This window comes from Brevundimonas sp. NPDC046655, assembly GCF_044901625.1.
Taxonomy (GTDB): Bacteria; Pseudomonadota; Alphaproteobacteria; order Caulobacterales; family Caulobacteraceae; genus Brevundimonas.
In genome coordinates this window covers 1,463,858-1,562,053 of the sequence record NZ_JBJDPV010000001.1, presented here as the reverse complement: position 1 = coordinate 1,562,053, position 98,196 = coordinate 1,463,858, and the positions used below count along the sequence as shown (strand labels likewise).

Sequence of the window (98,196 nt, the reverse complement as noted above, 5' to 3'; positions counted from 1 at the left end):
ACGTGCCCTTCGGCGGCACGAAGAAGTCCTCCTACGGCCCCCGCGAACAGGGCTTCGCCGCCGTCGAATTCTACACCCAGATCAAGACCAGCTACTCGGCGGGCTGAAGGACATGACCACGCCGACCCTCGTCTGGGACGTCCAGGCCGAACTGGGCGAGGGGCCGGCATGGGACGCGACACGCGCCTGTCTATGGTTCGTCGACATCAAGGGACGGCGGCTGCATCGCTATACCCCGACGACAGGCGGCAAGGCGTCCTGGGATGCCCCAGAGCAGATCGGCTTTGCGCTTCCCGCCGAGGACGGGTCGCTGATCTGCGGCGTCCGCGGCGGTCTCTATCGCTTCGACGTGGAGATGGGCGACTTCTCCCTGTTCCAGCCGGTCGAGACGGATCGCCCGCAGAACCGGCTCAACGACGGCTATGTCGCGCCTGACGGCGCCCTGTGGTTCGGGTCGATGGACGACAGCGAACAGGGTCGGACCGGCGCCCTTTATCGCTGGTTCCGGGGCGAGTTGACCCGCCACGACGACGGCTACGGCGTCACCAACGGGCCCTGCCTCAGTCCTGACGGCGCGACCCTCTATCACCATGACACGCTGGAGAAGACGGTCCTGGCCTTCGATCACGCAGGCGGCGTGCTGTCGAACCGGAGGGTTTTCGCCGTGACCGAGGACGGCTATTGCGACGGGCCGAGCATGGATGCGGATGGCGTGCTGCACGTAGGCCTGTTCAACGGCTGGGGCGTGGCGAGGTTTGCGCCGGACGGCCGTCGTCTGGACTCCATCCGCTTTCCGGTCCAGACGGTGACCAAGGCGGCTTTTGGCGGGGCGGACGGGCGCGACCTCTATTGCACCACGGCCTGGCTGGGGAACGCCGACAAGCGTGCGGCGCAGCCGACCTTGGGCGGGCTCTATCATCTGCGGGTCGTGACGCCGGGCCTGCCGCAGCATCGGATCGCCCTGTGAAGATCGAACGCGGCGACTGGGCCTTGAGCCTGCGGCCCGACCTGGGGGCCTCGATCACATCGCTGACCTGGCGCGGGCGCGAGGTGCTGCGCCCGGCGCCGGACGATATCGACAGTCCGCTGGCGGCCTCGAGCTTCCCTCTGGCGCCTTACGCCAACCGCGTCGACAGCGGAGTCTTCGCGTTTGAGGGAAGGGCGGTGCGCCTGCCCGCCACGCCGGGGTTCGCCCCCCACGCCCTGCACGGCGTGGGGTGGCGCGCGCCTTGGAACGTGCTGCGCGTTCATGGCGGGACGGTTGATCTGGTCCTGGCCGCCGAGGCCGGGCCGGAATGGCCCTGGGCCTGGACGGCCTCGCACCGGCTGACCTTGAGCGAGGAGGGGCTGGAGATGAGCCTGACAATCGCCAACGAGGACGCCGCCCCCATGCCCGCTGGTCTGGGTCTGCATCCCTATTTCGCTGTCGAGCCCGCGACACGGCTGCAACTGTCGGCGCCCAAGGTCTGGCTGACCGATGCGCGTGAAATCCCGGAGCGGCTGGCGGCGGCTGGCGAACTGATCGACTGGAGCGAGGCTGCCGCCGTAGTAGAAGCGCCCTTCGTCGATCACGCCTATGCCGACTGGAACGGGCGGGCGGCGCTGCTGCACGACGGCTGGCGGGTCGATGTGACCGCTTCGCCGAACGCCCGCTGGGCCCAGGTCTATGCGCCGCGCGGCGAGGCTTTCGTCTGCGTCGAGCCCGTGACCCATCGCCCCGACGCCCACAACGCCCCGGCGGGCGAGGACAGCGGCCTGACCGTGTTGGCCCCCGGCGGCCTGCTGACCCTGATCGCCCGCATCACCGCCTCGGAGACCTGAGATGATCGCCGCCCTGACCGCAGCCTTGAGTCTCGCCGCCGTTCAGACGCCTGCGGCCGAAGCGCCGCCCGTTCAGCCGATCCGCGCGTCCAAGATCATCCTGGTGGGCGATTCCACCACGGCCGTGGTCGGCGGCTGGGGGCCGAGCTTCTGCGCCTATCACGTCACCTCGTTCGCGGCCTGTGTGAACCTGGCGCGCGGCGGGCGCAGTTCGGGCAGCTATATCGCGGAAGGATCATGGGACCTGGCCCTGTCCGAGATGGCGACACCGGGCTTTGCCTCCACTTACGTCCTGATCCAGTTCGGCCACAACGACCAACCGGGCAAGCCGGGCCGCTCGACCGATCTGGCGACCGAGTTCCCCGCCAACCTGAAACGCTATGTCGCCGAGACGCGGGCGCGCGGCGCCACGCCGATCCTGCTGACGCCCCTGGTCCGCCGCCAGTTCGTCGATGGGCGCTTGCAGAACGATCTGGAACCTTGGGCCGAGGCGGTGCGGGCCGTGGCGGCTGAGACCAACACGCCTCTGGTCGATCTCAACCGCGCCAGCGCCGAGACGGTGCAGGCGCTGGGTCCGGCGATGTCGGCCCGCTTCGCCCAAGCCGCGCCGTCGCCCGAGGTGGCGGCGGCCCTGCTGACCGGCACGACCATCGCGTCCAGCACCGGGGTCCTCGCCGCGCCGGGCGCGCCCGCAGCCGCTCAGAACAATGCGGCGGTTGAGCCTCTGGGGCAGGCGCGCATCGCGTTCGACTACACCCACGTCGGACGCGAGGGCGCGGACTTCTTCGCCGCTCTTGTGACCCGCGACCTGATCGCGGCGGCGCCCTCGATGCGACGACTGTTGATCCCTTGACCAGCCTCAGTGGTTGTCGCGGGGCAGGCCCAGGGTGTCGACGATGCGGTGATATTTGACGGCGGGCTCCAGCACGGCGCCCGTCTCAAGCTCGCCGATCATGGCGCGCTGGAACTCCTGCCAGGGCGTCTGTGACGCCGGATACTGATAGCCGCCGACTGCTTCAAAGGCGGCGCGGCGCTCGGCCATCTCGGTCTCGTCGATCAGGACGTCCACGCGGCGGGTCTTGAGGTCGATCCGCATCCGGTCGCCGGTCTGCAGCAGGGCGATGTTGCCGCCGGTCGCTGCCTCGGGCGAGGCGTTCAGGATCGAGGGCGAGCCCGATGTGCCGGACTGGCGCCCGTCGCCGATGCAGGGCAGGGCGTGGACCCCCTGTTTGATCAGATAGGCGGGCGGCCGCATGTTGACGACCTCGGCCGCGCCGGGGTGGCCGACCGGACCCGCGCCGCGCATCACCAGGATGCTGTCAGGCGTGATGCCTTCCGCCGGATCGTCGATGCGGCGGTGATAATCCTCAGGACCGTCGAAGACGACGACGCTGCCGGTGAAGGCGTCAGGGCTGGCCGGATCGGACAGGTAGCGGTCGCGGAACTCGGCGCTGATGACGCTGGTCTTCATGATGGCGCTGTCGAAGACATTGCCCGACAGGACCAGGAAGCCCGCGTCCTGCACCAGGGCCGTGTCGAAGTCGCGGATGACGTCGGGCAGGACCACTGCGGCGCCCCGGCAGTTGTCGCCGATGGACTGTCCGTTGACGGTCAGGGCGTTCTCGTGGATCTGGCCGCGCCGCATCAGTTCGGCCACCACGGCGGGCACGCCGCCCGCCTGATGGAAGTCCTCGCCCAGATAGTGTCCGGCGGGCTGCAGGTTCACCAGAAGCGGCGTCTTGTGACCGACCTCTTCCCACGTCTGCAGGGGCAGGTCGACGCCCGCGTGGCGCGCCAGGGCCGTCAGGTGGATGGGGGCATTGGTCGAGCCGCCTATGGCCGAGTTAACGACGATGGCGTTCTCGAACGCCTCGCGGGTCAGGATATCCGACGGCTTCAGGTCCTCATGGACCATGTCGACGATGCGCTTGCCGGTCAGGTATGCGACCTGGGGCCGCTCGCGATAGGGGGCCGGGATGGCCGCCGAGCCGGGCAGGGACATGCCCAGGGCCTCGGCCAGCGAGTTCATCGTCGTCGCCGTGCCCATGGTGTTGCAATAGCCGACCGAGGGCGCCGAGGTGGCGACCAGATCGATGAATTCCTCGTACCCGATCTCGCCCGCCGCCATCATCTCGCGGGCCTTCCAGATAATGGTGCCCGAACCGACGCGCTCGCCCCTGTGCCAGCCGTTCAGCATGGGGCCGACCGACAGGGCGATGGCGGGAATGTCCACGGTCGCCGCCGCCATCAGACAGGCCGGGGTGGTCTTGTCGCAGCCGATGGTCAGGACCACCCCGTCGATCGGATAGCCGTACAGAAGCTCGACCAGACCCATGTAGGCCAGGTTGCGGTCCAGCCCGGCGGTCGGGCGCTTGCCCGTTTCCTGAATCGGATGGACCGGGAATTCCAGGGCGATGCCGCCCGCCTCGCGGATACCCTCGCGCACGCGCTTGGCCAGTTCGAGGTGATGGCGGTTGCAGGGGCTGAGGTCCGAACCCGTCTGGGCGATGCCGATGATCGGTTTGCCCGAGCGCAGTTCCTCCAGCGTCAGCCCGTAGTTCAGATACCGCTCCAGATAGAGGGCCGTCATGTCGGGGTTGGACGGATTGTCGAACCAGGCGCGGCTGCGAAGCGGCTTGGGCGAGGTCTGGGTCATGGGGCGTGGGGAGGCTGTGCGTCGCCGACGGTGGCGACCTTAATGTGAATATCATAATACTAATGATTGACCAGCGCCTTTGCGCCGAACCGACCAGACCGCTAGAGGATCAGATATGGATATGTCCTCGCCCGCTTCTTCGACCGCTGCGCCCCGTGCGAGCGGCCACGTGGTCTCCGCCCACGACCAGATCGTGCGCGCCCTGGCGCAGGAAATCCTCACGGGCGCCCTGGCGCCGGGCGACAAGCTGCCGCTGGAGGCAGATCTGCTGGAGCGGTTCGGCGTGTCGCGCACGGCCCTACGCGAGGCGCTCAAGACGCTGTCAGCTAAAGGGTTTTTGAACGTGAAGACCCGCGTCGGCACGCGGGTCAGCGACAGCGTCCACTGGAACTTTTTCGACAAGGAGGTTCTGACCTGGCGGGTGGCCATCGGCATGGACGCCCGGTTCCGACAGCACCTGGCCGAAGTCAGGCGCAGCCTGGAGCCCACGGCCGCGTCCCTCGCCGCGCGCCACCGCACGGAAGCGGACCTCGCCGCCATGCACACAGCCCTCGACTGGATGCGCCGCGAGGACGCCTCCGCCCATGAGTTCGCCCGCGCCGACCTGGCCCTGCACCTGGCCATCGGCGCCGCGTCGCAGAATCCGATGATCCGCTCGGTGGCGGGGGTGATCGAGACGGCCCTGCTGGAAGCCTTCACGCTCAGCCCGCCGACCCAGGCGCCCGCTCTGCATCATGAAACCGTCGAGGCTCACGCCCGGATCGTCGAGCGCATCGCTGCGGGAGACGAGGCTGGCGCCGCCCAGGCCATGTTGGCCGTCATCGACACCGGCTATCAGAGGGTCGAGGCGGAGCAATCGCCCGGCCGCTAGGAAATGCGGCGGCGGGCCGACCTGCGCCCAACCAATCCGGACCGTTGTCTTGGCGCCGTTGCGCTGGGGGGGTAGTCACCCTGCATTCTCAGTGTTTCCGGTGTTCAAGATGACCTTCAGCCGTGTTCTGGCTCCGACCCTGGCGCTCGCCCTTCTGGCGGGAGCGGCTCTTCCGGCCATGGCTCAGCAGGCGGCTCAGCCCGCAGCGGCGACGGCAGCCGCCGAGCGCGCGGCCCCGGCCCTGGTGGTGACTCTCGTGATCGATCAGTTGAGCGCCAACCTGTTCAACCAGTATCGCAGCCAGTTCACCGGGGGTCTGAAGACCCTGGCCGATCAGGGCATGGTCTCGATCAACGGCTATCAGACCCACGGCGTCACCGTGACCTGCGCCGGCCACTCGACCGTCCTGACGGGCGTTCATCCGACGCATAGCGGCATCCCGGCCAACGACTGGATCGACACCACGACGGGCGAGGAGACCTATTGCCTGGCCGCCCCGCAGAACACGTTGGCGCACGGCAAGAACACCGACAACGGCCCGGTCGGCCCGGATCAGCTGAAGGCCTCGACCCTGGGCGACTGGCTGAAGACGGTCAGCCCCAACAGCCGCGTCTTCGGCATTTCGGGCAAGGATCGCGGGGCCATCAATCTGGCGGGACACAAGGCCGACGGCGCCTTCTGGCTGACCGCCGACTTCGGCTTCACCACCTATGTCGAGCCGGGCCAGTCGGCCGAGACGAAGCTGGCGCCCGTCGCGGCCATCAACGCGCGGATGATCGACCGCTTCTCTCGTGAGGCGCCGGTGTGGAACTACACCAACGACGCCTGCCGCCGTCTGGAAGGCCAGTGGGTCATCGGCGGCCAGACCTTCAACTCGACCCTGCCGCCGGCGGATGATGCGCTCGACGGCTCGCCCATGCTGGATGAGCTGACGCTGGAGGGCGCCGCCGTCCTGCTGGACGAGCAGCAACTGGGGCGTCGCGGCGTCACCGACATGCTGGGCGTCAGCCTGTCGGCCACCGACCGGATCGGCCACGGATACGGCACGCAAGGGCCGGAGATGTGCGAGCAGATGCTGCGCCTCGATGCGGCCCTGGGCGTCTTCCTCGACAAGCTGGCGACCGTGCCGGGCGGGGTGGTCGTAGTGCTGACCGCCGACCATGGCGGTTCGGATTTCCCCGAGCGGTCCTCGGTCGAGGGCTATCCGGCGGCGGGCCGCGTGGACCGCGCCCTGATGCCACGCGTCAATGATGCGCTGAAGGCCCGGTTCAAGCTGGACGCCAATCCGCTGGTCTCCTCGGCGGGCGGTTTGATCGTCGTCGACAAGGACAAGAAGTCGCTGGCCGAGCCGCTGCGCAGCCATGTCCTGGCCGCCGCGGTCGAACTGCTGAACGCCGAGCCCCAGGTCGCCCTGGCCGTGTCGCGCGACGAGCTGTTGGCCGAGCCGCTGCCCGTCTCTGACAACCCCGAGGAACTGAGCCTGCGTCAGCGTCTGCGCCTGTCGGCGGTGGCCGGGCGTTCGCCCGACATCATGCGCGCCTACCAGCCGGGCCTGACCGGGGCGGGACGTGTCGGCGGCGCCATCTCCAGCCATGGCTCGCCCTGGGACTATGACCGCCGCGTGCCGATCATCTTCTGGTGGCCGGGCGCAAATGGTCAGGAGCGCTTCCTGCCGATGCGCACCATCGACATCGCCCCGACCCTGGCCCACCTGATCGGCGTCAAGCCGACAGACGAGGTGGACGGCCGCTGCATGGACCTGCCGCAGTTCGCCGCGGGGCGTTGCGAGGCCAAATAGGCCTCACGGCCGTAACGTCGTGTTTCAGCCTCATAAACTCGTGTTTCCGGCCGGGGGCGTGGCCTTACGCCCCCGGCTTTTCATTGGCACAAGGGATCAAGGCCTCTGAGGGGAGGTCATGGCCGTCAGAGCCGCCTTGAGGAAACATTATGAACAGAGCCCGCCGCGCGCGCATCGTCGCGACCCTTGGACCCGCGAGCCGCGCGCCCGCGACCGTCAAGGCGCTGGCCCAGGCCGGGGTGGACGTCTTCCGCCTGAACTTCAGCCACGGCTCACATGAAGATCACGCGGCGGCCTTGAAGGCCGTGCGCGGCGCCGAGATGGCGCTGCGGCGCCCGCTGGGGGTTCTGGCCGACCTGCAGGGGCCCAAGCTGCGGCTGGGCCGCTTCGCCGACGTCGAGATCGCCATCAAGCCGGGCCACAGGATGCGGTTCGACCTGAACCCGGCGCTCGGCGACGAGACGCGGGTGCAGATGCCGCACCCGGAAATCTTCAAGGCCCTGCGCACCGGCATGCTGCTGCTGATCGACGACGGGCGCATCCGCCTGCGAGTCGGCGAGCGCACCGACGAATGGGCCGATGTGACGGTCGAGAGCGGCTCCAAGCTGTCGGACCGCAAGGGCGTGGCCGTGCCGGAGGCCGTCATTCCCGTCTCCGCTCTGACGCCCAAGGACCGCGAGGATCTGGCCTTTGCCCTTCGCCTCGGCGTCGACTGGGTGGCCCTCAGCTTCGTGCAGAAGGCCGAGGACATGGCCGAGCTGAAGCGCATCGTGAACGGTCAGGCCGCCTGTCTGGCCAAGATCGAAAAGCCCCAGGCCCTGAACGATCTGGAGAGCATCCTCGACTACTGCGACGGCGTCATGGTCGCGCGCGGCGACCTGGGCGTCGAGATGGACCCCGAAGAAGTGCCGGTGGCCCAGAAGAAGATCCTGCGCGCCGCCCGTCAGCGCGGCGTGCCCGCCATCGTCGCCACCCAGATGCTGGAATCCATGACCAGTTCGCCCGCCCCGACCCGGGCCGAGGCCTCGGACGTGGCCAACGCGGTCTATGAGGGCGCAGACGCCCTGATGCTGTCGGCGGAAACGGCCTCGGGCGACTATCCGCTGGAATCGGTCGCTATCATGAACCGCATCATGGAGCGGGTGGAGCGCGATCCCCTGTGGCCTGGCCTGATGGACGCCGAGCACGCGGGCATGGACATCCACGACGTCGACGCCCTGGTGGCGGCGGCGAGGAAGGCCGCCGAAGCCGCCTCGACCGCCTGCATGGTGGTGTTCACGACGCTGGGCGGTACGGCGCGGCGGATGTCGCGCGAGCGGCCCCTGCAACCTGTGCTGGCCCTGACGCCCAAGCCCGAGACGGCGCGCCGTCTGGCCCTGGTCTGGGGGCTGGAGCCGCGTCTGGGCGACCAGCCGTCCTCGCTGGAAGGCCTGACCGACGACGCGGTCGAGGCGGCCATGACCTATGGCCTGGCCGAGGCCGGTCAGCGCATCCTGATCCTGGCCGGAACGCCTTTCGGCGCGCCGGGGGCCGCGAATCTGTTGCGTCTGGCCCATGCTCCGGCCCATGTTCCGCAAGGGGCGAAGCGCGCCCGGAAGACCTGACGGGACGGAATGATCAAGTACATCGGCTCAAAGCGCGCGCTTCTGGGCCATGTCACGGGTGCGGTGCGCGCCGCCCTGCCGGACGGCGGGACGGTCTGCGACCTGTTTTCCGGCTCGGCCCGCGTCGGCCACGCCCTGAAGGGGCAGGGGTTCCGCGTCTGGTCCAATGATCACAACGCCTATGCCCACACCCTGGCCACGGCCTATGTCCAGGCCGACCGCGAGCGTTGGGCCGACAGGGCCGAGGCCGTCCTGGCCGAACTGCGGACAGTGACGCCCGAGGCCGGCTGGTTCACCAAGGCCTTCTGCGAGGACGCCCGCTTCTTCCACCCCGACAACGGCGCCCGCATCGACGCCATGCGCACCCGCATCGAGGCCATGGGGCTGGAGCCGGAACTGAAGGCCGTGGTTCTGGTCGCCCTGATGGAGGCGGCGGACCGGGTGGATTCCACCGCCGGCCTGCAGATGGCCTATATGAAGCGCTGGGCGCCGCGCGCGTTGAAACCGCTGGAACTGCGGCTGCCGGATCTGCTGCCGGGCGTGGCCGCCGGGCCGTGCAGGGCCACCCAGGGCGACGCGGTCGAGATCGCCGATCAGGTCGAGGCCGATCTCGTCTATCTGGACCCGCCCTATAATCAGCACTCCTATCTGGCCAACTACCACTGCTGGGAAAGCCTGGTGCTGTGGGACAAGCCGGAGACCTATGGCGTGGCCAACAAGCGGGTGGACGTGAAGACCCGCAAGAGCCCGTTCAACAGCCGTCCCGGCATCGGCCCGGCCCTGCAATCCGTGGTCGAACGGCTGAAAACGCCCAACCTGATCGTCAGCTTCAATGACGAAGGCTATCTGAGCCGCGATGACCTGGTCGCCATGCTGTCGGCGCGCGGCCATGTGCAGGTGGTCGAAATCCCGCGCCCCCGCTACGTCGGCGCCCGCATCGGCATCCATAACCTGAAAGGCGAGAAGGTCGGCGCGGTCGGGCGTCTGCGCAATGTCGAGCACCTGTTCGTCGTGACGCAAAAGCCACTGAGCCTGCCGGTCGCCGCCTGACGGGAACCAAGGCGCGGCGTCCCGGTTACAGGCAGCATGAGTGCCTCGACCGACCGTTCGTCCGCCACGTCTTCCGAGCCCCGCCGTCGGTCGTCCAGCGGATTGCCCAACTGGCTGTTCTTCGTTCTGGTCGCGGCGGTGGTCGTGATCCTGGGCCTGCTGGTCGCGGGCGCGACGGTCGGCTAGGCGGCGTCCAGCAGGGCCTTGATCGGCGCCCAGCTTCGACGATGTGCGGGGCAGGGGCCGAGGGTCTGCAGAGCCGCATGGTGGATGGGGGCGTTATAGCCCTTGTGGCTGGCGAAGCCGTAGCCGGGATAGGTCGCATCCATTTCGATCATCAACCGATCCCGCGCCGTCTTGGCCAGGATGGAGGCCGCCGCGATGGACAAGGAGCGGCTGTCGCCCTTGACCACGGGCGTCACCGCGCAGGGCAGCTTGAAGCGGTAGTTGCCGTCCACCAGGGCGTGCACCGGCGGATGGGCCAGGGCCTCGACCGCGCGGCGCATGGCCAAGCCGGTGGCGTGCAGGATGTTCAGTTCGTCGATCTCCTCCACCGTGGCGAAGCCGACGCCCCAGGCCAGGGCGCGGGTCTTGATCTCGGGCTCCAGCAAGGCGCGGCGCTTTTCCGTCAGGGCCTTGGAGTCGTCGATGCCGGGCGGCAGGTCGTCGGGGTTCAGGATCACCGCCGCCGCCGACACCGGCCCGGCCCAGGGACCGCGACCCGCTTCGTCCACGCCGCAGACATGACCGTTCCACGTCGCGCGCGCCTCCAGCTCCAGCATCAGGGTGGGGAAGGGGCGGTCGATCTTGGGGGCGGCTTTAGGCGGCTTCATCGCGCGTCAGTGCCACGAACGGGCGCGGGGCGGAAGGCGGTGGTGCTGAATGTCAGTTAAGGGTGGGAAGTTGACATCACCCAGGTCCGTCCTCCCCCGTCCCGAAATAGAGAAGGTTAGGAGCGCATGTCTCCAAGAGAGCTAACAGCGTTCTCATGCGATCCAGTGTCAATTTGCTTGGGTCTCTTGGATGGATCAAAACTGCGTCATTGCCCGTCACCGAAAGCAGGTCGCCTCGTTCGGCGTTGCACGCGATTTCGACGCGGGCAGCAAAATCGCTCACACTCTCTTTTCCCGGATCGAACTCACGAAAAGCCGATAGGCCCTGCGTCTTGAGCCATTCGTGTTGCTGATTGAGTGCCTGATCTCGCAGCGCGACCAATCTGGGCAACTTTGAAAGTATGTCTTGAAAGGCTTTTTCTAGGTCTTCCGATGCGAAGACAAAGCGACTTGGCCACGACAGATATAAATCGGCGAGGTCTATCAATGCCGCATTTGGGATTTTGGATGCTGAAAAGGTGAGGACGTCCTCTTGGCAGTCTGCATCCCATTCTACCTTTACTTCGACCGGTTTGATGCCGCATGAAATCAACGCATCTGCTAGGTCGCCTGTGGGGTGAGCGCCCATGGTCTCAAATCCCTCCCCTGCGCTGACGCAACTCTAAGACGGCGCTCTGAGAGTCCGCAACGGAAGCGGACAAACGCGAGACGCCCACAATCAGACCATGATGACCGCGCCAGACCCGTCCGCCTCGCCCACCTCTCCATGACGGAAACACGTCGTCTGGTGGTCGTTGACCATGCCGACGGCCTGCATGAAGGCGTAGGTGATGACCGGGCCGCAGAATTTGAAGCCACGGGCCTTCAGGGCCTTGGCCATGGCGAGGCTCTCGGGGGTCTGGGTCGGGGCCTCGCGGAAATGGCTCCACTGGTTCACCAGCGGCTGGCCGTCGACGAATGACCAGAGCCAGGCCGAGAAGTCCTCGCCCTTGTCCCTCATGTCGAGCCAGATGCGGGCGCCGTTGATGGCGGTCTCGATCTTGGCACGTGAGCGTATGATGCGCGGATCGGCCAGCAGGCGCTCGCGGTCGGCGTCGTCGTAGCGGGCGATGATCTCGGGATCGAAGTTGTCGAAAGCTTCGCGCATCCCCTCGCGCTTTCTCAGGATGGTGATCCAGGCCAGTCCGGCCTGAAACCCGTCCAGCACCAGCTTCTCCCACAGGGCGCGGGGATCGTACTCGGGCACGCCCCATTCGGTGTCGTGATAGGCGATGTAGAGCGGGTCGGTCGTCCCGCACCAGCCGCAGCGGCCTTCGGCCTTTTCGGATTCGGTCATTCATCGATGTTGCTGGAATGTTCTGGCGAGGCAAGCGAAAAGGCCCGGCGTTTCCACCGGGCCTCTCGCGTAGTCGAAGCCGGAACCTACAGCCGTTCGACGGTGAACCCGCGCGCCCTCAGCATGTCGATGAGGCTGTCCTGATCGGCCAGGTGGGCGACGCCGACGGCGACGAAGGCGCTGCCGGAGCCCCTCATCAGGGTCTCGATCTGGTCGGTCCAGTCGGCGTTGCGGACGATCAGGGCGGCGCGGTGGACGTCTTCGTGGATGTCGCGGGGTGTCGATGCGGTTCAGGCGGCCGACCTCGGCGGCGTCGCCCTTGAGCCAGGCGGCGACGGTCTGATCCAGCTTGGGCACGATCTGGCCGCCGTTGCGGACAAAGTTGTTCAGATAGGCGATCTGGGCCTCCTCGCTCATGCCGGCGATCAGGCGCAGCTGACGGTCGGCGGTCTCGAAGCCGTGGATGGTTTTGCCCTCGGCGCGAGCGCGGTCCATCAGGGTCTTGTCGACCCCCAGGTCGGGGCGATAGCCGGCCTGCATAGGGGCGGTTCCTGCAACGATGAAGGCGGCCAGCCAGGGGCGATAGGCGTCCAGGGCCGCGCCGCTGGCGCCCACGCCCTGGGCGGCCTTGTCGAAGGCCGCGAAGTCCTCGGCCGACAGGATCGACGACAGGGGGCGGTCGGGAGTGACGCCGTGCTGCTGGGCCACCCTGGCGGCGACGGTCGGGTCGTCCTGATCAGCCACCTCGACCCAGAACTGGTCGGCGCCGGCGAAGGCCGCGTCCACCTTGTCCGACCCCCAGGCCGTGCCGGGGCGCAGATAGTGGATGGTCCCGAACAGATAGACGGTGGAGTCGGCGTCCCTGACCACCCACAGCGGCGGACCGGCGCCCTCGGCGCGGGGGATCGGGACGGCGGCTTGCTCAGCGTGAGCGGCGCCGGGGAAGGCGGCCAGCACGGCGCTGGCGGCCAGGGCGGCGCAGGTGCCGAAGGCCAGGCGCGAGACGTGGTTGGCCGTACGGCCCATGCGGTTGGCGAGGGTCATTGGATCGTCCTTGGATTGTCGGGGTGTGGGGAAAGGGCGCCGATCGGGTCGGCGAAAGCGTCGGCCCGGAGGGCCGGAAGGTCAGTGCGTGGTCGAGACAACGGCCGCGGGTTGGGCCTGGCCGAAGGTGGGGACGGCCTCGATGGCCGTGGCGATCAGGAAGGCGCCGCAGAGGCCGAGGGCGAAGCCCGAGAAGCGTTCGACGATGGCGGAGTAGAGATTGAACATGGGTCTGATCCTGAAAATGAGGGCTTAGCGGGCGGCGATGGCGGCGGCGGGGGCGTCGAACCAGGCGGCGGCCTGGCCAGGGCTGGGGATCAGCATCACGGCGATGCAGATCAGCAGGGCTCCGCAGACGCCCAGGGCGAAATCGGAGACGTGTTTGGCCGCTTGGCCCATGCGGTTGGCGCAGGTCATTGGTTAGTCCTTTTTAATGTCGGTGTGTTTTTGAAGGGTGGCGGGCGCGGGGCCTCGCCGGGATCACTGAACGAAGATGGCTTCGATCGGTCGGCCGAAGAGGCGGGAGATGCGGAAGGCCAGAGGCAGGGAGGGGTCGTAGCGGCCCTTTTCCAGCGCCTGGACGGTTTGACGGGAGACGCCGAGCTGTTCGGCCAGGTCGGCCTGCGTCCAGTTGCGCTCGGCGCGGAAGACCTTGAGGCGGTTGACGAAATCGCTGGTCATCGGCGGGCCATCCACCAGCCGCACCAGGCGAGGCCGTAGCCGACGGCCTGTGCGGCGAAGACGCCGAGGACGCCAGCGGCGACCAGGGCCGCGTCCGAGCGCTGCACGAAGGCCGGCAGCAGGTTCACGTCCATCAACGTGGCGGCCACGACGCCGGCGCCGCCGACGACCAGACCCAGATTGCCGCCCCACCACCAGGCCCACTTGTGGGCTTCCTTGGCGGCTTCATCGAGGGCGCGCCACCAGTAGAGGCTGTGGATGGCGGAGAAGACAGCGACGGCGGCGGCCAGCAGGACCACGCCCATTTGCGGGGCGCTGCCCAGTTGGGCGGGCCAGAAGGGCGTGGCGACGGTCAGGCCGGAGGACACGACCACCAGAGCGCACAGGCCCACGGTCAGGTCGTTCATCTTCTTGTTGTTTGCGGCGGCGTTCTTGGTGGCGATGTTCATGACAAGCTCCCCTGTCGTTGTGACAAGTGAACTTTACCAGTGTCGCTTTTTGCGTCAAGCGACTTTTACATCATGACAAGCAGATTTTCCGTTCTTCCGAAATTAGCCTTGAAAATCAGGGATCCAGCCGGGCTTTTCGACGCGCACGGGACGGCCGTCGACGCTCAGATGGCCGTCCAGACGGTCCAGACGCATCAGGGCGATGGCGCGGCCCTCGGCGCCGGTCATGACCTCGCCGGCCCGAAGTTCACCATTCAGGACCTCGGCGCCGCGCTCGGGGGCCGGTCCGTCGAAGGCGATGGCCATCATGCGGTTCTTGATCGTGCCGCGCCGCTTCATCCGTGAGGTCGTCTCCTGACCGATGAAGCAGCCCTTGTGGAAGTCGATGCCGTTCAGCAGGTCGAAGTCGGCCTCGATCGGATAGGTCTTGTCCAGCAGCGTGTCCGCCGTGGGATCGGGCACGCCGAGGGCCAGCCGGTGCGCCTGCCAGTCGGCATCGGTGGCGTCGGTCTCGCACTGATCGCCCCAGCGGCGACCGCCGAGGTCGGGCAGGCGGGGGTCGGGGACGAAGCCCTCGGGCGTCTCGCCCCAGGCCACGAAGACCGCGTCGGGGATAGGCATGACCTCGACGTTGGAGCGCAGTTTGTACATCGACAGTCGCTGGACCAGGGCATCGCGCCGCTCGGCGGCGACGTCCAGCACCACGCCGTTTTCCTCGCCCCAGATGAAGAGGTCGAACAGCAACCGGCCGGGCGGCGACAGAAGCGCGCCGAAGCGCAACGCGCCGGGCTCCAGCGTCTCCACGTCCTGCGTCAGCAGGTTGTGCAGGAAGGGGCGGCCGTCAGGGCCGGTGACGCGGATCAGGGCGCGGCTGTCGAGGCGAGCGATGGGCATGCGGCCAAGATAGGGAGGGGAGGCGGGAAACGACAGCCCTTCTGAGCCCTTCTCCCCTTGAGGGAGAAGGTGGGCGCCGCAGGCGCTCGGATGAGGGTTGTGAGTGCTGACGTTCAAGAGGGGAGGCAGTGGGATGAGGACGGAATTCCAACCGCGCCGCCGACACCCCTCATCCGTCTCGCTGCGCGAGCCACCTTCTCCCACAAGGGGAGAAGGGTCAGGTCACCGCGTATCGCGCCGTGACGCCGTCGGGCTGGAAGTCATGCTCGGCCAGCCTGTCCAGCGAGGCGAGGACGCGGGCGACGAAGTCCTGAGGATCGCCCTCTTCGATGGCGGGGCGCAGCCAGTCGGTGACGACGGCGCGGGCCGGATAGGTCCCGACCGGGCCGGGGACGCTGAGCGCCACCTCGACCCCCTCGGCGATCCAGCCGGCGACCGCAGCGAAGAAGTCCAGGCTCGCCAGAAACTCGGAGCGACGCACGACATAGAGGGTGATCTCGCCGCGCTCGACGCCGTCGGGGCGGATGATGACGCCGCTGCGGTCGGGCCGCCAGTCGTCGGACAGTTCGACCGCCCGCCACAGGCAGAACCAGACGCGGCAGGTCTGGGGCCGGATTTCATGGACCGAGCAGCCCGCCCCATCGACGCAATAGCCGCACAGCTCGCCCGTCGGCTTGGCCAGTTCGGGCAGGTTCAACGGGATCACGCGGCAGCACTCGACGCAGCCGCCGCAGGACCGGTCGGGAAGAAGGGGCAGGCTCATGGCCCCGCCTTAGCGCATCAGCAGCTGAAAGCGCAGCCCTCGCCGACGACGAGGTCTTGCGTTCGTATCATTATGTAGAATAACTTTTGACATAATGAGAACGGCGCTCAAGCCGAAACGCAGTCGGGAAACGCATCCAGTGAGACACGTCTTCGCCATTTCGTTCGTAGCCCTCGCCGCCATGGCGGGCCTCAGCCTTCATACCGGCGCCGCTCAGGCCGAGGTCATTCGCGCCAATACGCCCGCCGTCGGTCTGACGATCGACCGGATCGGCGCCCTGCCGGACGCCGAGCGCGGCGCCTGGGCGGACTATCTGGCGCGGTCGCAGGCCCAGCACCTGGCCGATCGCGCCGCCCTGGCCGCCGAACTGCCGTCTGGCGCGACACCCCCGCCGCCGCCCCTGGCCATTCGCGGCAACAGCTCGCACATGCCGCTGGATCGTCCGGCTCGTTGGTATGGCTCGGCCGAGGCCCGCGCCGTGGCTGACGCCGTGGTCAGTTTCCAGACCCCCGCCGGCGGCTGGAGCAAGAACCAGGACCGCAGCCTCAAGCGCTTGCCCGGCCAGCGTTTCTCCAACGACGCCGAGACCATGGAGCAGAACCCCGCCAACTTCGACGCTCCGGCGGACCGTTTCTGGACCTTTGTCGGCACGCTCGACAACAACGCCACCTGGACCGAGATGCGCTACCTGGCCAAGGTCGCGGCCCAGGCGCCGGGGCGTGAAGGCGACGCCTGGCGCGCCAGCGTCATCAAGGGCGTGCACTATCTGCTGAACGCCCAATACCCGAACGGCGGCTGGCCGCAGATCTGGCCGCTGGAAGGCGGTTTCCACGATTCCATCACCTTCAACGACAACGCCGTGGCCGAGGCCGCCATGGTGCTGCGCGACGTGGCCAACGGCACGGAAGGCTTCGGCTTCGTGCCGCCGGAACTGGAAGCCCGCGCCGCCGAAGCGGTGAAGAAGGCCATCGACGTCACCCTGGCCGCCCAGGTGCGCAAGGGCGATCAGCTCTTGGGCTGGCCGCAGCAGGTCGAACCCATGCGCCTGGTCCCCACCAGCGCTCGCAACTATGAACCGCGCTCGATCGCCAGCGGCGAGACAACGGACATTCTCGAGTTCCTGATGGGCGAGCCCAACCCGTCGCCCGAGGTCAAGGCGGCGATCCGTGGCGGCGTGGCCTGGCTGGAATCCGTGCGCGTTTACGACAAGTCGTTCGAGATGACCGACGACGGCCGCAAGCTGATCGACAAGCCGGGCGCCGGCCCGATCTGGTCGCGCAACTACGACCTGGTCACCGGCCGTCCGATCTTCGGCGACAAGGACCAGACCATCCACGACGACGTCAACGGCATCTCCATCGGCCGTCGCAACGGCTATTCGTGGTGGCTGGCCGCGCCGCAGCGGGCGCTGGATCGCTTTGCGACCTGGTCGGCGGCGAATCCCTAGAACTTGAGCCAAATGAGCCGCCATTCCAAACTGGATGGCGGCTCCTGTCGCATCTACTGAATTCCGTAGAGAATCCCTCTAGAGTCGCCCCATGCACGGGCGTTTCCCGATCCTCTATATCGCCGAGGCGGACGCAGAAGACGCGGTCCTCTCGTCGGGGGCGCTCGCCCATCTGGTCGAGGCCATTCCGCACGCCACCTTCACCGTCGTCGGATCGCCGGCCAGCGCGCCGCTGTTCGCCGACCTGCCGCGGCTGGAGCGGCTGATCGTTCTGGATCGCGACGGGCGCTGGGACTGGATCGCCCTGTGGAACCAGGTGCGCGAGACCAACTGGGGCCTGGTGGTCGACATGCGCGGCTCGACCCTGTCGGGCAAGCTGCGGCGCCAGAAGCGGGCGGTGAAGGGCAAGGTCCTGCCCGACGTCCATCTGGTCGAGCAGGCGGCGCGGGTGCTGCAACTGGACGAAATTCCGGAGCCCAAGCTGTTCGTCGGGCGCGATGCGCAGGAAGCCGCCGACGCCTTTATCCCGCCGGGCGACGGGCCGATCCTGGCCATCGGGCCGGGCGTGGACTGGATCGGCAAGCGCTGGCCCGCCGACCGTTACGCCAAGGTGGCCCTGTCCCTGCTGGGCGCGGACGGGCCTCTGGCCGGCGGGCGGCTGATGATCGTCGGCGAGGAGGCGGACCGCGACGCGGCCCATTCCATCCGCTTCGCCGTCAAGCGTGAGCGAGTGATCGAGCTGCAAGGCCGGCTGACGCGATTGCAGACGGTCGCCGCCCTGTCGCGGGCTGACTTTTATATCGGCGGCGACTCGCTGTGGACCCAACTGGCGGTCGCGGCGGGCGTGCCGGCGGTGGGGGTGTTCGGCCCCTCTGACGAGACCCTGCGCCGACCCTGGACCGGGGTGGCGGTGCGCGGCCCGCGCAGCCTGCAGGAGTTCATCGACCTGGACCCGCGCCTGAACCAGCACATCCAGCACATGATGGACCTGCCCTATGAGCGGGTGCTGAAGGCGTCGAAGAAGCTGCTGGCGCAACTGGCCAGCTGAGCCTTCGGGGGTTCCCCCTGAGGCCTCAGGCGCGCATAAGCGCTCGACCTCAGGAGATGCGCCCATGACCCAGACCTATGACCTGATCGTGCGGGGCGGCGAAGTCGCCAACCACGCCGGACGCGGCATGGCCGACGTCGGCGTCATCGACGGACGCATCGCCTTCATCGGCGACCTGAGCCAGGCTTCGGCGGGCGAGGTGTTCGACGCCACGGGCCTGACGGTCCTGCCCGGCGTCATCGACACCCAGGTCCACTTCCGCGAGCCGGGTCTGGAATGGAAGGAAGACCTCGAGACGGGCAGCCGCGCGGCGGCCCTGGGCGGCGTCGTCGCCGTGTTCGAGATGCCGAATACCAATCCCAACACCACTGATCCCGAGACCATGGCCGACAAGCTGGTGCGGGCCAACAACCGGATGTGGACCGATCACGCCTTCTACGTCGGCGGCACGCATGAGAACGCCGAGCATCTGGCCGATCTGGAGCGCCTGCCGGGCTGCTGCGGGGTCAAGGTCTTCATGGGCGCCTCGACCGGCGACCTGCTGATCGCCGACGACGAGGGGGTGCGCAAGGTGCTGTCGAACGTGCGCCGCCGCGCCACCTTCCACTCCGAGGACGAATACCGACTGGTCGAGCGCCGCAGCCTGGCCCGCACCGGCGACTGGACCAGCCACCCCGAGGTCCGCGACGCCGAAAGCGCCATCATGTCCACCCGCCGTCTGGTCGGGCTGGCCAAGGAGACCGGCGCCCGCATCCACGTCCTGCACGTCACGACCAGGGACGAGATGGAGTTCCTGCGCTTCCACAAGGATGTCGCCACCGTCGAGATCACGCCGCAGCACCTGACCCTGGTGGCGCCCGAGGCCTATGAGCGCCTGGGCGCCTACGCCCAGATGAACCCGCCGATCCGGTCGCAGGAGCATGTCGACGCCCTGTGGCTGTGGGGCATGCAGCAGGGGGTGGCCGACGTGCTGGGCTCGGACCACGCGCCGCACACCAGGGAAGAGAAGTCCAAGCCCTATCCGGCCTCGCCGTCGGGGATGCCGGGGGTGCAGACCCTGGTGCCGCTGATGCTGACGCACGTCGCCAACGGTCGCCTGTCGCTGGAGCGTTTTATCGACCTGACCTCGGGCGGGGCGCAGCGGGTGTTCGGCACCGCCAACAAGGGGCGGATGGCGGTCAGCTATGACGCCGACCTGACCATCGTCGACCTGAAGGCAAAAAGAACAATTAGACACGACCAGCAGGCCACGCGCTGCGGCTGGACCCCCTTCGACGGTTTCGAGACGACCGGCTGGCCGGTGGCCACCATCGTGCGCGGCCGGGTGGTGATGAAGGACGGCGAACTGATCGGTCAGGCCCACGGCCAGCCGGTAAGGTTCCAGGAAACCCTGGCGGGGTGAGCAGCGCCCGGCCTCAGCTTGGACTGATCGGCTTCGGCGCCTTCGGGCGGCTGACGGCCAGGCATCTGTCTGCGTGGTTCGACATCCTCGCCCATGATCCGGCGGTCAGCGACGGCGAGGGGTTGGCGCGGCTGACGACGCTGGAAGAGGCGGCCGCCTGTCCGACGGTGGTGCTGGCCGTGCCGGTCGGGGTTCTGTCCGAGACGGTCTCGGCTGTCGCGCCGCACGTGACGCCCGGCGCCCTGATCCTCGACGTCGGATCGGTGAAGGTGAAGCCCGCCAAGGTGATGCTGGACGGTCTGCCGCAAGGCGTTCAGGTCGTCGGCACCCACCCCCTGTTCGGACCCCAGAGCGGCAAGGACGGCATCGCCGGCCTGCGCATCGCCGTCTGTCCGGTGCGCGGCGACAAGGCCGCATGGCGCGTCGCCGCCTTCTGCCGCCGGGCGCTGGGGCTCAAGGTCTTCGTCGTCACGCCCGAGGATCACGATCGCGAGGCGGCGACGGTGCAGGGCCTGACCCACCTGATCGCCAAGGTCCTGCTGGCCATGGAGCCGCTGCCGACGCGGATGACCACGACCAGCTTCGAGCGGGTCATGCAGGGCGTGGACATGGTCCGCCATGACAGCGCGGCGGTGTTCCGCGCGATCGAACACGACAACCCCTTCGCCGCCGAGGTCCGCCGTCGCTTCTTCGACCTGGCCGAACAGGCGCGCGCTGAGCTGGACGGCTGATCGGGGAGGGGGCGAACAGGTGTTTCCGATACATCCTCTCACGGATTGTTACGCGCCCGGCCTCGCCTTCGCAGGTGCAGCGCGCTAGTGAAGTCCCCCGTAAGCGGGACTCACCAGATCCCGCGACGACCACGGCTCAGGGACTGCAAGATGACCAAGTGGGTGTACGGCTTCGGCGGGGGATCCGCTGACGGCGATGCGTCGATGAAGAACCTTCTCGGCGGCAAGGGCGCGAACCTCGCGGAAATGTCGTCGCTGGGCCTTCCGGTGCCGCCCGGCTTTACGATCACGACGGAAGCCTGCGTCCACTATTATTCCAACGGCCAGTCCTATCCCGCTGAGCTGGCTGATCAGGTCGCCGCCGGTCTGAAGACCGTCGAGGGCATCGTCGGCAAGACCTTCGGCGACGCGTCCAACCCCTTGCTGGTCTCGGTGCGCTCGGGCGCACGGGCCTCGATGCCGGGCATGATGGACACGGTGCTGAACCTGGGCCTGAACGACCAGACGGTCGAGGGCCTGGCCAGTCTGTCCGGCGACCGCCGTTTCGCCTTCGACAGCTATCGTCGTTTCATCACCATGTATTCCAATGTGGTGCTGGGCATCGGCCACGATCAGTTCGAGGAGGTGCTGGACGACCACAAGGATCGTCTGGGCGTCTCGGTCGACACCGAGCTGACCGCCGAGAACTGGGAAAAGGTCGTTGCCGACTACAAGGTCCTGGTCGAGCGCGAGCTGGGCCAGCCCTTCCCGCAGGACCCGCATGACCAGTTGTGGGGCGCCGTCTCGGCCGTCTTCGCCAGCTGGATGAACGACCGCGCGAAATTCTATCGCCGCATGCACGACATCCCCGAAAGCTGGGGCACCGCCGTCAACATCCAGTCCATGGTGTTCGGCAACATGGGCGAGACGAGCGCCACGGGCGTCGCCTTCACGCGCAACCCCTCGACCGGCGAAGCGCGCCTGTACGGCGAGTTCCTGATCAACGCCCAGGGCGAGGACGTGGTCGCGGGCATCCGCACGCCGCAGTCCCTGACCCAGGCGGGCCGCGAGGAGATGGGCGAGACCGCTCCCTCGATGGAAGAGGCCATGCCGGTCGTCTTCGGCCAGTTCGTCGACGTAGTGAACCGGCTGGAAAGCCACTATCGCGACATGCAGGACATCGAGTTCACGGTCGAGCAGGGCCGTCTGTGGATGCTGCAGACCCGCAACGGCAAGCGCACGGCCAAGTCGGCGCTGAAGATCGCCGTTGATCTGGCCTCCGAAGGCGTGATCTCGCAGGAAGAGGCCGTATCGCGGGTCGAGCCCGCCGCTCTGGACCAGCTGCTGCACCCGACCCTGGACCCCAATGCCGCCCGCACCGTCGTCGCGGCGGGCCTGCCGGCCTCGCCCGGCGCGGCCACCGGCAAGATCGTCTTTGACGCCGACGAGGCCGAGCGCCTGTCGCAGGTCGGCGACGCCGTCATCCTGGTGCGCGAGGAGACCTCGCCCGAAGACATCCACGGCATGCACGCGGCGCGCGGCATCGTTACAGCGCGCGGGGGCATGACCAGCCACGCGGCGGTCGTGGCGCGCGGCATGGGTCGGCCTTGCGTCTCCGGCGCCGGTGAAATCTCGATCAATGAGAAGGCCGGGACCTTCACCGCGCGCGGCCGCACCTTCAAGGCGGGCGAGGTCATCACCATCGACGGCGGCAAGGGCGAGGTTCTGGACGGCGCCGTGCCCATGATCGAGCCGGAGCTGACGGGCGACTTCCAGACCCTGATGGCCTGGGCCGACGGTGTGCGCCGCCTGAAGGTCCGCGCCAACGCCGAGACCCCGCTGGACGCCAAGACCGCGCGCGGCTTCGGCGCCGAGGGCATCGGCCTGTCGCGCACCGAGCACATGTTCTTCGACGAGGCCCGCATCGCCGCCGTGCGCGAGATGATCTTGGCTGATGACGAGCAAGGCCGCCGCGTGGCCTTGTCCAAGATCGCGCCCTTCCAGAAGGCCGACTTCGCCGAGCTGTTCACCATCATGAGCGGCCTGCCGGTGACGGTGCGCCTGCTGGACCCCCCGCTGCACGAGTTCATTCCGCACACCGACGCCGACATCGACGCCCTGGCCGCCGGTTCGGGTCTGGACGCCGCCAAGCTGAAGCGTCGCGCGCGTGAACTGCACGAGACCAACCCCATGCTCGGCCATCGCGGCTGCCGCCTGGGAGTCGCCTATCCCGAGATCTACGAGATGCAGGTCCGCGCCATCCTGGAGGCGGCGCTGGAGGTCAAGAAGGCGTCGGGCGTCGCCCCGATCCCCGAGATCATGCACCCGCTGGTCGCCCTGGGTCTGGAGATGAAGTTCCTGCGTGAACTGACCGACCGCACCGCCAAGGATGTCTTCGCCGATGCGGGCGACAGCGTCGAATACCTGGTCGGCACCATGATCGAACTGCCGCGCGCCGCCCTGCGCGCCGCCGATCTGGCCGAGCACGCCGAGTTCTTCAGCTTCGGCACCAACGACCTGACCCAGACGACCTTCGGCATCAGCCGCGACGACTCGGGTCACTTCCTGCAGGCCTATCTGGACAAGGGCATCTTCGAGACCGATCCCTTCGTGCGCCTCGATCAGGACGGTGTGGGCGACCTGATCCGCATCGCCGCCGAGCGCGGTCGCGGCGCCCGGCCGGGCATCAAGATGGGCATTTGCGGCGAACACGGCGGCGATCCGTCCTCCATCGCCTTCTGCGAGAGCGTGGGCCTCGACTACGTCTCCTGCTCGCCCTACCGCGTGCCGATCGCCCGTCTGGCGGCGGCCCAGGCCGCGCTGGCGGCCCGTTCCGGCGAGGAGCGCGAAAAGGACCGCTAGAGCCTGCTTCAGGCTTGAGCGTGCAAAGGCGGCCCCTCGGGGCCGCCTTTTTCGTGCCGGAATAAGGTCGTGGTCGGCATAACGCTGTGTGTGTCAAGTTGCACACGGGTGGGGGCGTGTATTCGATCTCATATGGAACGGCTGTGCGGGATGCCCATTTAACTACTCGCTGGATGGGGCTGGTGACCGCAGAAGTCACCGCATCTAGTTTTACTAGGAGTTATAGAAACAATGCGTAACATTCTTCTCGCTGCCGCCGCCATTTCTGCTCTCGCCGCTCCGGCCTTCGCTCAGTCAGGTCCGGACGCTCGTGGATACGGCTCGCTGGGCTACACGCATGTTGAAGGGGACAACGCCACGACCGGCGCCGTGACCGGCCGTCTGGGCGTGAACCTGAACCGCTACCTGGCGGTCGAGACCGAGGCCTCGGTCGGCGTCAAGGACGACGACTTCACCGTCGCCAGCGTCGACGGCTCGATCAAGCATGAATGGGACGCCGCCGGCTACGTGGTCGGCAAGTACCCGGTCAGCGACAAGCTGGAACTGTTCGCGCGCGGCGGCTACGGCCACACCGAGCTGAAGCAGGAGTTCCCGGGCGCTAACACCGACGTGGGCGGCGACAGCTGGAACTACGGCGTCGGCGCCAACTACTACCTGGACGGCAAGAATGGCGTCCGGGCCGACTGGACCCGTCGCGACTTCCGCGACAACGGCGGTGAAGCTGACGCCTATTCGGTCAGCTACGTGCGTCGCTTCTAAAGCCTGTTCCCCAGTCTGGCGCTGGATACGACGAAGGCCCGCTCCGGAAGGAGCGGGCCTTTTCGTTCGTCTGAGAAGGGGGTTAGGCCAGGCCCGGGGCGAGGGCCCAGCGCAGCGAGTTCTCGCCGAAGGGCTTGATGAAGAAGTCGCGGTAGCGCTCGAAGACCTCGATGATCTTCGTCTTCAAGTCCTGGGTCACCGACTCGCCGCGCTGACGTTTCAGCGCCGCCACGCAGTTGACCACGATGTCCTGATGGGCCGAACCGCCCATGTGCTTCAGCACCGTGGCCACGTCATGGGCCAAGGGATCGCTGAGCTTTTCTGCCCACGGTGAAACGGTCTGAGTCATTCGGGCGCCATCCCCCCTCGCTCTCAACACCTGTTACGGTTTGCAAAATTTTCCGAACAGTGCAAGCGCCGCCGGAAATATTGATTCCCGTTATCTGGCCTCAGGGGCGCTTTTGCACAAAAACCGTGCCCGCCGAGTAACCCGCGCCGAAGCTGCAGATCAGGCCGGTCTCGCCCGGGGCGAAGCCGTCGTGATGCAGGTGGAAGGCGATGATCGACCCGGCCGACGATGTGTTGGCGTACTCGTCCAGGATGATGACGTTCTCTTCCGGCTCGGGTTCGCGGCCCAGCACCTTCTTGCCGATCAGCGTGTTCATGTTGATGTTGGCCTGGTGCAGCCACATCCGCTTCAGGCCGTGCGGGTCCAGGTTCAACTCGGCGGCGTGGTCCAGGATCATCTCCGAGACCATCGGCACCACCTCCTTGAAGACCTTGCGGCCCTGCTGGACGAACATCTTGTCGCTGAGGCCGTCGGAGGGGATCGGTTCGTTCGCGCCCGTCGGCAGGGCGGCGCGGTTCAGGAAGCCGAAGTTGTTGCGAATGTTGTTCGAGAAGCTGGTCTTCAGCTTGGTGCCGACAATGTCCCAGCCGCCCGGTCCGGCCTGATCCTCGGCCTCGACGATGACGGCGGTGGCCACGTCGCCGAAGATGAAGTGGCTGTCGCGATCCTTGAAGTTCAGGTGGGCCGAGCAGATCTCGGGGTTGACCATCAGCACGGCCTTGACCGAGCCCGAGGCCACGAAGTCCGCCGCCGTCTTGATGCCGAAGGTGGCCGAGCTGCACGCTACGTTCATGTCGAAGGCGAAGCCCTCGATCCCCAGGGCCTGCTGCACCTCGATGGCCATGGCGGGGTAGGGGCGCTGCATGTTGGACGCGGCGCAGATGACGGCGCCGATCTCGCTGACCGGCTTGCCCCAGGCCTTGATGGCGGCCTGCGCGGCCTTCACGGCCATCTCGGCCAGGATCGACAGCTCGTCGTCGCCGCGCGCGGGCAGGTGGGGCAGCATCCGCTCGGGGTCGATGATGCCCGACTTGTCCATGACGAAGCGCGACTGGATGCCCGAAGCCTTCTCGATGAAGGCCTCCGAGGACGGCGTCTTCATCTCCAGTTCGCCGGCGGCGATGGCCTCGGCGTTCTCGGCGTTCCACGCCTCGGCCCAGGCGTTGTAGGCGGCGACCAGTTCTTCGTTCGAGATCGATTGCTCCGGCGTGAACAGGCCGGTGGCGGAGATGACGGCTTTTTGCACAGTGTAGTTCCCTAACGCTCGGCGCGCGGCGCCTCGCTGCATGAGGGAACATGGAGTCCCCGGCGCTCGACAAGTCTTATGTCGGCGCCTCGCGGCGAAGTTCGGGCGCCTCGCGGGCCGGACTCAGTCCGTTGCGATGACGAACTTTCTCAATAGGCCGGTGGAAGGCTGCGGTCGAGACTGGCCTTGATGCCGCGCCACCATCTGTTGATCCGACCGCGCGGCGGGGCGGGCAAGGGATGGTCGCGCGCCGCGATCAGGGCCTCGACCAGGTCCTCGGCCTCGCACGGCCAGCCGTCCGGGGTGACATAGACGGGATAGCCGATCAGGGCGGAGTGGATGACGGATTGCAGGCTGGCGCGGCGGGTGCGGCGCTCGAACGTCAGTCGGTCGTCGGTCAGGCCCCAGCCCGCATAGAAGGGCCGGCCATAGACGCTGACCGGCTTGCCCCGCATCAGGGCCTCGAACCCCGTGAGCGACGTCAGCGTCGCCAGCCGGTCGCAGGCGTTCAGGCAGTCGATAATGTCCAGGTCGTCCGCCGAGGCGTCGACCTCCTCCATCGCCGCATGGTCCAGCAGGCCGGGCCGGTTGCCCGCCGTCACGTCGGGGTGGTTGCGATAGATCAGGAAGGCCTCGGGATGATCCGCCCGCGCCGCCTTCACCAGCCCGGAGTTGGTGCGCAGGTCCGGCCCGCAGCCCATCATGATCGAGCGGTCGTTCTCGACCTGGCCCACGACCAGCAGGATCGACCTGTCTTTCGGCCAGTGGGCCGGGACGCCCGCCCCCTTCAGATTGTATTTCGACAGGCCCGCCTCGACCACGCGAACGCGCAAGCGCTCGGCCCGCGCCGCCTGATCCGGCGACGGCTCGCCCGCCTCGATCAGGCTTTCCAGGCGGCTGGGCCGGGTCGGGTCGTAATAGACGCCCTGATCGTCCAGAGCGACGGACAGGGCGCCGAAGAAGTCGGAGCCCAGGCCGCGCGATCGGATAAAGCCGTCCTCCATGCGCACGACCGCCCCCTCGAAGGCGTCGGCGGCGGCGCGGATCTGCGGCGTCTCCTTGCCGGCCCACCAGATCAGCTTGCCGTCCGTGGCCCGCGCATGGGCGACGGCGGCGGCGGCGCGCCAGAAATAGCGGACGCGGCCCTTGGGCGAGTTCAGCAGGCGGCGCACCGGTGGCCGCTTGGCCGGGGCGAAGCCGACGGCCGCCCAATCCCCCGCCAGCCGGTCGGCCCGGTCGCGCAAAGCGATCAGCCTTTCCAGCGCCGCCTCGGCCTCACATCGCCGGCCGGTGATGGGATCGACATAGCGGGTGTAGGCGATCAGGGCCGCCGCCGCGACCTGCTCCAGATCGCGCGCCACGCCGCGCCGCCCGGTCGACACCGCGTCCGTCGTCAGGCCCCATCCGGAATAGAAGGGCGCGCCGAAGCAGCGCACGGGCAGGCCCCGCAACAGGGCTTCGAACCCCAGGGCCGAGGTCACGACATAGACCGCGTCCACGGCCGCCAGCAGGTCAGCGGGCCGCACGTCGGTGTCGATCAGGGTGACGCCGTCCAACTGGGCCGCCGGGATGCAGCCTTGCTTGCGCCCCGCCGCCACGGCCGGGTGGCGCTTGACGATCAACTGGGCGCCGGGCTCGTCGCGCCGCGCCGTCGCCAGCATGTCCGAGAAGCTTTGCTCGCTGGCCAGGCCATAGCCGATGGAGGCGTCGCCGAAGGTTTGGTCCACGATCAGGACCCTGCGGCCGGGTTTCAGCACGGCGGGGTCCAGCGGCCCGCCCATATTGGTCTTGGACACCCCCGAGGCCACGATCGTGTCGATCAGGCCGCGCGCCCGGCTGCGCATCGTGGCGTCGAACCAGTCAGGCGCCGTCGCGATCAGTTGCTCCAGGCGACTGGGCCGGGTCGCGTCGTAATAGACGCCGATGTCGTCGACGATCAGGCTGAGACTAGTCGCCCCGCTCTCGCCGATGCCGACCGAGCGCAGGAAGCCGTCCTCCAGAGCGACATAGGGCTTGCCCTGCTTCTCCGCCCAGCGCCGCCCCGCCGCCGCCGTCGGCTTCATGCCCCAGCCCAGCACCGCCTCGGTCTGGACGCCCGGCAGGGCCGCCAACTCGTAGTCAGGCAGGAAGGCGGACAGAAACGGCGCCCTCAACACCCCCGGCGCACAGACCCAGGCGCGGGTTTTGGACGAGGGCGGAAGCGGTGCGGTCATGGGGTTTGTCTACGGTTTGCCGTAGCAGGACGCCACCCCCGCTCTTCCTTCGCCCCTTGTGGGAGAAGGTGGCAGGCGGAGCCTGACGGATGAGGGGTGTGAGCGCGCCCCCTATCCGAAAAGTGCTCCAAGCCAAGTCGCCAAATATTCAAACGGCGCCGCCGACACCCCTCATCCGAGCGCCTCCGGCGCCCACCTTCTCCCACAAGGGGAGAAGGGTCAGAGTCCCGCCAGCAATTCCTTAGCAGCATGAAGATGCAGCCGCTCCACCATCTCGCCCTCGACGCGGATGACGCCCAAGCCCTCGGCGTCGGGCGCGGCGAAGGCCGCGACCACGTTCTTCGCCCACTGCACCTCTTCGGCCGACGGCCCGAACGCGGCGTTGGCTCCCTCGATCTGCGACGGATGGATCAGGCTCTTGCCGTCAAAGCCGTAGAGCCGCCCCTGCGCGCACTCGGCCGCGAACACGGCCTCGTCCTTGATGCGGTTGAACACGCCGTCGATGACGCTCAGGCCGTTGGCGCGGGCATGGGCCACGATGGCCGCCAGCCAGGGCTTCAGCGGTTCGCGATCCGCCGAAGCGCCCGTCTTCAAATCCTTGGCCAGATCGTTGACGCCCAGCATCAGGCCGCTGAGCGCCCCGTCCGCCTCGGCGATGTCCTTCAGGTCCACCAGGGCGCGCGGCGTCTCGATCATGGCCCACAGATCGACGCCGGGGCGCAAGGCGCCCGAAAGGGCGTGAACCATGACGGCGCTCTCGACCTTGGGCGCGACGATCAGATCGACCGGCGCGTCGCGCAGGACCTTCAGGTCGTCGGCGCCCCAGGGCGTGTCCAACCCGTTGATCCGCACGCCCAGTCGCGGCCCGAAACCGCTCTCGCGCGCCGCCGTAACCGCCGCCGCGCGCGCCTCAAGCTTCATCTCGGGTGCGACCGCGTCCTCCAGATCCAGCACCGCCACGTCGCAGGGCAGGGTGCGCGCCTTCTCGATCGCCCTGGTATTGGAGGCGGGCAGGTAGAGGACGCTGCGCGCCCGCATCAGACGCGGCCTGTGACCGGCAGCAGGGCGCCGGTGATGGCTCGCGCTTCGGGCGAGGTCAGGAAGAGGATGGCCGCCGCCAGATCGGCCGGCGCGACCCACTTCTTCGGATCGGCGTCGGGCATGTCGGCGCGATTGGCCGCCGTGTCGATGATGGACGGCAGGACGGCGTTGACCGTGACCGAGGTCGCTTTCAACTCTTCAGCCAAGGCCTCGGTCAGGCGATGCACCGCCGACTTCGACGCTGCATAGGCGCCCATGCCGTGCGCGGCCTTCAGCGCGCCATTGGCCCCGACGTTGACGATCCGGCCCTCATTGGAGGTCTTCAGATGGGGCAGGGCGGCGCGGCTGGCGTTCAGGGCGGTGGTCAGATTCAGGGCGAACATGCGGCCCCATTCGTCGTCGCCGCCCTCGATCGCCTGCCAGATGAAGCCGCCGGCGATGTTCAGCAGAGCGTCCAGACGTCCGAAATGGGCCGCGACCGTCTCGATCGCCGTCTTCGCCGCCGCCGGGTCGGTCAGATCGACGCCGCCGACCTCCAGCACGCCCTCGGGCACGGCGTGGCCGCTGGCGTGGTCGATGACCGCGACCTTCAGCCCTTGCGCCAGCGCGGCCTCGACCACGGCCTTGCCCAGCACGCCGTGTCCGCCGGTGATCACCACGACCCGTTGGCTCATTGTCCCGCTCCCTTGAAGTTCAGGCGGCGGACCATAGCGGCGCCCGTGGCGCGATCAATCGGGGATCAGCCGGACCAAAGCCGCGCGGCGCCGCGCACGCCCGAGGAATCGCCCCACTTGGCCGCAAGGATTCGACCGCCCCAATGATCGGAAAAGGCGTGGCGGGCCACGACTTCAGGCAGGCGGTCGTACAGTTCGCCCACATTCGACATGCCGCCGCCCAGAACGAAGACCTCGGGATCGACCAGATTGACCACCATGGCCAGCATCCTGCCCAGCCGGTCTATATAGCGTTCCAGAGCCGCCGCTGCGCCCGCGTCGCCGCTGCGGGCGGCCTCCACGACGGCCTGCGCCTTCCAGGCCCGTCCAGTCGTCGTCTCGTGATCGCGCTGGAAGCCGGTGCCGGACACCCAGGTTTCGAGGCAGCCGCTCAGGCCGCACCAGCAGGCCGGGCCGGGCGCTTCTTCAGCGGCGGGCCAGGGCAGGGAGATATGGCCGATCTCAGCCGCCACGCCGTGCGCCCCCTCGACCAGCTTGCCGTCGATGACCAGTCCGCCGCCGCAGCCGGTGCCGACAATGACGCCGAAGACGCTGCTCGCGCCAGCCCCCGCGCCGTCAACGGCTTCCGACAGAGCCAGGCAGTTGGCGTCGTTGGCCAGCCGGACGGGGCGGCCGAGCGTCGCCTCCAGATCCTCGCCGAAGCGACGGCCGTTCAGATAGACGGAGTTGGCGTTGCGGATCAGGCCGGTGCGCGGCGACGGCGAGCCGGGAATGGCCAGGCCGACAGACCGTGCCGGCCCCGCCTCGGCCTCGACCCGTGTGATCAGGTCGGACACCAGGGCGAGAGCGGCGTCATAGCTTCCCGGATTGGGTTCGCGGATCCGCGCGGCGAAGTCGCCGTCGTCGTTCAGGGCGGCGGCTTCGACCTTGGTGCCGCCGAAATCGACCCCGATCCGCATCAGGCGGAAAACACCCTGGCCATCAGACGCTCCAGCGCCTCGGCGTCCACGGCGTCAAAGGCAGCCTTTTCAGTGGCGTCGATGTCCAGCACGGCGATCAGATCGTCCGAGGCGTCCAGCACCGGCACGACGATCTCGCTGGCCGAACGGCTGTCGCAGGCGATGTGGCCGGGGAAGGCGTGAACGTCCTCGACCACCTGGGTCTGGCGGGTCTTCGCCGCCGCGCCGCAGACGCCGCGCCCGAACGGAATACGCAGGCAGCCCAGCGTCCCTTGATAGGGACCGACCACCAATTCCTCAGGCTTCGTCTCGTCCACGACGTAGAAACCGGTCCAGAAGAAGGCGGGGAAGGCGTCCGCCAGCATGGAGGCGACGGTGGCCATTCTCGCCGTCCGGTTCGGCTCGCCGTCCAGCACCGCCAGAATCTCGGCCTCGACCTCCGCATAGCGTTCGGCCTTGTCGGCAGGGCGGTCGTCGCGGGCGACATAGGACATGGCGGCTCTCCTTCTTGAGACCGCCATATAGGCTCCGCCACCGCTCTACAAAGGGGGAGGCGGTGCGCAGTGAAAATTAGAACATAAAGGGAACAATTTACTTGAGGGGAACATCGACCGCGCGTTAGCTTCAGTCCATGCCTGTCCTGCAGGCTGGTTCAGGGGAGAGTAAAATGAGCAGCGCATCGCAGCCCGACGAGAATTTCGCGCGGCAACTGGCGTGGCTGGATCGTGAACTGAACCTGCGGGTCGAGGAAGCGCGGTCGGGTGATCCCGGCAACCGGGCTTTGGCCGTGGGTCTGCTGATCGGTCTGGTCGCGGGCATGACGCGCGGCGGGAAGGCGTCGTCGTGATCGCGCGTGCGGCGCCATCGGCGCTAAACCGCCTGAGGCTGGACGAGATCGATTGGTCGCGCTGTTCTGGCCGGGACCTGCACCGTCTGGCGGAGGGCGCCGCCGAGGCGGCTGCGCGAAAGAAGAAGGTTGTCGAGACCACCTGAGAGTGGCTCAACCCCTGCTTGAAAATCCGCGCGATTTTTCTGACCACCACTTGGTCGACCACCTAACGGTGCCTCAATCACATCCCTCCGCTTGCGAGGGGGGGGGCACGAAGAGCTAGCAGTGGTCATTGGTACGCGATCCGAAAGGCGACATATCAGGCAGCCGTTCTGCCGCGAGGGTACACGCGTCGCATGAGAGGCTTTCTCGTTCCTGCATCAGCCCCGCAGGACCAAAGGCAGGCCCTCTTTGGCGGTCATGACCCGAATATCACGATCGACGGCGCAGCGGACGACCGTTGCGCGTTCGCCAGGCGAACCATTTTCTGATCACTCCGGAGCGAGCTGAGCCGATCAACTAAACGTACGGAATCTGAACAACTGAAGTTCAGTTCTCGGAGGCTATGGGGCGACCCAAAAACAGGGCTCACACGGTTGCGAGAGCCTTACGCTTCGTTGGGGTGCATCCGGTGGAGGCGGTCACCACAAGGCAGATGCCCTCAGCTCTAGTTGATACACTGATGAGCTTAGACCCCGAACAAGCGCTCCAATACTTGGGTGATCCGAACACCTAAGTGGGCCGCTGCGCGCCAGTAGCGGTTATTGATCCAACGTCCAGAAGCGGACCTTGCCGCGGCGCTTTACCGGCTTGAACCCGTTTCTGATGGGGACGCCTCTAGGGCGGGGCGATCACGGACGCCCCCAGGAGCGAGGTCAGCCGAGCAGAGCGTCTCAACACTGCTTCTTCGCCGAGAATGTTTGCCGTGCCGCGCAATAGCGCATCCAGCGCCGCCATCGCGCCGGCGCCGCCCCCGCTCAAAACAAAGCCCGGCTTGCGCGGCACGATAATGCTGATGTCGCTGAGGGGCGTCAGCGGCGACTCCGGGCCGTCCGTCAGGCCGATGATAGGCGTGGTCAGCTTTCGAAATATCGCCGTCAAGGTCAGCGCCGGTTCAGAATATCGGGCGAAGACGATCTGGAGGGCGACGTCCTCCGGCCCAGCGTCAAGCACCCGGCGATTGACGCCCTCCACGCCGCTGCTGTCGACGACCGCCTCCACGTTCGGACGCAGGGCCAGCAGACAGTAGGCGGCATACTGGGCCAGGTAGGCGCTGCTTCCGAACCCTGCGATGAACACCTTGCGGGCGGTCGCCAGACGCGCGGAGGCCTGGGCGAACTGTCCCAGCCCCCCCAAGGGCGCGATCTGACGGATGCGCGTGGCGTCGTCGTCGAGAGACTGATTCCACGGGTCGCCGTTTGACCTCTGTTCGGCCATTACCTCGGAAAAATTTTCCAGAGATCGCAATGCCTGCCGCAACTCGCTGTGGAGACGCCGCTTGAGTTCGGGGTGACCATCCAGACCCAGCCGCGTACTGAACCGGTTGGCGGTGGCTTGGGACACACCGGCGGCCTCGGCAAGATCGGTCAGTCGCATAAGCGCCGCCTCATGGGGCGATGACAGGATCACGTCCGCCACGCGGCGATGGCCGTCGCTGAGCGAAGGATAGACCTCCGCGATCAATGCGATCAGTTGAGATTCGCGAGCAGTCGCAGAGAGAGAGTCATTGGGCGTCATGCCGGTATGATAATTTATTATCACGTAAATCGACACTACGAATAAATTGCTTCATCTCTCCCCGAAGTTCCGTGGAGTGCGCCCATCATGAAATCCTCCCTGTTGTATATTTGCGCGGCCCTCGCCCTATCGGGCGCCGGACCGGCGACGGCCAGTCCTTCCCAGCCCGAGGCGCCCCAGACGATCCGCCTGGTTTCTGAAGACGTCGATCGTTTCTGGACGGCGTATGATGCCGTTCGCGCGACCCCGGATCCGGACGAGCAGCGCCGATTGTTTCAGACCCTGTATCTCGACCAGAGCACGCCCGGCCTCTCCGCCTTCATGGCGGCCAAGGGCTATACGATCGACAATTGGCTCCACGCGATTCGACGCTACCCACGCTACTGGGAGACGGTCAGGCCGCGCACCGCCCTGGCTGCGGAGGCGCTGGATCGCACCGAGCCGCATCTCGAACGCCTGAGGGCCCTCTATCCGGGTTTACGTCCCGCAGGCGTCTATTTCGAAGTCGGCGCTCTACGTTCAGCCGGGACGACCCAGGACGACAAGGTCCTCATCGGCGTGGAAATGGCGACGGGTGACGAAAGCGTCGACATCTCCGAGATGCCGTCGGGATTGCAGAGGTTTTTCCAAACCTATTTCGCCAGCCGGCCGCTCGAGAATCTCGACCTGTTGATCACCCATGAGGTGGTGCACACCCAGCAGACAGGCGATCGCCGCACCCTGCTGGCGCAGGCTCTCTACGAGGGGGTCGCTGACTTCGTCGCGGAGAAGGCGACGGGGCGACTGCCCGACCTGCCCTATGTCGCCTTCGGCCCTGCCAATGATGCGGCGATCAAGTCGGCCTTCCGCCACGACATGGCCGGCGAGGATTTCAGCGGTTGGCTCTATAACGGCCCTGGCGGAGAGTTTGGCGTCGGCGACCTGGGCTATTACGTCGGCTACGCGATCGTCAGCCGCTACTATAGCCTCTCACCTGACAAGACAGAAGCGATCCGGACCCTGATCGAACTCGACTACGGCGACCAAGCCGCCATCGAGACCCTTGTCGCCGCCTCCGGCTATTTTGACGAGTGAGGGACTTCGAAGCCTGCAGTTCTAGGCCGCAGGAATGGAGACGAAATCCTCACGGGCATGTAACGACGATAGTCGGCGCCACTCCCTCTCCGAAGACGTTTGGTCACCGGAGCGCCAGATGCGGTCATCCACCCACGGCCAGAAAGGCGACGTTCCTCTGGGCGCGTCACTTTCAGCAATATACAGGAGATAGGACCACGGCGATTGGTTGAGCGCTCGCCTTGAGGCTTTCTCCCCTTGTAAACAATCCTAGCGCAGCCCCTCGAGCCGACCGCTGAGGTTTTCGGGCGCCGCGATGGTGCGCTCCCATTTGATCGACTTGAGCTGCCAAGCAGGATCCGCTGACTGCAGATCACGAAGCAATCCAGGGAGGTGGGCCGCCCCGTAGGTGACATAAATCCTGTTGGCCGGACTCTGAATGATCCGTGTGGCCAAAGCTCGGTTGCGATAGTCGAGGATCACACGATTGATCGGTTCGGCAGGCGCATCCTTGCTGGATATGGTGTTGACCATGCCTCGACACGCCGTGCCGATCAGCGCCCGTTGCCCTGGTGTCGCGCGGTCCAATGTTCCGATCAGGTTCGCTATGGTCGTGCTCGTTGTCTGATCATCACGCTCGCCCACCGAGCGGGCATAGGCGGCGAAGGAAGGATCGGTTCGGACCAGCCGGTCATACTCTCGTTTCAAGTCACCTGTTGTGACGTCGGCGATCACATGACGCCCGGGATGGAGCGCCTTGTCAGCGTCGAGAAGCGTGAAATATTTCAGCTGGAACTGGAGCCCGCAGGCCTTGCCGAAGGCGAGGTAGTTGTCCGACAGGTCGCCCCCGCCGGCGAGTGTCTGACGAAACCATGCGTCACCTTCCGGGTCCGGCGCGACGCCCTCATAAAAGAGGACGTAGCCGTCGTTCAGCGCACGCTCCAGATCGTAGACGACGCCCTTGTAAAAGCTCTCCGTCCCGATGTGCATCATCCCCTGGAAGACGACCGTCTTTTGGCCGTTCGAAAGCGTGGCCAGAGGCACGGTTACGGGGCGAAGCGCGGCATTGAGCGCCAAATAGTAGACCGGCGCGGTCAGCAGGATCGCCAGCGACGCGAAGCTCACAATGATCGTCAGCGCAAAGGTGCTTGCCCAATTATGGGCTCGTTGGCTGGCAAGCACCTTGCGCACCGCCCACGAGATCGGAAGGGCTACGACCGCCGCGATGATCACGAGCCCTGGAAGCGCCCACCAACCAACCTCCAAAACGACCGGAAGGCTGAGCAGTGCTCCGATCAGGAGCAGGAAGCTCAGTATCGCCCCAAGGCGGATCATCCATACCCGACTGCGGTCGATCATCTGCGCTCCGAACTTCAGGTCAGCCCTTCAGTGTCGGGCAGGTAATCCACAATGCCTTATCTCGCGGTTGGCTCGGCTGACCGAGGGGGCAATCTTCGCCGGGGACCGATTTGCATCAGATCGTCAGAAACGGCGATCACTGTCCAATGGCTGGCAGGTTCCGCTGAACGGCGTTTGCCCGGTGATCTGGATGTGTCCTACTCGACGATCAATGGTGATGTCCGGCCGATTAAGGCCGTTGAACCGGAAGCGGGCCTGGATTGTATCCCGCGACACCGACAGATTGCTGAGCTCATACCAGCCGTCATCGTTGCTACCATGGAGCGGCGGCACCATGTTTTCAGCCGGGCGAATCCGGCCGCGCGTCCCGTCGATCTCAATCGTCGCCGAGCTGTCGTGGGCCTGCCGACTCCAGTCGAAACCCTCTCGCGGCACATAGCGGTTCTTTTCTCCGTCCCACTCATAGCCGGTGCGCTGCTGTGACTCGAGCCGCTGCGCTTCGCCGTAGCAAAGCAGCGCGAAATGCTCCCTGTAGCCGTCGCGATCGTAGGAGGCCCCGTATCCGAACTCTGGCGGGGAGAATGCCTGCGCTTGTCCGGATGACGTATCCGAACTTCCGCACTCGCTTGGTCCAGCCTGGTTGATCGAGGCGTAGCGGCCATCCCGGGTCAGGATGGCGACGCACTCATCGCCTCGACGCCAGTAAGTGAGACGACCGTCGCCCATCGCTTCCGATCGTTCTGTCGCCTGATAGCCGCGTCGCTGAAGTTCTCCTTCCGCCTGTCCTGCCCGGGCGCCGACCATATCGCTCAAGCGACCAGGGGTCTGGGCGATCGCGGGAGCGGTGATGGTGAGGGCGATTGCAGTTCCAAGGCCGGCGACGAAGGGGGGCGGGGTCATCATCGGAGCATCTACATCAATGGAGCAGAGGAATAGGGCAATACAATCACAGTTCGATCACGCGGACGACCTTCCATCATCCGGAACTTCGCCCCGCCAAATTAGCTGATCAGTCCTGACGCAACAGGGACCAAAGACGAGAAGACAGCGCCGTTGCGGAAATGCTCCCAGGCCGCCACGGTGTGCCTGACGATCATATCCGGCGGCGGACATCGACATGAATCCCCTGACACTCCTGCGCTCAGTCGAGGACCTGCTTTATGAGGTCGTTTCTTGGCTGTTGTTCTACCCTCGCACCCTTCTGATGACTTTGCGCCATCCGATCCGAACGATGGACTATTCGGACCGGGAGCAACGAGACAAGCCGGAAAAACAGTATCTGGAAACATTGAGCCCGCCCCTGTTTCTTGTGCTCAGTCTCATCATCGCGCACGGACTGGAAGTAGCTGCGGGGCTCAACGAGTTCGAGATGAATTCCTCACTTGGCGCCATCGTCACAGGTAACCAGGAAAACCTCCTGGCGTTCAGGGCATTGGCCTTCAGTCTGACGGCGGTTGCGTTCGCCGCAGTGTCCCTCAGACTTCAGACGATCCGTCTCGACCGAGAGACGTTGCAGGCGCCGTTCTTCGCACAGTGCTATCTTTCGGGCGCGATGGCCATGGTTGTGGGCGTCGGAAGCATCGGCATTCGCCATCCGGGCGAGCTTCAGACGGTTGGCGGCGTCGCGCTGACTCTAGCAGGGATGCTCTGGTATCTGCGCGCGCAGTACAGCTGGCTTCGGGCTCGCGCGCACATAAAGGCCGCCACTGCGCTGTGCCTCGCTCTCGGCGTGGCCGGTTCCTGCTACGTCGCTGTGATCGCGATCGTCTGGCTGCTCTTGGGCGGCTCCACGTTGTCGACCGGGCCCATGTAATCTCACTCGGAGCTTCCGGAGCAGCGGGCAAAACATCGCTGACGTCGCACAAGCGCCAGGGGCGGACACTGATCTAACTGCCGGAAGCGGACGTTTGAGCATGGGGCGGGGGCGAATGTTCGAATATACGCCGACCGACATCCAACAGCGCCTCGCCAAGCTGGATTCGACGGCGACCGACTATCTCGAAGCCCTACCGACCTTCGTCTGGTGGACCGCACGCCGCAAGTAAGCGCCTTGCGCGTCCGCTATGGACGGGTCTCGATCGTCAGAGTCGGCAATCGCAGCCTGGAGTTTGTCTTCACGACCGAGACGAACTTCGGTGAGCTCACCTTCGAAGACATCGAAGCGGCGCGAGCAGTCTTCAGCGCAGACCCATTCCAAATGTTCCGCACCTATTGGGCGTGCGCACAGGGGACGTCGAGTCCATTCTGGACCGACTGTCTGCCGCCCAATCGGCGACGGCCGCATTCGCAGCGTCGCTGCTCAGGCAGACGGTATGAGCCACTCTTAGCTGGTTTTGAGCCAGTTCTAAGTGGTCTCGACAACAAGGTGGTAGGCCTGGAGGGACTCGAACCCCCAACCAGACCGTTATGAGCGGTCGGCTCTAACCATTGAGCTACAGGCCCCCGAAGCAGGGAGGACGTGCCTAGCAGGGGATGCGTCCGCTGCAAAGCCGCCGCTGACCTGTCGCGCTTTTCATGACGATGAACGGAACCTGCACGGGGGTCTTCTGCGTTCGTTCAGCTTGAAACGGCCAAGGTAGGGTCGTGGCTGGCGAAGACGCCTGGCCGATGGATTTCGACGGAGACGATGATGAACCGCACCGCACGCGCCCTGATGCTGGGCACGGCCCTGATGACCCTGGCGGTTCCCGCCGTCGCTTCCGCCCAGGCTACGGGCGCTTCTCCGATGCAGGTGCACGCCATGGCGCAACAGCCCGCCCTCAACCTGTCGGCCTTCGGCGAGGTCAAGGTCGCGCCGGATCAGGCGACGATCAACTTCGGCGTCGTCACCGAGGCCGCCACGGCCCAGGAGGCCATGGCCCAGAACGCGCAACAGATGACCCGCGTCGTCGCCGCCCTGCGCCGCGCCGGGATCGCCGAGCGCGACATCCAGACCTCGGGCCTGAACCTGTCGGCTCAGTATGACTATCAGCAGAACCAGCCGCCCAAGCTGCGTGGCTATCAGGCCCAGAACCGCGTCACGGTGGTCATCAACGACCTGACCAAGGTCGGCACGACGGCCGACGCCGTGGTCGCGGCGGGCGTCAACCAGATCGACGGCATCGCCTTCGGCCTGAAGGACGCCAAGGCGGCCGAGGATCAGGCCCGTCAGCTGGCCGTGCGCGCCCTGCAGGACAAGGCGCGGCTCTACGCCCAGGCCCTGGGCGTTCAACTGGGTAGCGTCCGCACCCTGACCGAGGGCGGCGGCTACATGCCGGAGCCGCCGCGCCCGATGTACGCTCGCGCCATGGCCATGGACGCCGGAAACGCCTCGACCCCGGTCTCCGCGGGCGAGCTGACGGTCCGCATCGACATCAGCGGCACCTACGACATCGGCCGCTGATCGGCTGAAACCAAGACGAGGGGAGGGCCTGCCGGGGACGGCGGGCCCTTTTCCATTTCCATTACCGCGGCTTCATTTGACGCTCGCCTTCCGCGCCCTATGCTCGCGGCAGGCCGCGCGTGGCCACTGACGGGACGGCCGGCTTTTTCATGAAACAGTTCTTCCTGACCATGCTCGGCGTCTTCGCCGGGCTCGTGGCCTTCTTCATCGTCCTGCCGATCGCGGCCCTTCTGTTCTTCGCGGCGGCGGCCGGTGCGTCCAAGCCCACCACGCCGGCCAACTCGGTGCTGGAGCTGGACCTGCGCGAGGGCCTGACCGACCAGCAGCCGACCAACCCTTTCGCGGCTTTCGGCGGGGGCGGCCTGTCGGTGGTTCACATTGTCGACACCCTGGCCCAGGCCGAGAAAGACGACAGCGTCAAGGTCCTGCTGGTTCGCGCGCCCGAGAGCGGCATGACGCCGGCCGCCGCCGACGAGGTGCGACAGGCGATCAACCGGTTCCGCGCCTCGGGCAAGACGGTCATCGCCCATAGCCAGGGCTTTATGCCTGTCGGCGCGGTGGTCTCCAGCTACATGGTGGCGGCCAGCGCCGATCAGCTGTGGATGCAGAACACCGCCAACTTCCAGGTGACGGGTCTGGCCAGCGACAGCCTGTTCCTGGGCCGCGCCTTCCAGAAATACGGCGTGCAGGCCGAGTTCGAGCAGCGCTACGAGTACAAGAACGCCGTCAACGAATACACGCAGAGCGACTATACCGGTCCGCACCGTGAGGCGATGCTGGCCTGGATGACCTCCATCTACGACAGCGCCCTGGCTAATACGGCGCATGACCGCAAGGCCACGCCCGAGGCGCTCAAGGCGACCATCGAGGCCGGTCCCTATTCCGCCGAACAGGCCCTGTCGCTGAAGCTGGTCGACAAGATCGGGCAGGTCGAGGACGCCGAGGCCGCCGCCAAGGCCAAGGCGGGCAAGGACGCCAAGATCATCAAGTTCGGCGACTACGCCTCTATGCAGGGCGCGCGCAACGGATCGGGCAAGTCGGCCATCGCCATTGTCGGCGGCGAGGGCGCGATCATGACCGGACGCGGCCAGAGCGCGTCGCCCTTCGGCTCGGGTTCGGACATCCGGTCGGACGACACGGCCAAGGCCATCTATGACGCCATCGAGGACAAGGCCGTGAAGGCCATCGTCTTCCGCGTCTCCTCGCCGGGCGGCTCGCCCGAGGCGTCTGAGCAGATCCTGGCCGCCGTGCGCGCAGCCAAGGCGGCGGGCAAGCCGGTGGTCGTGTCCATGGGGTCCTATGCGGCTTCGGGCGGCTACTGGATCAGCTCGGAAGCCGACTGGATCGTGGCCCAGCCCTCGACCCTGACCGGCTCCATCGGCGTCTTCGGCGGCAAGTTCGTGCTGGCCGACGCCCTGGGCCGCTTCGGCCTGGACATGCGCGGCCTGTCGGTCGGCGGCGACTACGCCGACGCCTTCTCGCCGGTGCAGGGCTTCGATCAGGGCCAGCGCGCCGCTTTCGCCGCCTCGATGGACCGGGTCTACGAAGAGTTCGTCGCTCGCGTCGCCAAGGGCCGCAAGCTGCCGGTCGAGCGCGTGCGCGAAATCGCCAAGGGCCGGGTCTGGACCGGGGCACAGGGCAAGGCGCTGGGTCTGGTTGACGAGCTGGGCGGCCTCAACGAAGCCATCATCAAGGCTCGCAAGCTGGCCAATATCCCGACCAGCGAGTCCGTGCGCTTCAAGCGCTTCCCCACGCCGCAGTCGCCGTGGGAGGCCCTGGCCAGCGCCTTCGGCGCCTCGGGTCAGGCGGCGGACGCCATGGTCTCGGTGGGGCGGGTCATGGGCGATCCGGCGGCCCAGGCCATGCTGAACCGGGTCGAGGCAGAGCGCCTGCGCAGCCGCGGCGCGGTGGTGCTGGCCGACCAGCCGGCGTTTTGATGGCCGCAACCGCGAAAAGACCCTGACTGATGCGTGATGTCGCAGTCCATTGACCGTTCAGGTCGATGGACCGACATTGGGTTTGAGGCGTTCCTTCATCGGCGCGCCGCGAAAGGCAGTTCCATGATCCAGTCCGACCCCTTTGTTCAGATCGGCTTCAACGCCCGACGCCGCACCGGCGGCGGCCTGCTGGCGCCCTTCGTCTGGCTCGGCGGCCTTGTGGCCACGGCCATCGCCCTGACCGTGGGCGCGGTTCTGGCCGTGCTGACCGCTGCGGCTGTCGCGGTGATCGCCCTGATCGCCGGGGTGGTGGTCTTCTTCGCCGGCTTTGCTTTCCGCGCTCGTCGCGCCCGCGCCGCCACGACCCGTCGCGACGAGGGCGTGATCGACGCCCAGAAGGTCGGCGACACCTGGGTCGCCTATGGCTGGGAACGCGAAGGGCGCTGATCGGGCGCCATGCCGAGCTTCATCGACGCCCCGTCTCCCAATTTCAACGCCCGGCGCGGTCCGCCGGACATGCTGGTGCTGCACTACACCGGCATGAGGACGGCTGACGAAGCCGTCGCCCGGCTGCGCGACCCGGTCGCCGAGGTCTCGGCCCACTATGTCGTCAACGAGAATGGCGTGATCCTGCGTCTGGTGCCGGAAGAGCGCCGCGCCTGGCACGCCGGTCGCGGCGCCTGGCAGGGCGAGACCGACGTCAACGCCGCCTCCATCGGGATCGAGATCGTCAATCCGGGCCACGAGTTCGGCTACCGCGCCTTTCCCGAGGCGCAGGTTCAGGCGGTGATCGACCTGGTCGCCGACATCCGCTCGCGCTGGACCATTCCCGACGCCCGCATCATCGGCCATTCCGACGCCGCGCCTGACCGCAAGCAGGATCCGGGCGAGCTCTTCCCGTGGCGGCGTCTGGCCGAGGCCGGGCACGGCCTGTGGTTCGATCCCGCCGCCGAACGCGTCGCCGCCCTGGGCGCCGACCTGTCGCCGGGGGACGAGGGGCTGGGCGTCATCGTCCTGCGTTCGGGCCTGCACCGACTAGGCTACGCTCTGAAGCCGGGCGGCGACTATGACGACGAAACGCGCCTGACGGTCGAGGCCTTCCAGCGCCACTGGCGGCCCGACCGCATCGACGGGATCGCCGACGGCGAGACCCGTGCCCGCCTGGTCGGCCTGCTTCAGTTGGCCTCGGTCGAGAGCGTCACCGGCGTTCTGGATTGACGCGCGCCCCGTTCGCGCGCACTTAGCCCCCGCCAGACGGCCGGGCGGTCGCGGCGAGAGCTTGCTCTTGTCGAGGAAAGTCCGGGCTCCACGGTGAAGAGGCGGCGGGTAACTCCCGCCCGGGGTGACCCGAGGGATAGCGCCACAGAAAGCAAACCGCCTGGGTTCCGGCCCGGGGAAGGGTGAAAGGGTGGGGTAAGAGCCCACCGCGTCGGCGGCAACGTCGGCGGCATGGCAAGCCCCGCCTGGAGCAAGACCGAATAGGGACGTCGCGCGGGCCAAGATTCGTTCTGGGCCGCAGGGTTCACCGCCCGAGGCGTCCGGGTAGGTCGCGAGAACCGCTCAGCAATGGGCGGTCCAGAGGAATGATCGTCGCCGCCTTTCGGGGCGGAACAGAACCCGGCTTACAGGCCGTCTGGCATTTTTGTTTGGGCCTATCGGCCTTTGGCCTGCTTGAGGCCCGTTTTCATTTCATGTCCGCCGTCATCCTCGGGCTTGACCCGAGGATCGGGCCATCCGCCGGCTCGACATCTCTCAAGCATTGAGCGCGCCTCCACGCTCGATCCTCGGGTCAAGCCCGAGGATGACGGCGGCGGTGGGGTGGAAGGCCACCGCATTAACCCCTGCGTTGAAAACATGGCGGAAAAAGCAGTCCACAGGCTGTGAATACTCTTAATGTTGCTTGTATGTTCTCTTTTTTGACTGTGGGAACCGTTCGGCGAACTGCAAATTTGGTTAAAGGGTGTCAACTAATCCCATTGAGGCCCATCTGATCCCATGCTATCCCACAACCTCATGAGTAGGGGCTGTCGCCCGACGCGTGGTGTCATCAACGGATTTCAGGGACGGGCCGAGGGGCTCGATTGGGGCAGGGCGTGTTTCTCTCGACCTACGAGAAGCAGCTGGACGGCAAGCGCCGTCTCCTGATCCCCCAGGAATTCCGCACGGCTGAAAACGGCGCCGAGCATGGCGTCTTCTGCTTCCCCTCCATCGAGGCCGACTGCCTGGAAGCGGGCGGCGACAAGCTGTTCGCCGAATATCGCGCCGTCATCGAAAGCCTGCCCTTCGGCGATCCCTACCGCTCCGCGCTGGAAGCTTCGATCTTCGGCGAGCAGAAGCCGCTGGCCTATGACTCGGCGGGCCGCATCACCCTGCCGGAACACCTGTGCGCCGAGGTCGACCTGTCCGACACGGTCGTCATCTACGGCGTCGGCGAGCGCTTCCAGATCTGGAACAAGGACAGGTGGGCCGCGCACCGCGCCGAGCAGCGTCGCATGGCGCGCGAGGGCCTGAAGCAGTTCGGCGAAATGCGCCGTCAGGCGGCGGCCGCCAAGACCGGGGGCGCGGCATGACGTCTCCGCACGCCCCCGTCCTGCTGGCCGAAGTTCTTGAAGCTCTGAACCCGCAACCCGGCGACGTGATCGTCGACGCCACGTTCGGCGCCGGCGGCTATACCCGCGCCATTCTGGAGCGCGGCGCCCAGGTCATCGGTCTGGACCGCGACCCGACCGTCCAGCCGCACGCCGACGCGGTCGCCGCCGCCTGGCCGGGTCAGTTCCAGCTGATCCGCACCCCCTTCTCGGGCCTGGCCGAGGCCTTCGCCAAGAGCGGCAAGGCCCAGCTGAACGGCGCTGTCTTCGATATCGGCGTCTCGTCGATGCAGCTGGATCAGGCCGAGCGCGGCTTCTCCTTCATGCGCGACGGGCCGCTGGACATGCGTATGGGCGATACGGGGCCGACCGCCGCCGACATCGTCAACACCTGGGATCACGGGCCGATGGCCCATATCTTCAAGCAGTACGGCGACGAGCGTCAGTCGGGTCGCGTCGCCACCGCCATCCTGCGCCGCCGCGTCGAGCAGCCCTTCAGCCGCACCCTGGATCTGGCCGAGGTGGTCGAGAAGGCTCTGGGCGGGCGTCGCGGCGCGGCCATTCACCCGGCCACTCGCGTCTTCCAGGCCCTGCGCATCGCCGTCAACGACGAGCTGGGCCAGCTGGAGCGCGGTCTGGAAGCCGCCGAGGCGACCCTGGCGCCGGGCGGCCGTCTGGTCGTCGTCACCTTCCATTCGCTGGAAGACCGCATCGTCAAAGCCTTCCTGACTGAGCGCACCGGCAATGCTCCGGGCGGTTCGCGTCACGCCCCGGTCGCGGTGGAGCTGCGCAAGCCCAGCTTCGACCTGATGTTCAAGGGCGCCAAGGAGGCGGGCGAGGCCGAGCTGGCCGCCAACCCGCGCGCCCGGTCCGCCCGCCTGCGTGCCGCGATCCGCACCGAGGCTTCGGCCTGGGGTGCTATCGGAGGGAAGCGCGCATGATCGCCGTTCCCGTTCCGGTGAAGCGCCTGTTCGACTGGAAGGTCCGCGGCGTGCGCTGCGTCGAGATCATCGGCGTGGTCTGCGTCGCCGCCCTGGTCTTCTCGGTCTATATCGCCAAGGCCGCCGCCGCCCGCGAAAGCGCCGAGATCAGCCGTATCGAGAGCGAGATCCGCGAGAACCGCCAGCGGGTCCGCCTGCTGCGCGCCGAGGCGACCCGGCTGGAGCAGCCTGCGCGGCTGGAGGCTCTGTCGCGTGAAATCGGCCTGGGGCCCGTTGATGTGAAGAAGCAGGCGGTCGAGGCCGGTCTGCCCGCCATCGCCCCGCCCTCGGCCGTCGTCGCTGCGGCCGCGCCTGTCGCCGCCGCCCCTGCCGCGCCCGTCGCTGCACCCGTCGCCGGGGAGAGCCTGCATTGAGCGTGCATGACCACCACGGCATGGACTATCGCCGCCCCGCGCCGGGCCGTCCGCAGCCGCGCCCGCAAGGCCCGTCGGTGGGTGGGCTGTTCGCCGCCTGGGGCCGCTGGGTCGCCAACTGCGTCTGGTGGATGGAGCATTCGTTCGAGCGCGCCCGCGCCGATGGTCGTCCCGAGGAAGACACCCGCGTTCGAATCTTCCTGATCATGGCGGTTTTCTGCGCGGTCTTCGCCTGTCTGGCCCTGGGCGCGGCCCACGCCGCCCTGTTCGCGCCGCGCGGCGCGGCGGGCGCGGGCTTCAACCCCAATGCCCTGACGCGCGCCGATCTGGTGGACCGCAACGGTCAACTGCTGGCCACCAACATCACCCACTACGGCCTTTACATCGACCCGCGCGAGATCTGGGACCCGGCCAGCGCCAAGGTCCAGCTGCGTCGCGCCCTGCCGCGCGTCTCGGCCCAGCGTCTGGATCGCGTGCTCAGCGGTGATCGTCGCCTGCTGGTCCTGAACGGCCTGACCCCGTCCGAGCGCGGCGCCGTCCACGCCCTGGCCCTGGGCGGCGTCTCGTTCGAGCCCGAGGACCGCCGCGTCTATCCGCTGGGCACCTCTGCGGCGCACCTGATCGGCCGCGCCGACACGGGCGGCGAGGGCGTGTCCGGTTCGGAGCTGGCCTTCAACCAGGAAATCCGCGCGGCGGGCGCCGCCGGCGAAGACTTCCAGCTGTCCATCGACCTGCGCGTCCAGGGCGTGGTCGAGAACGAACTGGCCGCCGCCGCCGAGGCTGCCGGGGCCAAGGGCGCCGTCGCCGTGGTTACCGACGTCCAGACCGGCGAGGTCCTGGCCATGGCCAGCTGGCCGACCTACGACGCCAACCGCCGCAACAGCGCGCCCGAAGAGGCCCTGCTGAACCGCGTCACCTCGGGCCACTATGAAATGGGCTCGGTGTTCAAGAGCTTCACCGTCGCCGCCGGCATCGACACCGGCCGGGCTGACATGAACACCCTGTTCGACGCCTCGCAGGCGCTGCAGATCGGCAAGCGCCGCATCAAGGACTTCCACGCCACCAACAAGGTGCTGACGCTGGAGGAAGTCTATCTGCACTCGTCCAATATCGGCACGTCGCGCCTGGCCGTCGAAATGGGCGGGGACGTGATGCGCGACTACTTCCAGCGTCTGGGCCTGCTGGACGCCGCCCCTATCGAGCTGAAGGAATCGGCGCGCCCGTCGCGGGTGCGCAAGTGGGACGACAGCACCCTGGCCTCGCTGTCCTTCGGCTACGGCATCATGGTCACGCCGATCCAGTATGTGGCCGCCTACGCCTCGCTGGCCAACGGCGGGCGCTATGTGCCCCTGACCCTGCGCAAGGGCGGTTTGCCCAACGCCCGCACGCGTCAGGTCGTCTCGCCCGAGACCTCGGCCACCATGCTGGACCTGATGCGCCGCAACGTGACGCGCGGCTCGGGCCGGTTCGCCGATGCGCCGGGCCTGCGGGTCGGCGGCAAGACCGGCTCGGCCAACAAGCTGGTCAACGGCCGCTATGACCCGACCCACGCCGTCGGCTCCTTCGCCGCCGTCTTCCCCGCCGACGGCCCGGTGACGGCCAAGCGCTATACGATCTTCGTCCTGGTGGACGAGCCGTCCTCCTATCCGCGCACCGGCGGCTATGTGGCCGCGCCCGCCGTCGGCAAGATCGCCGACCGCATCGCGCCCTTCCTCGGCGTCGAGCGCAAGGCCGACCGCTGGGCCACGGCCCTGGGCGAAAAAATCCCCGAGTTCCAGGACGTCGAGGGCGACGGTCGATGAGCGCTCTTCGTTTGTCAGAACTGCTCCGTCGCGACGTGAGTTCGGACCCCGAGATCACCGCCGTCACCGCCGACAGCCGCAAGGTCGTCCCCGGCGCCCTGTTCGTGGCCCTGCCGGGCGCGTCGGCCGACGGTCGCGCCTTCATTCCGCAGGCCCTGGCCAAGGGCGCCGCCGCCATCCTGGCCCCCGCCGACACGCCTGCGGGCGCCGCGCCCCTGCTGGTCGCCTCGGGCGACGTGCACCGCGCCTATGCGCTTGCCGCGCGCAGCTTCTACGGCGCCCAGCCCAAGACCTGCGTGGCTGTCACCGGCACCAACGGCAAGACCTCGGTCGCCAACTTCTGCCGCCAGATCTGGGCGGGCCTCGGCCTCAAGTCGGCCAGCATGGGCACGCTCGGCGTCGTCGGTCAGAAGGGGGACAAGACCTACGCCCTGACCGGCCCCGGCCTGACCAGTCCCGACGCCGCCGACGCCGCCCGCCTGCTGGCCGAACTGGCCGCCAAGGAGGTGACCCACCTGGCGCTGGAAGCCTCGTCGCACGGCATCGAGCAGCGCCGTCTGGACGGGGTGGCCATCCGCGCCGCCGGCTTCACCAACCTGACCCAGGACCACCTCGACTATCACGGCACGATGGAGAGCTATCGCGCCGCCAAGCTGCGCCTGTTCGAGGCCCTGCTGCCGCGCGGTCGCACCGCCGTCCTGAACGCCGACTCTGACGCCTATTCGGCCTTCGCCTCGGCCTCGATCATGGCCGGCCTCGGCGTCATGGGCGTGGGCGAGCGCGGTCGCGACCTGTCGCTGATCGCGCGCCGGGCGACGCCGGAAGGCCAGCGCCTGACCATCGACGCGCGCGGCCGTATCCACGACATCCTGCTGCCCCTGGCCGGCGCCTTCCAGGCCTCGAACGCCCTGGTCGCGGCGGGCCTGTGCATCGCGGGCGGCGAAGACCCCGACCGGGTCATCCTGGCGATGGAGTTCATCCAGGGCGCGCAAGGCCGTCTGCAACGCATCCCGGGCGAAGGCTCGCGTGGCGGCGAGGTCTATGTCGACTACGCCCACACGCCTGACGGTCTGGAGACGGTGCTGAACGCCCTGCGTCCCCACGCGACGGGCAAGCTGATCGTCGTCTTCGGCGCCGGCGGCGACCGCGACCGCGCCAAGCGGCCGATGATGGGCGAGATCGCCGGGCGTCTGGCCGACGTGGCCATCGTTACCGACGACAATCCGCGCTCGGAGGACCCCGCCGCCATCCGCGCCCAGGTCCGCGCCGGCTGCCCCGACGCTCTGGAAATCGGCGACCGCCGCGAAGCCATCCGCCACGCTGTATCGCTGATGCGCGAAGGAGATGTGGTGGTGATCGCCGGAAAAGGGCATGAACAGGGACAGATCGTCGCCGGGGTCGTGCATCCCTTCGACGACGCCACCGAAGCGACCGAAGCCCTGCGCGATCATGCCTGACACCCAAACGCCGCTCTGGACCGCCGAAGCCATCGCCTCGGCGACCGGCGGCCAGCTCCACGGACCCGACGCATCCCAAGAAATTGGCGTCTCGGGCCTGACCTACAACAGCCGTGAAATCCAGCCGGGCGACCTCTTCCTGGCCCTGCACGGCGCGCGCGACGGGCATGAGTTCGCCGCCGCCGCCTTCGCCGCCGGGGCCACCGTCGCCCTGGTCGACCGCCCCGTCGAGGGCGGGCCCTACGTGCTGGTCCCCGACACCCTGAAGGGGCTTGAGGCGCTGGGCGTCGCCGCCCGCGACCGCGCCCGCCTGCGCGGCGCCGTCACCGGCAGCGTCGGCAAGACCAGCGTGACCCAGGCGATCAAGGCCGGTCTTGATCTGGCCGGTTCCGCCCACGCCTCGATCAAGAGCTACAACAACCATATCGGCGTGCCGCTGACCCTGGCGCGGATGCCGCACGGCACCGACCGCGCCGTGTTCGAGATCGGCATGAACCATCCGGGCGAGATCGGCCCGTTGTCGGCCTTCGTCCGCCCGCACGCCGCCTGCGTCACCACGGTCGGCCCCGTCCACATCGAGGCCTTCGCCGACGGCGAGGCGGGCGTGGCGCGCGAGAAGGCCGCCATCTTCCAGGGCCTGGTCCCCGGCGGGATCGCCGTGGTCAACGCCGCCGACGCCCACGCCGACATCGTGCGTCAGGGCGCGCTGGACGCCGGGGCGACCTTGCGCACCTTCGGTCATGACGCGGGCTGCGACGCCCGCCTGCTGGGCTTCACGCCCGACAGCGAGGGCGCGACCGTCGTCGCCGAGCTGGACGGCCAGCGCATCGAATATCGGCTGGCCCAGTCGGGCGTCCACTGGGGCCTGAACAGCCTCTGCGTCATCCTGATGCTGCAGGCGCTGGACGTGTCGCTGGACACGGCCTTGCAGGCCCTGGCTGGCTTCCAGCCGCTGGCGGGCCGGGGGCAGATGAAGACCGTCGCCATCCCCGGCGGCGCCTTCACCCTGATCGACGAGAGCTACAACGCCAATCCGCTGTCGATGAAGGCGGGCTTCGTCAGTCTGGGCGCCAAGCCCGTGGGGCAGGGCGGTCGCCGCGTCGTCGTCCTGACCGACATGCTGGAGCTGGGCGAGCACAGCCGCGCCCTGCATGAAGGCCTGGCCCCGGCCATCGAGGCGGCGGGTCTGGATCTGGTCCACGCCGCCGGACCGCAGATGCGCCAGCTTTACGACATCCTGCCGCCGTCGCTGCGGGGCCAATGGCGCGAAACCGCCGCCGAACTGGCCGCCGAGGCCGCCGCCCTGGTCCAGCCGGGCGACGTGGTCATGGTCAAGGGATCGAACGGGTCGCGGGCCTCGCTGGTCGCGGCCGCGCTTGCAAAACTCGGCCCCGCCGAACAAGAGGCGCGCGACGCCGCCGGGGACCAAGGAAAGTCCGCTTAAATGTTCTACCTGCTCTATCTTTATTACGCGGACATTGCGCAGGAATATCCCCTGCTGCACCTGATCCAGTATCAGACGGTGCGCGTCGCCTTGGCCATGGCCACGGCCATGATCGTCGCGGTCGCCATGGGCAGCCGCTTCATCAACTGGATCCGCGCCAAGCAGGGCCGGGGCCAGCCGATCCGCGAGGACGGCCCGGTTTCGCACCTGTCCAAGGTCGGCACCCCGACCATGGGCGGCCTGATGATCCTGGCGGGCATCGGCGTGGCGGTCTTCCTATGGGGCGACCTGACCAATCCCTATATCTGGATCGTCTCGGGCGTCACGGCGGCCTTCGGCGTCCTGGGCTTCATCGATGACTACGCCAAGGTGACCAAGCAGACCTCGGCGGGCCTGACCTCGAAACAGAAGCTGGCGGCCCAGGCCGTCGTGGCCGTGATCGCGGGCGTTCTGACCGTGGTCTGGATGACCTATTCGCCGACCTCGCCGGGGTTGGAAACCTCGATCGCCTTCCCCTTCCTCAAGGCCATCCTGCTCAATATCGGCTGGTTCTATGTGGCCTTTGCCGCCTTCACCATCATCGGCTTCTCCAACGCCGTGAACCTGACCGACGGTCTGGACGGCCTGGCCATCGTGCCGGTCATGATGGCGGCGGGCGCCTTCGGCATCATCTCCTATCTGGTCGGCAACTTCGTCTTCGCCGAGTATCTTCAGGTCCACCACGTACCGGGTTCGGGTGAACTGGCCATCTTCTGCGCCGCCATGATCGGCGGCGGCATGGGCTTCCTCTGGTACAACGCCCCCCCGGCCAAGATCTTCATGGGCGACACCGGCTCTCTGGCCCTCGGCGGCGCGCTCGGTTCCATCGCCGTGGCCACCAAGCATGAGCTGGTGCTGGGCATCGTCGGCGGCCTGTTCGTGGTCGAGGCGGCCTCGGTCATGATCCAGGTCGGCTACTTCAAGCTGACCGGCAAGCGCATCTTCCTGATGGCCCCGATCCACCACCATTTCGAAAAGATGGGCTGGCCGGAATCCACCGTCGTCATCCGTTTCTGGATCGTCGCCGCCATGCTGGCGCTGCTCGGTCTGGCCACGCTGAAGCTGCGCTGATCCCATGATCCCGGCACCCGGCTTCGAGGGGCGTCGCGTCGCGGTCTTCGGCCTGGGCCGGTCCGGGATCACGGCGGCGCGCGCGCTTCAGGCCGGCGGCGCCGTCCCCGTCCTGTGGGACGACGGCGTCTCGGGCCGGATGCAGGCTGCGGCGGAAGGCTTCCTCGTCGAGGACCTCACCCGCGCCGACTGGTCCAGCTTCGCCGCCCTGGTCCTGTCGCCCGGCGCGCCCCTGACCCACCCCAAGCCGCACTGGACCGTCGAGCGCGCTCATGCGGCGGGCTTGCCGGTCATCGGCGACGTCGAACTGTTCGCCCGCGCCCTGGACGCCCTGCCGCAAGGCCGGCGTCCCCGCGTCGTCGCCATCACCGGCACCAACGGCAAGTCCACGACGACGGCCCTGATCGGCTGGGTGTTGAAGTCTGCGGGCCTGAGCGTCCACATCGGCGGCAATATCGGCATCGGCGTCCTGGCCCTGCCGGCCCCGACGCCCGACGCCGTCTATGTCATCGAGGTCTCGTCCTACCAACTGGACCTGACCACGACCTTCGCGCCCGACGTGGCCATCCTGACCAACATCAGCCCCGACCATCTGGATCGCCACGGCGGCATGGAAGGCTACGTCGCCGCCAAGCGCCGCATCTTCCAGTCGCAGGGCGCAGACGCGCTGGCGCTTGTCGGCGTGGATGAAGCCTGGGGGCAGGGGATCGCTGCGGACTTGCGAGAGCACGGCCGCCGCGTTTGCACTGTTTCCACCCGCTCCGTCATCCCGGGGGCGGACGCACAGCGTTCGGAACCCGGGACCCAGACGGCTGCTCATGTCGCCGAGGCCTGGGTTCCGGGTTCGGCTACGCAGCCCCGGAATGACGGCATTGAAGCGGCGCCGGGTCTGCTGACCGCCAACGGCCAGTTCATAGCCGACCTCTCCGCCGCCCGCTCTCTGCCCGGCCGTCACAACGCCCAGAACGCCGCCTTCGCCTATGCCGCCGCCCGCGCGCTGGGCGTGTCGCACGATGCGGCGGTCGAGGGCCTGCTGACCTTCCCCGGTCTGGCGCATCGCATGGAGGCCGTGGGCCGCCTCGGTCCCATCCGCTTCATCAACGACTCCAAAGGCACCAACGCCGACGCCGCGCGTCAGGCCCTGGCCTCCTACCCCTCCGTCTTCTGGATCGCGGGCGGCAAGGCCAAGGAGGGCGGCATCGACAGTCTGCGCGACCTCTTTCCCCACGTCGCCAAGGCCTACCTGATCGGCGAGGCCGCCGACGCCTTCTCCGTCACCCTGGCCGACACGCCCCACGTCGTCGCCCACACCATGGAGCGCGCCGTCGAACTGGCCGCCGCCGATGCGGCAAAGGCCGGCGGCGAGCAGGTCGTCCTGCTGTCGCCCGCCTGCGCCAGCTTCGATCAGTTTCCTGACTTCGAGGTGCGGGGCGAAGCCTTCCGCGCCGCCGTGCTGGCGCTGGGCGCCAAGCCTGAGCCCGCCGCATGAGCCAGAGCTACAGCCATCCCTTCTCGCGCAATGATCAGAGCCTGATCGCACGCTGGTTCTGGACCGTGGATCGTGGCCTGCTGGGCGCGGCCCTGACCCTGGTGGCCCTGGGCGTGTCGCTCAGCTTCGCCTCCAGCCCCGCCGCCATCCTAGCCGACGAGTCGATTACCGATCCCTTCCACTATTCCTGGCGGATGATCGTCTGGGCCTCGATGGGCACGGGCCTGATGCTGACCACCTCCCTGCTGTCGCCGCGCGGGGTGCGGCGGATCGCGGTCCTGGCCCTGTTTGGGGCCATCGTCGTCATGGCGGCCCTGCCCTTTATCGGGGACACGGTGAAGGGCGCGGCGCGCTGGGTGAACCTCGGCCCGTTCAGCCTGCAACCGTCCGAGTTCGCCAAGCCCAGCCTGATCGTCTTCGCCGCCTGGATGTTCGCCGAGGCGCAGAAGGGGCAGGGGGTTCCCGGCGTCAGCATCGCCTTTGGCCTCTGGGCCCTGACGGTCGGCCTGCTGCTGATCCAGCCTGACATCGGCCAGACCCTGTTGATCACCACCACCTTCATGGCCGTCTTCTTCATGGCCGGGGTGCCGCTGAAATGGGTGGCCGTCATCGCCGCCATGGGCGCGGGCGGGGTGGTGTCGCTGTATTTCACCTTCAGCCATATGCGCGACCGTCTCAGCCGCTTCCTGTCGCCAGAGACGACCGACACCCACCAGATCGACCGCGCCTCCGAGGCCATCCGCGCCGGCGGTCTGGTCGGGCGCGGCATCGGCGAGGGGGTGATGAAGCGCCGGGTGCCCGACCTGCACACCGACTTCATCTATTCGGTCGGCGCCGAGGAGTTCGGCCTGATCCTGTCGCTGTTCATGATCGGCCTCTACGCCTTCATCGTCATCCGCGGGATGAAGAAGGCGATGAAGCTGAACGACCCGTTCGAGCAGACGGCGGCGGCGGGCCTCTTCATGCTAATCGGGCTGCAGGCCTGCATCAATGTCGCGGTGAACCTGAACCTGATCCCGACCAAGGGCATGACGCTCCCCTTCATCAGCTATGGCGGCTCGTCGATGATGGCCATGGGCCTGACCATGGGGTTCGCCCTGGCCCTGACGCGCCGTCGTCCGGGCGCCTATGAGCCGGGCTCCAACATCTCCCCGCCGCGCCGTCGTCTGCTGCCGTAAGAGAGTATCCGCATGAACAAGGTCTGCGTCGTCGCCGCCGGGGGCACTGGCGGCCACATGTTCCCCGCCGAGGCCCTGGCCCGCGAACTGGCGTTGCGTGGCTGGCGCGTGGTGCTGGCCACCGATGCGCGCGGCGAGCAATACGCCCACGCATTCCCCGCCGAGGAACGTCTGGCGCTGGACGCCGCCACCGGCAGCGGCCCTATCGGCCTGTTGAAAGCGGGCCTGGCCATCTGGCGCGGCGTGGGCCAGGCCAAGTCGGCCTTTGATCGCACCGGCGCCGACGTGGTGGTGGGCTTCGGCGGCTACCCTTCCGCCCCGGCCCTGGTCGCCGCCATCCTGCAGAAGCGTCCGACCCTGATCCACGAACAGAACGCCGTCCTGGGCCGCACCAACCGGATGCTGGCCCCGCGCGTCGGCGCCGTGGCCTCGGCCTTCCCGACCCTGGGCCGTGCGCCCGAGGCGGTGAAGACCCGCGCGCAGGTGGTCGGCAACCCGGTCCGCCCGGACATTCGCGCCCTGTTCGACCGTGCCTATGTCGCGCCGGAAGGCGACGGCCCGATCCATGTGCTGGTCACCGGCGGCAGTCAGGGCGCACGCATCCTGTCCGAGACCGCGCCCCGCGCTCTGGCGGCCCTGCCCGAAGCCATCCGCCGCCGCCTGCACGTCCAGCAGCAGTCGCGCCCGGAAACCCTGGAGAGCGCCCGCCAGATCTATCTGGAGGCCGGCATCAACGCCGAGGTCGCGCCCTTCTTCCGCGACATGGCCGAGCGCCTGTCGAAGGCCCATCTGGTCATCGGCCGCGCCGGCGCCTCGACCTGTTCGGAGCTGGCCGTGGCGGCCCTGCCGTCAGTGCTGATCCCGCTGAAGATCGCCATGGACGACCACCAGACCCTGAACGCCCGCGCCCTGTCCGAGGCCGGCGCCGCCCGCGTCATCGCCGAGGACGATGTGACGGTCGACAGCCTGACCGCCGTTCTGAGCGAGGTCCTGTCGGACCCGGCACGGCTGGCCGCCATGTCCGCCGCCGCCCGCTCGGTCGCCATCCCCGACGCCGCCGCCCGCCTGGCCGATCTGGTCGAAGCGGCGGCGCGCTGAAGCGCCGCACGGCCTTGGGTCGGGCGGCGAAGCTGGCTAGGCTGCGCCCATGCCCCAGTTCGTCGTCGACCTGACCAACAACGTCTTCGCCCTGTGGAACCAGTTCCACTGGCTGCCTGAATGGGCCGTGGTGACCATCATCACCGTCGCCTTCGTCTTCATCGGCTGGGCGGCCAATCAGGTGGTCTTCGCCTTGCTGAAGCTGGCGGTGCGCAACCGCGACGTCTTCTGGAAGGGGATGCTGGGCCGCGCCCGGCTCAAGGTCCGCATCGCCGTCATGATCATCGCCCTGGCCCTGGCGGTGACGGTCTCGCCGCTGGACCCCGAGCCGTCGCTGCTGATCCGGCGCACCCTGCTGTTCGGCTTCATCCTGGTGTGCGGGTGGATGATCGCCGGGGCCGTGGACATGGGGGCCGTCGTCCACCTCAAGAAGTTCAACATGGACACGGAGGACAACCTCCTGGCCCGCAAGCACGTCACCCAGACGCGCATCCTGCAGCGGGTGGCGGCCATCCTTATTGGACTGATCACCCTGGGGCTGGCGCTGATGACCATTCCGGGCGTGCGCCAGTGGGGTCTGTCCCTGCTGGCCTCGGCGGGCGTGGTGGGCATCGTCGCCGGTCTGGCGCTGCAACCCTTCCTGACCAATCTGATCGCCGGCATCCAGATCGCCACGGCCCAGCCCATCCGCCTGGACGACGCCGTCATCGTCGAGGGCGAGTGGGGCCGGGTCGAGGAGATCACTTCGACCTATGTGGTGGTCAAGCTGTGGGACTGGCGGCGCATGGTCCTGCCGCTGACCTATTTCATCCAGAAACCGTTCCAGAACTGGACCCGCGACGACAGTCGCCTGATCGGCGTGGCCTTCCTCTATGTGGACTATGAGGCGCCGATCGACCGGCTGCGGGTCAAGCTGGAATCCATCGCCCACGCCTCGCCCCTGTGGGACGGCGACGTGGTGGCCTTGCAGGTCACCGACATCACCGACCGCGTGGCCCAGGTCCGCTGCCTGACCAGCGCTAGGAACGCCTCGATCGCCTTCGACCTGCGCTGCGAGGTGCGCGAGAAGATGCTGGCCTTCATGCGGGACGAATGCCCGCAGGCCCTGCCGAGGGATCGCGTGGACCTGGATCGTAACAGCGGCGGCATTCTCCCTCCCCTTCATGGGGAGGGTGGCTGACGCGCAGCGTCAGACGGGTGGGGGCGCTTTCGCTGATCAAGCGCCGCTCCTGTGTCGCCAAGCCCTCCCCACCCGGTCGCTGCGCGACCACCCTCCCCACGAAGGGGAGGGAGAACCTCAGTCCTTCATCCGCTCGCGCCCGATGCGCACGGCGTCGGCCGTGCTGAGCGCATCCGCCGTCCGCGGCTCGCGACGGCAAGCCACCGCCGCCAGCTCCGCCGCGTCCCCGCCGGGCGCGATGGCGAAGGGTGGGGCGTTTTCCGGCGTGATGGGCCCTTCGATCCCGTCGGCTCTCAATGACGCGAAGTCGAGCCGATCCGCCGTCTGGCCGGCGCAGTCGAACCGCCACCACGACCAGCCGCCGGCATAGGCGACGTCGCCGATCACCATGTCCTCCTCGCTGACCTGCAGGGATCGCATCCGCACCCCTTCGCCGTCGGGCGTGGTCGAGGCGGCGTCGGCGAAGATGGCGAACCGTCCCACGCCGGTCAGGACCAGGGCGTGATCCTGGGCCGTCGCGCTGGTCGCGGACAGGGCGAGGGCGGCCGTCAGGACCGTAAAGGCTCGCGTCATCGTGGCATCCTGTGTTTCGTTAACCGCATCCGCAAACCACGTGTTGAGACGCCGCGTCTATAGCCAAGCCATGTATCAGGAACCGCTCGGAGTCGACGCCGCCCTCGCCCCGCCTGATCGGCGGGCGCATGAACGGCGTCCGTTCCGCCAGACGCGCCGACCCGAGGAACGCGTTCGCATCCTGGGCGAAACCGTCGATCTGATGCGGCCCGAGGAGGTCTTGCTGCACGTCGAACGCTGCATCGAGGCGGGTCAGCGCAGCATCATCGCCAACCACAACCTGCACAGCCTCTACCTGCTGCCCCGCACGCCGGGGATGCGACGGCTCTATGATCTGGCCGACGTGGTCGAGCTGGATTCCACCCCTCTGATCCACTTCACGCGGCTGCTGGGCCTGCACAGCCGACCCTTCCATCGCTGCACCTATCTGGACTGGCGCGACCAGTTCTGGAGCATGGCCAACCGTCAGGGCTGGCGCGTCCTCTATGTCGGCGGCGCAGACGGGGTGGCGACCACGGCGGTGGAGCGTCTGGGCGCGCGCTATCCGGGAGCTGTCGTCAATGGGCTGTCCGGATATTTCGACGCCACGCCGGGATCGGCGGGCAATACCGCCGTCCTCGCCGCCGTTCGCGAGTTTCGGCCCAACGTCCTCTTCGTCGGCATGGGCATGCCGCGACAGGAGTTGTGGATCGCTGACAACATCGAGGCCCTGCCTGACGCCGTCATCCTGCCGGTCGGCGCGGCTTTTGACTATGAGGCGGGCGTCCAGAAGGCCGCGCCCCGCTGGATGGGGCGGCTCGGCGTCGAATGGCTGTTCCGCCTGTTCGCCGACCCGAAACGCCTCTTCACCCGCTACTGCGTCGAGCCCTGGTTCCTGATCGGCCCGGCCCTGGGCGATGTGCGCGCGGCGATGCGGCGCAGGAAGCGCTGAATCAGGGGCCCCCGTCGAGCCATCGCAATGACGCTGGCCGAGGCTTTGAATTTCCACGACTTCGCCCGAAACAGATGTAATCGGCCTGACAGGCTGCTCAGGGCCCCCATACTGGCCGAAGCGCCGGGCCCTTGGCACGACGACGGGGAGACATCTGCGCCGATTTCAGACGATTCAGACGAATTGGACTCTGTTTTTATCCGGCATCGAACGGACGCCTCTGATCAGGCCGCCACGATCTGCTCCGCCTGTTTCAGGTTGACGCTGACCAGTTGGCTCATGCCGCGTTCCGGCATGGTGACGCCGTACAGGCGATCCATCCGGCTCATGGTCACCGGGTTGTGGGTGATGACGATGAAGCGGGTGTCGGTGCGCGACCGCATCTCGTGCAGCATCCGGCAGAAGCGGTCGACGTTGGCGTCGTCCAGCGGCGCGTCCACCTCGTCCAGCACGCAGACGGGCGCCGGGTTGGCCAGGAAGACGCCGAAAATCAGCGCCGCCGCCGTCAGGGCCTGCTCGCCGCCCGACATCAGGCTCATGACCGACAGACGCTTGCCGGGCGGGCAGGCGTAGATCTCAAGGCCCGCTTCCAGCGGATCGTCGCTCTCGACCAGCTTCAGCTCCGCCTGACCACCGCCGAACAGGGCCTCGAACAGAGCCTTGAAGTTGGCGTTGATGACGTCGAAGGCCGCCACCAGTCGCTCGCGACCCTCGGCGTTCAGTTCGTCGATGCCGTCGCGCAGCTTGGCGATCGCCTGGGTCAGGTCGATGCGTTCGGACTTCATGGCGCCCAGACGCTCGCCGTATTCGGCGGCCTCTTCCTCGGCGCGCAGGTTGACCGCGCCCAGGGCCTCGCGCTCGCGCTCCAGCCCGGTCAGCAGGCTCTCGGCGCCGGCCGTGTCCGGCGGGCGGGCGATGGCGTCGTCGATCAGCTTCTGGCCCAGTTCGTCGGGCGACATCTGCGCCGTCTCGCGGACGTTGGCCTCGGCCTCGGCCAGACGCTCGGTCGCGGCCTCGGCGCGGGCGGCCAGACCGGCGCGGGCTTCGCGCGCGGCCCCGGCGGCGGCCTCGGCGGCGCGGCTGGCGCGGTCGCTCTCGCCCGCCGTGCTCTCGGCCAGGGACAGGGCTTCGGCGGCCGCGCTCTTGCGTGTCTCGGCGGCGATCAGGGCCTCCATCAGCGTTCCGCGCTGTTCGGCGAAGCCCTGAGGCGCGATCTCAGCCTGCTTGAGCAGGGCGGCGGTCTTGTCGGCGTCCTTGCCGAGCGCAGCGACGCGGGCGGCGCTGTCCTTGGAGCGCCCGGCCCAGCCCTCGTGGGCGCGGGTCAGGCTGCCCAGACGCTGTTCGCGCCCGGCGCGATCGCGGGCCTCTTCGTCGCGGGTCGAGCGGGCGGTCTGGGCGGCTTGCCGGGCCGCATCGGCGGCGACGCGGGCTCCGGCCAGCTCGTCACGCAGACCGGCGATGGTCTCGGACGGGGCCTCGACCGACTGCGCGGCCTCCAGCGCCGTCTTGGCCTCGGCCACCTCGCTGTCCAGCCGGGCCACGGTCTCGTCGAGCGCCTGGGCGCGGGCCTCGCGCCGGGTCTGGTCGCGCATCAGGCTTTCGACCCGGTCGCGCGCGACAGTCACGGCCTTGTCGGCGGCGAAGGGCTTGAGGCGGGCGGTCTTCACCGTCTCTTCCGCCGCGCGGAAGGCTTCGGTCGCGGCCTTCTGAGCCGTCTGCGCGGCCTCGAGTGCGGGCTTGCCGGTGTCGATCTCGGCTTCCAGCTCGGCCAGACGCGTCCGCTGGGCCAGTCGCACGGCGGCGGGGCGCGGGGCCTCGGCGCGGCTGACGAAGCCGTCCCAGCGATAGAGGTCGCCTTCCACCGTCACGAGACGGGCCCCGGTCGGCAGGGCCTTGGCCAGACGCGGCGCATCGGACTGGCTGGCGACGACGCACAGGGCCAGACGCGCGGCCAGTTCGGCGGGGGCGGTCACATGGGCGGCCAGCGGCGTCACGCCCTCGGGCCAGACCGGTGTGGGCGCGTCGGCCCCGGCCCAGTGGGCGGCGGCGCGGGCGTCCAACGCGGCGTCCAGATCATCGCCCAGAGCCGCAGCCAGCGCCGCCTCATAACCCTTGGCCGCCGACACCTTGTCCAGTGCGGGCGGATGGTCGCGCTTGCCGGTGACCAGCAGTTGCGCCAGGCCGCGCGCCTCGGTCTGCAAGCGTCCCAGACGGTCCTCGGCGGCGCGGGCCGCCATGCGGGCCTCGGCTTCGACGCGGGCCAGATCGCTGCGCGCGACCTCGGCGGCCTCGACGGCTTCGCGGGCGGCGATCAGCTCGGCCTGGGCCGTTTCCAGCGCGGTGCGGGCGACGGCCAGTTCCGGCGTCTCGATGGGACCGAGGGCCTCGCGCTCGCGTTTGGCCTGTTCGAACTGACCGACGACGCGCGACAGGCGGGTCTCGGCGTCGCGTTTCCTGGCGCTCTCGGCGTTGGCGCGGGCCTCGACGGCGGCCAGGGTGCCGGCCAGGCGTTCGACCTCGCCGTCGGCAGCCTTGCGGGCGTCCTCGGCGGCCAGCAGGGCCTTTTCCAGCTCCGGCCCGCGTTCCGGCGCGGCGGCGATCTCGGCCTTCAGCCTGGTCAGTTCGTGGTCCAGCCGGTCCAGCTCGCGCTTCGCGTCGGCGGCCATGCGCTCCTCGCGCTCGACGTCGGCGGCGATGCGGGCCGCTTCGGCCTTCAGGCGATCGACCTCGGCGCGGGCGGCCTGTTCGGCCATGTCGAGGCGGTCGCGCTCCAGGGTGGCCCGGTGCAGCAGGGCGCCGGCCACGGCGTCTTCTTCGCGCGCAGGCTTCATCGCCTCCTGCGCCTTCAGGGCGTCGGCCTCGGCCCTGGTCGCGGCGGCGCCGGCCTCGGCCACGGCGCGGTCGGCGTCGCGCAGTTCCTGGGCCGCGACTTCAGCCGCCGCCTTGGCGTCGTTCCAGCGCACATAGAGCAGGGCGGCCTGCAGGGCGCGAATCTCGGCCGAGATCTTCTTGTACTTCTCGGCCTGACGCGCCTCGCGCTTCAGCCGGTTCAGCGCCGTCTCCAGTTCCCGGCCGATGTCGTCCAGCCGGTCCAGATTGGTCTCGGCGGCCTTGAGGCGCAGCTCGGCCTCGTGACGGCGGGTGTGCAGACCGGCCACGCCGCCGGCCTCTTCCAGAATCCGGCGACGGTTCTGCGGCTTGGCCGCGATCAGTTCGGAAATCTGTCCCTGACGCACCAGGGCCGGGCTGTTCGCCCCGGTCGAGGCGTCGGCGAACAGCAACTGGACGTCGCGGGCGCGGACCTCCTTGCCGTTGATGCGATAGGTCGAGCCCTGACCCCGGTCGATGCGACGCGACACCTCCAAGACGGGAGAGTCGGTGAAGGGCTGGGGCGCGCGCTTCTGGGCGTTGTCGATGGTCAGGACGACTTCGGCGTGGCTGCGCGGGGGGCGGCCTGCGGCGCCGGCGAAGATGACGTCGTCCATGCCCTGGCCGCGCATGGCCTTGGCCGAGTTGGCGCCCATGACCCAGCGCAGGCTTTCCAGCACGTTGGACTTGCCGCAGCCGTTCGGCCCGACCACCCCGGTCAGGCCGGACTCGATTTGAACTTCCGCCGCGTCGACGAAGGATTTGAAGCCGACGAGCTTCAGTCTCTGGAACTGCATCGGCGGGGGCTTAGCGCCCCTTGAGCAGCGGGTCTATGGCTGCCGACAGGGTTTCCAGAGAATGGTCCAGGGTGCGACGGCCGTTGACGAAGAAGGTCGGGGTGCCGTCGACCCCGGCGGCCACGGCGGCCTCGATGTCGTGTTCCAGCGCCTGGCCCGTCGCGGGATCAGCCAGGCAGGCTTCGACCTGGGCCTGGGTGCGGCCGCTGACGCCGATGGCGCCCATGTACCATTGCCGGGCGTTGCCGCTGGCGAAGGCGGCGGCCTGACCGGCCATGAAGTGATGGGCCACGTCGAAGAACTTGCCGGGCGCGGCGCAGCGGCCGATGGCGGCGGCGGTGGCGGCGATCTGGGCCGGCTGGGTCGGCATGTCGCGGAACACCAGCCTGACCTTGCCGGTGTCGATATAGCGGGCCTTGAAAGTCGGCAGGACCTCGTTGGTCCAGTCGGCGCAGTGGCTGCAAGTGAATGAAGCGTACTCGATCACGGTCACCGGGGCGTCGGCGCGGCCCAGGACGCGGTCGGCGGCGGTCACGGCCGGCACGGCGGCGACGGTCGTCGTCGCGGTCGCGGCGGTGGGCGAGGCTTCGGCGGCGAAGACGGGCAGGGCCGCCAAGGTCAGGGCCGCCGTCAGGGGCAGGATGCGCCACAGGGTCTTCATGGTCATTTCGCGCTCAAAAGGGGCTCAATCCGTTGCGACAGGCCGTCCAGCGAGCGATCAGCCACGACCTCGCCGTTGATCATGAAGGTCGGGGTGCCGGTCACGCCAGCCTCCTGGGCCGCCTTGATGCGTTTCTCCATCCCCGCGACGCCGGCCGGATCGGCGACGCAGGTCTGGAACTGGGCTTCGCTCAGTCCCGCGTCGCGCGCGGTGCGCAGCAGGATGTCGCGCGGCGGTGTGCCGGAATGAAGTTCGGGCAGGGACCGCATGATCTGATCGATCACGTGGAAGTATTTGTCCTCACCCGCGCAGCGCGCCAGCAGGAAACCCGCCGCCGCCACGTCCTGCGGCGGGGTGGGGAACTCGCGGAAGACGTAACGCACCTTGCCGGTGTCCACGTACCTGGCCTTGAACTGGGGCCAGACCTGTTCGTTCCAGGCGGCGCAGCCGGAGCAGGTGACGGAGGCGTATTCGACCACCGTCACCTTGGCGCCCTCGGGCGCGCCCAGAGCCATGTCGCCCTCGACGGGGGCCGCATCCTTGCCGCTACAGGCCGTCAGCGCCAGCACGACGCTAAGGCTCGCGGCCCCGACCAGCTTCTTCAGCATGTCTACGCCCCCGCTTGGTTTGAAGTTATTTCTTGGCCAGTTCCGCGTCGATGGCTTCCGACAGGCCCGACAGGCTGCTGTCCAGAACCTTGGTGCCGTTGACGAGGAAGGTCGGCGTGCCGGTCACGCCGGCGTCGATGCCGGCCTTGATGCGGTTGCTCATCTCTTCGATGGCGGCCTTGTCGCTGATGCAGGCCTCGGTCTGTTCCTGGCTCAGGCCGGCTGCGGCGGCGGCGCGGAACAGGGTGGTGCGCGGGGCCACGCCCGCCATCCATTCCTTCTGGCTGGCCATGATGTCGTGGACGACGTCGAAATACTTGTCCGGGCCGGCGCAGCGCGCGATCAGGAAACCGGCGACGGCGATGTCCTGCGGCGGGGTCGGGAACTCGCGGAAGACGTAGCGCACCTTCTTGGTGTCCACGTATTTCGTCTTGAATTCGGGCCAGACTTCCTCGTTCCAGACGGCGCAGTGACCACAGGTGACCGAGGCGTATTCCACGACCGTGACCTTGGCGTCTTCGCCCGCGCCCATGCCCATGTCGCCCTGTGCGGCGCCGCCGGTCTTGGCGGTGCAGCCGGCGACCGTGGCCATGGCGGCCAGGGCGGCGGCGGTCAGGGCCGCGCGGCGGCTCATCGATGCGTAACGGAACGTAGCCATGGATCGTCCTTGGTCGAGAATGGTGACTCAGAAGAATGACGCGATCCGTCGGACACGCGCAATCTGCTTATTCGTCGAAACATATACGGCGACCTGGCGCCGTGTCCCTCGCGGATATCCCATCGAAGGCCTCAAAGCCAAGCGATCAACGCGCGTCAGGCCAAAAGCCGCCGGGCGTCGGTGTTTGGAATCTCCGCCAAGGCGCCGAAGGAGCCTCGCACGTCGCTGACAGGCGGCGGCCGCGACATGCCGTCGAGCGACGTTCGTTTTTGGCTGGCGGCCGGCGACAATTCACCATATCGGCGGCGCCCTGTATTTTTCTCCCGGGGATCCAATTTGTCCAAATTCTTGAAGCTGGCGTCCTGCGCCGCTGCCGCCTTCGTCTGCCTTGCGCCGGTCACCGCCAGCGCCGGCATCACCGGTGGCGGCGCCTCGTACACGCTGGACTGCTCTGACGGCCTGCAGTCGAGCCAGACTGTATCGGCGACCCAGACGACCACGGTCACGATCCAGAACTGCGCCTACTTCCTGATGACCGGTACGGGCATCTCTCCCCTGGGCAATAACCCTACGGGCGGAGCGCCCATAGTGGTCACCGTGAGCCCGGGAGCTGTGGGCCGTGTCGATGGCTACAATGCAGGGCAGCCGCCGGCTGGCGCTGATGCCCGACTGACATTCGTCGCGCCAGCGCCCGCCGCCGTCCCGACGATGAGCGAATGGGCCATGATCCTGTTCGCGATCGCCATGGCCGGTGCAGCGGCGATCATGATCCAGAAGCGCCGCACGGCCTGAGTCCAGCCGTCTGGTGAAACTGAACCCCGCTCGAAAGGGCGGGGTTTTTGCTGTCATGCGTCGAATGCGGAAGCGACGAAGGTCCGCAATGGGTGGGAAGCGGTCATCATTCCATGGCGGCGGGAACTTGGAAGAACGTCAACTCATAGTCGATGCTGTCCAAGCCCGGTTCGTCGTTGAAATGCACTTCAAACGCCCGCTCGGGGTAATCGGCGGCGAGTTTCTGCTGATATATCGCCTTTAGGACACGGCCGAGGTGACGAAGCTGAGCTTCTGAAGCAGGCACCCCATAGTGGATATCTGCTATGTGAATGTGATTGATGACGGCTTCGATCCCTTTGCGATCGCCCCCGCGCTTTTCCCACTCTCGCAGATTGGCTTCCGTCGATCCTTGCCGAAGAACGTAGTCATCGATCACGACAAACTCAGGCCAGAATAGGAGGCTGTAGCCGACGGCAAGGTCGTAGTTGCCGTTCATCGCTATCCAACTCTCCAGATCGATCCCCCGGCCATTGTTCCAGAGTTTCGCATCTGGGATGAGGTCGCTTTCGCTAACCATCGCCATTCTCCCTTTTGTAGGGATACCTTAGCCGGAGCGCCTGAAGGTCCGCTACGGGTCGAAAGCGGACAATCGCTTGGCGCTGAGAATGTGACGTTCAGAACAGGCAGTCGCCAAAACCCAACGGCTCTTGTCATGAAGGCTGATCAGCTGCGCCCGTTTTCCGGCGGCTGGGACAGGACGGCGCGACCCAGCTTGCGCAGGGCGGCTTTCAGGCTGTCGGGGGCGTCCTCGACAGAGTTGGCCAACTCGGCTTCGACCGAGGCGGGCAGGGGCGGCAGCACCGCCTTGCCGCGCGCTCGGGGCTTGGCGCCGGCGACGGGCAGGGGCTTCACGGGTCCCTGGGCGATGCGCAGTTTCTCAACCGATCCGGCGCCGAGGAAGAGGTTCACGCGCTGGATGATGTCCTCGGACTGGTGCTGCACCAGCAAGGCGGCGGGGCCGGCCACGCGCAGTTCCAGGGTGCCGCCCGCGCCGCCGCGACCCTTGGTCAGCTTCTGCGGGCGGGTGACGCGGGCCAGACGTTCGCCGACGATCTCGACCCAGCGCGGCTCCAGGGCGCCTGCGCCGCGCCCGAACTGGGCGTCCAGCTTCTTGATCAGCGGGGCCAGCGACCGACCCGCCGGGGGCGGCGGGCGCAGTTGCGGCCGCGTCCGGCGCCTCGCCAGGATTTCGCGGGCTTCGCTTTCGGTGGGCAGAGGACGACGCATTCGTCCTATATAGCTCGGCCCATGCCCGACGTCTCTTCCCTCCGCGCCGCCCTGCTTGACTGGTACGACGCCCATGCGCGCAGCCTGCCGTGGCGCGCGCCGCCGGGGACGAAGACGCGCACGGACCCTTACCGCGTCTGGCTGTCCGAGGTCATGCTGCAGCAGACGACGGTGCCGCACGCCGCCCCCTATTTCGAGCGCTTCACGACGCGCTGGCCGACCGTCAGTGATCTGGCTGCGGTCGAGGATTCCGACCTGATGGCCGCCTGGGCCGGGCTGGGCTACTATGCCCGCGCCCGCAACCTGCTGGCCTGCGCCCGCGCCGTGGCCCACGATCACGGCGGCGTTTTTCCCGATCAGGAGGCGGCGCTGCTGGCCCTGCCGGGGGTAGGCGCCTATACCGCCGCCGCCGTGGCCGCCATCGCCTTTGACCGGCCCGCCAACGTCGTAGACGGCAATGTCGAGCGGGTCATGAGCCGCCTGTTTGCGGTTGAGACGCCTCTGCCCGCCGCCCGGCCCGAGTTGAAGCGCCTGGCGGCCCTGTTCGTCAGCGACGACCGCCCCGGCGACTGGCCCCAGGCCCTGATGGACCTTGGTTCGGGCGTCTGTCGGCCCAAGTCGCCGTCGTGTGAGCTCTGTCCACTGGCCTTCGGCTGCGAGGGGCTGAAGACCGGCGACCCGGCGCGCTATCCGCTGAAAACCAAGAAGGCCGAGCGCCCGCATCGTCTTGGTCACGCCTTCGTCCTGCGCGACGCGGCGGGGCGGATCGGCTTGGTCCGGCGGCCGGACAAGGGCCTGCTCGGCGGCATGGTCGGCTTGCCGACCTCCGACTGGAGCGCCGCGCCCGCCTTTGATCCGCCCGCCGCCGCCGACTGGGCCCAGGCCGGGGCCGTCGAGCACGTCTTCACCCACTTCAGCCTGACCCTGACCGTTCACGTCGGCGCAGGCGAGGGGGACTTCGTCTGGACCCCTGCGGACGACGCCCTGGCGGCCCTGCCGACCGTGTTCCGCAAGGCGCTGGAGCGCGGCCTGGCGGCCTAGCCGGTCACCCGCAGATTGACGATGCCGCTGCGTTCGCGCGGCATGACCACCACCTGTCCGTCCAGCCGCTGGAAGTGCAGGTCGATGACCCCGTCGCCGACCCTGAGCCGCGTCACCGACAGCCGATCCACCCCGGGCGGCAGGGTTGGGTCGGCGATCTCGACCAGTTGCTCGGGCGCGTCGATCGACAGGCCCAGCGCCGCCTGCAGCATCAGGAAGACCGAACCCGCCGCCCAGGCCTGCGGCAGGCAGGCGACCGGATAGGCGATGGGAGGCTCGCCCGTCTCGCGGATGAAGCCGCAGAAAAGCTCGGGCAGACGCAGCTGGAAATGGGCCGCCGCGCCATAGATCTCGCCCAGCAGCATGGCCACCGCGCGCCGTTCGCCGTAGCGGGCCATGCCCGCCGCCGCCATGGCCGTGTCATGCGGCCAGACCGAGCCGTTGTGATAGCTCATCGGATTGAAGCGGGCCTGCCCCTTGGCCAGGGTCCGCAGGCCCCAGCCGGAACGGAACTCGGCCGTCAGCATCCTTCGCGTCACCAGACGGGCGCGCTCGGGCGAGGGCAGGCCGCTGAACAGCAGGTGCCCGGCGTTGGAGCCGACGGCCTGCATCTGCTTGCCGTCTCCATCGAGCGCCACGGCGTAGAACTGCTGATCCTCCATCCAGAACCTGTCCTCGACCAGGGAGCGCACCGCCGCAGCCCGCGCCTGCCACCGGCTGGCTCGCTCGTCGCCCATCTGCCCGCCCATCTCGGCCATGGCGGTCCAGGCGGCGAAGGCGTAGCCCTGCACCTCCAGCAGGGCGACCGGGCCCTTGGGAAAGCGGCCGTCGCTGTCGAAGATGGAGTCCTCGCTGTCCTTCCAGCCCTGATTGGACAGGCCGGTCTCGGCGGCGCGGGCGTAGTCGATCAGGCCGTCGCCGTTGCTGTCGCCGTAGTCGCTCATCCAGCCCGCCGCCGCGATCAGGTTGGGCCACAGGTTACGGATGGTCTCCACGTCGCCGGTGCGTTTGGCGTATGCCCCCGCCAGGGCGATGAACAGGCAGGTGGTGTCGACCCCGCCGTAGTAGAGGCCGAAGGGCACCTCGCCGAGGACGCTCATCTCGCCGCCGCGCGTCTCGTGCATGATCTTGCCGGGGGCGGAGTCCTTGAAGGCGTCCACCTCGGTCGCCTGACGCGAGGCCAGATAGGTCAGCACCCCGCGCGCCAGACTGGGGTCCACCCACAGCATCTGCCAGGCGGTGATGATGCCGTCGCGACCGAACGGGGTCGAGAACCACGGCACCCCGGCATAGGGATAGGGGCCGGTCGGCAGGTCGGTGGTCAGCAGGGCGACATCGGTGCGCGACTGGGTCAGCCAGTCGTTGATGCGCGGATCGCGTGGCGCGGCCACCCCGGCGCCGCGCCGCATCCTTCGACGCATGGCCAGCCGGGCCTGGATGGAGTTCCAGCGCCAGCGCTCCTGATCCGGGGCGTCGCAGACGTCGATGCCGCATTCGATATAGAGGTCCAGCCGCTTGCCCTTGGGCAGGCTGAACATGAACTCCGCCCGGTTGGCGCCGAGGCGCGCGGGCGGTTCGGAAAAGGCCAGACAGCTGGTCCGGGTCACGCCGTCCAACCCGGTGTAGCCGAAGGTGACGCGCCGTCCGTCCATGATCGGGGCGTGGACCTCGCCGCGCCTCAGGCGGGGCGTGCCGCGCACCTGGAAGATGTCGGCGAAGTCGGCCCCGAACTCGAACGACAGAGGCAGCAGGATGTCCTCGACGCCGTGGTTGACCATCCGGACCCGCTCGAACAGGCGCTTGTCCCAGAGGAAGCGTCGCCGCTCCAGATGCAGCACGCCCGCCGGGGCCGAGCGTCCCCCCATCGGCGGCAGGGGGCGGTTGGTCGAATGGCAGGTGAAGAAGACATTGTCCTCGGTCACGCCGGAGCTGAGCCGCGACGGCCGCGCCCGCCCCACCGTCAGGACGAAATGCGACAGAAGCCGCGTGTCCCGGTCGAACAGGCCGTCGGCGCCGCTTTTGACGTCGCCCCAGTGGTCCGCCACCAGAAAGGTGTCGGCGTCCTTCAGCGCCATCAGGGTCTCCAGGCCGTCCTGATCGCTGTGGTCGGCGGCCGTGGTCTGGACCGAATAGGCGTCGTCCATCGTCTGCCTCGCTGCTGCGCGAAAGTCGCTCAGGCGTCCCTCAGGGAAATGGCCGAAGCGGTGAAGGGTTCAGCCGGAACTCAGCCTATGGCGGCGAAGCTGCGATCCTCGTTGGCGACCCGCGACGTCCGGCCGCCGTCCAGAACATGGGCCGCGAACGGACGGCGGGCCAGCAGGTCGCCGTAGACGTCGAGGTAACGCCTCGCCATGGCCGTGGCCGAGAAGCGCAGGTCGAAGCGCGCACGGATCGCCTCGCGGTCCAGCCGGTGCGCCTGTCCGGCGGCGACCACGGCCTGATCCATGGTGTCGACCAGAAAGCCGGTGGCGCCGTCCTCGATGATCTCGGGCGTTGAGCCACAGCGGAAGGCCACGACGGGCGTGCCGCAGGCCAGGGCCTCGATCATCACCAGACCGAAGGGCTCGGGCCAGTCGATGGGAAACAGCAGGGCCTCGGCCCCGCCGAGGAAGGCCGACTTCCGGTCGTCGCCGATCTCGCCGACGAACTCGATCAGGGGATTGCCCTCGACCAGAGGCCGGATGACCGTCTCCCAATAGGTCTTGTCCGCCGCATCCACCTTGGCCGCCATCTTCAGCGGCTTGTCCAGACGCGTGGCGATCTCGATGGCGCGGTCGGGGCGTTTCTCGGGCGAGATGCGGCCGAGGAAGGCGAGGTAGCCCTGCGACTTCGGCGAGAAGCGATAGAGGTCGCCGGGCATGCCGTGATGCACCGTCGCCTTCCAGTTGGCGACGGGCAGAGGGCGGCGCTGATCGTCTGAGATGGAGACCAGGCCGAACTGCGGCCAGCGCTCATAGACCTCCGGCAGGTCCTTCAGGTCCAGCCGCCCGTGCAGGGTGGTCACCGTCTTGTCGGCCAATCCCTGAAAGAAGGGGAAGTGCGCCATGTCGGTATGAAAATGGATCACGTCGAAGTCGTCGGCCCGGTCCAGCACCTCGGCCAGCATGGTCATGTGGGCGGCCATGTCGGATTTCAGCGGCTCGGGGTCCAGTCGGATGGCCTGATCGCGCACCGGGATCAGCCGGGCCCGCGTCTCGGCCTCGGCGCTGGCGAACAGGGTGACCTCGTGGCCCAGTTCCACCAGGGCGTCGGTCAGGTGGGCCACGACCCGCTCGGTGCCGCCGTAAAGGCCCGGCGGCACCGCCTCATAGAGGGGCGTGACCTGGGCAATTTTCATCGACCGACTCCCGCGCCCCCGCTGGCGCACTGGAATCGTCAACACGGGTCAACGACCGGGGTTCCAGCTTGGCTGAAACGATAGTCGCAAGCCTTACAGTGGCTTTGCGGCCTACTGCATCCCGGCGCGGATCTCGGCGCGCAGGGCGTCGATGGGGCGCAGGCCCGTGTCGGTCTTGAAGCGCCAGTAGGTCCAGCCGTTGCACGCGGGGGCGTTTTCCAGCAGGGCGCCCAGCTTGTGAATCGAGCCGGTCATGGAGCCGGACACCAGCGAACCGTCGGCGCGCACGCGGGCCTCATGGTCGCCCTTGGGGCAGTAGAGCTTGTCGCCGGGGGCCAGCAGCCCCGCCTCCACCAGGGCGCCGAACGGCACCTTGGGCTCGGCCTTCTTGGAGCCGGTCACGACCAGGTCCTCGGGCGCGGCGGGGATCACCGCCTTGATGCGCTTCTCGGCCAGCTTGGCGTAGGTCTCGTCGCGTTCGATGCCGATGAAGTGGCGGCCCAGGCGCTTGGCCGCGGCGCCCGTCGTGCCGGTGCCGAAGAAGGGATCCAGCACCACGTCGCCGACGCGGCTGGCCGACAGCAACACGCGGTGCAGCAGGGCCTCGGGCTTCTGGGTCGGGTGGGCCTTGTCGCCGTTGTCGTCCTTCAGACGCTCGTTGCCGGTGCACAGGGCCAGCGTCCAGTCCGAGCGCATCTGGGTGTCTTCGTTGAAGGCCTTAAGCGCGTCGTAGTTGAAGGTGTAGCGCTTCTGCTCGCGCGACTTGGCGGCCCAGATCAGGGTCTCGTGGGCGTTGGTGAAGCGCGTGCCCTTGAAGTTCGGCATCGGGTTCGATTTGCGCCAGATGATGTCGTTCAGAACCCAGAAACCCAGGTCCTGCATCGCCGAACCGAGCCGGAAGATGTTGTGATAGCTGCCGATGACCCAGAGGCTGCCCTCGTCCTTCAGCACGCGGCGGCACTCGGTCAGCCAGGCGCGGGTGAAGGCGTCATAGGCGGCGAAGCTGTCGAACTTGTCCCAGTCGTCGTCGACCGCATCGACCTTGGAATTGTCGGGACGCAGCAGATCCCCGCCCAGCTGCAGATTATAGGGCGGGTCGGCGAAGACCATGTCCACCGACTTGTCCGGCAGGCCCTTCAGCACCTCGATGCAGTCGCCACGCAGGATGACGTCGGTCTTCAACTCGGACATGGAAAAGCGGCCCCGGACAGATGAGGGGCTTATGGTGAATCCTTACGGTTAAGGCGGAGTAACCAAACTTAAGATCCCGACAGATCGAGAGAATCCTTCGCCCCGGCTCGCCACCCCAAACCCCGCTCATCCCGGCGAAGGCCGGGATCCAGATTGTAAGGCGCACCGGTCGCCCGAGCTGACGCAGTCGCGCCACAGGAGGAACGCGCCCAGTCATATGATCTGGGTCCCGGCCTTCGCCGGGATGAGCGACGAAGAGTGGTGCACAATCGACCGTGCCTGAGCTATGACGCGCAAATGATCGCACGCCTTCGCCCCGTTCCGTTCGCCCTCGGGCCTGTCCACTTCGTCGGCATCGGCGGCATCGGCATGAGCGGCATCGCCGAGATCATGCTGAAGATCGGCTATCAGGTATCCGGCTCGGACGCCAAGGCCAGCGCCAACACCGAGCGGCTCGAGAAGCTGGGCGCCCGTATCTACATCGGCCACGACGCCGCCCACGTGACTGAGGGCGTCTCGGCGGTGGTCTATTCCACGGCGGTCAAGGCGACGAACCCGGAACTGGTCGTGGCGCGCGAACGCCGCATTCCCCTGGTGCGCCGCGCCGAGATGCTGGCCGAGCTGATGCGTCTGCAATTCTCGGTCGGCGTCGGCGGCACCCACGGCAAGACGACGACGACCTCCATGGTCGCGGCCCTGCTGGACGCGGGCTCGCTGGACCCCACGGTGGTCAACGGCGGCATCATCAACGCCTATGGCACCAACGCCAAGGTGGGCGAGGGCGACTGGATCGTGGTCGAGGCCGACGAGAGCGACGGCTCCTTCCTGCGCCTGAAGTGCACGGTCGCGGTCATCACCAATATCGACCCGGAACACCTGGATCACTACGGCGATTTCGACGCGGTCAAGAAGGCCTTCTGCGACTTCATCGAGGACATTCCCTTCTACGGTTTCGGCGTGGTCTGCCTGGACCATCCCGAGGTGCAGAAGCTGGCGGCCCAGATCGATAACCGTCGTCTGGTCACCTACGGCCTGAATCCCCAGGCCATGGTCCGCGCCGAGAACGTGCAGATGTCGCCCGACGGTTCGCGCTTCGACGTGGTCGTTCAGGGCCAGGGTCTGGCCGCGCTGGACGAGCCGACCCGGATCGAGGGCCTCTATCTGCCGATGGCCGGCTGGCACAATGTCTCCAATTCCCTGGCCGCCATCGCCGTGGCGCGTGAGCTGGGCGTGGACGACGACTCCATCCGTCAGGGCCTGGCCGGCTTCGGCGGGGTCAAGCGCCGCTTCACCACCACGGGCGTGGTCGGCGGCGTGCGCGTCATTGACGACTACGGCCACCACCCGGTCGAGATCGCCGCCGTGCTCAAGGCCGCCCGTCAGGTGGTCCAGTCGGCCGACAACCCCGGCCGCGTCATCGCCGTGGTTCAGCCGCACCGCTACACCCGCCTGCGCGATCTGATGGAGGACTTCTCCACCTGCTTCGCCGACGCCGACAGCGTTCTGGTCGCCGACGTCTATCCGGCGGGCGAGCAGCCGATTGAAGGCGTCGACAAGCACGCCCTGGCCGACGGCATCCGCCGCTACGGCCACCGCAATGTCGCCGCTCTGGAAAATGCCGCCGTCCTGCCGCGCGTCATCAAGGACGAGGCGAAGCCGGGCGATCTGGTCGTCCTGCTGGGCGCCGGTGACATCACCAGCTGGGCCTACGCCCTGCCGGCGCAACTCGAAGCCCTCGGCTGAGCGGACACAGACATGGCCTGGACTGACAACCTCCCGACGGTGCGTGGCAAGCTGCTGCTGAACGAGCCGCTGGGGCCCTACACCTGGTTCCGTGTGGGCGGGGCGGCGGACGCCCTGTTCATCCCGGCGGACGCCGAGGATCTGGCTGACTTCCTCAAGGCCCTGCCCGAAACCGTGCCCGTCACCATCATCGGCGTCGGCTCCAACCTGATCGTCCGCGACGGCGGGGTCGAGGGCGTGGTGATCCGTCTGGCGGGCCGGGCCTTCGCCGCCATCACGACCGACGGCGAGACCATTTCGGCGGGCGCGGGCGCGCTGGACTCGATGGTGGCCAAGGCCTCGGCCAAGGCGGGCATCGCCGGACTGGAGTTCTACGCGGGCATCCCGGGCACCATCGGCGGCGCCCTGACCATGAACGCGGGATGCTATGGCTCGGAGACGAAGGACGTTCTGGTCTCGGCCTGGGGGCTGACCCGTCAGGGCGAGCGGATCGAACTGGCCCTGGCCGACTTCGGCTACACCTACCGCCACTCCAGCGCCCCGGCGGGCGTCATCTGGATGGAGGCCACCTATCGCGGGACGCTCGATGCGCCGGACGCCGTCGCCGCTCGCATCAACGAGATCACCAGCCGCCGCGAGACCACCCAGCCGATACGCGAAAAGACCGGCGGTTCGACCTTCAAGAACCCCGAAGGTCATTCCTCGTGGAAGCTGGTCGACGAGGCCGGTTGGCGCGGCAAGCTGCACGCCGAAACCGGCGGCGGGGCCAAGTTCAGCGAGCTGCACTCCAACTTCATGATCAACCCGGGCGAGGCCACCGCTGCCGACATCGAAGGTCTCGGCGAGGCGGTCCGCGCCGACGTCCTGAAGAAGACCGGCGTCCAGCTGGACTGGGAAATCAAGCGCATCGGCCGGAAGTAGGGCGACGTCCTTACCCTGCCCGGGTTGTGAGGCGGGCTACCGCGCCCGCCGGATCAGCTCGTCCGCCAGCACGTCGGTCAGATAGCCGTCCGCTGTCCGTCCGTTGGCCTGCTGCCAGCGGCGCAGGGCGGCGCGGGTGTTCGATCCGATGACGCCGTCGACGCCCTGGGTGTCGAAGCCCATCTTCGTCAGGGCCGTCTGGGCGCCGACGCGTTGTTCGCGGGTCAGGGGGCCGTCGTTGGGCCAGGTCGCGGTCAGGGGCGGCTTGCCCTGCACCCCGTCGGCGATCAGGCCGATGGCCAGGGCATAGCTGACCGAGTTGTTGTACCGTCGGATCACATAGTGGTTGGGCAGGGCCAGGAAGACCGGCCCCTTGGCGCCCTGCGGCAGCAGGATGGTCGCGCCCTCGGCCGCCTCGGCGGCGTTCAGCGTCGCGCCGTTGGCCAGACGCACGCCGCGCGCCGACCAGAAGGCCCAGTCGTGCTTGGGCCCCTCGGCCTGGCTGTAGTCGAAGCCGGCGGGCAGGGTGACTTCATAGGCCCAGCCCTGACCGCGCTTCCATCCGGCCTGGGCCAGCAGGTTGGCGGCCGAGGCCAGGGCGTCGGCGTCCGAGCCCCAGATGTCGACCTTGCCGTCGCCGTTCTGATCGACGCCCAGCTTCAGATAGCTGTCGGGCATGAACTGGGTCTGACCCATGGCCCCCGCCCAGCTGCCCTTCAGGCCGCCGCGGGCGCGCTTGCCGTCCACGACGATGTCGAGGGCGTTCTTCAGCTGGTCTTCGGCCCAGGCGCGGCGGCGGCCGTCATAGGCCAGGGTCGCCAGCGAGCGAATCACGTCGAAGTCTCCCTGGACCTGGCCGAAGGCACTCTCCTGCGCCCAGACGCCCAGCAGGATCTCGGTCGGCACGCCGTATCTCTGGGTCACCTCCCAGGGCACGCGATCGACGCGCTGGCGGGCCATGGCGATTCGGGCAGGGGCGGTGGCGCTCTGGATATAGGCGCCGGCGGGGCGCGAGAACTCGGGCTGGTTGCGGTCCAGCCGGATGACGCTGGCGTTAGGCGTGACGCCGTTCAGCTCGCGCGAATACTCCCACTTCCGCGCGCCGCCGAGGCGGTCGAGGAAGCTCTGCTTCCAGGACTCGAAGCTGGCCTGATCATAGGCGTCCGACAGGTCGACGGCGGCGGGCGGTGGTGGCGGCGCGGGCGTTGCGGGCGCGGGCTCCACGACGGCGGGCGGTGCGGGCTGCGGTTGAGGCGGCGTCGGCACCATGGGCGCGCAGGCCGCTACGGAACCAACAAGCAGGAGACGATAGGCGATACGCATGACCACAGGCTAACGCCCCCGAATTCCACGACCAATCACAAGCGCGCGAAGCCAAAAGGGGTTTCCGTGAAAAGGGTTAAGTCGCCGCTAACCCTTTGCGAAAGTCGCGCCTTAACGAACTGCGTTTTACATTTCAGCTCCCTTGGACACGGCCTGGTGGCGGAGGGGCGACGCGCCGGACGTGCATGTCCGGAGACCCTCCGTTCAACTCGGAGGCCAGGCCTCCAACGGAATCCCCGCGCGGAATGTTGACGAAAGGCCGGGGCCTCTCTATACGCACCGCTCCGCCGCAAGGTCCTGCTCGCAGGGTTTCGCGCATTTGTTTTTGACCGCCCTCACGGGCCTCCAATCTTCGGGACGTCCGACCATGAAGGTCCGCAGCTCGCTCAAGTCGCTCAAGGGTCGCCACCGCGACTGCAAGATCGTTCGCCGCAAGGGCGTGGTCTATGTGATCAACAAGACCGACCCGCGCTTCAAGGCCAAGCAAGGCTAAGAACCGCGCCGGCGCCTGAAACGGCGCCGCGGTTACGATATTCAAAGGCTGCGGGCTTCGCCTGCAGCCTTTTTCGTGTCCGACATTCAGGCTTCGGAATCGGGCGCGATTCGCGCCTGAGGCCCCTTCGGGCGATTCCCTTCTTGCCCTCGCGCCCCCCGGTCTGCTTGAGAGTGGTCTCAAGGTCGCCCGCCGGCCAATTCAAGTTTCGGAGCTTTCCTCATGGCCGACGACGCCCCCGCCTTTGACGCCGCCTCGGACGTCCTGACCGCCACGGCCCAGGGCCGTCTGCGCTCGATCATCGAACGCCTGGAGCGCCTCGAAGAGGACAAGCAGGCCGTCATGGTCGACATGAAGGAGGTCTTCGCCGAGGCCAAGGGCGAGGGCTACGACGTCAAGACGCTGCGCAAGGTCATCCGCATCCGTAAGCAGGACAAGGCCAAGCGCCAGGAGGAAGAGGCGATTCTGGACCTCTACCTGTCGGCTCTCGGCGAGGTCTGAGGGAGGCGGGCCTGAAGCGCACGCCCTTCAAGCCCCCCAGCGACCGCCCTTCACGCTCCAGCAGCCTGAAGGGCGGCGACGCGTCCAGGCTGCGGTCGAGCGGCTTCAAGAACAGTCCGAAGGACGGTAGCGCCCTCAAGACGCGCTCAAGTAGTCCGAAGGACGGTAGCGCCCCAAGAAAGAAGACGCTGCTGAGCCCTTGGGAACAGCGGCGTGAAGCGGCGAAGCGCTCGGCGCTCAACGCCCTGAAACGCGCCCGCCGCTCGGCCGAGAAGGCGGGCGTTTCGCTGTCCGAATGGGAGGGCGAGTTCCTCGATTCTGTCGGCGAGCGAATCGAAACCCACGGCCGCGCCTTCGCCGACCCCGATAAGGGCGCTCCGGGGCAGGCCTTTTCGACCATGCAGACCCGCAAGCTCAAGGAAATCACCGCCAAGGCCAAAGGCGAGGAAACCCGCCCCTGGATGCGCAAGGTGAAGAAGGCGGAGGAATAAGGAACCGCTCTCGCCGCCCCCTTCCGTCATTCCGGGGCGCGCAGCGAACCCGGAGCCTAGCCTTTACCCTCAGTGCCGGAGTCTTTTATGCGGCCCACAGGTTTCTTCGGCGCTTCCGCTGAACGGTAGCTTCCCACCCGTTGCGGACATTCGACCCCGCCGCTTTCGACGCTCAGGCCTCTCAAGGGGCAGGCACTGGGTTTGGGCTGAAAGCCTAGGCGTCGCCGCCTGTCCGGGTTCGCTCGACCGTCGTGGTGGTTTCGCCATTGGGCCGGGTGGTCGTCGTCGTGGTTGTCGTGGCGGTTCGCTCCCACAGGGTGCAGTCCATCGACGAGCCGCCGCCGGGTTGCGAGGTGATCCGGCATTGGGCCTTGGCGGCGTCCGCTGACCGCACCGCCTCCGCCGGACCGGCGGCGCAGGCGGACAGGGTCAGCCCGGTCGCCAGCACGGCGGCCGTAATGGCGCAAGACTTCAGCATGGCGAAGCTCCTCACCACTCCCGTTCTCGCCAGTTTGTCTGAAGGACTGCGCTGCGCAAGAGCCTGCCGTTCTTGCATCCTGCCCTGTCTTGAGCAGAAGCGGCCGCCTACACTCTCACGTCAAAATGGCGCGGTTCGCCGTCGCGCCGTTCGCGGGCGGCGTCGTGCAGGGTGTCGGCCAGGTCGAGCAGGTGGTGACGGCGCAGGCGGGGAATGATCTCCAGCAGTTGCAGCCGCAGGGTTTCCGCCTCGGCGTCGGTCAGGGGAGCCGGCCGGCGGAGCGATCTGACGGGCATGGCGATCCTCCTTTCGGGAGGGGTCTTGAGGGCGCTGAAATCACCTTGGCGAAACGGACATTTCGCCTGTCCGGTTCCCAATCGGCCCTTGCCGAGCGGAAAATCTGAACAAACTCGGCGGTAAAGGCTTGGGTATGCAGCGCGCGGCCCTAGATAGGGGCCGGAAGAATCAAAACCGCCGAGAGGAACCTCCCATGGCCTTCGTCCTGCCCCCGCTGCCCTACGCCCATGACGCGCTGGAGCCCGTCATCGACAAGGAGACGATGGGCTTTCACTACGACAAGCACCATCAGACCTACGTCGACAACCTGAACAAGGCCGTGGCCGCCGCCGGCGTCGAAGGCCAGTCGTTCGACGAGCTGTTCGCCAAGATGTCGACCCTGCCGGTCGCCGTGCGCAACAACGCCGGCGGCGTGTGGAACCACACCTTCTTCTGGGAAGGCCTGGCCCCCGTCGGCACGGGCGGCGCGCCCTCGGCTGAACTGGCCGCCGCCATCGACGCCGATCTGGGCGGCATGGACGCCTTCAAGGAGGCCTTCAACGCGGCGGGTCTGGGCCGCTTCGGTTCGGGCTGGGCCTGGCTGATCGTGCAGGACGGCAAGCTGAAGATCATCTCGACGCCGAACCAGGACAACTCCCTGATGGACTTCGCCGAGGAGAAGGGCGCGCCCCTGCTGGTCGCCGACGTCTGGGAGCACGCCTACTACCTGAAGTATCAGAACCGTCGCGCCGAGTTCCTGGCCGCCTTCTGGTCCATCGTGAACTGGAACAAGGTCAACGAGCTGTACGCCGCCGCCAAGGGCTGAGTTCGCGCCCGCTCCTCCCTCCCCCAGCGGGGGAGGGAGGTTGAGGCCGAAAGGCCGAAACCGGGTGGGGAGGGCGCGGCGGTACGGAACGCCGCGCCTGATTTGCCTTGCCGCCCCCACCCGGTCGCTGCGCGACCACCCTCCCCGAACGGGGAGGGAGAAGCGGGCGGCCTTGCTTGCATGATCGCGCGTTATCAGCCATAAGCCCGCCCTTCTCGCATCGGGTTTCGGCCCGAGGCGCGAACTGACTACGGACGATGCGTGGACCGCCGTTGAGATCGCCGCTCCAATCGGGGAGGGGCCGGGCCGCATCAGCATGAAGAGTGATCTATGTCGAAGCGCCATAGCGCCAAGTACAAAATCGACCGCGCCATGGGTGAAAACCTGTGGGGCCGCGCCAAGTCGCCGGTCAACAAGCGTTCGTACGGCCCGGGCCAGCACGGCCAGCGTCGTAAGTCGAAGGTTTCGGACTTCGGCCTGCAGCTGAAGGCCAAGCAGAAGCTCAAGGGCTACTACGGCAACATCACCGAGAAGCAATTCTCGGCCATCTACGCCGAAGCCGGCCGCCGCAAGGGCAACACCTCGGAAAACCTGATCGGTCTGCTGGAATCGCGCCTGGACGCCATCGTCTACCGCGCCAAGTTCGTCCCGACCGTCTGGGCCGCTCGCCAGTTCGTCAGCCACGGCCACGTGACCGTCGACGGCAAGAAGGTCGACATCGGTTCGTACCGCGTCAAGCCGGGCCAGGTCATCGAGGTCAAGGAGAAGTCGCGCAACATGGCTCTGGTGCTCGAAGCCCAGCAGTCGTCGGAACGCGATATCCCTGACTACCTGGAACTGGGCGACCGCGGCTTCTCGGTCCGCTACGTCCGCGTTCCGGAACTGTCGGACGTGCCGTACCCGGTCAAGATGGAACCGAACCTGGTCGTCGAATACTACTCGTCCTGATTTCAGGCGATCGACGATAGAGTTGATGGAAGCCCCGGTGCGAACCGGGGCTTCTTTCTTATTCAGCATTCGCTGTTCCCTTGGGGAAGGAAGCAGCGCATTCTGACCGGGTGGACAGGCTCCGCCCCGGAAGGTCGAGATGAGACGAATCATCGCTCTTTGCGCTGTCGCCGCCGTCGCCGCCCTGGCGGGGGCTTGCGCCGTGACCGGCGATCAGCCCGTGCGCACCGCCGGGATGCCGGGCCAGCTGGAGCCGATCCACGCCGCCGCCTTCACGCGCGACACGGCGGTCTTCTGGGTCAGCTCGAACGGCTGCACCAGCAAGGCGGACGTCAAACCCTTCATCACCCGCCTGCGCGACAGCGCCGTCATCACCCTGCGTCGTCTGGACGAGGACCGCTGCGAAAATCCCAAATCCGACGGGGTGCAGTTGCAATGGAGCTTCGAAGAGCTGGGCCTGCCTCCGGGCGCCGAGGTTTCGGTCAACAACCCCTATCTGATGCGTCAGAACGACAAGCCGCACGACGCCTCCTGATCGGGTTCGTCGCAAGGCTTCGTTAGCCATTTCGGACGACGTCGGATTAAGAGTTGAGCCGTTAGGGACAGGATCGTTTCAGTATCCTTCCCCCCGGATTCCATGCGTCTCGTCGATTGTCTGACCACCGCCCATAATCTGGCGCTGGTCGCCCTGGCCGCTCTTGTCTGCGTGCTGGGCAGTTGGATCACCATCAGCCTGCTGAAGCGGGTCCGCAGCACGCGGGCGGGCGCGCGCGCCGCCTGGATCTTCCTGGGCGCGGTGGCGGGGGGCGCGACCGTCTGGTGCACCCACTTCGTCGCCATGATCGCCTATGAGCCGGGGATCGCCGTCGCCTATGAGCCGGGCCTGACGGGCCTGTCGCTGCTGGTCGCCATCCTCGGATCGGGGACGGCCCAGTTCATCGCGGCGCAACGCTTTCCGGGGTCGGGTCTGGTCGGCGGCGTCCTGTTCGGCCTGAGCGTCGCCGCCATGCACTTCATCGGCATGGCCGCCTTCGCCGTCGACGCCGTGATCCAGTGGTCGGTTCCCTATGTGGCGTTCGCCGTGGGCGGCTCGGTCGTGTTCGCCGCCCTGGCCTTCAAGGCCGACAAGCTGTGGCCGACCGTCGAGGGACGCTGGCTGGCCATCCTCTTCATGGTTCTGGGCATCGTGGTGCTGCACTTCACCGCCATGTCGGCCATGACCATCCTGCCTTTCGCGCCGCTGGACGGGGCGCTGACGGGCAATGACGCCAAGCATATCCTGGCCATCGGCGTGGCGGGCGTGGGCCTGCTGGTGCTGGGCGCCGGTGCGGCCAGTTACGCCCTGGACAGCCAGTCGCGCGGCCAGGCCGAGGTGCGCCTGCAACATCTGATCGAGGGCAGCGTGGACGGCATGGCGGTCGAGCGCGACGGAGTCATCGTCGGCGTCAACAGCGCCCTGCTGACCCTGCTCGGCGCCGAACGCGAGGCCGCGATCGGCCAGAGCCTGTCGCGTTGGGCCGAGGACGCGGCGCGTCTGGCCGACGGCGACATGGTGCAGTCGTCGCTGAAGACCGTCTCGGGCGAGGTCCTGCCGGTCGAACTGGCGGCCAAGCGCGATCACGTCAGCGAAGGCGAGGTCATGCTGTATTCCGTGCGCGACCTGCGCGCCCGTCAGGCCCAGGAGCGCCGCATCGCCCATCTGGCGCGCAATGACAGCCTGACGGGCCTGCCCAACCGCGCCTCTTTCCTGGAGCGCCTGAGCCGCCAGACCGCCACCATCAAGCCCGGCGAGACCCTGGCCCTGTTCGCCCTGGACCTGAACCGGTTCAAGGAGGTCAACGACCTGTACGGCCACGCCGTCGGCGACCTGCTGCTGTGCCGCATCGCCGACCGTCTGCGCGAGGCCCTGCACGAGGGCGAGTTCGTGGCTCGCCAGGGCGGCGACGAGTTCGTGGCCATGGCCCAGGTGTCTTCCCGCGCCGAGGCCCAGGCCGTGGCCGAGCGCCTGCGCGCCGCCATCCTCCAGCCCGTCACCATCGACCACGCGGACCTGTCGTGCGGCGCCAGCATCGGCGTGTCGCTGTGGCCCGAGGACGCCGACGACATCTCGACCCTGATCAACAACGCCGACCTGGCCATGTACCGCGCCAAGGGCTCGCTGACGGTCGACATCTGCTTCTATGAGGCGGACATGGATCAGGCCGTGCGCGCCCGCCGCCGCGTGACCCAGGCCCTGCGCGAGGCCCTGGATAACGAGCGGTTCGAGCTGCACTATCAGGTCCAGGCCTCGGTCGAGACCGGCAAGGCGATCGGCTACGAGGTCCTGCTGCGCTGGAAGGACGAGACCGGCCGCAACATCCCGCCGTCAGACTTCATTCCGGTGGCCGAGGAGACCGGCCTGATCCTGCCGATCGGCGAGTGGGTGCTGCGTCAGGCCTGCCGGCAGGCCGCCGCCTGGCACGAGCCGCACCGCATCGCGGTCAATCTGTCGCCGGTGCAACTGGGTCACGTCGATCTGCCGCGGCTGGTGCACCAGGTCCTGCTGGAGACCGGGCTGGCGCCCTCGCGGCTGGAGCTGGAGATCACCGAGACGGCCATGATCAGCGACATGGAACGCACCACCCATGTGCTGCGTCAGCTGAAGGCCCTGGGCGTCACCATCGCCATGGACGACTTCGGCACCGGCTATTCGTCGCTGTCGACGCTGCGGGCCTTCCCGTTTGACAAGATCAAGCTGGATCGGTCCTTCATGACCGAGCTGGACGGCGCCGCGCCCCAGTCGCGCGCCATCATCCGGGCCGTCCTGACCATCGGTGAAAGCCTGTCGATTCCGGTGCTGGCCGAGGGCGTCGAAACGCCCGAACAGCTGGCCTTCCTGCGCGATCAGGGCTGCAACGAGGTCCAAGGCTATCTGCTGGGTCGGCCCCAGCCCGAGGCCGACGCCTTGGCCAACGGCGCCGCCGCAGTGGCGACGACGCCGTCAGACGAGACTCAGCCCAAGGCCGCCCGCGCCGTCGCATAACCCGGCCAGTGACCGGCGCCGGCCCGTTCGTACTGGACGGGCAGGCCCTCAGGCTGGCCCAGGGCCACGGCGGCGTGGTGGCCCCAGTTGGGATCGTCCAGCACCGCCCGGGCCAGGGCGATCAGATCGGCCTTGCCCTCGGCCAGCAGGTCTTCGGCCTGTTGCGGGGTGACGATCATGCCGACGGCCATGACATTGGCCTCGGGCGCAGCTGCCTTGACCGCCTCGGCGAACGCGACCTGATAGTTGGGCTGATCGCCCGGAATGCGGGCCGTGGCGACATTGCCCCCGCTGGTCAGGTGCAGATAGTCGTAGCCCATGGCGTGCAGCGCGGCGCCGAAGGCTTGCGCCTCCTCGACCGTAATGCCGCCCTCGGTCCAGTCCGAGCCGTTGAAGCGCACGCCCAGCGCCTTGGTCCGGGGCCAAACGTCGCGCAGGGCCTGGGCCACGCGCAGCGGGAAGCGCATTCGGTTCTCCAGCGACCCGCCGTAGTCGTCCGTCCGTTCGTTCGACAGGGGCGAAAGGAACTGGGTCAGCAGATAGCCGTGGGCGGCGTGCAGTTCGACCAGATCGAACCCGGCGCGGTCGGCGCGATGGGCCGAGTCCACGAAGGCCTCAACCACCCGGTCCATGCCCGCCTGATCGAGCGCGGTCGGGGTGTGCCAGTCGGGCTTGAAGGCCTGGGCTGAGGCTGAAAACGTCTCCCACGCCTTGTCCGCGGGGGCGGGGCCGCCCCGGTCGATCCACGGCGGATTGGTCGAGGCCTTGCGCCCTGCGTGGGCCAGCTGGACGCCGATGGGGGTGTCCGAATAGGTGCGGATGTCGCGGATGATCTTCGCGAAGGCGGCTTCCTGCTCGTCGTTCCACAGACCGGTGTCGGCCCACGAAATGCGGCCCGCCGCCTCGACCCCTGTCGCTTCAATCACCACCAGACCGGCGCCCGACAGGGCCAGACGGGCGATATGCTGGGCGTGCCAGGGCTGGGGAACGCCGTTCACGGCTGAATACTGGCACATGGGGGCGACGACGATGCGGTTCTTCAGCGTCAGGGGCCCGACGGCGCGCGGGGTGAACAGCAGGCTCATGCTTGGATCTTTCGATGGTCCGGGGAGGAGGGCGGTCCAGTAGCTATGACTGTGGCTGTTCCGTTCAACCCCCGCCTTTCCGATTATTCACGTGATCTGGAACGGCGACGCTGGCAGTTTCCCGACCAGCAAAGAAGGGGAACACCTATGCGCCGTATCATCATCGCTCTCGCTGTCGCCGCCGTCGCCGCACCCATGCTGTCGGGCTGCATCATCATCGCCAGCGACAAGCCGACCACCCGCGTCATCCACTCGACCCCGGCCGAGGCCAACTGATGCGCCAGGCCACCATCAGGGCAGCCGTCGCGGCCGTCGCCCTGCTGCCGCTGCTGGGCGGCTGCGTCATCTATTCGAACGACGGCGGGGAGCGGAAGGTCAACATCAACAACCAGGCCGTGGTCCAGACTGAAGCTCTGGAAGCCGTCCGCAAGGTCGATTTCGACGGCCAGCGCCTGACCGTCGTGGTCGGCTCCAACGGCTGCACCGAGGCTTCCAGCTTCGAGGTCAAGATCAAGGATACGGATCCGGCGGAACTCAGCCTGATCCGTCGCGCCCCTGACCTGTGCAAGGCCATCGTCCGCGAAGGCGTCGCCGTTAGCTGGACCTACGCCGAACTCGGCCTGAACACCGGCCAGCACGTGCGCGTCCTGAACCCGGTCAGCCTTTAAGCAAAGCCCTTCTCCCCTTGTGGGAGAAGGTGCCCCGCAGGGGCGGATGAGGGGTGTCGGCACGACGATAGTCGGCTTCACTCAGGCGGTGACGTCGTCATAGGACGCGAGGCTCTCAAACCCCTCATCCGTCAGGCTTCGCCTGCCACCTTCTCCCTCAAGGGGAGAAGGGGAGCTCAGGCCGAAAACGGCCCCAGCATCTCCGCGGGGATTCGGGCGGGGCGCAGGGTGGCGGCGTCGACCAGGCACCATTCCGACACGCCCTGCGCGCACAGACGGCCTTCGCCGTCCTCGATACGGACATAGCGGTTGAAGCGCGGGCCTTGCGGCTCGCCGACCCAGGTGCGGGCGACGACGCCGGTCGCGCCCGGCGCGATGGCGCGCAGGTAGTCGATCTCGTGCCTCAGGGCGACCCAGGACCACTTCGCCCGCGTGTCCTCGTCGAAGCGCGCGTTCCAGTGGGCCGTGCCGACGTCCTGCAGCCAGCCGACATAGACGACGTTGTTGACGTGGTTGTTCTCGTCGATGTGCTCCGGCCGCACGTCCAGGGGGACGACGAAGACCTCGCGGTCCTCGCGCGGTTGCAACTGCGGCCGGGCCATCCGGTCTTAAGCCTCGCCGAGGGCGACGCCCTTCTCGGCCATCAGGGCCTGAAGTTCGCCGGCCTGGAACATTTCGCGCACGATGTCCGAACCGCCGACGAACTCGCCCTTGACGTAGAGCTGCGGGATGGTCGGCCAGTCGGTGAAGCTCTTGATGCCGTCGCGCAGGGCTTCGTCCTGAAGCACGTCGACGCCGACGAAGGCCGCGCCCACGTGGTCGAGAATCTGCACCGCCAGCGAGGAGAAGCCGCAGCGCGGCGCATCCGGCGTGCCCTTCATGAACAGGACCACGTCATGCTCCGCCACGGTCTGGGCGATGAAGGCGTGGACGGGGTCGGCGGCGGCGTCAGCGGTCATTTGATCGGTCACGGTAAGGGGCCTTTCAGGGAAGCCCGTCAGCTAGGCGCCCATTGGGGCCGGGTCAAGGCCGCTGCGGCGTAAGAGCTCAGGCGGTTTCCGGCGCCCGGGCCAGCCGTTCGGCGCGCTGGGCCAGGGCCGGGGCGCCGTATTCGCGCGCCGTGGCGGCGGCCTCGGTCAGCATCAACCCCAGGCCGCGCGGAGTCTGGCCGGTCCAGCGCGCGCGGGCCAGGGCGATCCGCGCCATGCCGATCTGGTCCGAGGCCCAGTCCAGCGGGGTCGAGACCACCGAGGGGCGGGTGAGGCGGCGGCGCAGGCCCGTCTCGATCTCCAGCAGGGCCGTCAGGTCGCCGATCGATCCGGCGCGCGAGGCCTCCTGGGCTACGCGGCGTTCGTGGGCCAGGGCCCCAAGGACCAGTCCGCCGCCTTCGGTCAGGGCCTCGGCCTGGACCAGGACGAGCAGGGGCAGGGTCTCGCGCTCGGCCCGCAACACCTGGATGGCGGCCCAGTCCAGCGGGCTGTGGTCGGGGGTGAACTGGTCGGCGGCGGCGTCGAACAGGGCGTGGGCCTGATCGCGGGCCAGGACGTCGTCGGCGACGGCCGCCAGGGCCGCCATCCCGGTCGCGCACAGGGCCAGGGCGCGGGCGCGGCTGAGGGGACGCTGCTCCGGCGTGGCCGCTTCGACCAGGGCGCGCAGGTCGGCGCCCGCTTGATCCAGCATCCGCGGGTCGCGGGCGGCCAGACCCGCCTCCAGCATCAGGGCGGCGCGGTCCAGCCTCAGATCGTCCTCGACCGGACGTTGCTGGCCCTTGAGGCCGTGCAGGGCGCTGTCCAGCATGACGGCGGCGTCCTGCAGCGTCGCCGCCTCGCCCGAGAGCGAGGCTTGCCGCGCCCGCAGCCGCGCGTGCAGGGCGGCCACGGCGGCGGCGGTGTCGCCGCGCCGGGCGGCGGGCAGGGCCGCCAGCAGGGCCAGGATGGCGTCAAGCCGTGCGGGCTCGCCGCACAGGTCGAAGGCCAGCATCCCGCTTTGGGCCAGTTCCAGCGTGGCGCGAATGGTCTCGTCGTCGTTGCGGGCATGACGGACGGCGTCACGAGCGGCCGCCTCGGCCTTGTCGAGGCTCAGGGCGGCGCCGCTGCGGCGGGCGTGTTCACGCCACAGGGCCGAGGCGCGCAGGGCGGCGTCATGGGGGCGCGCGCAGGAGACGCGTCCGGCCTCGATCGACTGCTGTCGGGCTTCGACCTCGACGAGGCCGACGCCGATCAGTTCCAGCCAGCCGAGATCGTCGCTGTCGCGCGCCTTCTCGAACAGCCGTCGCAGATCTCTGCCGAATTCGAACATTCCAGACCTTCGTCGTCCCGCTTCGGGATCGCGGGGGCGATCCTGCAGACGCACAAGCAAACGCAGCGCCGCCGGATGGGTTCGGCTTGAGCATAATCGCCGAACTCGCGCGGGGTCTGGCGCGGGCCGGATTAGCCCAGGCGCGGGGTCTTCTGACGGCAGCGTTGCAGCACGGTGCGGGCCTCGGCTTCACCGGCGGACAGGCGCTTCACCGAATCGAGGCGGGCGCGGGTCTGGTCGTTTTCGGCCACCGTCGGGTCGCGTCCCGCCGCCGTGGCCGCCTGCATGGCCGCCAGCGACCAATAGAGGGCGGCGTCATAGAGGGTGCGGCCATAGCGGCTCTCGCCGCCTTCGAGTTCAGACGCCGCCTGGGTCAGCCCAGCGCACCGCACCGCCTCGTCATAGGAGACGAGCCGGGTCGTCTGGGGCGGACCCAGAACCGCAAGCGCGGCGGTGACGACAGCGATGACCATCAAAAACTCCACGGCGCCCCGACGAGGATGAAAACCCGGCGCCGCACGTCCCTAGAGAACCACGGTCGTGTGCCGGATGAAAGACGCGTTCAGCCAAACTTCAGGTTGCGGTCAGTTCGGGATCGGCGCGGGCGGCATGGCCCTGCCCTGATCGACCAGCCAGCGGACGAAGGCGCGGCGCGCCCGCGACGGCTCGCCCGCGCCGGGAATGGCGGCGACCGCCCCGCCGTCGGCGTGAAAGCCGAAGGGGGCCAGCAGCCGCCCGTCCGCGACCGCCTCGGCCGCCAAGGCCCAGGGCAGGACCGCCGCGCCCCAGCCGGCCAGGGCTGCGTCCAGCGCGAAATGCAGGTGGGCGACGGGGCGCTCGGACGCCTCGACGGATTGCCGGCCGCTGAACGCCGACCAGTCCTTCCACCCGCTCAGGTGGGTGCGGGCCACAAGGCGCGGGGCGTTCAGCACCGCCGCACGCGGGTCATTGCCCGTCACAGCCCCGACCAGAGAAGGCGCGATGACCGGACCGACGGCGTTGGGGATGATCCGCTGGGCTTGCAACGTCTCGATCCGGTAGGGGTCGAGCAGGCGCAGCACCACGTCGGCGCCGCGCCGGCTGACGGCGTGGGGGGCGAGTTCGACCAGATGCACCCGGATCTCGGGGTACAGCCGCCCGAAATCGGCCAGGCGCGGGATCAGCCACTTGACCGACAGGCTGGCGTTGACAGCGACGTGCAGGTCCTGACCCTCGCTGCGGGCCCGCGCCACGGCGGCGGCGAGGCCGTCGAAGGCGGCGGTCAGGCCCGGCAGCAGGTCCCGCCCCGCCCGCGTCAGCGTCAGGGCGTGACGCGGCCCCTCGAACAGCCGAACCCCCATCTGCGCCTCCAGCGCCTTGACCTGACGGCTGACGGCGCTGTGGGTCACGTTCAGCTCGGCGCCCGCCAGGGTGGCGCTGCCGGTCCGCGCCATGGCCTCGAAGGCGCGCAAGGCGTTCAGCGAGGGCAAGGCGGCGCTGGGTGTGAGATTTTCGAACATGCCCTTCCCGATAGGTCGCTTTCGTCCCGGCGGCAATGCGGCGACGACAGCGCCCTATGTCGTCTCCTGCTCATCGCCTGATCGTTCCCGTCCTCGGCTTCGGCCTGATCGTCGCCTTCGCCTCCAGCTACTACCTGCTGGGGGTGCTGGCCGAGCCGCTGGCGGCGGGGACCGGGACCACGCCGTCGCTGGTGTTCGCAGCTCTGTCAGGGGCCTTCCTGATCTCGGCGGCGCTCAGCCCCTTCGGCGGGCGCTGGGTCGACCGGCGCGGCGGGCGCGAGGTGCTGACGGTCGCCTCGGTGGTTTTCGCGCTTGGCCTGGCGGGGCTGGGCCTGTCGCAGGGGCCGGTCAGCATGGTGGCGTCCATCCTGACGCTGGGGATCGGCATGGGGGTGGGCTTCTATGGTCCGGCCTTTGCGGTGCTGGTCGCCATCCACGGCGAGGAGGCCAAGAAGCCGATCACGGCGGTGTCTCTGATCGGCGCCTTTGGCGGAGCCCTGGGCTGGCCCATGACGCTGACCATGATCGAGGCGGTCGGCTGGCGCGGGGCCTGTTTCGGCTGGGCGGGGCTGCATCTGCTGGTCTGTCTGCCCCTCTATCTGACGATCCTGCCCGACGGTCGCGCCGGGCCGCGTCCCTCGGCGGACAGCGCGCCGGTGCGCTGGGACGGGCGGATGATCCGGCTGGCGGTCCTGTTCGCCGGGGCTTGGTGGATCGCCACGGCCATGAGCGCCCATCTGCCGCGCCTGCTGGGGCGGCTGGGGCTGGAACCCGCCGAAGCGGCGGTGGCGGCCAGCCTGATGGCCGGGGCGGCGGTGGTCGTGCGGCTGCTGGCCTTCCTCACATCCGGCAAGGGCTCGCCCGTCATGGTGCTGCGCTTCGCCACCCTGCTGCACCCGCTGGGGGCGGCGGTCGCCTTCTTCGGCGGCAAGTCGCTGGCCGGGGCCGTGTCTCTGGGGCAGGGGGCGGGCAACGGCCTGCTGTCGGTGGCCTCGGGCGTCCTGCCGCTGCACCTGTTCGGCAAGGAGAACTACGCCACGCGTCAGGCCCTGATCCTGACGCCGGCGAGGTTCTTTCAGGCGGCGGCGCCGCTCAGCTACGGCATGGTGCTGGACCACTCGGCGGGGTTGGCCTTGGCGGCCTGCAGCGCCGTCTGCGTCCTGATGTTCGCCATGACCTTCGGGCTGGAGCGGAGGAATGGAGCTCTAGTATCGCCTCATGGATGATGGGCCTCACTCGGAACGTTGGTTTCTGCGGAGGCCAGCTTGGTGACGTGATCCATCGTGGTCTTCCACATCATGCAGAGGCCGACGGCAGCAACCATGACCGAGCCGAGTCCGACGAATGGTCTCGAATTGAAAGGCGGAGCGAAAAGTGCGCACCACGATGAAAAGCCCAATCCGGCAAGAAAAAGGAATAGCCAGAAGGTATTTCGCGCGATGAACCTGTTTCGTTCGTCTGTGGATATGGCCGTAGTCACCGTGACGATGCGCTGAGATTTTCGGCCCAGCAATATCAAGGGAAAGGCAAGGGCCAGGCTTAAGGTCATCAGCAGGCTGGCGTACTGACGCGGAAGTACGAGCGCCAGCGACCAGCCGACCACGAAACAGGCGGCAAACGCAGTCGCAAAGCGTATCGACCGTTTCGTATGGGTTCTGATTTGCATGGCGGATGTCCGTGGCCTCTGTTGCAACCTATGGCAACGCGCGGGTTTTCGACGAACCTAGATCACCGGCTCGGCGTCGGCCCGCATGAGCGCTTTGCGCGGCGCGCGGCGGTCCAGGGTGTTCCACGCTGCGGTCAGGCCCTCCACCGCGCGGTCCAGATCGGCCTCGTTGCGGCTGAAGGGCAGGCGCAGGAAACGCTCATAGGCGCCGTTGACGCCGAAGCGCACGCCGGGCGCGATGCGCACGCCGTGGTCCGACGCGGCCAGGGCCAGGCGGGTGCTGTCGGCCCGGGGCAGCTCGACCCAGAGCGACAGGCCGCCCTCGGGGCGGCGCGTCTTCCAGTCCGGCAGGGCCTCGGCCAGTCGAGCGCGCAGGTGGGCCTCGTGCCGCGCGATGGTTCGGCGCCGCGCGTCCAGCGGCGCGGGATCGCCGCTCAGCAGGACGGCGGCGGCCAGCTGCTCCATGACCGGCACGCCGAGGTCCAGCGAGGGGCGACGGCGGATCACCCTGTCGATGACCTCGGCGTGGGCGCGCAGCCAGCCGACGCGCAAGCCGCCCCAATAGGGCTTGCTGGTCGAGCCCAGCCGGACCACGTGGGGGCCGTGATCGACGGGCGGGGGCGGCGGTCGGTCGAACCACAGCTCGCGCAGGGTGTCGTCCAGCACCAGCAGGGCGCCGACGCGGGCGGCGGCGGCGGCCAGGGCCGCCTCGTCGTCCGCCGACAGGACATGGCCGGTCGGGTTCTGGTGCGCCCCGATCAGATAGACCAGCCGCGGTCGCACGCGGGCGATGGCCGCCAGCATCCCGTCCATATCCCAGCCCTGCGGCGTCATGGCCACCGGCGTCAGGTCCAGCCCCGCCTGCACCAAAGCGTCCAGGGCGTGGGGATAGCCGGGGTGCTCGACCACGACCCGGTCGCCGGGCCGGGTCACGGCTCGCAGCAGGATGGCCAGAGCGCCTAGAGCCCCCGCCGTGACCACGATCTGATCCGGCGACGTCGCCAGACCCTCGGCGCCATAGCGGTCGGCGACGACGCGGCGCAGGGCCTCGATCCCCACCGGCTCATAGCCCCGGCCCGGCAGGTGGGCGGGCAGGGCCTCCAGGGCGCGGGCATAGGCGGTGTGGACCTGTTCGTCGGCGGGCATGGAGGCGGTGGCCATGTCGATGACGCCGGGCGTGTCGTCGCCCTGCATCGGCCCGTCCAGCCGCACCGGGCGCGAGGCGGCGCTGGCGGGCAGGGCGGTGACGCTGCCCGATCCGGTCCGGCTGACGACAAAACCCTCGGCCCGCAGCCGGTCCAGTGCGGCGCTGACGGTGATGCGGCTGACGCCCAGGGTCTCGGCCAGACGCCGCTCGCCGGGCAGGCGAGCGCTCAGCGACAGCCGCCCGTCCAGGATCATCAGCTTCAGCGCCTCGGACAGGCGGCGATAGGCGGGCTCGCCGTCGGGCCCGCGCCAGCCGCTCAACTGACGCGACAGGGAGACGGGGTTGACGAGGAGGTCGCGCATAAGGGGGCGTCCTAGGGGAAGGGGAGACTCGTCCCCCCGCGAGCCGTCATCCTCGGGCTTGACCCGAGGATCGAGCATTCAGCGCGCGCGAGGCCGGAGGTCTGGCGACGGACGTGGGTCAACCGGCTCATGTGGCGGAGCCGATGGCCCGATCCTCGGGTCAAGCCCGAGGATGACGGCGGGGGAGGAAAGGCGTGGTTCAAGGCCATCCTTGCGAAAGCGGCCCTATAAAACAAGGCCAATGATGCGCTCTATGGCTGCATGTTCATGCGTCGCTTCATCCAGCTTCAGATCGGCCTGCTGCTCTACGGGGCGTCCCTTGCCCTGATGGTTCGCGCCGACCTCGGCCTCAATCCGTGGAGCGTCCTGCATCAGGGGCTGTCCGAGCGGACGGGGATCAGCCTCGGCATGATCGTCAACCTGGTCGGGCTGCTGGTCCTGCTGGTCTGGATCCCGCTGCGCCAGAAGCCGGGCGTGGGGACCATGTGCAACGTCTTGCTGATCGGCACGGCGGCGGACGTGGCGCTGTGGGCCCTGCCGCCCATCGAGGGGCTGGCGTTGAGGATCGCCTTCCTGACCGCCGCCATCGTGCTGAACGGGGCGGCGACGGCGGCCTATATCGGCGCGGGCCTCGGCCCCGGCCCGCGCGACGGCCTGACTACGGGTCTGGTGCGGATCAGCGGCTGGCGGATCGGCTGGGCGCGCACGGCGATCGAGGTCGCGGTCCTGGCCATGGGCTGGATGCTGGGCGGCGTGGCCGGGGTCGGCACCGTCCTCTACGCCCTGGCCAACGGCCCCCTGGTCCAGTGGTTCATGACCCGCTTCGAGATCGCTCCGAAGCCGGAGGCGGCGACCGCGCCCTCGACCTGAACGCGACGTCCGAAGACCGCCAGACCCCGGCGTCGGAGCATGAAAGGAAGGCGACCTCTTTCACGCACGAGGTCGTCATGCCTGCACTCACCGACAAGGTCGCCATCATCACCGGGGCCAGTTCCGGCATCGGGGCCGCCGCCGCCCGCCTGTTCGCCCGCGAAGGGGCGGCGGTGGTCGTCACCGCCCGACGCGAGGGCCAGCTTCTGGCCCTGGTCGCGGCTATCGAGGCTGAGGGCGGCCGCGCGGTCGCCGTGCCCGGCGACATCCGCGACGAGAGCTTGGCCGAGCGGCTGGTGCGCACGGCGGTCGAGCGGTTCGGTGGGCTGGACATCGCCCTGAACAACGCCGGGGCCATCGGCGCCAACGAGCCGACGCCGGAGATTCCACTCGAGCGTTGGCAGGATACGCTGGACGTCAACCTGACCGCCGCCTTCCTGGGCGCCAAACATCAGATTCCGGCGATGCTGGCGCGCGGCGGCGGCTCGCTGATCTTCACCTCGACCTTTGTCGGCCACGCCATCGGCATGCCGGGCATGGCGGCCTATGCGGCGGCCAAGGCGGGTCTGATCGGCCTGTCGCGGGTCATCGCCGCCGAGTTCGGGGCGAAGGGTCTGCGCAGCAACTGCCTGCTGCCCGGCGGCACGGACACCGAAGCGGGGCGCGAGTTCGCCCACACGCCCGAGATCATCGCCTTCGTCGAAGGAATGCACGCCCTGAAGCGGATGGCGTCGCCGGAAGAGATCGCCCGCGCCGCCCTGTTCCTGGCGTCCGACGCTTCCAGCTTCATGACGGGAACCGCCATGCTGGTCGACGGCGGGGTGTCGATCAGCAAGACCTGAGCTGCGCTTGACCGCCGCGCCCGTTCAACAGACCCTTGGCGCCTCATTCAGCAGGAGGCGGACATGAAGCGCGTATGGGCGATCAGAACGGGGCTCGCGGCGGCGGTGCTGGCGTTGGCGGCCTGTGGTCAGGGAAGCGAACCCGCGCCCGTCGAGGCGACGCCCGCCCAGCCCCAGCCGGAACAGGCAGATGCGCGCGTGGCCGGGACCGAGTTCCACGCCACCAGCCAAATCGCCTGCGCGCTCGCCGCGTCTCAGCCCATGGGTCAGTGCGACGCCGGGGTAATCCGCAACACCGACGGCTCGGCGGTGGTCAAGGTCAGCCTGCCCGACGGCCGCACGCGCAGCCTCTTCTTCGACCGCTCCGGGGCCAAGGGCTCGGACGTCAGCGCGGCGGACGGCGTCGAGGCCCAGGGCTTCAAGACCGAGAAGGTCGGCGATCTCTACAAGATCGCCCTAGGCTCGAAGGAACGCTACGAACTGCCCGAGGCTCTGATCGTCGGGGGCTGATCCGAAGGTCAGCCGCGTTCCCGGGTCTTGGTCAGGGCGATCTTGGGGAAGCGTTCGGCGACATAGCCGGTTTCCCACGACGACTTGGCCAGGAAGACCGGGTTCTGGTCGATGTCGACCGCCATCTGGGGGCGATACTTGCCGGCGAAGTCTTCGAGATCGGCCCTGGTTCCGTCCGACGCGGGGGCGATCCAGCGGGCCTCGGCGTAGGGGCTGGGCTCGAAGACGACGTCGAGGTTGTATTCCTCGCCCAGACGGTCGGCCATGACCTCGAACTGCAGCTGGCCCACGGCGCCGACGATGAAGTCCGAGCCCAGTTCGGGGCGGAACAGCTGGGTCACGCCTTCCTCGGCCAGACCTTCCAGCGCCTTCTTCAGGTGCTTGGCCTTCAGCGGGTCCTTGACGCGGACGCGCTGCAGGATTTCGGGGGCGAAGTTGGGCAGGCCGGCGAAGCGGACCAGACCGCTTTCCGACAGGCTGTCGCCGACGCGCAGGACGCCGTGGTTGGGAATGCCGATCACGTCGCCGGCGAAGGCGTCCTCGGCCAGTTCACGGTCCGAGGCGAAGAACATGATGGGGGCGTTGACGCTGAGTTGCTTGCCGGTGTTCTGCACCTTCAGCTTCATGCCGCGCTTGAAGCTGCCCGAGGCCATGCGGAACATGGCGATGCGGTCACGGTGATTGGGGTCCATATTGGCCTGGACCTTGAAGACGAAGCCGGTGACCTCGTCGCGGCCCGGCTCGACCACGATGTCTTCCGGCGTCGGGGCGTTGCGGGTCTCGGGCGGGGCCTCCTTGCGGGCCGACATGACCTTGGGCGCGGGGGCCCATTCGCCGATGGCCTTCAGCAGTTCCTCGATGCCGAAGTGGCGCAGGGCCGAGCCCCACAGCACCGGGGTCATGTGGCCTTCCAGGAAGGCCTGACGGTCGAACGGCTTGTAGCCCGCCTCGACCAGCTCCAGGGCATCGGTCAGGTCGGCCTGTTCCGAACCTTCGAAATACTGCGCAGCCTCGTTCAGCGGCAGGGCGTCAGGGTGGGGGACATCCTCCGTCGATCCGGCAGGCTTCTTCGTATAGGGCTGGAAGCGACCCTCGCCACCGACCTGGACCATGCCGCGCAGGCGGTTGCCGCTTTCGGCCGGCCACCAGATGGGCGAGGGGTCCAGTTGCAGGCGGTTGGCGATCTCGTCCAGCAGGGCCATGGGGTCCTGGGCTTCGCGGTCCAGCTTGTTGATGAAGGTGATGATCGGGATGTCGCGCAGGCGGCAGACCTCGAACAGCTTCAGCGTCTGCGGCTCGATGCCCTTGGCGGCGTCCAGCACCATGATGGCGCAGTCGGCGGCCGTCAGGGTGCGATAGGTGTCTTCCGAGAAGTCTTCGTGGCCCGGCGTGTCCAGCAAGTTGAACATCTTGCCGTCGTGCTCGAACGTCATGACCGAGGCGGTGACCGAGATGCCCCGTTCCTTCTCGATCTTCATCCAGTCCGAACGCGCGCGCCGGTTGTCGCCCCGCGCCTTGACCGCGCCGGCCGCGCGCACGGCGCCGCCCGCCAGCAGGATGTGCTCGGTCAGGGTCGTCTTGCCGGCGTCCGGGTGGGCGATGATGGCGAAGGTGCGACGGCGCGCAGCTTCTTCGGGCAGGGTCAGTTTCGACATGGCGCGGACCTAGCGCGCGCGGGACCGAAAGTCGATTGTCACGATGCCGTGAAAGACCCTTCGCGAAGCGGGGCTTTTAGAGGCATGCTCGTTTCTGTGAGACGCCGGTCCATGAGATCGACGCCGCAAGGGAAAGGAAACGACATGGCTCTGGTGCATCCGGGCAAGGTCCCGCCCGCGCGCAGCGAAAGGGAACTCCACCCCGTTATCGGCTTGATTTGCGGCTTCGGCCTGATCGCCCTGGCGGCGACGGCGGTCCATATCCTGTTCGGCTTGATCTAGGCCCGCCGCTGGGTCAGTCGCTGGCGGGGCTGTCCGAAGGCGTGTCCTCGCCCTCGGCCTCGCCCTTCTTCAGGATCTCGGCCTCCTCCGCGTCCGCCTCGGCCTCGGTCATGCCCTTGGCGCGCAGCAGCAGGGCGCGGGCGCCCGCCGAGGGCCTGTGCGGGTCGTTGACCAAGGGCTCCAGCAGAGGCACGGCCTCGGCGTTGCGGTCGCGGATCATCAGCACCTGGGCCAGGTTGATCCGGGCCTCTCCGAGTTGCGGGGCCAGGGCGAAGGCCTGTTCCAGCACGGCGACGTCGTTGTCGTTAGGATAGCCTTCCCCGCCGTTCCGGTTCTCGGCGATCAGCAGCAGGGTGGCGTAGTTGGCGTCGTCGGCGCGATAGGCCCGGTGCAGGAACGCGCGGGCCTCGCCGTTCAGTCGGTCTGTCTCTTCCAGGCTGTCTGCGTCTTCGGCGGCCTTCAAGCGGGCGCGCGCCAGGTATTGCAGGGCTTCGACGTGGTTGGGGTCCAGCGCCAGCAGACGTTGCAGCGGGGCCTCGGCTGCGGTGGGGTCGCCGAAGTGCAGTTCGGCGTGGCCGAGCGCCAGAAGCGCCAGCGGATCGTCGGGATGGCGAGCGGCGGCGCGGCGCACCTCCTCGGCGGTGGCGGCGCGCTTGTCTTCCGGCACGCCGACCTTCAGCCTCTGGTTCAGCAACAGCAGGTCGTCGGCCGACCGCGGCAGGCGGGTCACGGTCAATGGCGCCGGGGGGTAGGCCACGGTGACAGCCTGATAGGGGATCCGTCCATTCATGTAGCGGCGCAGGGTGCGTTGCAGGTCGGTCGGGTTCAGCCCGGTGGCCCTTTCCATGGCCTCGACCGGATCGCCGCCCGCCCCGACGTCGCGCAGATAGGCGTCCAGCGCCTTCTGCCGGTCGGCGTCGCCGATGAACCAATGGGTCAGGAGCCAAGCCAGGGGGTAATAGGTGTCGCGGTTGCGCGCGCGCTCGAGAGGACGTTTGGACAAGAGTTCGGCCATCGGCATCCACGACGCCGCCTGAAGCCAGTAGGCGCGGTTCTCATTGTACTTGCCGACCAGAATCCGCGACTTCTCGACCTCGACCGTGGCGTAGTATTCGGCGAAGCCCTCCACGAACCATCCCGGATAGGGATAGGAGAAGTTCTGCATCATGAAGTGATGCGCATATTCGTGCTTCAGCGTGTTGACGGTCTGGTCACGCAGGGCGATGCCGAAAATGTCTTCGTCGGTGGCCATGTAGAAGCCGGCGACATTCTCGGGCAGGTCGGGACGCACCTGGGTCAGGCCGCGTCGCGAAGCGACCAGATAGATGGGCAGCTTGCGCGGGGGAGCCTCGTTCGCGTCCAGCCCCATGCGCAGCCTCAGGAAGCGGTCATAGGCCTCGAGTTCCTGCACGAAGTCGCGCAGCTTGCTCTCGCCGCCGTCGCTATAGACGATGAAGCGTTCGCTCTCGGCCTTCAGCCAGTCGGCGTGGGCGGGAGCGACGCCGGCTGCGGTCGCAGCCAGGGCCGACAGGACGGAAACCGCGGCGCCGCGTTTCAGGCGCAGCAGCATGGCGTTGAAGAGTTTCACGTCGATGGTCCCTGATAGCTATGTCTCAGGGATAGCGAACCACGTTGTTCGACGGAAGGGGCTGCGGCGTCAGGCCGCCATTCGGCCCCAAACCGCCTTGTCGGCGGCGACGGCGCTGAGGCCGCCGTGGGCGGCGCGGGCCTGAAGCTGACGCATGATCATTTCAGGCAGGGCGCAGAAGCGCGGCTCGACCAGTTCGGGGGCGCAGCCGACGGCGGGGGCGGCGAACAGGGCGGCGTTCACGCCCTCGGTCTTGTGCGCGATCAGCCAGGCCAGACGCCGCGCGCGGGCCGGATCGTTCCGGTGCAGCATCGGGTCCTCGGCGAACAGGTCGCAGCCCATCTCCAGCACATAGTCGAAGTCCAGCTTCTCGAAGCGCCGCACGTCGTGGCTCGGGGCCGGACAGGCCTCGTCCAGATCGAACACGACGTCGTTCAAGAGAAACAGCATGGGCCGTCCACCAAGTCGCAGGCCCTTCTGGCCCGATGTGACAGGCTTACGACCATCTCGCTTGCGGTCCCGTTCACGAACGCGGTGAACAGGACGGTTACCATTTTTAGGCCAGGCAGACCTTTTTCCGTCGTCATCCTCGGATCAAGTGGGCCGTCAAAATAGAATGTCTAGGGCTCTTTTCCTTTCGTTGAGAAGTATACCGCGTTCAAGATCAGTGATGCTGCCCAGAGCCAATATATACAAAATAAAACAAAGCTTGTGTATTTCCAGGTCCCGAAGAATGAAACTGGATAAATCATGATCCCAGTTTTGTGGGTAATGCTCTCATAGTTGTATATGTATATAGATATCAAAATTGAAGTTATCATTGATAACTGAAGAAAAATCTTTAATTTCAATGTCGTGCCCCCTTGATATCGAGTCTCTCCTCTCGGCCGTTACGCCTCCTGCACCTTCTCGGTCAGGAAGTGCCGGCCCTGGCGGTCCTCGATCTCAACGACCCAGAGGTCGGGGTCGTAGCGGCGCTGGCGTTCGATATAGGCGTCCAACTCGCTCTCCATCTCGCTGACGACGGGCTGGATCCACAGGGGCTCGCCGTCCTGACCGGTGGCCTCGGTATAGAGGCGGGCCGTGCGTTCGGCGGTGTTGTAGGCCTTGACGATGACGGCCCCGCCGCGCGCGTCGCCCTTTTTCACCACGGTGGCGTAGGCGCCCTCCAGTTCGGCGCGGCGGATCAGGGCGCCGGCCCAGACGTCGGTGGATAGAAGCAATTCGCTAACCCTGATTGGACACGGGACCGGAACCTTGCGGCCCTAGGGTCATTAGTATGAGGATAGGCCTTTCTCCCCGTTCCGTCAGCAGAATGCTGGCCGCCACGATCGTCGCGACGACGCTGGCGACGCCCGTCGGCGCGGCCGTGACCGATGCCTTCTATGATCGCGCCTTCATGCTGGCCGCGCATCAGAAGTGCGACCTGTTCGAGCCTCAACTGATCGCTGCCCTGGACGCAGCGGCCCTGCAGGCGCGCAATGCGGCCCTGCGCGCGGGGACGCCTGCGGCGGACCTGTCGGCGGCGGCGGCGCGGGCCCGGTCCAAGGCGTCGATCACGGCCTGCGACGACGGCGATCTCAGTCGGGTGCGGGCGCGGGTCGAGGCGGGCTTCGCCGGCTGGTCGCGCGCGGCCCGGATGAGCTTCCCCGGCGATCGCGCCGCCTGGCGCGGGGACCGCTACGAAAGCAAGACCCTTGGCTGGCGACTGGTGCAGGACAGCGCCACCGGCGGCTCGCCGGTGCGCTTCGGTCTGGCCGGGACCCACCCGAAGGCGACGACGCCGGTGGCGGTGGTCTCCTTCGTCGGACGGCCCAGGCCCTATGCCGCCCGGCTGGTCATGCGCGATCGCGAACAGGCGCCGCGCGTCTGGCTGACCGGGGGCGGCCTGCCGCCGGAATCGGTGCGTCGGGCCTTCTTCGCCGCCTCGGCCCGTTCCGCCGCGCCGGGCCTGCTGCCCGAGGGCGCGCGTCAGGGCGAGGTCTGGACCTTCTCGACCGACGCCGCCGACGCCCTGGCCCAACTGGACCCGCGCGAGACCTTCGTCATCCAGTTTCTGTTCCGCGACGACAGCGTGGCCGAGGCTCGCTTCGAGGCGGGGGACTTCGCCGCCGGACGCGCCTTTCTGGCCATGGGCGCCATCTAGTCGCCAGCTGAGCCGTTTGGAACCGGGCGCGGCGGGGCTGATTCTACAGGCGGGCTGGCGTTTCCAAGGTCCCGTCAGCCCATATCCGCCAGCCAGCGGGTAGGCCCCCGTCGCGCGAGCGGCGGGGGTTTGCGGGGCGCTTTAATCCGCCTGGCTCGCGGCGTTGTCGCGCTCCACGATGCGGACCATGGCTGAGGCGATCGTTGCTTCATTCGCGCCCTGAGAGGCCTTGCTCTGGTCGCTGGCGTAGAGGGCCTGAAGATAGGCCTGATCCCAGGCGGTGAGGGTTTCAGGCGGCGCCTTTGCCACGTCGAACAAGTGCA

The 98,196-nt window shown here is 68.0% G+C and carries 101 protein-coding genes, 1 tRNA gene, 1 other RNA gene and 1 pseudogene (1 of these 104 running past the window's edge); 55 read left to right on the top strand and 49 right to left on the bottom strand.

The features are described 5' to 3' along the window. From ACI2KI_RS07705 to ACI2KI_RS07690, 4 genes are all read left to right on the top strand, one after another. On the top strand, positions 1-107 hold a 107-nt coding region (locus ACI2KI_RS07705), incomplete at its 5' end, for an aldehyde dehydrogenase family protein (protein ID WP_404618965.1). Positions 108-112: 5 nt separating this feature from the next. Further along, the gene (locus ACI2KI_RS07700) at positions 113-967 is read left to right on the top strand and encodes an SMP-30/gluconolactonase/LRE family protein (protein ID WP_404618885.1); all 855 of its coding nucleotides are present in this window, start codon (positions 113-115) and stop codon (positions 965-967) included. Further along, complete coding sequence (locus ACI2KI_RS07695) at positions 964-1,821, top strand: aldose 1-epimerase (protein ID WP_404618883.1); 858 nt, start codon at positions 964-966, stop codon at positions 1,819-1,821. Before ACI2KI_RS07700 ends, ACI2KI_RS07695 begins: the two co-directional genes overlap by 4 nt. 1 nt (position 1,822) lies before the next feature. Next, positions 1,823-2,674 (top strand): rhamnogalacturonan acetylesterase, encoded by an 852-nt coding sequence (locus ACI2KI_RS07690; RefSeq protein ID WP_404618881.1) that lies wholly within the window; start codon positions 1,823-1,825, stop codon positions 2,672-2,674. A gap of 6 nt (positions 2,675-2,680) precedes the next feature. On the opposite strand, the gene ACI2KI_RS07685 is transcribed toward ACI2KI_RS07690, so the two are convergent. After that, positions 2,681-4,477, bottom strand: coding sequence for an IlvD/Edd family dehydratase (locus ACI2KI_RS07685; RefSeq protein WP_404618879.1), 1,797 nt, complete (start codon positions 4,475-4,477; stop codon positions 2,681-2,683). 115 nt (positions 4,478-4,592) lie between these two features. Between ACI2KI_RS07685 and ACI2KI_RS07680 the strand changes: the two genes are divergently transcribed. The 5 genes from ACI2KI_RS07680 (at position 4,593) to ACI2KI_RS07660 (ending at position 9,986) form a co-directional block, all read left to right on the top strand. Further along, positions 4,593-5,348 (top strand): FadR/GntR family transcriptional regulator, encoded by a 756-nt coding sequence (locus tag ACI2KI_RS07680; RefSeq protein ID WP_404618877.1) that lies wholly within the window; start codon positions 4,593-4,595, stop codon positions 5,346-5,348. Between the two features lie 109 nt (positions 5,349-5,457). Continuing rightward, positions 5,458-7,146, top strand: a complete 1,689-nt coding sequence (locus ACI2KI_RS07675) for an alkaline phosphatase family protein (protein WP_404618875.1) — start codon at positions 5,458-5,460, stop codon at positions 7,144-7,146. A gap of 149 nt (positions 7,147-7,295) precedes the next feature. After that, positions 7,296-8,750 (top strand): pyruvate kinase, encoded by a 1,455-nt coding sequence (gene pyk, locus ACI2KI_RS07670; protein WP_292084476.1) that lies wholly within the window; start codon positions 7,296-7,298, stop codon positions 8,748-8,750. Positions 8,751-8,759: 9 nt separating this feature from the next. Next, entirely contained in the window at positions 8,760-9,800 is a 1,041-nt protein-coding gene (locus ACI2KI_RS07665) for a DNA adenine methylase (protein ID WP_404618873.1), read from the top strand. Positions 9,801-9,836: 36 nt separating this feature from the next. After that, complete coding sequence (locus tag ACI2KI_RS07660) at positions 9,837-9,986, top strand: hypothetical protein (protein WP_404618871.1); 150 nt, start codon at positions 9,837-9,839, stop codon at positions 9,984-9,986. On the opposite strand, the gene ACI2KI_RS07655 is transcribed toward ACI2KI_RS07660, so the two are convergent. From ACI2KI_RS07655 to ACI2KI_RS07605, 11 genes and pseudogenes are all read right to left on the bottom strand, one after another. Beyond that, on the bottom strand, positions 9,983-10,633 hold the full coding sequence (locus ACI2KI_RS07655) for a ribonuclease HII (RefSeq protein WP_404618869.1): 651 nt from the start codon (positions 10,631-10,633) through the stop codon (positions 9,983-9,985). The genes ACI2KI_RS07660 and ACI2KI_RS07655 overlap by 4 nt on opposite strands. A 76-nt stretch (positions 10,634-10,709) precedes the next feature. Then, the gene (locus ACI2KI_RS07650) at positions 10,710-11,261 is read right to left on the bottom strand and encodes a hypothetical protein (RefSeq protein ID WP_404618867.1); all 552 of its coding nucleotides are present in this window, start codon (positions 11,259-11,261) and stop codon (positions 10,710-10,712) included. A gap of 90 nt (positions 11,262-11,351) precedes the next feature. Then, positions 11,352-11,969, bottom strand: coding sequence for a DNA-3-methyladenine glycosylase I (locus ACI2KI_RS07645; protein ID WP_404618865.1), 618 nt, complete (start codon positions 11,967-11,969; stop codon positions 11,352-11,354). A gap of 86 nt (positions 11,970-12,055) precedes the next feature. Next, positions 12,056-12,178, bottom strand: coding sequence for a TraB/GumN family protein (locus ACI2KI_RS07640; RefSeq protein ID WP_404618963.1), 123 nt, complete (start codon positions 12,176-12,178; stop codon positions 12,056-12,058). A 97-nt stretch (positions 12,179-12,275) separates the two neighbouring features. Next, a pseudogene (locus ACI2KI_RS07635) lies at positions 12,276-12,995 on the bottom strand (TraB/GumN family protein); the annotation flags it as partial. A 99-nt stretch (positions 12,996-13,094) separates the two neighbouring features. Then, positions 13,095-13,241, bottom strand: coding sequence for a hypothetical protein (locus tag ACI2KI_RS07630; protein ID WP_404618863.1), 147 nt, complete (start codon positions 13,239-13,241; stop codon positions 13,095-13,097). Between the two features lie 24 nt (positions 13,242-13,265). Then, positions 13,266-13,430 carry a hypothetical protein gene (locus ACI2KI_RS07625; RefSeq protein WP_292084467.1) on the bottom strand — a complete coding sequence of 55 codons (165 nt, stop codon included), beginning with the start codon at positions 13,428-13,430 and terminating at the stop codon, positions 13,266-13,268. A 63-nt stretch (positions 13,431-13,493) separates the two neighbouring features. Beyond that, entirely contained in the window at positions 13,494-13,694 is a 201-nt protein-coding gene (locus ACI2KI_RS07620) for a helix-turn-helix transcriptional regulator (RefSeq protein ID WP_312063384.1), read from the bottom strand. Beyond that, on the bottom strand, positions 13,691-14,143 hold the full coding sequence (locus ACI2KI_RS07615) for a hypothetical protein (protein WP_404618861.1): 453 nt from the start codon (positions 14,141-14,143) through the stop codon (positions 13,691-13,693). Before ACI2KI_RS07615 ends, ACI2KI_RS07620 begins: the two co-directional genes overlap by 4 nt. Before the next feature lie 102 nt (positions 14,144-14,245). Continuing rightward, positions 14,246-15,037 carry a YgfZ/GcvT domain-containing protein gene (locus tag ACI2KI_RS07610; protein WP_404618859.1) on the bottom strand — a complete coding sequence of 264 codons (792 nt, stop codon included), beginning with the start codon at positions 15,035-15,037 and terminating at the stop codon, positions 14,246-14,248. Between the two features lie 217 nt (positions 15,038-15,254). Further along, entirely contained in the window at positions 15,255-15,800 is a 546-nt protein-coding gene (locus ACI2KI_RS07605) for a hypothetical protein (protein WP_404618857.1), read from the bottom strand. A gap of 139 nt (positions 15,801-15,939) precedes the next feature. Between ACI2KI_RS07605 and pelA the strand changes: the two genes are divergently transcribed. The 6 genes from pelA to ACI2KI_RS07575 all read left to right on the top strand — a co-directional run bounded on the left by pelA (position 15,940) and on the right by ACI2KI_RS07575 (position 24,028). Beyond that, on the top strand, positions 15,940-17,247 hold the full coding sequence (pelA, locus tag ACI2KI_RS07600) for a pectate lyase (RefSeq protein WP_404618855.1): 1,308 nt from the start codon (positions 15,940-15,942) through the stop codon (positions 17,245-17,247). A gap of 91 nt (positions 17,248-17,338) precedes the next feature. Continuing rightward, a complete protein-coding gene (locus tag ACI2KI_RS07595; RefSeq protein WP_404618853.1) occupies positions 17,339-18,295 on the top strand; it encodes a glycosyltransferase family 9 protein in 957 nt (318 codons plus the stop codon). 64 nt (positions 18,296-18,359) lie between these two features. After that, entirely contained in the window at positions 18,360-19,697 is a 1,338-nt protein-coding gene (locus ACI2KI_RS07590) for a dihydroorotase (protein WP_404618851.1), read from the top strand. Beyond that, on the top strand, positions 19,694-20,428 hold the full coding sequence (locus ACI2KI_RS07585) for a prephenate dehydrogenase/arogenate dehydrogenase family protein (RefSeq protein WP_404618849.1): 735 nt from the start codon (positions 19,694-19,696) through the stop codon (positions 20,426-20,428). The genes ACI2KI_RS07590 and ACI2KI_RS07585 overlap by 4 nt, the downstream gene beginning before the upstream one ends. 150 nt (positions 20,429-20,578) lie before the next feature. Continuing rightward, entirely contained in the window at positions 20,579-23,269 is a 2,691-nt protein-coding gene (gene ppdK / locus ACI2KI_RS07580; protein WP_404618847.1) for a pyruvate, phosphate dikinase, read from the top strand. A 231-nt stretch (positions 23,270-23,500) separates the two neighbouring features. Next, entirely contained in the window at positions 23,501-24,028 is a 528-nt protein-coding gene (locus ACI2KI_RS07575; protein ID WP_404618845.1) for a porin family protein, read from the top strand. Positions 24,029-24,110: 82 nt separating this feature from the next. Here the strand turns inward: ACI2KI_RS07575 and ACI2KI_RS07570 are convergent, their stop codons facing one another. The 7 genes from ACI2KI_RS07570 to ACI2KI_RS07540 form a co-directional block, all read right to left on the bottom strand. Beyond that, a complete protein-coding gene (locus ACI2KI_RS07570; RefSeq protein ID WP_292084450.1) occupies positions 24,111-24,377 on the bottom strand; it encodes a hypothetical protein in 267 nt (88 codons plus the stop codon). 100 nt (positions 24,378-24,477) lie between these two features. Next, the gene (locus tag ACI2KI_RS07565; RefSeq protein WP_404618843.1) at positions 24,478-25,623 is read right to left on the bottom strand and encodes a beta-ketoacyl-ACP synthase III; all 1,146 of its coding nucleotides are present in this window, start codon (positions 25,621-25,623) and stop codon (positions 24,478-24,480) included. Between the two features lie 149 nt (positions 25,624-25,772). Then, a complete protein-coding gene (locus ACI2KI_RS07560) occupies positions 25,773-27,836 on the bottom strand; it encodes a capsular polysaccharide biosynthesis protein (RefSeq protein ID WP_404618841.1) in 2,064 nt (687 codons plus the stop codon). A 219-nt stretch (positions 27,837-28,055) separates the two neighbouring features. Further along, complete coding sequence (locus ACI2KI_RS07555; protein ID WP_404618839.1) at positions 28,056-28,874, bottom strand: HpcH/HpaI aldolase/citrate lyase family protein; 819 nt, start codon at positions 28,872-28,874, stop codon at positions 28,056-28,058. Beyond that, the gene (locus ACI2KI_RS07550; RefSeq protein ID WP_404618837.1) at positions 28,874-29,551 is read right to left on the bottom strand and encodes an SDR family NAD(P)-dependent oxidoreductase; all 678 of its coding nucleotides are present in this window, start codon (positions 29,549-29,551) and stop codon (positions 28,874-28,876) included. Before ACI2KI_RS07550 ends, ACI2KI_RS07555 begins: the two co-directional genes overlap by 1 nt. A gap of 65 nt (positions 29,552-29,616) precedes the next feature. Continuing rightward, positions 29,617-30,513: an ROK family protein gene (locus tag ACI2KI_RS07545; RefSeq protein ID WP_404618961.1), complete on the bottom strand. Its 897-nt coding sequence runs from the start codon at positions 30,511-30,513 to the stop codon at positions 29,617-29,619. Beyond that, positions 30,510-31,004 carry a GAF domain-containing protein gene (locus tag ACI2KI_RS07540; RefSeq protein ID WP_404618835.1) on the bottom strand — a complete coding sequence of 165 codons (495 nt, stop codon included), beginning with the start codon at positions 31,002-31,004 and terminating at the stop codon, positions 30,510-30,512. Before ACI2KI_RS07540 ends, ACI2KI_RS07545 begins: the two co-directional genes overlap by 4 nt. Before the next feature lie 173 nt (positions 31,005-31,177). On the opposite strand from ACI2KI_RS07540, the gene ACI2KI_RS07535 reads away from it, so the two are divergent. Both ACI2KI_RS07535 and ACI2KI_RS07530 read left to right on the top strand, forming a co-directional pair. Next, positions 31,178-31,357, top strand: a complete 180-nt coding sequence (locus ACI2KI_RS07535) for a hypothetical protein (RefSeq protein WP_404618833.1) — start codon at positions 31,178-31,180, stop codon at positions 31,355-31,357. Continuing rightward, on the top strand, positions 31,354-31,503 hold the full coding sequence (locus tag ACI2KI_RS07530) for a hypothetical protein (protein ID WP_404618831.1): 150 nt from the start codon (positions 31,354-31,356) through the stop codon (positions 31,501-31,503). The genes ACI2KI_RS07535 and ACI2KI_RS07530 overlap by 4 nt, the downstream gene beginning before the upstream one ends. 673 nt (positions 31,504-32,176) lie before the next feature. On the opposite strand, the gene ACI2KI_RS07525 is transcribed toward ACI2KI_RS07530, so the two are convergent. Next, on the bottom strand, positions 32,177-33,112 hold the full coding sequence (locus ACI2KI_RS07525; RefSeq protein ID WP_404618829.1) for a MurR/RpiR family transcriptional regulator: 936 nt from the start codon (positions 33,110-33,112) through the stop codon (positions 32,177-32,179). A 234-nt stretch (positions 33,113-33,346) separates the two neighbouring features. Between ACI2KI_RS07525 and ACI2KI_RS07520 the strand changes: the two genes are divergently transcribed. Then, positions 33,347-34,150 carry a hypothetical protein gene (locus tag ACI2KI_RS07520; RefSeq protein ID WP_404618827.1) on the top strand — a complete coding sequence of 268 codons (804 nt, stop codon included), beginning with the start codon at positions 33,347-33,349 and terminating at the stop codon, positions 34,148-34,150. 249 nt (positions 34,151-34,399) lie between these two features. On the opposite strand, the gene ACI2KI_RS07515 is transcribed toward ACI2KI_RS07520, so the two are convergent. Together ACI2KI_RS07515 and ACI2KI_RS07510 are read right to left on the bottom strand one after the other, a co-directional pair. After that, entirely contained in the window at positions 34,400-35,488 is a 1,089-nt protein-coding gene (locus ACI2KI_RS07515; protein WP_404618825.1) for a hypothetical protein, read from the bottom strand. A gap of 123 nt (positions 35,489-35,611) precedes the next feature. Beyond that, positions 35,612-36,391 carry a hypothetical protein gene (locus ACI2KI_RS07510; RefSeq protein ID WP_404618823.1) on the bottom strand — a complete coding sequence of 260 codons (780 nt, stop codon included), beginning with the start codon at positions 36,389-36,391 and terminating at the stop codon, positions 35,612-35,614. A gap of 214 nt (positions 36,392-36,605) precedes the next feature. Here ACI2KI_RS07510 and ACI2KI_RS07505 point away from each other — a divergent pair, with 214 nt between their 5' ends. Next, on the top strand, positions 36,606-37,301 hold the full coding sequence (locus tag ACI2KI_RS07505; protein WP_404618821.1) for a hypothetical protein: 696 nt from the start codon (positions 36,606-36,608) through the stop codon (positions 37,299-37,301). Positions 37,302-37,854: 553 nt separating this feature from the next. On the opposite strand, the gene ACI2KI_RS07500 is transcribed toward ACI2KI_RS07505, so the two are convergent. After that, positions 37,855-37,930 (bottom strand) — tRNA-Ile (locus ACI2KI_RS07500). A gap of 187 nt (positions 37,931-38,117) precedes the next feature. Here ACI2KI_RS07500 and ACI2KI_RS07495 point away from each other — a divergent pair. The 16 genes from ACI2KI_RS07495 to ACI2KI_RS07420 all read left to right on the top strand — a co-directional run bounded on the left by ACI2KI_RS07495 (position 38,118) and on the right by ACI2KI_RS07420 (position 55,507). Then, positions 38,118-38,870, top strand: coding sequence for an SIMPL domain-containing protein (locus ACI2KI_RS07495; RefSeq protein ID WP_404618819.1), 753 nt, complete (start codon positions 38,118-38,120; stop codon positions 38,868-38,870). A 149-nt stretch (positions 38,871-39,019) separates the two neighbouring features. Further along, positions 39,020-40,807 carry a signal peptide peptidase SppA gene (sppA, locus tag ACI2KI_RS07490; RefSeq protein WP_404618817.1) on the top strand — a complete coding sequence of 596 codons (1,788 nt, stop codon included), beginning with the start codon at positions 39,020-39,022 and terminating at the stop codon, positions 40,805-40,807. Between the two features lie 123 nt (positions 40,808-40,930). After that, on the top strand, positions 40,931-41,254 hold the full coding sequence (locus ACI2KI_RS07485) for a hypothetical protein (RefSeq protein WP_331033483.1): 324 nt from the start codon (positions 40,931-40,933) through the stop codon (positions 41,252-41,254). Between the two features lie 9 nt (positions 41,255-41,263). Next, a complete protein-coding gene (locus tag ACI2KI_RS07480; RefSeq protein ID WP_404618815.1) occupies positions 41,264-42,025 on the top strand; it encodes an N-acetylmuramoyl-L-alanine amidase in 762 nt (253 codons plus the stop codon). Positions 42,026-42,057: 32 nt separating this feature from the next. Next, positions 42,058-42,448: RNase P RNA component class A (rnpB, locus tag ACI2KI_RS07475), an RNA gene on the top strand. Between the two features lie 452 nt (positions 42,449-42,900). Then, complete coding sequence (locus tag ACI2KI_RS07470) at positions 42,901-43,377, top strand: division/cell wall cluster transcriptional repressor MraZ (RefSeq protein ID WP_404618813.1); 477 nt, start codon at positions 42,901-42,903, stop codon at positions 43,375-43,377. Beyond that, a complete protein-coding gene (gene rsmH, locus ACI2KI_RS07465; protein WP_404618811.1) occupies positions 43,374-44,336 on the top strand; it encodes a 16S rRNA (cytosine(1402)-N(4))-methyltransferase RsmH in 963 nt (320 codons plus the stop codon). The genes ACI2KI_RS07470 and rsmH overlap by 4 nt, the downstream gene beginning before the upstream one ends. After that, positions 44,333-44,749, top strand: coding sequence for a cell division protein (locus tag ACI2KI_RS07460; protein WP_404618809.1), 417 nt, complete (start codon positions 44,333-44,335; stop codon positions 44,747-44,749). Before rsmH ends, ACI2KI_RS07460 begins: the two co-directional genes overlap by 4 nt. 20 nt (positions 44,750-44,769) lie before the next feature. After that, positions 44,770-46,551 carry a peptidoglycan D,D-transpeptidase FtsI family protein gene (locus tag ACI2KI_RS07455; RefSeq protein WP_404618959.1) on the top strand — a complete coding sequence of 594 codons (1,782 nt, stop codon included), beginning with the start codon at positions 44,770-44,772 and terminating at the stop codon, positions 46,549-46,551. Further along, positions 46,548-48,008 (top strand): UDP-N-acetylmuramoyl-L-alanyl-D-glutamate--2,6-diaminopimelate ligase, encoded by a 1,461-nt coding sequence (locus ACI2KI_RS07450; protein WP_404618807.1) that lies wholly within the window; start codon positions 46,548-46,550, stop codon positions 48,006-48,008. Before ACI2KI_RS07455 ends, ACI2KI_RS07450 begins: the two co-directional genes overlap by 4 nt. After that, complete coding sequence (gene murF, locus ACI2KI_RS07445) at positions 48,001-49,452, top strand: UDP-N-acetylmuramoyl-tripeptide--D-alanyl-D-alanine ligase (protein ID WP_404618805.1); 1,452 nt, start codon at positions 48,001-48,003, stop codon at positions 49,450-49,452. Before ACI2KI_RS07450 ends, murF begins: the two co-directional genes overlap by 8 nt. Beyond that, positions 49,453-50,562 (top strand): phospho-N-acetylmuramoyl-pentapeptide-transferase, encoded by a 1,110-nt coding sequence (gene mraY / locus ACI2KI_RS07440; protein ID WP_207822593.1) that lies wholly within the window; start codon positions 49,453-49,455, stop codon positions 50,560-50,562. A 4-nt stretch (positions 50,563-50,566) separates the two neighbouring features. Next, complete coding sequence (murD, locus tag ACI2KI_RS07435) at positions 50,567-52,051, top strand: UDP-N-acetylmuramoyl-L-alanine--D-glutamate ligase (RefSeq protein WP_404618803.1); 1,485 nt, start codon at positions 50,567-50,569, stop codon at positions 52,049-52,051. Next, on the top strand, positions 52,048-53,229 hold the full coding sequence (locus ACI2KI_RS07430) for an FtsW/RodA/SpoVE family cell cycle protein (protein ID WP_404618801.1): 1,182 nt from the start codon (positions 52,048-52,050) through the stop codon (positions 53,227-53,229). Before murD ends, ACI2KI_RS07430 begins: the two co-directional genes overlap by 4 nt. Before the next feature lie 12 nt (positions 53,230-53,241). Then, positions 53,242-54,327, top strand: coding sequence for an undecaprenyldiphospho-muramoylpentapeptide beta-N-acetylglucosaminyltransferase (gene murG, locus ACI2KI_RS07425; RefSeq protein ID WP_404618799.1), 1,086 nt, complete (start codon positions 53,242-53,244; stop codon positions 54,325-54,327). Positions 54,328-54,376: 49 nt separating this feature from the next. After that, entirely contained in the window at positions 54,377-55,507 is a 1,131-nt protein-coding gene (locus tag ACI2KI_RS07420; protein WP_404618797.1) for a mechanosensitive ion channel family protein, read from the top strand. A 117-nt stretch (positions 55,508-55,624) separates the two neighbouring features. On the opposite strand, the gene ACI2KI_RS07415 is transcribed toward ACI2KI_RS07420, so the two are convergent. Further along, positions 55,625-56,080: a hypothetical protein gene (locus tag ACI2KI_RS07415; RefSeq protein ID WP_404618795.1), complete on the bottom strand. Its 456-nt coding sequence runs from the start codon at positions 56,078-56,080 to the stop codon at positions 55,625-55,627. Positions 56,081-56,150: 70 nt separating this feature from the next. On the opposite strand from ACI2KI_RS07415, the gene ACI2KI_RS07410 reads away from it, so the two are divergent. Further along, positions 56,151-57,011, top strand: a complete 861-nt coding sequence (locus ACI2KI_RS07410) for a WecB/TagA/CpsF family glycosyltransferase (protein WP_404618793.1) — start codon at positions 56,151-56,153, stop codon at positions 57,009-57,011. Between the two features lie 224 nt (positions 57,012-57,235). Here the strand turns inward: ACI2KI_RS07410 and smc are convergent, their stop codons facing one another. Genes smc through ACI2KI_RS07390 form a run of 4 tightly spaced genes read right to left on the bottom strand, consistent with a single transcriptional unit; the run spans position 57,236 to position 62,603 of the window. Then, positions 57,236-60,676 (bottom strand): chromosome segregation protein SMC, encoded by a 3,441-nt coding sequence (gene smc, locus ACI2KI_RS07405; RefSeq protein WP_404618791.1) that lies wholly within the window; start codon positions 60,674-60,676, stop codon positions 57,236-57,238. Positions 60,677-60,686: 10 nt separating this feature from the next. Beyond that, complete coding sequence (locus ACI2KI_RS07400) at positions 60,687-61,343, bottom strand: thioredoxin domain-containing protein (protein WP_404618789.1); 657 nt, start codon at positions 61,341-61,343, stop codon at positions 60,687-60,689. After that, on the bottom strand, positions 61,340-61,945 hold the full coding sequence (locus tag ACI2KI_RS07395; protein WP_404618787.1) for a DsbA family protein: 606 nt from the start codon (positions 61,943-61,945) through the stop codon (positions 61,340-61,342). The genes ACI2KI_RS07400 and ACI2KI_RS07395 overlap by 4 nt, the downstream gene beginning before the upstream one ends. A gap of 25 nt (positions 61,946-61,970) precedes the next feature. Continuing rightward, positions 61,971-62,603: a DsbA family protein gene (locus ACI2KI_RS07390; protein ID WP_292084413.1), complete on the bottom strand. Its 633-nt coding sequence runs from the start codon at positions 62,601-62,603 to the stop codon at positions 61,971-61,973. 336 nt (positions 62,604-62,939) lie between these two features. On the opposite strand from ACI2KI_RS07390, the gene ACI2KI_RS07385 reads away from it, so the two are divergent. After that, positions 62,940-63,395 carry an IPTL-CTERM sorting domain-containing protein gene (locus ACI2KI_RS07385; protein WP_404618785.1) on the top strand — a complete coding sequence of 152 codons (456 nt, stop codon included), beginning with the start codon at positions 62,940-62,942 and terminating at the stop codon, positions 63,393-63,395. A 106-nt stretch (positions 63,396-63,501) separates the two neighbouring features. Here ACI2KI_RS07385 and ACI2KI_RS07380 read toward each other — a convergent pair whose 3' ends face one another. Continuing rightward, the gene (locus ACI2KI_RS07380; protein ID WP_404618783.1) at positions 63,502-63,960 is read right to left on the bottom strand and encodes a hypothetical protein; all 459 of its coding nucleotides are present in this window, start codon (positions 63,958-63,960) and stop codon (positions 63,502-63,504) included. 140 nt (positions 63,961-64,100) lie between these two features. Further along, the gene (locus tag ACI2KI_RS07375; RefSeq protein ID WP_404618781.1) at positions 64,101-64,664 is read right to left on the bottom strand and encodes a DUF721 domain-containing protein; all 564 of its coding nucleotides are present in this window, start codon (positions 64,662-64,664) and stop codon (positions 64,101-64,103) included. Between the two features lie 21 nt (positions 64,665-64,685). Between ACI2KI_RS07375 and mutY the strand changes: the two genes are divergently transcribed. Further along, positions 64,686-65,705: an A/G-specific adenine glycosylase gene (mutY, locus tag ACI2KI_RS07370; protein ID WP_404618779.1), complete on the top strand. Its 1,020-nt coding sequence runs from the start codon at positions 64,686-64,688 to the stop codon at positions 65,703-65,705. Here mutY and ACI2KI_RS07365 read toward each other — a convergent pair. From ACI2KI_RS07365 to ACI2KI_RS07355, 3 genes are all read right to left on the bottom strand, one after another. Further along, positions 65,702-67,849 carry a glycogen debranching N-terminal domain-containing protein gene (locus ACI2KI_RS07365; RefSeq protein ID WP_404618777.1) on the bottom strand — a complete coding sequence of 716 codons (2,148 nt, stop codon included), beginning with the start codon at positions 67,847-67,849 and terminating at the stop codon, positions 65,702-65,704. The genes mutY and ACI2KI_RS07365 overlap by 4 nt on opposite strands. 80 nt (positions 67,850-67,929) lie before the next feature. Continuing rightward, the gene (locus ACI2KI_RS07360; protein WP_404618775.1) at positions 67,930-69,042 is read right to left on the bottom strand and encodes a glycosyltransferase family 4 protein; all 1,113 of its coding nucleotides are present in this window, start codon (positions 69,040-69,042) and stop codon (positions 67,930-67,932) included. A 111-nt stretch (positions 69,043-69,153) separates the two neighbouring features. Then, positions 69,154-70,233, bottom strand: a complete 1,080-nt coding sequence (locus ACI2KI_RS07355; RefSeq protein WP_404618773.1) for a site-specific DNA-methyltransferase — start codon at positions 70,231-70,233, stop codon at positions 69,154-69,156. Between the two features lie 297 nt (positions 70,234-70,530). Here ACI2KI_RS07355 and murC point away from each other — a divergent pair, with 297 nt between their 5' ends. Then, a complete protein-coding gene (gene murC, locus ACI2KI_RS07350; RefSeq protein WP_404618771.1) occupies positions 70,531-71,976 on the top strand; it encodes a UDP-N-acetylmuramate--L-alanine ligase in 1,446 nt (481 codons plus the stop codon). Between the two features lie 12 nt (positions 71,977-71,988). Next, positions 71,989-72,897, top strand: a complete 909-nt coding sequence (murB, locus tag ACI2KI_RS07345) for a UDP-N-acetylmuramate dehydrogenase (RefSeq protein ID WP_404618769.1) — start codon at positions 71,989-71,991, stop codon at positions 72,895-72,897. Positions 72,898-72,933: 36 nt separating this feature from the next. On the opposite strand, the gene ACI2KI_RS07340 is transcribed toward murB, so the two are convergent. Next, positions 72,934-74,220, bottom strand: coding sequence for a lytic murein transglycosylase (locus ACI2KI_RS07340; RefSeq protein ID WP_404618767.1), 1,287 nt, complete (start codon positions 74,218-74,220; stop codon positions 72,934-72,936). Between the two features lie 367 nt (positions 74,221-74,587). Between ACI2KI_RS07340 and ykgO the strand changes: the two genes are divergently transcribed. The 3 genes from ykgO (at position 74,588) to ACI2KI_RS07325 (ending at position 75,705) form a co-directional block, all read left to right on the top strand. After that, positions 74,588-74,713, top strand: a complete 126-nt coding sequence (gene ykgO / locus ACI2KI_RS07335; protein ID WP_006274063.1) for a type B 50S ribosomal protein L36 — start codon at positions 74,588-74,590, stop codon at positions 74,711-74,713. A gap of 222 nt (positions 74,714-74,935) precedes the next feature. Further along, positions 74,936-75,214 (top strand): DUF2312 domain-containing protein, encoded by a 279-nt coding sequence (locus ACI2KI_RS07330; RefSeq protein ID WP_292084400.1) that lies wholly within the window; start codon positions 74,936-74,938, stop codon positions 75,212-75,214. A 188-nt stretch (positions 75,215-75,402) separates the two neighbouring features. After that, positions 75,403-75,705, top strand: coding sequence for a hypothetical protein (locus ACI2KI_RS07325; protein WP_404618957.1), 303 nt, complete (start codon positions 75,403-75,405; stop codon positions 75,703-75,705). Between the two features lie 214 nt (positions 75,706-75,919). Here the strand turns inward: ACI2KI_RS07325 and ACI2KI_RS07320 are convergent, their stop codons facing one another. Together ACI2KI_RS07320 and ACI2KI_RS07315 are read right to left on the bottom strand one after the other, a co-directional pair. Continuing rightward, a complete protein-coding gene (locus ACI2KI_RS07320) occupies positions 75,920-76,183 on the bottom strand; it encodes a hypothetical protein (protein ID WP_404618765.1) in 264 nt (87 codons plus the stop codon). Between the two features lie 107 nt (positions 76,184-76,290). After that, a complete protein-coding gene (locus tag ACI2KI_RS07315) occupies positions 76,291-76,479 on the bottom strand; it encodes a hypothetical protein (RefSeq protein ID WP_404618763.1) in 189 nt (62 codons plus the stop codon). Positions 76,480-76,673: 194 nt separating this feature from the next. Here ACI2KI_RS07315 and ACI2KI_RS07310 point away from each other — a divergent pair, with 194 nt between their 5' ends. From ACI2KI_RS07310 to ACI2KI_RS07295, 4 genes are all read left to right on the top strand, one after another. Then, positions 76,674-77,285: a superoxide dismutase gene (locus ACI2KI_RS07310; RefSeq protein ID WP_292084397.1), complete on the top strand. Its 612-nt coding sequence runs from the start codon at positions 76,674-76,676 to the stop codon at positions 77,283-77,285. Between the two features lie 330 nt (positions 77,286-77,615). Then, positions 77,616-78,233, top strand: a complete 618-nt coding sequence (gene rpsD / locus ACI2KI_RS07305) for a 30S ribosomal protein S4 (RefSeq protein ID WP_292084396.1) — start codon at positions 77,616-77,618, stop codon at positions 78,231-78,233. A gap of 139 nt (positions 78,234-78,372) precedes the next feature. Next, positions 78,373-78,768, top strand: a complete 396-nt coding sequence (locus tag ACI2KI_RS07300) for a hypothetical protein (protein ID WP_404618761.1) — start codon at positions 78,373-78,375, stop codon at positions 78,766-78,768. Between the two features lie 102 nt (positions 78,769-78,870). Further along, positions 78,871-81,255: an EAL domain-containing protein gene (locus tag ACI2KI_RS07295; protein ID WP_404618759.1), complete on the top strand. Its 2,385-nt coding sequence runs from the start codon at positions 78,871-78,873 to the stop codon at positions 81,253-81,255. On the opposite strand, the gene ACI2KI_RS07290 is transcribed toward ACI2KI_RS07295, so the two are convergent. Then, the gene (locus tag ACI2KI_RS07290; RefSeq protein WP_404618757.1) at positions 81,225-82,340 is read right to left on the bottom strand and encodes an NADH:flavin oxidoreductase/NADH oxidase; all 1,116 of its coding nucleotides are present in this window, start codon (positions 82,338-82,340) and stop codon (positions 81,225-81,227) included. The two genes, ACI2KI_RS07295 and ACI2KI_RS07290, sit on opposite strands and share 31 nt — an antisense overlap. 147 nt (positions 82,341-82,487) lie before the next feature. On the opposite strand from ACI2KI_RS07290, the gene ACI2KI_RS07285 reads away from it, so the two are divergent. Further along, complete coding sequence (locus ACI2KI_RS07285; protein ID WP_292032595.1) at positions 82,488-82,616, top strand: hypothetical protein; 129 nt, start codon at positions 82,488-82,490, stop codon at positions 82,614-82,616. Continuing rightward, complete coding sequence (locus ACI2KI_RS07280) at positions 82,616-83,008, top strand: hypothetical protein (RefSeq protein ID WP_404618755.1); 393 nt, start codon at positions 82,616-82,618, stop codon at positions 83,006-83,008. Before ACI2KI_RS07285 ends, ACI2KI_RS07280 begins: the two co-directional genes overlap by 1 nt. Positions 83,009-83,184: 176 nt before the next feature. Here the strand turns inward: ACI2KI_RS07280 and ACI2KI_RS07275 are convergent, their stop codons facing one another. From ACI2KI_RS07275 to ACI2KI_RS07255, 5 genes are all read right to left on the bottom strand, one after another. Then, positions 83,185-83,610, bottom strand: a complete 426-nt coding sequence (locus ACI2KI_RS07275; RefSeq protein WP_404618753.1) for an acyl-CoA thioesterase — start codon at positions 83,608-83,610, stop codon at positions 83,185-83,187. Positions 83,611-83,616: 6 nt separating this feature from the next. Continuing rightward, positions 83,617-83,967 (bottom strand): Grx4 family monothiol glutaredoxin, encoded by a 351-nt coding sequence (gene grxD, locus ACI2KI_RS07270; protein WP_292084508.1) that lies wholly within the window; start codon positions 83,965-83,967, stop codon positions 83,617-83,619. A gap of 88 nt (positions 83,968-84,055) precedes the next feature. Beyond that, positions 84,056-85,306 carry a hypothetical protein gene (locus tag ACI2KI_RS07265; RefSeq protein ID WP_404618751.1) on the bottom strand — a complete coding sequence of 417 codons (1,251 nt, stop codon included), beginning with the start codon at positions 85,304-85,306 and terminating at the stop codon, positions 84,056-84,058. Positions 85,307-85,437: 131 nt separating this feature from the next. Then, positions 85,438-85,779 (bottom strand): hypothetical protein, encoded by a 342-nt coding sequence (locus ACI2KI_RS07260; protein ID WP_404618749.1) that lies wholly within the window; start codon positions 85,777-85,779, stop codon positions 85,438-85,440. Between the two features lie 111 nt (positions 85,780-85,890). Continuing rightward, complete coding sequence (locus ACI2KI_RS07255) at positions 85,891-86,805, bottom strand: LysR family transcriptional regulator (RefSeq protein ID WP_404618747.1); 915 nt, start codon at positions 86,803-86,805, stop codon at positions 85,891-85,893. A gap of 56 nt (positions 86,806-86,861) precedes the next feature. On the opposite strand from ACI2KI_RS07255, the gene ACI2KI_RS07250 reads away from it, so the two are divergent. After that, the gene (locus ACI2KI_RS07250; protein ID WP_404618745.1) at positions 86,862-88,031 is read left to right on the top strand and encodes an MFS transporter; all 1,170 of its coding nucleotides are present in this window, start codon (positions 86,862-86,864) and stop codon (positions 88,029-88,031) included. On the opposite strand, the gene ACI2KI_RS07245 is transcribed toward ACI2KI_RS07250, so the two are convergent. Next, positions 88,022-88,471, bottom strand: coding sequence for a hypothetical protein (locus tag ACI2KI_RS07245; protein ID WP_404618743.1), 450 nt, complete (start codon positions 88,469-88,471; stop codon positions 88,022-88,024). The two genes, ACI2KI_RS07250 and ACI2KI_RS07245, sit on opposite strands and share 10 nt — an antisense overlap. A gap of 57 nt (positions 88,472-88,528) precedes the next feature. Further along, positions 88,529-89,980: a PLP-dependent aminotransferase family protein gene (locus tag ACI2KI_RS07240; RefSeq protein ID WP_404618741.1), complete on the bottom strand. Its 1,452-nt coding sequence runs from the start codon at positions 89,978-89,980 to the stop codon at positions 88,529-88,531. A 267-nt stretch (positions 89,981-90,247) separates the two neighbouring features. Here ACI2KI_RS07240 and ACI2KI_RS07235 point away from each other — a divergent pair, with 267 nt between their 5' ends. The 3 genes from ACI2KI_RS07235 to ACI2KI_RS07225 all read left to right on the top strand — a co-directional run bounded on the left by ACI2KI_RS07235 (position 90,248) and on the right by ACI2KI_RS07225 (position 92,202). Beyond that, positions 90,248-90,850, top strand: a complete 603-nt coding sequence (locus tag ACI2KI_RS07235) for a YitT family protein (protein ID WP_404618739.1) — start codon at positions 90,248-90,250, stop codon at positions 90,848-90,850. Positions 90,851-90,927: 77 nt separating this feature from the next. Continuing rightward, a complete protein-coding gene (locus ACI2KI_RS07230) occupies positions 90,928-91,692 on the top strand; it encodes an SDR family oxidoreductase (protein WP_404618737.1) in 765 nt (254 codons plus the stop codon). 63 nt (positions 91,693-91,755) lie between these two features. Further along, complete coding sequence (locus ACI2KI_RS07225) at positions 91,756-92,202, top strand: hypothetical protein (protein WP_404618735.1); 447 nt, start codon at positions 91,756-91,758, stop codon at positions 92,200-92,202. Between the two features lie 8 nt (positions 92,203-92,210). Here the strand turns inward: ACI2KI_RS07225 and ACI2KI_RS07220 are convergent, their stop codons facing one another. After that, complete coding sequence (locus ACI2KI_RS07220; RefSeq protein WP_404618733.1) at positions 92,211-93,857, bottom strand: peptide chain release factor 3; 1,647 nt, start codon at positions 93,855-93,857, stop codon at positions 92,211-92,213. A gap of 144 nt (positions 93,858-94,001) precedes the next feature. On the opposite strand from ACI2KI_RS07220, the gene ACI2KI_RS07215 reads away from it, so the two are divergent. Further along, positions 94,002-94,139 (top strand): hypothetical protein, encoded by a 138-nt coding sequence (locus ACI2KI_RS07215; protein ID WP_292084376.1) that lies wholly within the window; start codon positions 94,002-94,004, stop codon positions 94,137-94,139. Between the two features lie 13 nt (positions 94,140-94,152). On the opposite strand, the gene ACI2KI_RS07210 is transcribed toward ACI2KI_RS07215, so the two are convergent. The 3 genes from ACI2KI_RS07210 to ACI2KI_RS07200 form a co-directional block, all read right to left on the bottom strand. Continuing rightward, positions 94,153-95,727, bottom strand: coding sequence for a tetratricopeptide repeat protein (locus ACI2KI_RS07210; protein WP_404618731.1), 1,575 nt, complete (start codon positions 95,725-95,727; stop codon positions 94,153-94,155). Positions 95,728-95,796: 69 nt separating this feature from the next. Beyond that, positions 95,797-96,177 carry a hypothetical protein gene (locus tag ACI2KI_RS07205; RefSeq protein ID WP_404618729.1) on the bottom strand — a complete coding sequence of 127 codons (381 nt, stop codon included), beginning with the start codon at positions 96,175-96,177 and terminating at the stop codon, positions 95,797-95,799. 440 nt (positions 96,178-96,617) lie between these two features. Continuing rightward, positions 96,618-96,950 (bottom strand): DUF1491 family protein, encoded by a 333-nt coding sequence (locus ACI2KI_RS07200; protein ID WP_404618727.1) that lies wholly within the window; start codon positions 96,948-96,950, stop codon positions 96,618-96,620. A 92-nt stretch (positions 96,951-97,042) separates the two neighbouring features. Between ACI2KI_RS07200 and ACI2KI_RS07195 the strand changes: the two genes are divergently transcribed. Further along, a complete protein-coding gene (locus ACI2KI_RS07195) occupies positions 97,043-97,873 on the top strand; it encodes a hypothetical protein (RefSeq protein WP_404618725.1) in 831 nt (276 codons plus the stop codon). Between the two features lie 141 nt (positions 97,874-98,014). On the opposite strand, the gene ACI2KI_RS07190 is transcribed toward ACI2KI_RS07195, so the two are convergent. Further along, positions 98,015-98,196 carry the final stretch of a hypothetical protein gene (locus ACI2KI_RS07190; RefSeq protein WP_404618723.1) on the bottom strand. The gene runs 784 nt beyond the window's last position, so only the last 182 of its 966 coding nucleotides appear in the window; its start codon lies beyond the right edge, outside the window — the gene reads right to left on this strand; its stop codon occupies positions 98,015-98,017.

Bases quoted from the DNA above. Each gene is read 5' to 3' on its own strand.
- ACI2KI_RS07700 (WP_404618885.1), top strand. From the start codon at position 113: ATGACCACGCCGACCCTCGTCTGGGACGTCCAGGCCGAACTGGGCGAG.
- ACI2KI_RS07690 (WP_404618881.1), top strand. From the start codon at position 1,823: ATGATCGCCGCCCTGACCGCAGCCTTGAGTCTCGCCGCCGTTCAGACG.
- ACI2KI_RS07685 (WP_404618879.1), bottom strand. From the start codon at position 4,477: ATGACCCAGACCTCGCCCAAGCCGCTTCGCAGCCGCGCCTGGTTCGAC.
- ACI2KI_RS07680 (WP_404618877.1), top strand. From the start codon at position 4,593: ATGGATATGTCCTCGCCCGCTTCTTCGACCGCTGCGCCCCGTGCGAGC.
- ACI2KI_RS07675 (WP_404618875.1), top strand. From the start codon at position 5,458: ATGACCTTCAGCCGTGTTCTGGCTCCGACCCTGGCGCTCGCCCTTCTG.
- pyk (WP_292084476.1), top strand. From the start codon at position 7,296: ATGAACAGAGCCCGCCGCGCGCGCATCGTCGCGACCCTTGGACCCGCG.
- ACI2KI_RS07665 (WP_404618873.1), top strand. From the start codon at position 8,760: ATGATCAAGTACATCGGCTCAAAGCGCGCGCTTCTGGGCCATGTCACG.
- ACI2KI_RS07660 (WP_404618871.1), top strand. From the start codon at position 9,837: ATGAGTGCCTCGACCGACCGTTCGTCCGCCACGTCTTCCGAGCCCCGC.
- ACI2KI_RS07655 (WP_404618869.1), bottom strand. From the start codon at position 10,633: ATGAAGCCGCCTAAAGCCGCCCCCAAGATCGACCGCCCCTTCCCCACC.
- ACI2KI_RS07650 (WP_404618867.1), bottom strand. From the start codon at position 11,261: ATGGGCGCTCACCCCACAGGCGACCTAGCAGATGCGTTGATTTCATGC.
- ACI2KI_RS07645 (WP_404618865.1), bottom strand. From the start codon at position 11,969: ATGACCGAATCCGAAAAGGCCGAAGGCCGCTGCGGCTGGTGCGGGACG.
- ACI2KI_RS07630 (WP_404618863.1), bottom strand. From the start codon at position 13,241: ATGTTCAATCTCTACTCCGCCATCGTCGAACGCTTCTCGGGCTTCGCC.
- ACI2KI_RS07625 (WP_292084467.1), bottom strand. From the start codon at position 13,430: ATGACCTGCGCCAACCGCATGGGCCAAGCGGCCAAACACGTCTCCGAT.
- ACI2KI_RS07620 (WP_312063384.1), bottom strand. From the start codon at position 13,694: ATGACCAGCGATTTCGTCAACCGCCTCAAGGTCTTCCGCGCCGAGCGC.
- ACI2KI_RS07615 (WP_404618861.1), bottom strand. From the start codon at position 14,143: ATGAACATCGCCACCAAGAACGCCGCCGCAAACAACAAGAAGATGAAC.
- ACI2KI_RS07610 (WP_404618859.1), bottom strand. From the start codon at position 15,037: ATGCCCATCGCTCGCCTCGACAGCCGCGCCCTGATCCGCGTCACCGGC.
- ACI2KI_RS07605 (WP_404618857.1), bottom strand. From the start codon at position 15,800: ATGAGCCTGCCCCTTCTTCCCGACCGGTCCTGCGGCGGCTGCGTCGAG.
- ACI2KI_RS07595 (WP_404618853.1), top strand. From the start codon at position 17,339: ATGCACGGGCGTTTCCCGATCCTCTATATCGCCGAGGCGGACGCAGAA.
- ACI2KI_RS07590 (WP_404618851.1), top strand. From the start codon at position 18,360: ATGACCCAGACCTATGACCTGATCGTGCGGGGCGGCGAAGTCGCCAAC.
- ppdK (WP_404618847.1), top strand. From the start codon at position 20,579: ATGACCAAGTGGGTGTACGGCTTCGGCGGGGGATCCGCTGACGGCGAT.
- ACI2KI_RS07575 (WP_404618845.1), top strand. From the start codon at position 23,501: ATGCGTAACATTCTTCTCGCTGCCGCCGCCATTTCTGCTCTCGCCGCT.
- ACI2KI_RS07570 (WP_292084450.1), bottom strand. From the start codon at position 24,377: ATGACTCAGACCGTTTCACCGTGGGCAGAAAAGCTCAGCGATCCCTTG.
- ACI2KI_RS07560 (WP_404618841.1), bottom strand. From the start codon at position 27,836: ATGACCGCACCGCTTCCGCCCTCGTCCAAAACCCGCGCCTGGGTCTGT.
- ACI2KI_RS07555 (WP_404618839.1), bottom strand. From the start codon at position 28,874: ATGCGGGCGCGCAGCGTCCTCTACCTGCCCGCCTCCAATACCAGGGCG.
- ACI2KI_RS07550 (WP_404618837.1), bottom strand. From the start codon at position 29,551: ATGAGCCAACGGGTCGTGGTGATCACCGGCGGACACGGCGTGCTGGGC.
- ACI2KI_RS07540 (WP_404618835.1), bottom strand. From the start codon at position 31,004: ATGTCCTATGTCGCCCGCGACGACCGCCCTGCCGACAAGGCCGAACGC.
- ACI2KI_RS07535 (WP_404618833.1), top strand. From the start codon at position 31,178: ATGAGCAGCGCATCGCAGCCCGACGAGAATTTCGCGCGGCAACTGGCG.
- ACI2KI_RS07515 (WP_404618825.1), bottom strand. From the start codon at position 35,488: ATGATCGACCGCAGTCGGGTATGGATGATCCGCCTTGGGGCGATACTG.
- ACI2KI_RS07510 (WP_404618823.1), bottom strand. From the start codon at position 36,391: ATGATGACCCCGCCCCCCTTCGTCGCCGGCCTTGGAACTGCAATCGCC.
- ACI2KI_RS07505 (WP_404618821.1), top strand. From the start codon at position 36,606: ATGAATCCCCTGACACTCCTGCGCTCAGTCGAGGACCTGCTTTATGAG.
- ACI2KI_RS07495 (WP_404618819.1), top strand. From the start codon at position 38,118: ATGAACCGCACCGCACGCGCCCTGATGCTGGGCACGGCCCTGATGACC.
- sppA (WP_404618817.1), top strand. From the start codon at position 39,020: ATGAAACAGTTCTTCCTGACCATGCTCGGCGTCTTCGCCGGGCTCGTG.
- ACI2KI_RS07485 (WP_331033483.1), top strand. From the start codon at position 40,931: ATGATCCAGTCCGACCCCTTTGTTCAGATCGGCTTCAACGCCCGACGC.
- ACI2KI_RS07480 (WP_404618815.1), top strand. From the start codon at position 41,264: ATGCCGAGCTTCATCGACGCCCCGTCTCCCAATTTCAACGCCCGGCGC.
- rsmH (WP_404618811.1), top strand. From the start codon at position 43,374: ATGACGTCTCCGCACGCCCCCGTCCTGCTGGCCGAAGTTCTTGAAGCT.
- ACI2KI_RS07460 (WP_404618809.1), top strand. From the start codon at position 44,333: ATGATCGCCGTTCCCGTTCCGGTGAAGCGCCTGTTCGACTGGAAGGTC.
- ACI2KI_RS07455 (WP_404618959.1), top strand. From the start codon at position 44,770: ATGGACTATCGCCGCCCCGCGCCGGGCCGTCCGCAGCCGCGCCCGCAA.
- ACI2KI_RS07450 (WP_404618807.1), top strand. From the start codon at position 46,548: ATGAGCGCTCTTCGTTTGTCAGAACTGCTCCGTCGCGACGTGAGTTCG.
- murF (WP_404618805.1), top strand. From the start codon at position 48,001: ATGCCTGACACCCAAACGCCGCTCTGGACCGCCGAAGCCATCGCCTCG.
- mraY (WP_207822593.1), top strand. From the start codon at position 49,453: ATGTTCTACCTGCTCTATCTTTATTACGCGGACATTGCGCAGGAATAT.
- murD (WP_404618803.1), top strand. From the start codon at position 50,567: ATGATCCCGGCACCCGGCTTCGAGGGGCGTCGCGTCGCGGTCTTCGGC.
- ACI2KI_RS07430 (WP_404618801.1), top strand. From the start codon at position 52,048: ATGAGCCAGAGCTACAGCCATCCCTTCTCGCGCAATGATCAGAGCCTG.
- murG (WP_404618799.1), top strand. From the start codon at position 53,242: ATGAACAAGGTCTGCGTCGTCGCCGCCGGGGGCACTGGCGGCCACATG.
- ACI2KI_RS07420 (WP_404618797.1), top strand. From the start codon at position 54,377: ATGCCCCAGTTCGTCGTCGACCTGACCAACAACGTCTTCGCCCTGTGG.
- ACI2KI_RS07415 (WP_404618795.1), bottom strand. From the start codon at position 56,080: ATGACGCGAGCCTTTACGGTCCTGACGGCCGCCCTCGCCCTGTCCGCG.
- ACI2KI_RS07410 (WP_404618793.1), top strand. From the start codon at position 56,151: ATGTATCAGGAACCGCTCGGAGTCGACGCCGCCCTCGCCCCGCCTGAT.
- smc (WP_404618791.1), bottom strand. From the start codon at position 60,676: ATGCAGTTCCAGAGACTGAAGCTCGTCGGCTTCAAATCCTTCGTCGAC.
- ACI2KI_RS07400 (WP_404618789.1), bottom strand. From the start codon at position 61,343: ATGACCATGAAGACCCTGTGGCGCATCCTGCCCCTGACGGCGGCCCTG.
- ACI2KI_RS07395 (WP_404618787.1), bottom strand. From the start codon at position 61,945: ATGCTGAAGAAGCTGGTCGGGGCCGCGAGCCTTAGCGTCGTGCTGGCG.
- ACI2KI_RS07390 (WP_292084413.1), bottom strand. From the start codon at position 62,603: ATGGCTACGTTCCGTTACGCATCGATGAGCCGCCGCGCGGCCCTGACC.
- ACI2KI_RS07380 (WP_404618783.1), bottom strand. From the start codon at position 63,960: ATGGCGATGGTTAGCGAAAGCGACCTCATCCCAGATGCGAAACTCTGG.
- ACI2KI_RS07375 (WP_404618781.1), bottom strand. From the start codon at position 64,664: ATGCGTCGTCCTCTGCCCACCGAAAGCGAAGCCCGCGAAATCCTGGCG.
- mutY (WP_404618779.1), top strand. From the start codon at position 64,686: ATGCCCGACGTCTCTTCCCTCCGCGCCGCCCTGCTTGACTGGTACGAC.
- ACI2KI_RS07365 (WP_404618777.1), bottom strand. From the start codon at position 67,849: ATGGACGACGCCTATTCGGTCCAGACCACGGCCGCCGACCACAGCGAT.
- ACI2KI_RS07360 (WP_404618775.1), bottom strand. From the start codon at position 69,042: ATGAAAATTGCCCAGGTCACGCCCCTCTATGAGGCGGTGCCGCCGGGC.
- ACI2KI_RS07355 (WP_404618773.1), bottom strand. From the start codon at position 70,233: ATGTCCGAGTTGAAGACCGACGTCATCCTGCGTGGCGACTGCATCGAG.
- murC (WP_404618771.1), top strand. From the start codon at position 70,531: ATGATCGCACGCCTTCGCCCCGTTCCGTTCGCCCTCGGGCCTGTCCAC.
- murB (WP_404618769.1), top strand. From the start codon at position 71,989: ATGGCCTGGACTGACAACCTCCCGACGGTGCGTGGCAAGCTGCTGCTG.
- ACI2KI_RS07340 (WP_404618767.1), bottom strand. From the start codon at position 74,220: ATGCGTATCGCCTATCGTCTCCTGCTTGTTGGTTCCGTAGCGGCCTGC.
- ykgO (WP_006274063.1), top strand. From the start codon at position 74,588: ATGAAGGTCCGCAGCTCGCTCAAGTCGCTCAAGGGTCGCCACCGCGAC.
- ACI2KI_RS07330 (WP_292084400.1), top strand. From the start codon at position 74,936: ATGGCCGACGACGCCCCCGCCTTTGACGCCGCCTCGGACGTCCTGACC.
- ACI2KI_RS07320 (WP_404618765.1), bottom strand. From the start codon at position 76,183: ATGCTGAAGTCTTGCGCCATTACGGCCGCCGTGCTGGCGACCGGGCTG.
- ACI2KI_RS07315 (WP_404618763.1), bottom strand. From the start codon at position 76,479: ATGCCCGTCAGATCGCTCCGCCGGCCGGCTCCCCTGACCGACGCCGAG.
- ACI2KI_RS07310 (WP_292084397.1), top strand. From the start codon at position 76,674: ATGGCCTTCGTCCTGCCCCCGCTGCCCTACGCCCATGACGCGCTGGAG.
- rpsD (WP_292084396.1), top strand. From the start codon at position 77,616: ATGTCGAAGCGCCATAGCGCCAAGTACAAAATCGACCGCGCCATGGGT.
- ACI2KI_RS07300 (WP_404618761.1), top strand. From the start codon at position 78,373: ATGAGACGAATCATCGCTCTTTGCGCTGTCGCCGCCGTCGCCGCCCTG.
- ACI2KI_RS07295 (WP_404618759.1), top strand. From the start codon at position 78,871: ATGCGTCTCGTCGATTGTCTGACCACCGCCCATAATCTGGCGCTGGTC.
- ACI2KI_RS07290 (WP_404618757.1), bottom strand. From the start codon at position 82,340: ATGAGCCTGCTGTTCACCCCGCGCGCCGTCGGGCCCCTGACGCTGAAG.
- ACI2KI_RS07285 (WP_292032595.1), top strand. From the start codon at position 82,488: ATGCGCCGTATCATCATCGCTCTCGCTGTCGCCGCCGTCGCCGCACCC.
- ACI2KI_RS07280 (WP_404618755.1), top strand. From the start codon at position 82,616: ATGCGCCAGGCCACCATCAGGGCAGCCGTCGCGGCCGTCGCCCTGCTG.
- ACI2KI_RS07275 (WP_404618753.1), bottom strand. From the start codon at position 83,610: ATGGCCCGGCCGCAGTTGCAACCGCGCGAGGACCGCGAGGTCTTCGTC.
- grxD (WP_292084508.1), bottom strand. From the start codon at position 83,967: ATGACCGCTGACGCCGCCGCCGACCCCGTCCACGCCTTCATCGCCCAG.
- ACI2KI_RS07265 (WP_404618751.1), bottom strand. From the start codon at position 85,306: ATGTTCGAATTCGGCAGAGATCTGCGACGGCTGTTCGAGAAGGCGCGC.
- ACI2KI_RS07260 (WP_404618749.1), bottom strand. From the start codon at position 85,779: ATGGTCATCGCTGTCGTCACCGCCGCGCTTGCGGTTCTGGGTCCGCCC.
- ACI2KI_RS07255 (WP_404618747.1), bottom strand. From the start codon at position 86,805: ATGTTCGAAAATCTCACACCCAGCGCCGCCTTGCCCTCGCTGAACGCC.
- ACI2KI_RS07250 (WP_404618745.1), top strand. From the start codon at position 86,862: ATGTCGTCTCCTGCTCATCGCCTGATCGTTCCCGTCCTCGGCTTCGGC.
- ACI2KI_RS07245 (WP_404618743.1), bottom strand. From the start codon at position 88,471: ATGCAAATCAGAACCCATACGAAACGGTCGATACGCTTTGCGACTGCG.
- ACI2KI_RS07240 (WP_404618741.1), bottom strand. From the start codon at position 89,980: ATGCGCGACCTCCTCGTCAACCCCGTCTCCCTGTCGCGTCAGTTGAGC.
- ACI2KI_RS07235 (WP_404618739.1), top strand. From the start codon at position 90,248: ATGCGTCGCTTCATCCAGCTTCAGATCGGCCTGCTGCTCTACGGGGCG.
- ACI2KI_RS07230 (WP_404618737.1), top strand. From the start codon at position 90,928: ATGCCTGCACTCACCGACAAGGTCGCCATCATCACCGGGGCCAGTTCC.
- ACI2KI_RS07225 (WP_404618735.1), top strand. From the start codon at position 91,756: ATGAAGCGCGTATGGGCGATCAGAACGGGGCTCGCGGCGGCGGTGCTG.
- ACI2KI_RS07220 (WP_404618733.1), bottom strand. From the start codon at position 93,857: ATGTCGAAACTGACCCTGCCCGAAGAAGCTGCGCGCCGTCGCACCTTC.
- ACI2KI_RS07215 (WP_292084376.1), top strand. From the start codon at position 94,002: ATGGCTCTGGTGCATCCGGGCAAGGTCCCGCCCGCGCGCAGCGAAAGG.
- ACI2KI_RS07205 (WP_404618729.1), bottom strand. From the start codon at position 96,177: ATGCTGTTTCTCTTGAACGACGTCGTGTTCGATCTGGACGAGGCCTGT.
- ACI2KI_RS07195 (WP_404618725.1), top strand. From the start codon at position 97,043: ATGCTGGCCGCCACGATCGTCGCGACGACGCTGGCGACGCCCGTCGGC.